Consider the following 113,947-nt stretch of genomic DNA (forward strand, 5'->3'; position numbering starts at 1 on the left):
CGCGGGCATCAGCGCGCGGGCATCAGCGCGCGGGCATCAGCGCGCGGGCATCAGCGCGCGGGCATCAGCGCGCGGGCATCAGCGCGCGGGCATCAACGCGCCCGCGCGCGCGGCTCGTTCACACCTCCTGCAACCGCCCCGCGGCCGCGGTCCCGGCTTCCGTCGCGGGCTCGGGAGCCTCGGCGACCCCGAACCGCGCGTGCACCCCGCGCAGCGCCCTCGGCGCCCACCAGGCGCCCTCCCCGAGCAGCGCCAGCACGGCCGGCACCAGCATCATCCGCACCAGCGTCGCGTCGATGAGCACCGCGAGCGTCAGCCCGAACCCGAACTCCAGGATCGGCGCCGCCCCACCGGTCATGAAGCACGCGAAGACGATCATCAACAGCGCCGCCGCGCAGGTCACCACCCGCCCCGTGTGCCGCACCCCGGTCACCACCGCGCTGCGCGCGTCCTCACCGGCGAGCCGGGCCTCCCGGATCCGGCCGAGGATGAAGATCTCGTAGTCCATCGACAGCCCGAACGCGACCGCGATCAGCAGCGGCGGCACCGTCACGTCCAGCGCTCCCAGCCCGCCCTTCACCCCGGAGCCGAAGAGCCCGGCGAAGTGCCCCTGCTGGAAGACCCACACCATCGCCCCCAACGCGGCCCCGATGCTCAGCAGGTTGGTCAGCACCGCCTTCAGCGGGATCAGCACCGAGCCGGTGAACAGGAACAGCAACACGAACACCGACAGCAGGACCACGGCGGTGGCGTAGGGCAGCCGATCCACCAGCATCCGCCGGAAGTCCACCAGGTGCGCGCTGTCGCCGGTGACCGAGGCCCCCTGACGCTCGTCCCGGATGGTCTGCACCAGCCCGGTCGCCACCTTCCCGTTGACCGTCCCGGCGGGCGTCAGCTCCAGCACCGCGCTGCCGTCCGGAAGCGCCTTCTGCGCCGAGTCGACGACCCCTGGCAGAGCCCGCAGATGCGCCAGATAGTCGGGCCGCGCGGCGCCGTTCTGCACCAGCACGTAGAGCGGCGTCGCCGCGCTCCGCCCCGGGAAGTGCGCCACGCTCAGGTCGTACACCTGCCGCGACTCCGAGCTGGCCGGCAGCTCCCGTGCGTCGCCGGGGGTCAGCGTCAGCGCCGTCACCGGCGTCGCGACCGTCAGCAGGCCCACGGCGATCACGACCAGCACCGGCACCGGCCGCCGCACCACCCCCGCCGCGAACCGCCCGAACCAGCGCCCCTCCGACCGCCGCGCACTCGCCGGCTTGATCCGGTGCCCGAACTTGGCCAGCAGAGCCGGCAGCAGGGTCACGGCCGCCAGCATGTCCACCGCGACCACGGCCGTCGCGGCGAGCCCCATGCTCCGCAGGAACGGCGCCGGGTACACCACGAGCCCGACCAGGCTGACCGCGACCGTGAGCCCGGAGAAGAAGACCGTGCGGCCGGCGGCCGAGACCGTGCGCCGGACGCAGTCGGCGATGTCCGGTGTCGCCGCCCGCTCCTGCTTGAAGCGGGTCACCATCAGCAGCGCGTAGTCCACGCCGAGGCCGAGGCCCAGCATCGTCGTGATCTGTACGGAGTACACCGACAAGTCGGTCGCGAAGCTGAATCCGTACAGCACCAGCAGCGTGGACGCGACGCCGCACAGGGCCAGCACCAGCGGCAGCGACGCGGCCAGCAGCCCGCCGAACACCACCACCAGCAACAGCAGCACGATCGGCAGCGAGATCATCTCGGCCTGGCCGGCGTCGGACTGCGCGGTCTGGTTCAGCGCGTCGCCGACCAGCGGCCCGCCGCCGACCCGCACTTGGAAGTCCGGTGTCGCGATGGCGTGCAGCCGGTCCTGGGCCGCCCGCGACGCGACGTCCTCGGCGTCCGAGCTGATCCCGCCGGCGAACGTCACCGGGATCGCGACCACCTGGCCGTCCCCGGTCGCGCCAGGGGTCTGATAGGGGTCCGGCACCTGCGCGACGCCCGGGATGGCGCGCAGATCGGCGACCGCAGCGGCGACGCGGCTCCGCAGCCCCGTGTCCGCGGTGATCACCCGCCCCGCGGTCGTCGAGGTGACCAGGCCGTCGATGGTGTCCGGATTCGGGTCCAGCTTGTTCAGGCGGTCGGCCGTCACCTGGGACTCGCTGCCCGGCACGTTCGCCCCGAGCCCCCCGAGTCTGCCGAACACCGCCCCGCCCAGGCCCAGGCCGACCACCAGCACCAGGGCCCAGACCGTGATCACGGTCCGGGGTCGGCGGATGGCGAGTTCTGCCGCGTGTCTCAACATGCCTCCCACTGTCCGGGGGCAGGCAGGGTCCTGTGATCCCGCGCGGGAGGGGAGGGCCGGACTCGGTAGATCGGGGGAGTCATCCCTCCGAAGAGGGAGTCACCAGCCCGCTGTCGTAGGCGAAGATCACCGCGTGCACCCGGTCGCGCATGCCGAGCTTCATCAGGATGTTGCTGACGTGGGTCTTCACCGTGTGCTCGGTGACGAACAGCCGCGCGGCGATCTCGGCGTTCGAGGCGCCCTGCGCGATCAGCAGCAGCGTCTCGCGCTCGCGCGGGGTGAGGACGTCGAGCCGGGCCGAGGGCGCGGCGGCCGGGTCGGCGGCGCCGGATCGGGCCGGGCGCCGGGAGGTGACGTCGGCGATGAGGCGGCGGGTCACCGAGGGCGCCAGCAGCGAGTCGCCGGCCGCGACCACGCGGACCGCGTGCACCAGGTCGTCGCGGCGGACGTCCTTGAGCAGGAAGCCGGAGGCGCCGGCGTAGAGGGCGTCGTAGACGTACTCGTCGACGTCGAAGGTGGTGAGCATGAGGATGCGGCTGCCGCCCTCGGCGCTGACCCGGCGGGCCGCCTCGATGCCGTCCATCACCGGCATGCGCACGTCCAGCAGGACCACGTCGGGGTGCAGCGCGCGGGTCAGGGCCACCGCCTCGGCGCCGTCGCCGGCCTCGCCGACCACCTCGATGTCCGGTTGCGCGTCCAGGATCATCGCGAACCCGCTGCGCACCAGTTCCTGGTCGTCAGCCACCACTACCCGAATCGCCACGTTGGCTTTCTACCAGGCGTAGGTGTCGGCTGTCCTTTAGCCGCGGTCCTCTATAGGGCTGATGCGTATAGGGCCGACACGGCGTTCACGCTGTCTGCGCGGACGGGATGACCGCGGTCAGCGCGAACCCGCCGGTGTCCGGCGGCGAGGTCCAGCTCAGCGCGCCGCCCACCGGCGCCAGCCGCTCGCGCAGGCCGGACAGGCCGTGGCCGGGGCCGGCGTCCGCCGCACCGTCGGCCACGCCGCGGCCGTTGTCGGTCACCGTGATCTCCAGCGTGCTCGGCGACCAGGACAGACGGACCTCGGCGCGCGAGGCGCGGGCGTGTTTCAGGGTGTTGGTCAGGGCCTCCTGGACCACCCGGTAGGCGGCGGTCTCGGCGCCGGGGGACAGCGGCGCGGCGCTGCCGGTCTGTTCCATGCGGACCTGGAGCCCCGCCTTGCGGACCCGGTGCACCAGGTCGTCGAGGTCGGACAGGGTGGGCAGCGGCTGCCGGCCGCCGCCTTCGTCCTTGTGGAGCGTGCCGAGCAGGCCGCGCAACTGTGCCATCGCGTCCCGGCCCGCGGCCGAGATGGCCTCGAACGCCGCCTCGGCGCGCTCCGGCCTGGACCGCACCAGCAGCGGTCCGGCCTCGGCCTGCACCACCATCAGGGCCACGGCGTGGCCGACCACGTCGTGCATGTCGCGGGCGATCCGGGCACGCTCGGCGCGCAGCTCGCGGTCGGCGCGCACGGACAGCGAGTCGCGCTCGGACTGCATCAGCACGCCGAGGAACAGCGAGGTCATGCTGAGGGTGAAGGTGACCAGGAAGTCCTCGGGGTTGTTCATCTGCCGGTGCAGGTACTCGGCCACGATGTTCCCGACCATGTAGATGGCGATCATGACGATGCGGGTCCGGCCGCGCAGCACCGAGCCGATCGTGTACTCGACGACCAGGACCGCGTACGGGAAGGGCTGGGCCGGGTGCACCGTCGCGGTGATGACCAGCGTCAGCGCGCCGGTCACCAGGCCGGTCATGACGGGATAGGTCTCCCGCCAGAGCATCGACGCGATGGTCACCGATTCCAGCAGGTACCGCCAGGGTCCCCAGGGCAGGATGCCGGGTACCAGGTAGGTGCCGCTGTTCAGCACCAGCACGATGACGACGGCGAGGACGTCGTTGCGTCGTGGCCGTCGCAGCCGGAATCCTCGGCGGGACAGCGCGCCCGGGGTCAGCACGTGATAGATCATGCTCCACCGGGAGTAGTCGCACCTCCCTCCCACGGGGGATCCCGGTGCGGGTAACCTGGGGTACATTCGAGATATGTCGCGAGTCAGTCAGGGAGTCACGGAGATGACGACGCAGGGTGGGGCCTCGTTCGATCCCGATATGCGCGCCGGCGACGCCGACCGCGAACAGCTCGTCGAGCAACTGCGCGAGCACCACGCCGCCGGCCGGCTCACGCTCGACGAGTTCGACGAACGCATGACGAAGGCCTACGCGGCCAAAACCTACGGCGAGCTGCGCACCCTCACCCGGGACCTCCCGGTGGACCTGTCGCAGCTGAACATCGACCAGGCCCAGCAGCGCACCTTCCAGCAGCGTTCCCAGCAGCGCCCGGTGGAGGTCCGCCGCGACGAGTCCGGCCGCATGCAGATCAACATCGACAACCAGGCCATCCAGGACCGCATCAACGAGCACCTGGAGCGCCACACCCAGCGCTGGCAGCGCCACCAGGAGCGGCACGAGCAGCGCTGGACCCAGCAGCAGGAGCGCTGGAAGGCTCAGGCCGCGCGGCGCGGCGGCGGTCGCGGCTGGGCGTCGTTCAGCTCGTGGCTGTCGCTGACGGTGCTGCTCACCGGGATCTGGCTGGTCAGCAACCTGGCCGGCGGGGACGACTGGGGGAACTTCTGGCCGGCCTGGCCGGTCGGGATCATGGGCGTGCTGATGCTGGCGCGGGGGATCAACAAGCGGAGCTGAGCTGCCGGGCTGAGGGCCGGCCGTTGGTTGCCTGTGGTTGCCTGTGGGAGGCTGTGACCGGACATCCGGCCGCGGCCTCCCGGCTTTTTGCGATGTCACCGCATCGGGTGACATCGCTCCTCTGGTGTCGCTGAGGCGAACGGGGCGGGAATTTGCGCCACCCGCTGCCGGTTTCAAGACATGTGCGGCCGGGGTACAAAGCCTCGGTTTCGCGTTCTGCAAGTGTTCGGCGTACACTGGCGTGTCGGCTCCGTATGGAGTGGTTCACGTGCGCCTCCCGCGGCTGGGTCTACGAGCGCATATCGCTGGACCACCACTTGCTCCTGTTGCCGGAACCGACGCGGCAGTAGACACCCTTCTGAAGGAGATTGAAGGAACTTGGCCAAAAAAGAAGGCGCCATCGAGATCGAGGGCACCATCATCGAGTCCCTGCCCAACGCGATGTTCCGCGTTGAGCTGGCGAACGGCCACAAGGTCCTCGCGCACATCTCCGGCAAGATGCGGATGCACTACATCCGGATCCTCCCGGACGACCGGGTCGTCGTCGAGCTGAGCCCGTACGACCTGACCCGTGGGCGCATCGTCTACCGCTACAAGTGACCTGTAGGACTCCAGCCCTTCGCGGGCGGGGTCCTCGCCGGTCACGTCTTATCGAGGCTCACCACGCTCTAGGTGGTGGGCTGCCTTTCGGTGTTTCCACACCGGACGACCGATACCAGTTAAGGAACCATCATGAAGGTCAAGCCCAGCGTCAAGAAGATCTGTGACAAGTGCAAGGTGATCCGTCGCCACGGCCGCGTCATGGTCATTTGCGAGAACCTGCGCCACAAGCAGCGTCAGGGCTGAGCTAGCTCGAAGCCGGGTCGCAACACCCGGCTGAAGTAACCGCAGCGTCCCGACCCCGCGAGCTCCCGCCATAGAGCTCGCGGATGAAACCTTCGGCCCGGAGGCTGGAGACCTGGTCAGGCACCAGGAACGGCGCTGTACCGACACCTCCGGCAATTAACAGAAACAGGAGCCTGCCTGATGGCACGTCTCTCTGGTGTGGACATCCCGCGCGAAAAGCGTCTGGAGATCGCCCTCACCTACATCTACGGCATCGGCCGCACCCGCTCGCAGAAGACGTGCGCGGAGACCGGCATCAACCCCAACACGCGCGTGAAGGACCTGACGGAGGACGACCTCGTCAAGCTCCGCCAGTGGATCGACACGAACTACCGCGTCGAGGGCGACCTGCGCCGTGAGGTCCAGGCGGACATCCGCCGCAAGATCGAGATCGGCTGCTACCAGGGTGTCCGGCACCGCAAGGGTCTGCCGGTCCATGGTCAGCGCACCCACACCAACGCGCGCACGCGCAAGGGCCCGCGCAAGGCCATCGCCGGCAAGAAGAAGGCCGGCCGGAAGTAGTCCAGCCACGGACCGGACTCCATCTGGTTGTCAGTGGCCCCGGACCGATCACCTCATTCAGGAGAACCCAGCACAATGCCTCCCCAGAGCCGTAAGGCCGGCGCCAAGGCTCCCAAGCTGCGCCGCAAGGAAAAGAAGAACGTCGCCCACGGGCACGCTCACATCAAGAGCACGTTCAACAACACCATCGTCTCGATCACCGACCCGCAGGGGAACGTGATCGCGTGGGCGAGTTCGGGTCAGGTGGGCTTCAAGGGCTCGCGCAAGTCGACCCCGTTCGCCGCTCAGATGACCGCCGAGGCCGCCGCGCGCCGCGCCATGGAGCACGGCATGAAGAAGGTCGACGTGTTCGTCAAGGGTCCCGGCTCCGGCCGTGAGACCGCCATCCGGTCGCTGCAGCAGACCGGCCTGGAGGTCGGATCCATCAACGACGTCACCCCTTCGCCGCACAACGGCTGCCGCCCGCCGAAGCGCCGGCGCGTCTGAGCTAGGAGAGAAGAACAAACATGGCCCGTTACACCGGCCCCGACTGCAAGCGCTGCCGCCGCGAGAAGACCAAGCTCTTCCTCAAGGGCAGCAAGTGCGATGGCCCGAAGTGCCCGATCGAGATCCGTCCCTACCCCCCGGGTGAGCACGGCCGCGGTCGCACCAAGGAGAACGAGTACCTGCTCCAGCTTCGCGAGAAGCAGAAGACCGCCCGCATCTACGGCGTTCTGGAGAAGCAGTTCCGCGGTTACTACGAGGAGGCCAACCGCAAGGGCGGCAAGACGGGTGAGAACCTGCTCCGCATCCTCGAGTCCCGCCTGGACAACGTGGTCTACCGCGCCGGCTTCGCGAAGTCCCGCGACCACGCGCGCCAGCTGGTGCGCCACGGCCACATCCTGATCAACGGCCACAAGGCGAACATCCCCTCGATGCGCGTCACCCCGAGTGACATCGTCGAGGTGCGCAAGGAGAGCCTGGAGCTCACCCCGTTCGTGGTGGCCCGTGCCGAGGCCGGCGAGCGTGCCGTCCCGGCGTGGATCGAGGTCATCCCGTCGAAGATGCGGATCCTCGTGCACTCGCTTCCGGAGCGTGCTGTCATTGACACGCAGGTCCAGGAGCAGCTGATCGTCGAGCTCTACTCCAAGTAGTCCGGAGTACGTGTTCGAAACCTATAGGGAGTCCCTGCGCGGGACTCCCTATAGGAGCACTATCCCCGTGGTCGGTATATAGCGGCCGGCCCAGGCAATGGAGGTTCCACCGTGCTTATCGCACAGCGCCCCACCCTCACCGAGGAAATCATCGATGAGTACCGTTCGCGGTTCCTCATCGAGCCGCTGGAGCCCGGCTTCGGCTACACCCTCGGCAACTCGCTGCGCCGGACGCTCCTGTCGTCCATCCCCGGCGCCGCGGTGACGTCCATCCGGATCGACGGCGTGCTCCACGAGTTCACCACGATCCCGGGTGTGAAGGAGGACGTCACCGACCTCATCCTGAACATCAAGCAGCTGGTCGTCTCCTCGGAGATCGACGAGCCGGTGACCATGTACCTGCGCAAGCAGGGCCCGGGCACCGTCACCGCCGCCGACATCGCCCCGCCGGCCGGCGTCGAGGTCCACAACCCCGAGCTGATCATCGCCACGCTCAACGGCAAGGGCAAGCTCGAGATGGAGCTCACCGTCGAGCGCGGCCGCGGCTACGTCAGCGCGGTGCAGAACAAGCAGGCGGGCCAGGAGATCGGGCGCATCCCGATCGACTCGATCTACTCGCCGGTCCTCAAGGTCAAGTACGACGTCGAGGCCACCCGCGTCGAGCAGCGGACCGACTTCGACCGCCTGGTGCTGGACGTGGAGACCAAGCAGTCGATGCGCCCGCGCGACGCCGTGGCGTCCGCCGGTAAGACCCTGGTGGAGCTGTTCGGCCTCGCCCGCGAGCTGAACATCGAGGCCGAGGGCATCGACATGGGCCCGTCCCCGACGGACGCCGCCCTGGCCGCCGACCTGGCGCTGCCGATCGAGGACCTGGAGCTGACCGTCCGCTCCTACAACTGCCTCAAGCGCGAGGGCATCCACACCGTGGGCGAGCTCGTCGCCCGCAGCGAGGCCGACCTGCTGGACATCCGCAACTTCGGCGCGAAGTCCATCGACGAGGTCAAGGTCAAGCTGATGAGCATGGGCCTGGCGCTGAAGGACTCCCCGCCCGGATTCGACCCCTCGCTCGTGGTGGACAACCAGTACGACGAGGAAGAGGACCTGGACTCCGGCTACGCGGAGACCGAGGAGCTGTAAGGCTCGACAGCCGGGCCGTCCCCACCGGGGCGGTCCGGCTTCCGGCGCCGGGCGTCCCGTCCGCCGCCATCAAGATCCCGGGTACCTGACACGGCCCGAGACACCAAGGAGAAGAAGCAATGCCCCAGCCGAAGAAGGGCGCCCGCCTCGGCGGCTCCCCGGCCCACCAGAAGCTGATCCTGGCGAACCTCGCCAAGTCGCTGTTCGAGCACGACAAGATCACCACCACCGAGGCCAAGGCGCGCCTGCTGCGCCCCTACGCCGAGCGGCTGATCACCAAGGCCAAGAAGGGCGACCTGCACAACCGTCGCCAGGTCCTGGCCGTGCTGGGCGACAAGGACATCGTCTTCCGCCTGTTCGACGAGATCGCGCCGAACTACGAGAACCGCCCCGGCGGCTACACCCGCATCATCAAGGCCGGCAACCGCAAGGGCGACAACGCCCCCATGGCCGTGATCGAGCTGGTCGAGGCCCTGACCGTGCAGCAGACCGCGGTCCGCGAGGCCGAGGCCGCCACCAAGCGCGCGAGCAAGAAGACCGCCGCCCCGGCGCCGGCTCCGGCCGCCGAGGTCGTCGAGGAGGCTCCGGCTGCTGAGGCCGAGGCCGAGGCTGTCGAGGCCACCGAGGCTGAGGCTGCTGAGAAGGAGTAAGTCCTTCTGGTGTTCGTGGAGCCCGCCGTCTCTTCGGAGGCGGCGGGCTTTCGCGTGGGCGGGGTCAGTCCCCGACGCGCGATCTCGTCGGACCGGCAGTGGTCGCCAACCCGACTGACAACCCCCTGCGCCACAATGGACCGATGAGCACCGAGCCCGCCCCCGGACACGTCCGCGTCCGCCTCGACCTGGCCTACGACGGCACCGCCTTCTCCGGGTGGGCCATCCAGCCCAAGCGGCGGACGGTGTGCGGGGAGCTGACCGGGGCCGTGTCGACCGTGCTGCGGCAGGATGTGACGCTGGTCGTGGCCGGTCGCACCGACGCGGGGGTGCACGCCAGCGGGCAGGTCGCGCATCTGGACGTCCCCGCCGAGCTCTGGGCCGAGCACGAGGAGCGCCTCCTGCGCCGGCTGGCGGCCGTCCTGCCGGGCGACGTGCGGGTCTGGTCGGCCGCGGCCGCGCCGGTCGGCTTCGACGCCCGCTTCGCCGCCATGGGCCGCCGCTACGCCTACCGCGTGACCGACGCCCCCTACGGTCCGCACCCGCTGCGGCGCAACGACGTCACATGGCATCCGCGCGCGCTGGATCCCGCGCTCATGAACGAGGCGGCCGCCGCGCTGCTCGGCGAGCACGACTTCGCCGCCTTCTGCAAGAAGCGCGAGGGCGCCACGACCATCCGCTGCCTCACGCGCCTGGAGTGGACGCGCGAAGCGCCGACCTCGCTGACCCCCGCCGGCCTCCTGGTCGCCGACGTCCGCGCCGACGCCTTCTGCCACTCCATGGTCCGCAGCCTGGTCGGCGCCCTGCTGGCGGTGGGGGAGGGGCGCCGGCCGGTCGGCGACCCGGAACGCATCCTCGCCGAGGTGGTGCGCTCGCCCGAGGTGAAGGTGGCGCCGCCGCAGGGGCTGACGCTGGAGGAGGTTGTCTATCCCGCCGACTCCGAGCTGGCCGGTCAGCAGCTGAAGACGCGGCGGATGAGGGTGCTGGGCGCCGACTGATCCCGAGGGCTGACTACGCCGAAGCAGCCGAAGCAGCCGAAGCCGCTGGTGCAGGCGCTGGTACTGGTGCTGGCCGCGCGTTCCGCAGCCGGATCCCGCTGAACCCCAGCGTCGTGGTGATCACCTGGTCCCAGAACGGCAACAGCGTCGGCAGCACCCTGAGCTGGATGTCCGCCTCCTCGTAGAGCTCGAACAGATCTCCCACGCGTTCTGCGGGCCCTAGCGGACGTACCTCATGCTCGGCCACGTGCGCGTTGGGCGGCTCGCCGAAGGAACGGAAGTCCCGCGCGTCAAGGCGGTACGCGTAAAGCTCCACCGTCCGCATCCGCTCCAGCCAGCCGTACTCCACAGCGTGCACGCGCAGTCCACCCCCGGGGCCGATGATGCGCTCCCGGTCCTCCTCCGTCGTCTCCGGCGTCACCCACGCCATCGCGCGCGGGCACTGCCGAGGGAACCAGTAGTCAGGCGCGCGGTCGTAGTCGACGGCCCATACGTACGCCTCCGACTGCTGAGCCGTGGCGGCGACATGCGGTACGAAGCGGGTGATCGTCGGGTCTTCCGAGAAGTGCAGGACTTGCCCAGGTTCCGGTCGCATCCGTCTTTTCTATCGCAGCGCTGTCAGGACGGCGCGAATACGTTCTCGAATATCCGCGTCCCCTATAGCGATCCGCACGCAGGCGTCCTCCACGATCGCCGCACCGGTGTACTCCAACACCAACCGCAGCGTCACCACCGCACCCTCACCGCGCCCCGGATTCGCGGCGTTGATCCATCCCGTCGGCTTGTCGCAGATCTCGGTCCCGCCGACGGTCCAGTCCAGGAGGTTCTTGAAGGACCCCGGCAGAGTCCCCGCGTACTCCGGCGTGCAGACGAGCACCGCATCCGCGTCCGCTATAGCGCTGCGCAGCTCCGTGACGGCCTCAGGAAGCGGATCCGCGTCCAGATCCGGGTTGAAGTGGGGAAGCTCTCCCAGGCCCTCGTAGAAGACCGCACTGTTCGCGCTCCCGGCTTCCCCCGCGACCTGCCCCGCGACCTCCTGCACGAGCCGTAACATGGCCTCGTTCGAGGATCCCTTGCGCACCGACCCGCAAAGCAGCAACACCTGAACCATGCGCCCGACGCTATAACCACTCGCGCGACTAAGAAGCCCTGAGCGAGACTGCCACCTATGGGCCATATCGACGTCAACAGCCTCCAGTACCACCTCCCGGACGGCCGCGTCCTCCTCGACGACGTCTCCTTCCGGATCGGCGACGGCGACAAGGCGGCCCTGGTCGGTGCGAACGGCGCCGGCAAGACCACGCTGCTGCGCCTCATCGCCGGCGACATCGAGCCGACCGGCGGCGCCGTGGTGCGCTCCGGAGGACTCGGCGTGATGCGGCAGTTCGTCGACCGCAAGCCGCAGGACGGGGAGGAGCCCCCGACGGTCCGCACCCTCCTGCTGTCCGTCGCACAGCCCGCGCTCCAGAAAGCCGCTGTAGAGCTGGAGTCCGCAGAGCTCGCGATGATGGAAGACGACTCCGAGCCCACACAGATGCGCTACGCGCAGGCGCTCGTCGACTGGGGCGACGCAGGCGGCTATGAGGCGGAGACCCTGTGGGACACCTGTTGCACCATCGCTATAGGCATCCCCTATATCCAGGCCCAGTTCCGCCCCGCCTCCACGCTCTCCGGAGGCGAACAGAAACGCCTCGTCCTGGAAGCCCTTCTGCGCGGCCCCGATCAGGTCCTCCTGCTCGACGAGCCGGACAACTTCCTGGACGTCCCCGGCAAGCGCTGGCTGGAAGAAGCGATCAACGAGACCGTCAAGACGGTCCTGTTCGTCACTCACGATCGGGAACTGCTGGCCCGCACCGCCAAGAAGATCGTGACCGTAGAGGTCGGCTCCGGCGGCGGCATCGGCGGCTCCGTCTGGATCCACGGCGGCGGCTTCGCGAACTACCACGAGGCCCGCAAGGCCCGCTTCGACCGCTTCGAAGAGGTCCTGCGCCGCTGGGAAGAGGAGCACCGCCGCCTCAAGGACCTCGTGAACACCCTGCGCCAACAGGCGAAGATCAGCCCCGACATGGCCTCCAAGTACCGCGCCATGTGTACCCGCCTGGAGAAGTTCGAGCAGGCCGGTCCGCCTCCGGCGCCGCCGCGCGAGCAACAGGTGAAGATGCGCCTTAAGGGCGGCCGTACGGGAGTCCGCGCCTTTGAGTGCGTAGACCTTGAGCTCACCGGCCTCATGAAGCCGTTCTCTGCAGAAGTCTTCTATGGGGAACGCGTAGCGGTTCTCGGAGGGAACGGCTCAGGGAAGTCCCACTTCCTCCGCCTTCTAGCCGGCGAGGACATCACCCACACCGGCACCTTCAAGCTTGGCGCGCGGGTCGTCCCCGGCCACTTCCGTCAGACGCATCGCCAGCCGGCTCTGGAACAGAAGACACTTCTGGAGATCCTCTGGGAGGAGTTCTCCTTCCAGAGAGACAACGCGTCCCCGACGCTCGCGCGCTATGCGTTGAACGAGCAGGCGGAACAACGCTTCGGGAACCTCTCCGGCGGCCAACAGGCCCGGTTCCAGATCCTGCGTCTGGAGCTGACCGGTTCGACGATGCTTCTGCTGGACGAGCCGACCGACAACCTGGACCTGATGTCGGCCGACGCTCTCGAGGCCGGTCTGGAGGCGTACCAGGGAACCGTGATCGCCGTCACGCACGACCGCTGGTTCGCCCGCGGCTTCGACCGCTACCTGGTCTTCGGCTCCGACGGCCGGGTCTACGAGGCGTCCGAACCGGTCTGGGACGAGCGCCGGCCGGACCGCAGGCCGGTCAAGTCCGGTGCGAAGTCATAAGCACCTCCGGCCATCGGGTAAAGTGGTGCCTTGGTGCGTCCCATCCGCGCCCATACGAGACCGAGTCCTTGGCGTTGCATCCGGGGAAACGGGGAGTAGGGCGAGGCCACACGCGCCTTTAGGCATGCCTTGTACTCACGACGACGGCGTGCTTCTTCATCGCGTAAACGTCTACGACACACGCCAGGAGCATTTCCGTGCGTACGTTCAGCCCCAAGCCCAGTGACGTGCAGCGTCAGTGGCACGTCATCGACGCCCGTGACATCGTTCTCGGCCGTCTCGCCTCGCAGACCGCGCAGCTGCTGCGCGGGAAGCACAAGGCGATCTTCGCCCCGCACGTCGACACGGGCGACTTCGTCATCATCATCAACGCCGAGAAGGTGCACCTGTCCGGCAACAAGCGCGAGGACAAGCTCGCGTACCGGCACTCCGGTTACCCGGGTGGTCTGCGTTCCATCAAGTACGGCGACCTGATCGACAAGGACCCGCGCAAGGCCATCGAGAAGGCCGTCCGCGGCATGCTGCCGAAGAACTCGCTCGGCCGCCAGCAGCTGTCCAAGCTGAAGGTGTACCGCGGCGAGGAGCACCCGCACGCCGCGCAGAAGCCGGAGCCGTTCGTCATCAACCAGGTCGCGCAGTAGTCCCGGCCACTTCCACTCTTCTCAGTTTTTCCAGAAAGGAACTGTGGCTGTGACCGAGGTCGACACCACCACCGAGATCGTTGACGAGTTCGCCGGCGACGGCGCTGCCGAGGAGGAGCTCACCGAGTACACCTCGGAGTCCCCCGCGGCCGCCGCCGCTCCGGTCGTGCGTCGCACGGCCAGCACCTCCGGCCAGGGCCTGGGCCGCCGCAAGGAGGCCATCGCCCGCGTCCGCATCGTCCCGGGCACCGGCCTGTGGAAGATCAACGGCCGCACCCTGGACGGCTACTTCCCGAACAAGGTCCACCAGCAGCTGGTGAACGACCCGTTCAAGGTCCTGGAGCTGGACGGCGCCTACGACGTCGTCGCCCGCATCGACGGCGGCGGCATCTCCGGCCAGGCCGGCGCGCTGCGCCTGGGCGTGGCCCGCGCGCTGAACGCGGCGGACCAGGAGAACAACCGGGCGACGCTCAAGAAGGCCGGCTTCCTGACCCGGGACGCCCGCGCCACCGAGCGCAAGAAGGCCGGTCTGAAGAAGGCCCGTAAGGCCCCGCAGTACAGCAAGCGCTAAACCGCCGTCTGTCCGCGGGGGACTGCGGGCGCCACGGTGTCTACGAACGCCCCGGGAGCATCCGCTTTCCGGGGCGTTCGTACGATGTTTTCCCGGGAATACCGTCCCCTAGGGTTCCACCCTCCTGCCCTCTCTAGGAGCGCGCGCATATGACCAGGCTTTTCGGCACCGACGGCGTTCGCGGCATGGCCAACCGGGATCTGACAGCGGAACTGGCGTTGGACCTTTCGGTGGCCGCCGCGCACGTCCTCGGCGAAGTGGGGGCCTTCGAGGGCCACCGCCCCAAAGCGGTGGTCGGCCGCGACCCCCGCGCCTCGGGGGAGTTCCTGGAGGGCGCGGTCGTCGCCGGGCTGGCCTCGGCCGGCGTGGACGTCCTGCGCCTGGGCGTCCTGCCCACCCCCGCGGTCGCCTACCTGACCGAGATCCTGGGCGCCGACCTCGGCGTGGTCCTGTCGGCCTCGCACAACCCGGCCCCGGACAACGGCATCAAGTTCCTCGCCCGCGGCGGCGTGAAGCTCGACGACGTCCTCGAGGACGCCATCGAGGCCCGCATGAACGAGCAGTGGTCCCGGCCGGTGGGCGCCGCCGTGGGCCGCGTCGCGGACTACCCCCAGGGCGGCGAGCGCTACATCGAGCACCTCCTGGACACCCTCCCCAACCGCCTCGACGGCCTGAAGGTCGTCGTCGACGAGGCCAACGGCGCCGCCTTCCGCGTCTCCCCGGAGGCCCTGCGCCGCGCCGGCGCCGAGGTGATCGCCACGCACGTCGAGCCCGACGGCCTGAACATCAACGAGGACTGCGGCTCCACGCACCTGGAGAAGCTGAAGGCCGCCGTCATCGAGCACGGCGCGCACGCCGGCATCGCCCACGACGGCGACGCCGACCGCTGCCTGGCCGTGGACGCCGCCGGCGAGGAGGTCGACGGCGACCAGATCCTCGCGGTCCTCGCGCTCTCCCTGCGCGACCAGGGCAAGCTCGCCGGCGACACCGTGGTCGGCACCGTGATGGCCAACTTCGGCTTCAAGCAGGCCATGCAGCGCGAAGGCCTGAACTTCATCGAGACCGCCGTCGGCGACCGCTACGTCCTGGAGGCGATGCGCAACGGCGGCTACGTCCTCGGCGGCGAGCAGTCCGGCCACCTCATCCTCACCGAGCACGCCACCACCGGCGACGGCACCCTCACCGCCCTGCACCTGCTGGCCCGCGTGGCGGCCACCGGCCGCACCCTGGCCGACCTCGCCGGCGTGATGCACAAGCTGCCGCAGGTGATGATCAACGTGAAGGACGTCGACAAGTCCCGCGCCGCGACCAGCGCCGAACTGGCCCAGGCGGTCAAGGAGGCCGAAGCGGAACTGGCCGAGACCGGCCGGGTGCTGCTGCGCCCGAGCGGGACCGAGCCGCTGGTGCGCGTCATGGTCGAGGCCGAGGACGCGGAGCAGGCGCGGCGGCTGGCGTCACACCTGGCGGATGTGGTGAAGACGGCGCTGGGCTGAGGCCGAGCTGCCGCCGGCAGCGCCCGGCTGCGGCCGGGCGCGGTCGGGCGCGGTCGGGGCGGGGAGTGCGGCGCCACCCTCGCACGAACGTGTCAGCGGCGCGCGCTATACGTATGTTCGGGGGCGAATCCCCCTAACAAAATAGGCGCCGCTGACCTATGTGTGGGTGCTGGTGGCGGGTGCGGTTTGTTTGTGGGTTGACAGTCAAGGGCTTTTTTGACGGCTTCGCAGGGTTTTAAGAAGGATCCGCTGGGTGGCGCAGTTCGGTGGTGTGCCTGGGGACGCATTGGCGGCCGGCGGTTGTGCGTGTGCACGACCGCGCACAGGTCCGAGTCACTGCGCACACGTCAAGTGGGCGGGCGGCGGCCGCGTGTGGTGGGCACCAACAGTCAAAAGCAGGCGCCTCCGGCGGGGGCACTCGAGACTCTGAGGGATCCCCAACCCCCCGCCTCGGCGGCGGTGCGAGTGTTGGTCGCCGAGTCCCGGATCCCTCGTCGCTGACGTCGCCCGGAGGGAACCATCCCGGCCTGGCGGTGTCCAGCCGCATCACACGCTGCTGTGGTCCGGTCTCGTCCGGCCGGACACCGCCAGTCCAGGCTGGTTGTGCAAGCACCGCCGACAGCGACGAGGGATCCGGGACAACCCCACCTGTGGGAAGGATTCCCGCGTCTTGGACGCGGCCACGTCACGGCCGGGCATGTGCGCACCCGAGTGGACCGTGTCCACAGCACAGGCCGGGGTTGTCCGGGGAACCCGGGACACAGGCGACCACAAGCAACGACCGGCGCCCAACAGCGCGGCCTTCCTCCCCTGGAGCGAGGCCGCTCGCCGCGCAGGCGTCGCCGGAGGCCTGGTGCCCACCAAACGCGGCCGCCGGCCGCCCACGTGACGTGTGCACAGTGACTCGGACCGGTGCGCGGTCGTGGACACGAACACCGCCGGCCGCCAACGCGTCCCCAGGCACACCACCGAACTGCGTCACCCAGCGAGGTCACCAAACCTTAGGCGAAGCCGTAAAAAGCTCTTAAAACCCACCAACAAACCGCAACCACCACACCACAGCCACCCACACCCACACATCAAGCAGGGGCGCCACGAAATGCCGCCTCACACCATCCGCTTCGGCTGCCCCGTGGTCTCCAGCACGTTCATCCACAACTGCCCGTGCGGATCCACCACGTTCCGGCTCGCGGTCGCCAGCTCGATCGGCAGATGCACCATCCGCCCGCTCCACTGCCCGACCACCATCGCCGTGAACCCGGCCATCCCCGCGTGCGTCGCCGCCTGTGCCAGCCGCGTGCAGTAGACCGCGTCGAAGGCGTTCGCCGGCACCGACCGGATCTCGTACCCCGGGTCCACGTACCGCACCGACAGCGGCTCGTCGCCGAACGACTCGATGATCCGCTTCTTCAGCAGCGCCCCGATGTCGTTCAGCTTCGCGTTGCCCGAGGCGTCGGTCTGGTCCGAGGCCGGGAAGTGCTCCTGGCCCGCGCCCTCGGCGACCACGACCACCGCGTGCCCCTGCTGCTCGACCTTCTTCTTCAGCCGGGACAGGAAGACGTTCACGTCGAACGGGACCTCGGGGATCAGCGTGAAGTCCACGGCGTGGCTGGCCAGCGTCGAGTAGCAGGCGATGAACCCGCTGTGCCGCCCCATCAGCTTCACCAGGCCGACGCCGTTCTCCGTCGAGGAGGCCTCTATGTGCGCCGCGCGGATGGACTTCGAGGCCTGCTCGAACGCCGTGTGGAAGCCGAAGGAGCGGTCGATCCAGGGGATGTCGTTGTCGATGGTCTTCGGGATCCCGACCACCGCGATGCGCTCGCCCCGGGCCCGCGCCTCGTCGGCCAGCTTCTCCGCGCCGCGCAGCGTGCCGTCGCCGCCGATGACGAACAGGATGTTGACGCCGAGCCGCACCATCGTGTCCACCGCGACCACCGGGTCCTGGTTGCCGCGGGAGGTGCCCAGGATCGTGCCGCCGCGGTTCTGGATGTCGGCGACGGCCTGCTCGGTGAGCACCATCGGCTCCGAGCCGTCGGCGAGGCCCTTGAAGCCGTTGCGGAAGCCCAGGACGCGCTTGACGCCGTAGGCCCGCCCCAGGTGCAGCACCAGGCCGCGGATCACGTTGTTCAGCCCCGGGCACAGCCCGCCGCAGGTGACGATGGCGGCGGTGACCTCGGACGGCTCGAAGAACAGCTTCCGGCGCGGTCCGCCGGGGTTGAAGGCCGGCAGCCCGGCCACGTCCACGTCGCGCTTGTTCGCTATGCCCTGGACCACGTCGAGCAGGACCCGGTCGGTCTCGGTGACGTAGTGCCACGTCTCCTCGCGCTCGCCGAGCAGGTCGGCCAGCGGCGTGTCGACGGTGCGCTCACCCAGGCGCGTGATGGCCAGATCATCGGAGGTGATGGTGAGAAGATCGGCCGTGTTCATGGTTTCACGCTAACAAGATTCACTGGATTCGCCGCGGCCGGTCCACCATCCGGCCCGGGCGTTACGCGCCGCCCCGCCGCCGCTCCCAGGAGTAGACGTCAGAGCCCGGGACTACTCCCGGCGGGCTACGCCGTCATCCTTGCGGGCTACGGGCAACGGCGACTTCAAGCTGAAGCGCTCGGCCCCCGTTCCTCTCTACCTTGGAACCATGACCACAGCCACGAGATCGACGGCCAGCCCGGCCGTCCCGGCAGCCTCCGCCGCCGTGATCGAGGCGTCCGGCCTCACCAAGCGCTACAACGGCGCGGCCCGGGGGGCGGTGACCGCGCTGGACGGGCTGACGCTGTCCGTCCCGGCCGGCGTCATCGGCCTGGTCGGGGCGAACGGGGCGGGCAAGTCGACACTGATCAAGATCCTCCTGGGCCTGCTGCACCCGTCCTCCGGCACCGCCGCGGTGCTCGGCTACGACGTGGTCGACCAGGCCGAGCGCATCAGGACCCTGGTCGGCTACATGCCCGAGCACGACTGCCTGCCCCCGGACGTGACCGCCACCGAGTTCGTCACGCACATGGGCCGCATGGGCGGCCTGCCGCCGACCGCGGCCAAGGAGCGCGCCGCCGAGTCGCTGCGCCACGTGGGCCTGCACGAGGAGCGCTACCGCCTGATCGGCACCTATTCCACGGGCATGAAGCAGCGCGTGAAGCTGGCCCAGGCCCTGGTCGGCGACCCGCGCCTGCTCCTGCTGGACGAGCCCACCAACGGCCTGGACCCGGCCGGCCGCGAGGCGATGCTGGACCTCATCGAGCGCATCGGCGCCGAGTTCGGCATCTCCATCCTGGTCGCCTCGCACCTGCTCGGCGAGATCGAGCAGATCTGCGACTCGCTGGTCGCGATCGAGTCCGGCAAGCTCCTCCGAGCCGCCTCCATGTCGGCCTTCACCAAGGCCAGCGCGGTCCTGGCGGTCGAGGTCGACGAGGGTGCGGCCCGCCTTGCTGCCGCCCTGAAGAGCGCCGGCCTGGCCCCCCGCCGCGACGGCCGCGCCCTGCTGGTCCGCCTCGGCGGCACCGAGGAGGAGTCCGACCAGGTCTACGACGCCATCCGCGACGCGGTGGCCGACCTCGGCCTGCCGCTGAACCGGCTGGAGCGGCGCCGGCACCGGGTCGAGGAGCTGTTCGCGGACGAGGACTTCGACGATCTCGAGGATCTGGACGACCTGGCCGACGACGACAGTGCCGGCGCCGATTCCGCCGCTGGCACCGTGACCGCCACCAGCACCGCGACCTCGCCGGCAGCAGCCGAGCCCGATGCCGCAGTCCGCGAGCCGGCTGATTCTCCGGCGCCCGCCGCGCCCGCTGCCGGCATCTCGGCCCCGGCCGCCGAGCCGGCCGCCCCCGCCGCCCAAGCCCCCGCCCGAGCCGAAGCCGAAGCTCACGCCGAAGCCCCAGCCGAAGCCGCCGAGAGCGAGACCGACCATGAGTAGCGACACCGCCACCGCAGGCGCCGTCTCACCCTCCGGCGTCATCCACGACATCGGCTACCGCACCTACACCGGCGACCGTGTCGGCCGCCTGGGTATCGTCCGGGCCCTCTACTGGCACAGCCTCCGCAGCGCCTGGGGCCTGGGCCGCGGCCCGCGGGCCAAGGTCGTCCCCTTCCTGGCCCTGGCCATCATGTGCCTGCCGGCCATCGCGAACGCCTTCGCGGTCTCCCGCACCGGCGTCCACGCCATCGCCTACGACGAGTACATGTACAGCTTCCAGCTCGTCCTGGTCCTGTACCTGGCGGCGGTGACCCCGGAGCTGATCTCCCGCGACATCCGCAACCGCACCCTGCCGCTGTACTTCTCCCGGCCGCTGCGCCGCACCGACTATCCGATCGCCAAGGTCAGCGCCCTGATCACCGCGATGCTGGTGCTCACCGCGGTCCCGGAGATCCTGCTCTACGTCGGCACCATCGGCTCGCTGCACGGCGGCTCGGCCGTCTGGCACGAGACCCGCGCCTTCATCCCCGGCCTGGAGCTGGCCCTGCTGTACTCCGTCGTGTTCAGCGTCCTGGCCGCGGTCCTGTCCTGCTACACCGGCCGCCGCGCCTTCGCCACCGGCGCCGTCGCGGTGTTCTTCTTCGGCACCTACGTCATCTCCTCGGCGATGGTGCGGCTGACCGGCTACCGCCCGCACTATGTGCACGACGCCAGCACGGACGGCGGCGGCTACTTCGTGAAGCCGACCTCGCCGGGCAGCGGCCCGAAGATCTCCGGGCTGCTCAACCCCGCGAACCTGTTGGAAGGCCTCAAGGAATGGGTGGTGGGCCGTTCTCCGAAGAACGCCGACGTGCCCTACCCGGGCAGTTTCGGAATCGTGTACCTGGCCGTGGTCGTGGTGCTGTGCGCGCTGGCCGCCCTCCTCCTGATTCGCCGCTACCAGAAGGCGAGCCTGCTGTGACCATCGACGAGATCCCCGGGCAGCGCGAAGCCGCCGCCCCGGTCCCGACCCGCCCCGGCGGCCCGGCCGAGATCGTGCTGGACAACGTGACCCACTGGTACGGCAACGTGGTCGCGGTCAACGACATCACGATGACCATCGGCCCCGGCGTCACCGGCCTGCTCGGCCCGAACGGCGCCGGCAAGTCCACGCTGCTGCACCTGGTCTCCGGCTTCCTGTCGCCCTCGCGCGGCACGGTCACCGTGGCCGGGCGGACCGCCTGGCACAACCCCGGCATCTACAAGGTGATCGGCCTGGTGCCCGAGCGCGACTCGGTCTACGCCTTCCTGACCGGCCGGCAGTTCGTCTCGGCGACCGCCAAGCTGCACAAGCTGAGCGACGTCGAGGGCGCCACGGCCCGCGCCCTGCGCATGGTCGAGATGGACACCGAGGCCGCCGACCGCCGCATCGACACCTACTCCAAGGGCATGCGGCAGCGCATCAAGGTCGCCGCCGCGCTGGTGCACGAGCCGGGAGTGCTGCTGCTGGACGAGCCGTTCAACGGCATGGACCCGCGCCAGCGCATGCACATGATGGACCTGCTGCACCGTCTCGGCGACGCCGGCCACACCATCGTGTTCTCCTCGCACATCCTGGAGGAGGTCGAGCGGCTGTCCGGCACGGTCCAGGTGATCGTGGCCGGCCGGCTGGCCGCCTCCGGCGACTACCGCACCATCCGCAGGCTGATGACCAGCCGCCCGCACGTGTTCCAGGTCGCCTCCAGCGACGACCGGGCCCTGGCCGCGGCGCTGATCGGCCGGCAGTCCGTGAACGGCGTGGAGCTGAACCCCTCCGGGGGCCTGGAGGTGCGGGCCGGGGACTACGGCGCGTTCAGCCGGGAGCTGGCGGCGGTGGCGCGCGAGCACGGCGTGCGGCTGCGCACCGTACAGCCCACCGACGAGTCGCTGGAGTCCGTGTTCACCTATCTGGTGGCGTCGTAAGGAGCTGGCACGGATGTCAACCGTCTTCAACCCCACGATCGCCGCCATCACGCTGCGCGGCCTGCTGGGCCGGCGCCGCTCGCTGCTGATCGCGCTGCCCCCGGCGCTGCTGCTGGCCCTGACCATCGGGCTGCGCGCCGCCACCAACATCAACAGCTCGCACGACTTCGCCTGGCCCGGAGTGGTCCTCGGACAGATCGGCCTGGTCACGCTGCTGCCGCTGACCGCGATGATCATCGGCACCTCGGTGCTGGGCACCGAGGTCGACGACGCCTCGATCCTGCACCTGCTGGCCACCCCGGTCAGCCGGGCCACGGTGATGTTCACCAAGTGGATCGTGGCCTCCGGCGCGACCCTGGTGTTCGCCGTGGTGCCGATCGCCGCGGCCGCCTTCATCGGCACTTCCAGCTACGTCGACAACCCCGGCCCGCTGGACATGACGTTCACGCCGATCAAGGGCGACATCACCGAGGCGATCGGCGTGATCGTCGCCGCCGCCGTCGGGGCCGTCGTCTACAGCGCGTTCTTCCTGTTCCTGTCGGTGGTGACCAAGCGCTCGGTGGCCGTCACCCTGATCTACATCCTGGTCTGGGAGAACCTGCTCACCCGCTTCGTCAGCGGTCTGCGCCTGCTGTCCATCGGGCAGTACGAACTGGGCCTGGCCGACAAGATCGGGCACCTGCCGAACCTCAGCGCCAACCTGTCGTTCGGCACCTCGGTGATCATGTCGGTGGTGTTCGTCGTCGTGGCCCTGGGCTACGGCACGCGCCGGCTGCAGTCGTTCCGGGTGTCCGGGGACGCGGCGTGATGACCGGGACTGTAAAGGGTTCTGCAAGGTTCTGACCGGCCGCATCGCAGAACATTCATCCGGGAATAGGCTCCGCGCATGGAAAGCGTGCGTCGCGAGCCTGTTCCCGCTTTACGCGGCCTCGTGCACCACTACCACGGCTTCAATTTCCCCGACGTCGCCGACCGCGCGCGCCTGGAGATCCCCTCCGGAGCGGCGACGCTCGTCATCGCCTTCGCCGAACCGATTCGCATCGGCCTGGCCTCCGACGGCGAGTCCGAGGTCTTCCGCCGGGCCTCGTTCCTGTCCGCCGGCCGCGCGGTGGCGGCGATCGGCCGGCACCGCGGACACATCGCCGGCATCGAGGTGACCCTCAGCCATACCGCGGCGCACCACATCCTCGGCCTGCGCATGGCCGAGCTGGCGAGGGGCTTCCCGAGGCTCGGCGAAGTACTGGGCCGCGAGGGCGACCTGCTCGTGGAGCAGCTGGCCGGGCTGCCGACCTGGGCGGCGCGCTTCGCCCGGCTCGACGCGTACCTGACCCGGCGTGCGGCCGACTCCCGGATCCTGCCGGCCTGGCAGGTGACGCGCGCGACCCGGCTGGTGGCGGCCGGCTGGCCGCTGCGCGAGATCCAGCGCGACGTCGGCTGGGGCGACCGCCACCTGCGCTCGCGGTTCCTGGAACAGGTCGGGATGTCGCCGAAGGCGATGGCGCGGGTGCTGCGCTTACAGACCGCGCTGCGCGCGCACCTGGACGGCCGAAGCTGGTCGCAGGCCGCCGCGCTGGCCCGCTACCACGACCAGGCGCACCTCGGGCACGACGTCAAAGCCATCACCGGGCTGACGCCGGGGCGGTTGGCGGAGCTGCGGCGCGGCGCCCCACCCGGCTCCGCGCTCGACCGGCTCCCCGGACGGGTGACCAGCGTGCTGCTGGGCTGAGCCGGCCGCAGCGCTTTCGCACCGGCCGTGTCCACCCCCGGCCGGCACCCTGCGGCCGTCGAGCACGCTGAACCGAACCGAACCCGTCGGGCGAGCCCCTCCGGCTCTTCCCACCGCCCCGGCGGCCCACGTCCCGGCGATACCGGGGCCGCCCAGCCCGGCCGGCCCCGCTACCGTCCCCCCGCTCCGGGAGGGCCGGGCGTGATCGTCAGAATGGCCTCCGCTCTCGCCCCGTGTCTTGTAGAAAACGGAGAACTCCAGCTCACCGGTTCCAACCGATCGGCCCGACGCGGCATTGAGTACTGGTGAGTCGTCAACGGGAGGGTGGATGAGTGACGAGGAGGACTTCCGGCAGTTCGCCGCGAGCCGCCAGAAGCAGCTGCTGCGCACCGCGTATCTGCTGTGCGGGGACTGGCACGGGGCCGAGGACCTGGTGCAGACCGCCTTCGGGCACCTGTACCGGTCCTGGCGCCGGATGGGACGCGTCGAGCATCCGGACGCCTACGCCAAACAGGTCCTGTACCGCTGCCACCTGTCGGCCAACCGCAAGAAGCGGTTCGCGACGGTGCCGATCGAATCGGTACCGGAGCCGGCCGCCTCCGGCGACGGCTTCGGCGACGGCAGCACCAGCGTCCTGATGGAGGCGCTCGCCGGGCTGCCGCCCAAGTCCCGGGCGGTGGTGGTGCTGCGGTTCTGGGAGGACTACTCGGTCGCGCAGACCGCCGACGCCCTCGGCATCTCGGAGGGGACGGTGAAGAGCCAGACCGCGCGCGCCCTGGCGACCCTGCGGACCCGGATCGGCGACTCGCTCAGCGACATCCGTCGAGACTGACGAAGGAGGAACACATGACGGATCACGAAGCGGAGAACATCAGGACCCTGTTCCGCGAGGCCGACCTGGAGCACGTGCCAGCCTCGCGCGACCTGATCGGCCCCGCGGTCGCCTGGGGGGACGGCCGGCGCCGCCGCGACCGCTGGACGGCGGCCGGCGTGACCGGTGCGGTGGCCGCGGTGGCGGTCGCCGGGGTCGTGGCGCTGCGTCCCGGCCACGGCGCCGGGTCCGACGCCGTCACGCCGGGCGTCTCGGCGTCGACACAGAGCACGGCGAAGCCGCACACGGCGCAGCCGACGGCGCCGCCGACCCCGACGCTGCCCAAGCTGACGGGGACCATCGTCCAGCAGGAACAGGAGGTGCTGGACGCGTTGAAGCCCTACCTCCCGACGGGAGACCACATCGCCTGCCAGACCGCCGACCAGCCGGCGGGGTTCTGCACCACGTTGACGTTCACGAGCTCGACCGGCGGCACCAGCATCGTTCAGGTGCTGCCCGGCGATCACTTCATCCAAGCGGCCCCGGTCGACACGAAGTACATCCACCAGCACCCGGCGACCGCGGCGATCCCCCTGGTCTCCGGGACGAAGGAGGTGTCGGGCGGAACCGTCCGGATCCAGTCGACCGACATCGAGGCGCGGGACAGCATCCAGGACACGGCGGCGCTGACCGATCCCTCGGCGCTGTCCTTCCACTCGGCACAGTATGTGTTCGCCCCGCCGGGCTCGGGCACTTCGTGGACCATCGAGCTGGACGAGCTGGTCAGAGAGCTGCCCTGGAAGGGCAGCTCCGGGGTCACCGATGAGCACGGCGTCTTCGGCTTCAATCCGAGCGGTCCGGTGTTGAGCCCGGAGCAGTTCGCGGCTCTCGTGTCGGCGCCGATCTTCCCCGCTGTCATGCAGCAGTTGGGGAACCTGCGGACCCAGATGGAGCAGAACCAGACGCAGAGCCAGAGCAAGTAGCGGCACCGAGAGCCGGGAGCGCGGGCCGGAATGCGACTTCGACCCGCGCTTCCCTTCTTCGCTCGGGCTCTCTTCTGAGTTCTCTTCGCCTCAGGGCTTGCGCAGCCGCACCCGCTCCACCCGGTGATCAGCACCCTTGCGCAGCACCAGCCGCGCCCGGCCCCGCGTCGGCAGGATGTTGTCCATCAGGTTCCGCTCGTTGATCGACGTCCAGATCTCCAGCGCCAGCCCGCGCGCCGCCTCGTCGGACAGCGAGGCGAACTTGTGGAAATAGGACTGCGGGTCGCTGAACGCCGTCGAGCGCAGCGCCAGGAACCGGTCGGTGTACCAGCGCTTCAGGTCCGAGCGGCGCGCGTCGAGGTAGATCGAGAAGTCCAGGAAGTCCGAGACCGCCAGCGACGTCCGGCCGTCGGCGCGGGTGCGGGCCGGCTGCAACAGGTTCAGGCCCTCGACCAGCAGGATGTCCGGCCGCTTCACGTCGACGCACTCGTCCGCGACGATGTCGTAGACCAGGTGCGAGTACACCGGTGCCTGCACGGTCTCCTGCCCGGACTTCACCGCCGTCAAGAAGCGCAGGAACGCGCGCTGGTCGTAGGACTCCGGGAAGCCCTTGCGGCCCATCAGCCCGCGCCGCTCCAGCTCCGCGTTCGGATACAGGAAGCCGTCGGTGGTGATGAGGCCCACTTCCGGGTGCTCCGGGCTGCGGGCGAGCAGATCGCGCAGGGTGCGGGAGAACGTGGACTTGCCGACCGACACCGAGCCGGCGATGCCGATCACGAACGGCGGCGCGGTCTCCGGCGTCCACTGCCCCTGCCGGTCCCCGCCGCCGGTGCCGGAGGCGAACGCGGCGATGGTGCCGCGCAGCTCGGAGGTGGCCCGGACGTACATGCTCAGCAGCTGCGACAGCGGCAGGTAGACGTCGCGCACCTCGTCGATGTCGGTGACGTCCAGCAGACCGCGCAGCCGCTCGATCTCCGGCTCGGTCAGCGGCAGCGGAGTCCGGTCCCGCAGAGCGGCCCACTCTTCGCGGCTGAACTCCAGGAAGGGATTGGGAGCTGGTGGCGCGGCACTGGTCACCCTGTCACCCTACCGACACCCTACCGACTGGTAGCGATGCCCCGATTGGTCTGTACCAATCCAGGTCACCGGGCATACCACTATGCTCTGGACCCATGTGCGGAATCGTGGGTTACGTGGGCTCCCAGCAAGCCCTGGGCATCGTCATAGAGGGTCTGCGCCGGATGGAGTACCGGGGCTACGACTCTGCGGGCATCGCCGTGGTCGACCGGTCCGCGGGCGAAGCCCGCCTGGCCGGGGCCAAGAAGGCCGGCAAGCTGGCGAACCTGGAAAAGGAACTCGACGTCCGCCCCCTCCCGGCGTCGACGACCGGCCTGGGCCACACCCGCTGGGCCACCCACGGCGGCCCCACCGACGGCAACGCCCACCCGCACTTCAGCGCACCCGGCGGCGCCTACACCGACACCACCGGCAAGGTGGCGGTCATCCACAACGGCATCATCGAGAACTTCGCCCGGCTCAAGGCCGAACTGGCCGGCCAGGATGTGACATTCCTCTCGGAGACCGACACCGAGGTCGTCGCGCACCTGCTGGCCCGCGACTTCGCCGAGGCCGGCGACGGCGACCTGGGCGCCGCGATGCGCCGCGTCGTGAACCGGCTGCAGGGCGCCTTCACGCTGGTCGCGGTGCACGCCGACGCCCCGGACGTGGTGGTCGGCGCGCGCCGCAACTCCCCGCTGGTGATCGGCGTCGGCGAGGGCGAGGCGTTCCTGGCCTCCGACGTCTCGGCGTTCATCGCGCACACCCGCGAGGCCATCGAGATGGGCCAGGACCAGGTCGCCGAGGTCTTCCGCGACGGTTCGGTGAAGATCACCACCTTCGACGGCGAGGTCGTGGAGGGCAAGCGGTTCCACGTGTCCTGGGACGCCTCGGCGGCGGAGAAGGGCGGCTACGACTGGTTCATGCAGAAGGAGATCGCCGAGCAGCCGCAGGCGGTCGCCGACACCCTGCTGGGCCGGGTCAACGGCGACGGCAAGCTGAAGCTGGACGAGATGCGGCTGTCCGAGGACGAGCTGCGCGCCATCACCAAGATCGTCGTCGTCGCCTGCGGCACCGCCTACCACGCCGGCCTGATCGCCAAGTACGCCATCGAGCACTGGACCCGGGTCCCGGTCGAGGTCGAGCTGGCCAGCGAGTTCCGCTACCGCGACCCGATCCTGACCAGGGACACGCTGGTGATAGCGATCTCGCAGTCCGGCGAGACCATGGACACCCTGATGGCCATCCGGCACGCCCGCGAGCAGCACTCGCGCGTCCTGGCGATCTGCAACACCAACGGCTCGACCATCCCGCGCGAGTCCGACGCCGTGGTCTACACGCACGGCGGCCCGGAGATCGGCGTGGCCTCCACCAAGGCGTTCCTGACCCAGCTCACCGCCTGCTACCTGGTCGGCCTGTACCTGGCGCAGGTCCGCGGCGTGAAGTTCAACGACGAGGTGGAGGAGGTCCTGACGCAGCTGTCGGACTCCCCGGCCGCGATCGCCGAGACCCTGAACCGGATGGAGCCGATCCGCAAGCTCGCCCGCTCCATGGTCGGCGCCCGCACGGTGCTGTTCCTGGGCCGGCACGTCGGCTACCCGATGGCCCTGGAAGGCGCGCTGAAGCTGAAGGAGCTCGCCTACATCCACGCCGAGGGCTTCGCCGCCGGCGAGCTCAAGCACGGGCCGATCGCGCTGATCGAGCAGGACCTGCCGGTCGTGGTCGTGGTGCCCTCGCCGAAGCGGCCGCTGCTGCACGACAAGATCGTCTCCAACATCCAGGAGATCCGTGCCCGCGGCGCCAAGACCATCGTCATCGCCGAGGACGGCGACGACGTGGTGGCCCCCTACGCGGACTTCCTGTTCCACGTCCCGGAGCTGCCGATCCTGCTGCAGCCCCTGGTGGCCACCGTCCCGCTCCAGGTCTTCGCCGCCGAACTGGCGGACGCCCTGGGCTACGACGTCGACCAGCCGCGTAACCTGGCGAAGTCGGTCACTGTGGAGTAAGGACGCGCATGATCCTGGGTGTGGGCATCGACGTGGTGGACGTCGAACGGTTCGCGACGTCGCTGTCCCGCACCCCGGCTCTGCGGGAGAAGCTGTTCACGCCCGGGGAGCGCGAGCGCGGGACGGCGTCCCTGGCGGCCCGGTTCGCGGCCAAGGAGGCGCTGGCCAAGGCGCTCGGCGCCCCGCGCGGCCTGCGCTGGCACGACGCCGAGGTGGTGACGCTGCCGGACGGCCGCCCGGAGCTGCGGGTGACCGGGACCATCGCGGCGCTGGCCGAGGAGCGGGGGATCCGGGCTTTCCATGTGTCGCTGTCGCACGACGCCGGGATCGCTTCGGCGGTGGTGATCGCGGAGGGGTGATTCGGCGCGGCGGCCCGGGGTTCGCCTCGCTCTACCACCTCGCCCGACCGCCTCGCTCTACCGCCCGGCCCTACCGCCCGGCCCTACCGTCCCGCCCTACCGCCCCAACTCCCGCCGCTCGCGCCGCCGCCCCAGCTCGCGCTCTCCCCGCCGCTCCCGCCGGCGCTCCGCGAACCGCGAAAGCCGCCGCACCCGCAGGTTCGTGTGCTCCGCCTGCCCGCTGATCGTCAGCCGGATCGCCTCCGGCCCGGCCGGCCCCAGATCCGGCTGCCCGACGTTCGCGTGCCGCGTCGCCAGCCCCGAGGTGTCCAGCGCCGTCCCCGGCGGCACGATGATCCGCAGGTTCGCGTGCCGCAGATCCAGCGCCAGCTCGACCTCCCGCGCACCGCTGAACACCGCCTGGGTGAAGTCCAGCAGGACGTTCCCGTGCCGCACCGCGACGTTCAGCCGCCGCGGCACCAGCCACGCGCCCAGCTTGTGCGTGTTCCCGTGCGAGATGGTGATGTTCTGCGAAGCCTCCGCCTCGGTCCGCCGCGCCGGGCTCACCGGCTGCGCCGACGAAGGCAGATCCTTGATCAGCTTGTCCAGCTCGCCATAGGTCCGCGCGGTCATCGCCGCCTCGATCCGCTGGTCGAGCTCGTCCCCGTCGATCCGGCCGTCCCCGGCCGCCACCCGCAGCCGGTCCACGACGATGTCACGGTCCTCATGGGACGCGCGCATCTCGGCGCGCGACAGCGCTTCCTCCCCAGACATGCCGAGGATCTTAGCGAGACACGCCGGGCCGTGACAGGGTGGAAGCATGCTGACGGCGCATTCGGTGGACCAGGTCCGGCACGCGGAGGCGGCGTTGATGGCGCGCCTGCCCGACGGCGAGCTGATGCAGCGCGCGGTCGCCGGGCTGACGGCGGAGTGCGTGCGGCTCCTGGGAGGCGTCCGTAGAGGCGCCCACGGACGCGTGGGACGCGTCGGACGCGTCTACGGCGCGCGTGTCCTCGTCGTCGCAGGCAGCGGCGACAACGGCGGCGACGCCCTCTACGCCGCCGCCCGCCTGGTCCGCCGCGGCGCGAAGGTCGAGGCGGTCCTGCTCGACGAGGCGCGCGCCCACGCCGCCGGCCTGGCAGCCCTGCGCGCCGCCGGAGGCCTGGTCAGCACAGCGGGGGAGTGGCGCTACACCGCCTCCGACCTGGTGCTCGACGGCGTCGTCGGGATCGGCGGCCACGGCGGCCTGCGCCCTGCTGCGGCATCGGTGTTCGAACAGATCGAAGCGGCCGACCCGCGTCCCCTCGTCGTCGCCGTGGACCTCCCCAGCGGCGTCGACGCCGACACCGGCGAGGTCTCCGGCCCCGCGGTCAACGCCGACGTCACCGTCACCTTCGGCACCTACAAGCCGGGCCTGTTCATCTCCCCGGCCGCCGAGCACGTCGGCGACCTCCGCTTCGTCGACATCGGCCTGGCACCTTACCTCGACGGCGCTCCGGTCCTGGAAGCCCTCGAACCCGCCGACGTCGAAGCCCTCCTGCCGACCCCCACCGCCGAGAGCAACAAGTATCGCCGCGGCGTCCTGGGCCTGGCCGCCGGATCCCCCCGCTACCCCGGCGCCGCCGTCCTCGCGACCGGCGCGGCCCTGCGCAGCGGCGTCGGCGCCGTCCGCTTCCTCGGTGAGCCCGAGGTCAACGCCGGCGTGTTGGCCCGCTACCCGGAGGTCCTGATCGGCGACGGCCGCGTCCAGGCCTGGGTCGTCGGCCCCGGCATCGGCGCGGACAGCGCCGACCGTGTCGCGAAAGCCCTGGCCACCGAGCTGCCGGTGCTCGTCGACGCCGATGGCCTGACCGCCCTCAAGCAGCTCGGCCAGTCCGACAAGCCTCTGGACCGCTCCCACCCGACGCTGCTCACGCCCCACTCCGGCGAAGCCGCGCGCCTCCTCGACGATGCCGCCTGGACCTCCGACCACATCGAGGCCCACCGCCTGGCCGCCGTCCGCGAACTGGCCGACCGCTTCGGCTGCACGGTCCTGCTGAAGGGCTCGACGACGCTCATCGCCGACCCGGGAACCGCCACCGTGCGCGTCAACCGCACCGGCACCCCGGCCCTGGCCACCGCAGGGTCTGGCGACGTCCTGTCGGGCCTCGCAGGCGGCCTGCTGGCCGCCGGGCTGCATCCTCTGGACGCCGCCAGCGTCGCGGCCCACCTGCACGGCCAGGCGGCGCTCGACGTCCAGCGCCGCCACCCCGGCCGGCAGCTCATCGCCGGGGACCTGGTCGAAGCCCTCACCGCGGCGCGGGCCCCTCACTGAGGCGCGCGGACACTCCGGAATCCTCGCGACAGCAGGCACAGCAGCCCCAGCACCTCCACCGCCCCGCTGATCCCGAATGCCGCCGACAGCCCGAACGCCCCGACCATCAACCCCATCAGGCCCATGGTCAGCGGCACGATCCCCAACGTGATCAGCGTCGTGACACTCCCGACCCGTCCTCGGAACGCGTCATCGCACTCGGCCTGCATCACGACCGTCGCCGGCACCCCCATGGCGCTCGACAGCATCCCGACCGCCGCTGCCGCCGCGATCGCCCCGCCCAACGTCGGCACCAGGGCCATCGCCGCCCCAGCGACCCCCTGCAGCGCCCCGGCACCGGCCAGCCACACGCCGAGCCCGCCGCGGACCCGCACCTTCCCCATCCCCACGGCCCCCACCGCCGCGCCGATCCCGAACCCGGTCAGCAGCAGGCCGATGCCCGGCGCGCCCCAGCCCCGCCGCGTGGCCAGCAGGGCCGCGCCCACGTTCAGCGGGCCGACCATCCCGATGTTCGTCAGCGCCAGCCACACCACGAACGGCCCCAGCACCGCGTGCTGGCGCAGATAGCCGAGCCCTGCGACGAAGCTGCGCCCGAACGGCTCCTTGCGTGTCGCGGTTCGCGCTGCGGCCGTGGCGGCCGGCGTCCCCGAACGAGCCTCCGCACCCGCCCTCGCACCTGCCCCTGCGCCCGCCTTCGCGCTTACCTCCTTGCGAACCCGCAGCCCCACCAAGCTCACCAGCGACGCGACGAAGCTCACCGCGTCCACCACCAGCGCCGCCCCCAGCCCCGCCGAGGCCGCGACCACCCCGCCCAACGGTGCCCCGACCGTCAGCGCCAGCCGCCCCGACAGCGTCCACAGCACCGCCCCGCCCGAGTACTGATGCGGCTCCAGCAGCCGTGGCCGCAGCGCCACAGACGCGGGCATGAACAGCGCGTCCACGACCCCGAACACCACCGCGACGCCCGCCAACAACCCCAACCCCGGCGAAGTCGCCGTAGCGACCAGCGCCGCCCCCAGGCACACCACCGCCCGCAGCGAGTCACTGCCGATCATCAGCTTCCGGGCATCGAACCGGTCGACGATCACCCCGCCGAACAGCACCAACAGCAGCCGGGGTATCGCAGAGACCGACAACACCACCCCGGCCGCGGCCGGCGACCCCGCGCGCACCGCCGCGTACGACAGCGCGACGTACCAGACCTGGTCGCCCAGCGCGCTCAGCGTCGCACCCCCGAGCAGCCGCCGGTAGCTCGCATTCCGCAGCGCCGGAACGGGCCGCGAGGCGCCGACCGGGCCGGCCACGACAGCAGTCATGAGCAATCCCCCCTCAAGGTTTCTCTGGGAACGCGTGCAGGAACAGGAACACCTGCTCCCGTCCGTCGACCGGCTGCTCATCAGGCCGCAGCGAAGGATCCCGCCGCCCCAGCGCGGCCCACTTCCGCAGCACCGCGTTCAGCTCCTCACTGAGCCCGCGCAACTCCTCCGGCGCCAACCGCAGGTGCGTGTTCGTGGTCGTCGCGGCCCCCTGCCACTCCGAAGACCACTCCGCCTTCCGAGCAACAAACGCCTCCAACCGCTCAACCTGGTCCTGCACGGTCTGCGCGAAAGCAGCGTCCGCCACCGCCCTCCCCTCCGGCGTCCGAAAGTCAGCCCCCGACCAGCTGAAAGACCCCTCCGGCACCCGCCACCACCGCTCCCGCCGATCCCGCGCCAACTCCGGCGCCTCCTCAATGAACCCCCGCTTCCCCAACTCCCGCAGGTGGTAGCTGACCCGCCCCGGATCCGCCCCGTCCAGGTGCCCGGCGAGGATCGTGGTCGTCGACGGCCCCAGCTGGGTGAGGAGGCGGTAGAGGCGCTGGCGCAGGGGGTGCGAGAGGCCTTTGAGGACTTCGGGGTCGGTGATGCGGCGTGGTTCGGGCATGGCGCTACTGTAGTTACAGAAGGAATCTTCTGCAAGGTTCCTTCTGTAATTAGTCGGAGAGGGTGGGCGGGACCTCTGCTGGGGTGCGGTTGGGCCGTGGGTTGAAAGGCGATTTTTACGGCTTCGCCTAAGGTTTGGTGACCTCGCGGGGGGACGCAGTTCGGTTGAGCCCGGCTGGTTGCGCTGGCGGCCGCCGGTTTTCGTGGGCACGACCGCGCACTGGTTCAGGTCTGTGCGGCGGTGCGTTGGCGGCGGGCGGTTTTCGCGTCCACGACCCCGCACGGGTCCGAGTCACTGCGCACGCGTTTGGTCTGGCGGCCGCCGGTTTTCGCGTGCAAGACCGCGCACTGGCTCAGGTCTCTGCTGTGGTGCGTTGGCGGCTGGCGGTTTTCGCGTCCACGACCCCGCACGGGTCCGAGTCACTGCGCACACGTCATGTGGGCGGCTGCCTGCCGCGTTTGGTGGGCACCTCGAGGCCTCCGGCGGGCGCTCTACAGCGAGGGGGCGACCCGTGCGACCTGCTGTTTGGCGGCGGCCCGCGACTGTTTGGCTTGCCATCACGCTGTTGCCTGCGCCGCGCTGCCTGCCGGCGGTGCTGCTTGTGGTCGCCGAGGTTCTGGGTCCCTCACCGCGTCGTCGCCGTAAACGGAACCAGTCCGGTCCGGTGGTATCAAGCCGCACCCCTGCTGCTGTGGTGCTGTCGCGTCCGGCTTGACACCACCGGCCCGGCCAGGTTGGCTTCGCCCGCCGACGCGGCGAGGGACCCAGAACCAACACCCCCGCATGGTCCTTCGGACCCCCTAGCGACATGGCCGGTCACGCAGCCCCGTCGCCCCGCGCTTGCCCTGCAAGAACCTCAGGGCTTCCAGATGAACAGCATCTCCCCAAGACTCCGGTACCCGATCGACGCGTACAGCCGCTCCTGATCAGGCCCAGACGGCGAAAGCCACACGCACTCCAGCCCCGCCACCTCCAGCAGATGTCGCGAAAGCGCCGCCGTCACCGCCGCCCCCGCCCCGCGCCGCCGGAAAGCCGGCCGGGTCGCGATGCCGCCGATCTCCGTCGTCCCCGAGTTCGCCGACCCGCTGCCGCCGCCGGCCATCGGCACGCCGGCTGCGTCGCTGCCCGCGGCCCCCCGCGCCAGCACCAGGGACCTCCCCGCGTCCACCGCGCCGCGCAGTCCGATCACATCATCGGAGAAGTCCGCGTCATCCTGCGGCTCGTCCGACTCTCCGAACGCCTCCCGCTGCGCCAAAGCCACCCCGCGCAGCTCCGCGTCCGTCGCCGACTTGTCCAGCACCACCACCTCGACGCCGTCCACGGCACTCGGCCCGACCAGCTCCGCGGCCGTCGCCACCATGAACGGCAGCCGCTGCTGCACCTCGAACCCGGCCGCCAGCAGTGCCTCCTCCACCCCCGGCGCGCCGCCCGGCGCGAACTCCAGCCGCGGCGTGCGCTCCCGTCGGGCGAAAGCCGCGAGCAACGCCTCGATGTCCTCGGACGTCACAACAGCGCCGGCTTCGGGTACCGCGTAGTTCAGGAAGGGATTGGCGTTGCCGGCGTCGAAGCCGATGTGGAACGGCCCACATGCCTCGTTCAGTGCCCGGGCGCGCGCGTTGCCGTGCAGGTAGCCGTTGACCTTCGCTTCGAGCGCTTCCAAAATCGAGAACCCCCACTGATGAGCAGGGCCGCGAAGGCCCGGCCCCGGCCGAAGGCGACCTGGTGTCACCATCAAGACCGCGACGGCCTGGCAGACTACCGTCGATGACAGACCTGACCGCCACCGATTTTCCGCCCGGCCCGCTGCGTGCCGAGGCGCGGATCGACCTGGACGCGATCCGCGCGAACACCCGCCGCGTGGGTCAGATCGTCGCCGAGTCCGGGGCCGGGGTCATGGCCGTCGTGAAGGCCGACGCCTACGGCCACGGCGCCGTGCCGTGTGCCCGCGCCGCCAAGCAGGCCGGCGCCGCCTGGCTCGGCACCGCCCTGCCGGAGGAGGCGCTGCAGCTGCGCGCCGCCGGGCTGACCGGCCCGATCCTGGCCTGGCTGCATCCGGCCGGCGGGCCCTGGGACGAGCTGATCGCCCAGGAGATCGACGTCACCGCCTACGCCCCCTGGGTCCTGGAGGAGATCACCGCGGCCGCACAGCGCCTGGGGACCCCGGCGCGCGTGCAGCTCAAGGCCGACACCGGCCTCGGGCGCGGTGGCACCCAGCCGCACGACTGGCTGGAGCTGGTCGAGCTGGCCGCCAAGGCCGAGGCCGCCGGGCACATCCGGGTCACCGGCGTCTGGTCGCACTTCGCCTGCGCCGACGAGCCCGGGCACCCCTCGATCCGCTCCCAGCTGGACCTTTTCCGCGCGGCCCTGGCCGTCGCCGACCACGCGGGCCTGCGCCCGGAGGTCCGCCACATCGCCAACAGCCCGGCCGCCCTGAGCCTGCCCGAGGCGCACTTCGACCTGGTCCGACCGGGCCTGGCGCTCTACGGCCTCTCGCCCCTGCCGGACACCACCCCCGCCGACTTCGGCCTGCGCCCGGCGATGACGCTGCGGGCGCGCGTCGCGCTGGTCAAGAACGCCCCGGCTGAGCACGGCGTCTCCTACGGGCACATCTACCACACCGCGGCGCCCACGACCCTGGCCCTGGTCCCGCTCGGCTACGCCGACGGTCTGCCGCGCAACTCCTCCAACGTCGGCGAGGTCCAGATCGGCGGCCGGCGCCACCGGATCGCCGGCCGGATGGCGATGGACCAGTTCGTCGTCGACCTCGGCGACCCCGACGCCGTCCGCGACGTGCGGGTCGGCGACGAGGTCGTGATCTTCGGCCCGGGCGAGCACGGCGAGCCGACCGCCGACGACTGGGCCCGGGCGACCGGGACGTTGAATTACGAGATCGTCACGCGCATCGGTCCGCGTGTCCCGCGGGTCTACGTCGGGAACTCGTGACGTAAGGGGCCGACGGTGAACACCGCGAGGGCCGTCGAGCGGAAGGGGCGTCATGGCAGTCAGCACCGCTAAGAAGGCGGGGATCGCCGGAGCCGCGGTCGGCGTGATCGCCGCCGGGGCGGCGGCCGGGTTCGCCATCGAGCGCGCCACCATCGGCCGCGCCGTCCGCCGGCTGGCCGAACCCCGCCGGCTGGCCGAGCCCTACGGCACCCTGCGCGGCAAGCCTCTGACGGTCCGTGCCGACGACGGCGTCGGCCTGTACGTGGAGGTCGACGGCCCGCAGCTGTTCAGCGGCGGCGCCGGCTGGGCCCGCCGCCGCGGCCCGCGCGCCGCGGCCGGCCCGACCCTGGTGTTCTGCCACGGCTACGCCCTGCACCAGGACACCTGGCACTACCAGCGCGCGGAGTTCGCCGCGACCAACCGCTGCGTGTTCTGGGACCAGCGCGGCCACGGCCGCTCGCAGCGCGGCACCTCGGCCTCGCACACCATCGACCAGATAGGGCGCGACCTGTACACCGTCCTGGAGGCGGTGTGCCCGGACGGCGACGTGGTCCTGATCGGCCACTCCATGGGCGGTATGACGATCATGGCGCTGGCCGCCGAGCACCCCGAGCTGTTCGGCGGCCCGGAGGGCGGCGAGCACGCACGGGTGCGCGGCGTGGTGCTGTGCTCGACCACCGACGGCCACTGGAACGAGATGACGCTGGGCCTGCCGGCCCGCGCCGCGCAGCTGTTCCAACGCACCGCCCCCGGCGTGTTCGCGCTGCTGGGCCGCGGCCACACCCTGGTGGACCGCACCCGCCGGGCCGGGACCGACCTGGCGCAGCTGCTGACCCGCCGCTACGCCTTCGCCTCCGACGTGCCCCCGGCGCTGGTCCGGTTCACCGACGAGATGCTGTCCAGCACCCCGATGGACGTCATCGCCGACTTCTTCCCGACCTTCTCCGCGCACAACAAGGCCACCGCGCTGCCCACGCTCGGCCGGGTGCCGGTGGAGATCATCGTCGGCGACCACGACCTGCTGACTCCGGCGTTCCACAGCGAGCGGATGGCCGCCGAGATCGACGCCGCCGCGCCCGACGACGCCCACCACACCGGCGTGGAGATCGTCCCGGCCGGCGGGCACGTGCTGCCGCTGGAGCACCCGGACGCCGTGGACGGGGCGATCCGGCGCGTGCTGGCCCGCCTCGACACGGCGAGCCCGGATGCGGCAGGCACGGACGTGGCTGGCCCGGACGCCCCGGGCCCGGACGTGGCTGGCCCGGGCACATCAAGCCATTAGGCCTAATCACGGTGCGCATCGTGCGATGACCGCACAATCTGGGAGCTGTGCAGACAGCGGAGGCTCCCGGTTCGGCTGGGACTTCGGAGTTCGACGACGTCTGGGTCGTCATCCCCGTATACAACGAGGGCTCGGTGATCGCCGAGGTCGTCGCAGGCGTCCTGCCCACGTTCCCGAACGTGGTGTGCGTGGACGACGGCTCGCGCGACGACTCCGCCGACCACATCTTCCGCACGGCCGCGCACCTGGTCAGCCACCCGGTGAACCTGGGCCAGGGCGCCGCGCTCCAGACCGGCCTGGAGTACGCCCTGCTGCAGGAGGGCTCGGAGTACTTCGTCACCTTCGACGCCGACGGCCAGCACCGCGTGGAGGACGCCGCCGAACTGGTGCGCGCGGTCCGCGACGGCGGCGCCGACGTGGCCCTCGGCTCGCGCTTCCTGAGCGGGACCGTGCACGTGCCGTGGGTCAAGCGCGCGCTGCTGAAGACGGTCGCCGCGCTCAGCCCCGCGGCCCGCCGCCTGGAGCTCACCGACGCGCACAACGGCCTGCGGGTCCTGAACCGGGCCGCCGCCTCCCAGCTCAAGATCACCATGAACGGCATGGCGCACGCCTCGGAGATCGTGGACTACCTGGCGCGCTCGGAGCTGGAGGTCACCGAGGTCCCGGTGACCGTGCTCTACACGGACTACTCCAAGGCCAAGGGCCAGTCGCTGATCAACGGCGTCAACATCCTGTTCGACCTCTCCCTGCGGTCGCGGAGGACGCCATGATCATCCAGGCCATCCTGCTGGTCATCGCGGCCGGCTTCCTGCTGCTGTTCATCCGGCACTGGTACTCGGTGCAGACCAGAGCCCTGAAGCGGCTGGCGTTCCTGGTCTTCATCGCCCTGATGGTGGTCGCGATCCTGCGGCCCAACTGGGTGAACTCGCTGGCCCACAAGGTCGGCGTGGGCCGCGGCACCGACCTCGTGCTCTACGCGCTGACCGTGGCGTTCGTCTTCGTGTCGGTGAACACCTACTTCCGGCTCAAGACCCAGGAAGCGCGGTTCACCGAGCTGGCCCGGGTCATCGCGGTGCGCGACGCGACCACGCTGAACGCGCAGCGGCTGGGGCGTCCGGTGCGGGAGCCGGCGGCGCTGACCGACGCTTCCGGGCCGACCGGTCTCGCGACACCGCTGCCCCCGCTCACCGGCGAATCGGCCGGGGGAGCGGCCCGGTGAGCGGATCCGGCGCGCTCGAACCGCCGCCGCAGCCCCTTCCGGAACCCGAATCGGAACCGGAACCCGGCCGGGAACCAGAGCCCAAAGCGGTATCCGCGCCATTCCTCCCCACCAAACCCCGCCGCCCATCCTGGCCGCGCCGCAGCACCACCAAAGTCCTCAGGGTCCTCAACCGCCCCTGGCTGCTGGCCCTGGTCGGCTTCTTCCTGGTCTCCACCGGCTGGGCCTTCGCTTCCCCGATGTCCACATCCCCGGACGAGCCCTCGCACATGGTGAAAGCCGCCGCGACAGCCCGCGGCGAGTTCGTGAACTCGACCTCCCGCCACGAGATCAGCGGCGGCTTCGAGAAGACCTGGCTCGGCTATCCACTGCCCGCCAAGTACGGGACTCTCGACGCGATGTCCGCGTGCTTCCGCAATACGTTCCTCTCCGCGGCATGCGGTAAGAAGTTCGGCACCGACAACTCCACAGCGATCGTCGAGACCTCCGCAGGGAACTACAACCCCGCCTACTACTTCCCTGTAGGGCTCCCCAGCCTGGTGCTCCCTGGAGTCGGCGCGCTATACGGAATGCGCTTAGCGTCCGCACTACTCAACTCAGGGCTCCTCGCAGCAGCGGTCGGCATAGCCGCCGGCTGGCGCCGTCCCGGCTGGCCGCTCCTCGGCGTGATCGCCGCCGGAACTCCCATGGCGCTCTTCCTCAGCGGCACCGTGAACTCCAACGGGATGGAAGCCACAGCTGCGGTACTCGCCTGGACTGCGGCCATGTCCCTGGCGCTCGACGACGACCCGAAACCCGGCCAGGTAACGCGGCGCGCTATAGGGCTCGCCATTGGGGGAGCGCTCCTGGCGAACACCAGAAGCCTCGGCATCGCTTTCGTCGCGTCGATCCTGGTCGCGCTGGTGATCATCGCCGGCCCGCGTAAGCTCGCGTGGCTGGCTCGGTTCCGCGCCGTGCAGATCATGGCGGGCGTGCTGATCCTCGGCGGTGTCGCGGCGTTCCTATGGAGCCGCTACGCAGACGGCCTCACCACGTCGAACCTGTCGTTCCCCACCCTTACGCCGGCCGTCGTGTTCAACGAGGTGTTCTGGAGCTCCGGCACCTACGTCATGCAGATCGTCGGCGAACTCGGGTGGCTCGACGTAGCCCTGCCGCCGGGCAGCATCATCGCCTGGTACGCGGTCGCCGGCCTGCTCATCCTCTGCGCGTTCGGCGTAGCGCGATGGCGAGAGGTGGTCGTCGTGGCGGGCCTGACCGTCGGCACGGCCGCCATCCCGATCATCGCGCAACTGCTGGAGGCCAAGCGCTTCGGCATCGGCTGGCAGGGGCGCTACATCCTGGCCTGGGCGCTCGGCCTGCCGGTACTCGCCGGGCTGCTGATGGCCCGCCGCGTCGGCGCGGACCTGCCCGGCGCGCTGGAGCGACGCGTGCCGACGGCGTCAGCCGTCGTGCTCGCTCTGGCCGGGCTCGGGGCCTTCTACTGGTCGATGACGCGCTATGCGCACGGCGGCTGGAGGAAGTACGGCATCACCCCGATCCAGTGGAGCCCGCCGGGCGGCTGGATCATGTGGTGGATCGTCTACGCGATCGGGCTGGTGATTCTGGTCGTAGCCGTCGCGGTACGGCGCCGGGACGCTCTGTGGCATCCGCCGCCAGCGTCCTGAGCAAGCCTCCTTAGGAGCCGGCCGCACAGCCCAGCCGGGCGCTCAGTGGTTCCGCGGCCCCGCGAAGTTGTTCATCCAAGACTGGTCGCCGGTCGCCGAGCACTCGTGGTTCGGCGCGTACTTGGGGCAGGTCCCATCCGGCTTGCGCATGGTCTGCGACACATAGGCGAGGATCTTGTAGCTGTTTGTCTTAGCGGGCATCCAGTAGTCGGAAACCGAAGACGCCGCACTACCCAGCACCATGAGCACCGCGGCCAGCACCCCGACGTGTGCCCCGAGCCGCGAGGGCAGCGGCGGCCAGGACCCCAGCCGCGAAGCGCCATAGGCCGTCGCCGCAGCACCTAACACGAGGATGCAGTACAGGAGTTGGTTGTCGGTGCGCGGCCACAGCTGCACCGTGCCGGTAGCCCACATCCGAGAGGCGATCTCCATCCGCCACAGCCAGGTCCCGGCGAACACACACGCCACGGTCACCGCCAACGGCCGCCGCCACCCCAGCCACAGCGCCACGCCGAGCCCGGCGAACGTCAGAACGCTGAACAGCCCCAACCCCGCCAACTCGCCCGGCGGCGGCCACTGCCCCACATCGCCGGGCATGTCCGTGCGCCACATGGAGAAGAACGCAGGGTCGGTATAGGCGTCGAACCCATAGGCGCGATCCACGTTCCCGGGCCCGATGAGGTCGTTGACGTACCAGCCGCACAACACCCCGAACACCCCGACCGTCACCCCGATGAACGCGAGCAGCCGCCCGACCCGCGCCTTCGACCACGGGAACAGCAACAGCACCGCCGCCACCAATCCCGGCGCGCTCCACAGCGACGACCCGGGATACGTCAGGAACAGGACCGAATACAGAAGCCCGAACAACAGCGCACTGACCAACACCCGCCGCCACGCCATGCCCCCGACCCGCGTCGTGTGCCGCACCGAGACCACGAACACCGGCAGCAGAACGATCATCACAACAGCGCCGTACGGCTTGTACGGGTCGATGATCGAGTACGCCGGCACCACCCCCACCACCAGTGCCCACAGCGGGCTCAGCACGAACCGCCACGCCAGATACGCAGCCGGTCCGGTGATCGCGGCCCCGCCGATCTCCATGTCCCGGAACGCCGACGCGGTGTCTCCGTGGTGGAACAGCTGCGCCCACCACGCCAAGGCGTGCAGCGTCAGCGGCGGATACGTCGGATTCGGATTGCCGTGCCCGTGCACGATCGACTCCGACCACTGCACCAGCCGCCCGGTGTCCCCGGACAGGCCGAACAGCGGCCACGGCGTCCCCCGCAGCGCCACCACGATCCCGCCGGCGAGGAACCCCGACGCCAGCCCCGCGAGAGCGGCGCAGACCAGGTGCTTCGCCACGACGTAGTGCCGACCGCCGCGCCACCTGTGCGCGCCGATGAGCAGCGCGAGCAGCACGATCCCCAGCGCCGTGAACCGCACCTGCAACGCCGCCAGCGCACTGACCTGCCCCGTCCGGTCCAGCGGATCCACGTCGACGTACCGCGCCGCGACCGGCATCGCGAACGCCCCGACCAGCGCCGCGGCCACCTCACCGGCCGGCCTCGCGACCCGCCGCAGGCTGAACCCGCCTCCCGGCCACCGCCCCGGAGTCCCGCTGGTCATCGCGCCCTGCCTCTCCGGACCCGATCGGCCCTGCCGCCGAGGGAACGACCGAGATCGCCCCCGGTCACGCGGCGCGCGTCCGCTGACAGCGCCGACCGCGGCACCAACGGCTTCGCCCGCTACCGCCTCTGCCCGTGTCTCTGCTCGCGCCCGTGTCTGTAGCCCTGCCTCCGCCCCTGCCTCCGCCCCACCCCGCACTCCTCGCAGCGCCCCCACGAGCCCGATCACCATCACCACGACCACCGTCGCCGGCCCGCCCAGGCCCCCGGCCGCCGCCGCATGCAGCGGATCCACCGGCAACTCCACCAACACCGCCAGAACCACCGCCCCGGCACCCCAGGCGATCGGCACCAGCCGATGCCGATCCAGCGCCACCAGCGTCGGCTGCAGAATCGCCGCCGCCATCAGAAAGACCGTCCCGACCCCCAACACCGCCAACAACTCGTGCGACAACTCCGCCTTCGTCCCGAAGAAGACCCGCAGCACCCAGGGGCCGGCCACGGCCAACACTCCGGTGCCCACCACCCCCAGCGCCGCGACCGCCGCCAGCGCCACGCGCACCCGCCCCCGCAGCGCCGCATGGTCCCCTCGCGCGGCCGAACGGGTGAGATCAGGAAGCAGCATCGCCTGGATCGGCGAGATCAGCAGCAGCGGAATCCGCACCAGGACGAACGCCTGCCCGAACGCCGCCGCCACCGCATCAGAGTGCGTGAGCCGCGTACTGGCGACCAGCGGCGGCAGGTTCGCCACCAACTGCGTCAGCAAACTGCCGGCGACCAACAACGCCAGCCCTCCGGCCGCCGACCGCTCCCCGGTCTCGAACGCCGAGACCTCGACATCCAGACAGTCCCGCCCCGCGTCCTCGAACCCCTCCCGCAGCCACCACAGCCCCGCCAGCGTCGCCAACCCCTGCGCCGCAGCGAACGCCAGCGCATAGCCCCAGGCCGCCCCGCCCCGGCCAGTAGCCACGAACACCGCTACGCACGGGATCAGTCGGCCCAACCCCTCCGTGGCCAGCGTCGCGGCGTACCCGTGGAACTCCTGCCGCCCGCCGAGAATCCCGCGCACCCAATAACAGACCGCCCCCACCCCAGCGGCCAGAACCAGCGCCCCGAACAGGTCCCACTGCCCCCGCAGCGGGCCCGACACCAACACCGGCGAGAGCGCCGCCAGGACGACGACAGTGATCCCGAGCAAGAACGCGGCATGCCGCCGAGCCCTATGCGCCACCGGCGCCAGAGCCCGCCCCTCGGCCACCGCCCGGCTCGTGGCCCGACTGGTCTCCTGCTCCAAACCGACGAACACGCCGAGCGTCACCAGCCCCGCCAGGAAGTACAGCGAAGACAGCGCGGCGGCGTCCGAGGGCGTGGAGGAGTGCCCGGTGACCGCCAGGAACACATACCCTGACAAGCCCACCAGGAGCAGCCCCGCCGCCATCCCGACGGAGGCCCTCATGCTCACCTCCGGTGCGGGAGTCCTCGGCGCCGATCATGCCCTGGGCGGAACGCGGGTAATCAGTCTCAAAAGCGGTATATGCCCCTCATGCGACGAGCCGCCGGCCTCTGGCGTCACGATGTGCTGGGGGTCCGCCTCGGCGCGCTCGTCATCGTCCTGGCCCCGCTCGCACTGACGATCGCCTACACCCTGGCCACCCGCGGGCTGTGGCTGCACCCTCCCGACAGCCGCTACTACCTGACCATGACCGCCCGCGACATGGGCCACCCGATCAGCGACGCCATCGCTCGCGCCCGGGCCGTCGCCAGCTGGCGCCTCGCGCCCTGGTACTTCGCCGGGAACGAACCCACCTGGCAGATGGTCAAGACGCGCGCGCTGTATCCGTTCCTGTCCATCCCATTCGTCTGGCTGACCGGCCTGAAGAACGGCACCATGTACGTCCCCTGCGCATCAGTCCTCGCGTTCTGCTGGATTACTGCGCGGGTTCTGCAACGCCTCTACGGCCCCGCGGTAGCAGCGCTCATCGCCGGGGCGTTCGGCCTGAGCACGACCGTGACCGGCCTCGTCTGGGCCACCACCGACGCACTCGCCTTAGCGCTGTCCGCAGTGCTCGTCGCCAACCTGCCCATCGAACGCCGCGTGAGCCGCGCGAACCTGGTCTGGCTCGGCGCGGCCTGCGTCGCCCTGGCCCTGACCCGGCAGGTCGGCGTACTGGCGCCCGCGATGGGCGTCGCGGGCTGGGCCTGGGCACTGGTGCGGGAACGGACCTGGCGCAACCCCTGGCTTGGGGCGATGGCCGTCACGGTCGTCGTCACCGGGGGAATGCAGCTGACCCTGGGAATGGTCGCCCACGTCGACACCCAGGGCATCGTGACGCGCGATCAGTCCACCTTCGGCGGCGTCGTCAGCCAACTCCTGAGGAACGTACGTACGGTCACCACAGGCGACCTGAGCTATATGTGGAACGAAGACCGGCTCCTCTATGTGCTGCTCGGCACAGCCCTTCTCATGGCCCTGGTCCGCTTCACCAAAGACCTCGCAGCCACCTTCTGGGGAGCGCTGGCCGCCACATACGTCCTCACCGCAGGAGTCGGATACAGCGCGGGCATGCGCTACGAGATCATCATGTTCCCCGCCGCCGCAGTCGCCGCCGGCGGATTCGCCGCCTGGGCACTCGGCCAAATGGGCTCGCCATTCCCCTCCGTACGGGAACCCGAAGTAGAACCCGACCTGCGGCGCTCGCTATGGATTCCCCAACTGGTCGGGTGCGCAGTGCTGCTCGGCCTCTGCATCGGCGTCACCGCGGTCGGCGGATCCCGCTCCACGATCCCAACCCCTGCGTCGCCCTCCTTCCCCGCTGCGCAGGGCAGCCAGAAGTACGCAGTACGGCCCCTGGCCGAGCCCGGTGCGGAGGTAACGCTTAAAGCCGCGCTCACGCAGGCGCTCGCCATCCTGAGCAAGAAGGACACCACGCTCGAAGGTGCCTTCGACTGGGTCCACGACCTGAAGTACCGCGTATCCGGTCCCGGAGATCCGAACTACGCGCGCCGCGCGAAGGACGGAACCACCATCACCCGCGTCAACGCCATGAGCGGACCGGAACAGACCGCCTTCTCGCAGACGATCACCTTCCAGGGGACCGCGCAGCCGAGCACCCTGGAGATCGACTCGCGCCAGACCACGACCTTCGGAGAAGACGTGGACTTCTCCGTCGAGGACAGCGCAGGGGTCCGGCACCAGGGCACGGCGACCACGCTCTACCCGATCTGGTCCGCCACCGACCCGGGCTTGGTGACGGCGATCGTCTACGCTCCGTGACCTCCCCGGGGCCCGGTACGGTGGACCCATGTCGGTGATCCCTGACCAAACCGGCCCCGGGCTGCCCGGGCCCGTCCTGGAGACCCCTGTCGCGACCGCAGGGGCCATGCAAGACCTCGGCCGGCGCCTCGGCGCGCGGCTGCGCCGCGGCGACCTCGTGGTGCTGACCGGCGACCTCGGCGCGGGCAAGACGACCTTCACCCAGGGCCTCGGGGACGGGCTCGGCGTGCGCGGCCCGATCACCTCGCCGACGTTCGTCATCGCGCACGTGCACCCCTCGCTCGCCGAGGGCGGGATCCCGCTGGTCCACGTCGACGCCTACCGGCTGGGGTCCCTGGACGAGCTCGACGACCTGGACCTGGACGCCGACGTCGAGCAGTCCGTGACGGTCGTCGAATGGGGCGAGGGGAAGGCCGAGGTCCTGGCCGACGACCGGCTGGACATCGTCATCTCGCGGGAGTTCGCCGAGGAGCTCGACGAGCCCGGCGACTCCGACGTGCGCTGGGTGGTGCTGCGCGGGATCGGCGAGCGGTGGACCGACGCCGACCTGGCCGGGCTTGAGGACCGGGAGCAGTAGCAGGCAGGCTGACCGCGCGGTCGGCGTGGCGCAGTGCCGTGCGGTGTGGTCGCTGTGGTCGGTGCCGTGAGGTGCGATGCAGCGCCTCAGGCTCTTCGCCCGGCGCCTACGGCACCACGACGACCGCAGTCCCCTTCACCGTCGCGAACTGCCACACCGCCTGCGCGTCGTTCTGCGTCAGCCGCACGCCGCCGGTCTTCGTCCCCGAGGCCGGCTTGGACGGCAACTGGTCGCCCGGCAGCGAGGCGATCGCGTCGAAGGCGAACTCGTTCTCCCCGCTCTTCTTCGAACCCCACAGCACCTCGTACTGCACGGCGGCGCCGTCAGCGCCCTGGTGCGTGGCGTACCACTTCGAGACCTCGTAGTTGCCCGCGTCCGGCGTCACCGTGCCCGGGACGGCCTGCGCGCTCAGCTGCACCTTCTCGTCGGCGCCGACCAGCCAGATGCGCGACTTGGACAGGCTGTAGACCACACGCTTGCCCTTGCCGCTGGACGCCGGCAGCGCCAGCGCCGGGTCCGGAGCCGGCGCGACCGTCTGGCCGGACTGGTTCGTGGAGACCACCGGCTGCTTGGCGGCGACCACCGCGGCCGGCGCCTTGTCCGGGGCCGAACCGTTCGCCTGCACGGCCAGCACGCCCACGCCGACCAGGGCCGCGGCTGTGATCACGGCGACCGATGCCATCGGGTTGACGCGGCTGCGCCGCGCCCGCGCGCTGGCGCGCGGGGCGTTCTGCTGCTGGCTGGTCATGGGTCGTATGGTGCCAGAAAGATAGGCTGTGCGGGTGCTCCTGCTCGCGTTCGACACCGCCACCCCGGCCATCACCGTCGCCCTGCACGACGGCGCGCACGTCCTCGCCGAGTCCACCACCGTGGACGCCCGGCGCACCGGGGAACTCCTCGCACCCGGCATCACCGCGGTCCTGACCGCCGCCGGACGTAAACCGGAGGAGCTCACAGGAGTCGCCGTCGGAGTCGGGCCCGGCCCCTTCACCGGACTGCGCGTGGGATTGGTCACGGCGCGCGCCCTGGGCGACGCCCTCGGCATCCCGGTGCACGGCGTGTGCACCCTCGACGTGGTCGCTTATCAGACCGAGAGTGCAGAGCCCTTCGCAGTCGCCACGGACGCGCGCCGCAAAGAGGTCTACTGGGCGCAGTACACGGACTACCTCACCCGCTCGTCCGAACCGGACGTGGCGCACCCCGCTCTCATCGCCGAGCGCCTCGCCGGACTTCAGATCGCGGGGGAGGGCGCGCTCCTCTACCCGGAGGCGTTCCCTAAGGCGATCGCGCCCCGCCACCCCTCCGCTGCGGCTCTGGCGGAACTCACTATCAAGCGTCTGCAGAGCGACCCCGACGCCCTCCTGTTCCCGGAGCCGCTGTACCTGCGCCGCCCGGACGCCGTGGAGCCGGGCACCCGCAAGCGTGTCTCCACAAGCTGACGGCGTGGAGACCGTCATGGCCCCGACGTTGCGCCCGTTCCGCTGGTGGGACATCGAGCCGGCGCGCCGGATAGAGCTGGACCTGTTCCCCGAGGACCCCTGGTCCGTGGAGATGTTCTGGTCCGAGCTCGCCGACGTCCCGCACTCGCGCTACTACGTCATCGCCGAGCAGGAAGGTGAGATCGCCGGATACGCGGGCCTGATGGCCCAGCCCGGCGCCGCCCCCGGCACGCTCGAGGGCTGGGTCCAGAACATCGCGGTGGCCCGCGCGCACCAGGGCCGGGGACTCGGGGCGGTCCTCCTCCAAGCGCTTCTGGACGAGGCTCTCCGCAGGAAGTGCGTAGAGGTCTGGCTGGAGGTGCGGACAGACAACGACTCCGCGCAGCGCCTCTACGTCCGCCACGGCTTCGAGCCGGCGGGCATCCGCCGCGGCTACTACCAGCCCGGCAACCACGACGCGCTGATCATGAGGAAGGCAATGGCGTGACGGCACTGAACGACGGACCTCTGGTCCTCGGCTTCGAGACCTCCTGCGACGAGACCGGCGTCGGCATCGTGCGGGGCAACACCCTGCTGGCCGACGCCGTGGCCTCCAGCGTGGACGAGCACGCGCGCTTCGGCGGCGTCGTCCCCGAGGTCGCCAGCCGCGCGCACCTGGAAGCGATGGTCCCGACGGTGCAGCGGGCCCTGAGCGACGCCGGCGTGGCGCTGTCCGACATCGACGCGATCGCCGTCACCGCCGGCCCCGGCCTGGCCGGAGCGCTCCTGGTCGGCACCGCCGCGGCGAAGGCCTACGCCCTGGCCCTGAACAAGCCGATCTACGGCGTCAACCACCTGGCCGCACACATCTGCGTGGACCAGCTCGAACACGGCCCACTCCCCGAAGGCTGCGTCGCCATGCTGGTCTCCGGCGGCCACTCCTCCCTGCTGTTCGTCCCCGACGTCACCGGCGACGTCCGGCCCCTGGGCCAGACCATCGACGACGCCGCCGGCGAGGCCTTCGACAAGGTGGCCCGCGTCCTAGGCCTGGGCTTCCCCGGCGGCCCCCTGATCGACAAGGCGGCCCGCGAAGGCGACCCCGAAGCAATCGCCTTCCCCCGCGGCCTCACCGGCCCCCGCGACGCACCCCTGGACTTCTCCTTCTCCGGCCTCAAAACAGCCGTGGCGCGCTGGGTCGAACGCCGCGAACGCGCCGGCGAGAAGGTCCCCCTGGCCGACGTCGCCGCCTCCTTCCAGGAAGCCGTCGTGGACGTCCTCACCCGCAAAGCCATCCTCGCCTGCAAAGAGAACGGCGCAGAGTACCTCCTCATCGGCGGCGGCGTAGCAGCCAACTCCCGCCTCCGCATCCTGGCCGAGGAACGCGCAGCCAAGGCCGGCATCCAAGTCCGCGTCCCCCGCCCCGGCCTCTGCACAGACAACGGCGCCATGGTCGCCGCCCTCGGCTCGGAACTAGTACGCCGCGGCCGCACCCCCTCCACCCTCGACTTCCCAGCCGATTCCTCCCAGCCGGTCGTAGAGGTGGTCGTCCGATGAGCACCAACAAGAACCAGTCCCTCATGTGGGAAGTCCGCTGCGAACCCGGCAAAGCAGCGGCCGTGGAGGAATGGGTCCGAGCGATCATCGTCCCGCCCCTATGGGAGGACGAAGAGGTCGCCTCCTACAACGCCTACAGCTCCGTAGGCCAAGACGGCGAACGCGTAGTAGTGGTCATCGACTACCTAAGCGCCGCCCCCGCAACCCTCTCCGCAGAGCCCCCGCAGCACCTGATCGCCAGACCACCCCATGCCTGGGTCTTCCAACGCCTTGACGTGTGAATGTCCTCGAATTACCCGTCTTAAGCAACTCTTAAGGTTCCCCAGACGTCCTCCCTCAGTAGTGAAACCAGGTGGGCTCCCCAGAGCCCACCGGACCGAACTGGGGCAGAGGCGTGACGTACGAGGACCAAGAGCAACTCATAGGCTGCGGCTGCGAAGACCACGGCGCGATACCCACCGCACCGTCCATCAAGACACCCGCCGCCATCCCCAGCGTGCCTGCCGCCGCGACACCTAGCGCTTCCCCCGCTGCGACGCCCGGCGCCATCCCCGACGCGACTGCCGCTGCGACGTCCGGCGCTATCCGCGGCGCGATCCTCAGCGCGGTGCCCAGCGCAGTGCCCGGCGCGATGCCCGGTGCAGCCTCCGGGAACGGCTCCCGCCGCCGCTTCCTACGCACCGCCGCCGGCCTCGCCATAGCAGCGCCCACCCTCCTGGCCGCAGCCTGCAGCTCCTCATCCTCATCCCCGAAGCAGAACACCGCCGCCGGCACCACCCCCACCACAGGCGCCCCGTCCACAGGCGGCACCCCCTCCCAGCCCCCCACCTCGCCCTCCAGCGCCACCACCGGCACCGGCGCCCTCCCCGGCCCCGAGACCGCCGACGCGGCCCTCCTGGCGTCCCGCTACGACGGCCTGAAGCCCTTCGCCCCCGCCCCGCCGCCCCCCGCGACCAAGCCGGTGAACACGAACGTCGACCTCCCCCCAGTCATAAGCCACGTCCCCACCGACCAGAAGATCTGCTTCCTGACCATCGACGACGGAGCCGAGAAGGACCCCGCCTTCCTCCAGATGGTGAAGGACTTCCGCATACCCATAACGATGTTCCTGGCCGACTGCTTCATCCAGGACGACTACGCATACTTCACGCAGCTCCGCGACACCGGCTACTGCACCATCCAGAACCACACCCTCCACCACCCCGACATGGTGACCCTCAACGCCCAACGCCAACTAGCGGAGGTCACAGGCCAACAGCAGAAGCTGGTGAAGAACTACAACACCCACCCATACCTGTTCCGAGCACCCTTCGGAAACTCCAACAAAGCAACCCAAGAAGCCTGCAAGCAAAACGGCCTAAAAGCCATCTGCTACTGGCGAGCCTCGTTCCAAAAGCAAGGCTTCCAATGGCAAGCCGCCGACAAAAAGCTCCGCCCCGGCGACATCCTCCTAGCCCACTTCCGAGGCCCCAAAGCCAACGGCAAGGGCTGGCCCGAGATGCACGAACTGATGACCAACCTCTTCCGCATCGTCCAAGACCAGGGCTACACCTTCGCCCGCCTGGAGGACTACGTCTAGGCCCCGCGCCCCTACCGAGGCTGCCGCCCCGTCTCCGCCGCCCGAGGCTGCCGCCCCGTCTCCGCCGCCCGAGGCTGCCGCTCCGCCCCCACCGCTCCACCGAAGCCGCGCCCCCACCGAAGGCCGCCGCCCCGCTCTCGCCGCCCGAGGCCGCCGCCCCGCCTCCGCCGCTCCGCCGAAGCCGCTGCCCACGGCTGACGCACCGCCGAAGCTGCCCCGGGTCGGTCGCCTCCACTTCCGTCGCCCCGCCGCCGCACTGGCCTGAAGCCGCCTCCCGCCGCCCGAAGGCCCGCCCACCGAGGCTGCCTCCGCCGCTCCGCCGCCTACTCCCGCCGCCCGAAGGCCCGCCCACCGAGGCTGCCTCCGCCGCTCCGCCGCCTACTCTCGCCGCCCGAAGGCGCTCCCGCCCGCCGACGCCTTCGCCCACCGCTCGCCCGAAACTGCTTCTAACGCCCGAAGCCGCCGCCCACCTGCCGCCGCCCATTCGCCGAGCCCGCGCACGCACCGACCCACTTGCCGATGCCGCCCTCCTCCCGCGCAAGCGTCGCTCCGCCTACCGAAGCCGCCCGGCAAGCAGCGCGGCCCGCCACCGCCCCGTTCGCTGAGCCCCAGCCTTCCGTCACTGGAGCAACGCCACCCCTCTTGCGGCCGACCGACCCACTCCGACCCGCCGCACCACACCCACGAGCCGGCCATGTTCGTTCATGCTCTGCGCCGCGCCGCAACTCGGCATCGCGGCACCCACCCAGCACCGCGCTCCTCATCTGGCCCGTGCCTGGTTCCCCCCCCGGTACCGCAGCTCCCGCTCTTCCCAACGATCCGGTCCCGCACTGCGCCTGATCGCCGCCCTGCTCTGCCCCGCCAGGCCGCGTCCTCGCCGCGAGGCGTCGCCCCTCGCGCAACGCCATTCCTGCCGACCTCGCCCGCCAGCCGCGTACCCAAACTCACCCAACGTGCCGAAGCCCCCGAGCCATCCGGCATCATCCATTCGGCCTCGTCGATTCCGCGTAGCCCTTATACGCACAACATCAGATGTCCAACTTGCCCGAATCGCGAAGTATGGACATGTCCCCGGCGGCAGTGTCACGGCGCATAGCCGCTGGGAACCGACGGCCGACAACGCTCGTCAGCGCGGACAGAGCTCACCGCGCGGGCGGGCGCCATCGGACGTCGTGCCCTCGGGCGGTCCCAGACCGCCCGTCTGCTCGGTGGAAGGGGAGAAAATGCCCTGGACACTGGTCAGTGTCCAGGGCGGGGGAGCTCCCCCACCATCGAGCAGTCCCGGGGCCGGCGCGCCGGCCCCGGGAGGGCAACCCACCGTCCGGCCCCGCGGACGGCCAACGGGGGTGCTTGCGCCGCCCGGTATGTCGGCGTGCCATAGTGGAGTCGCTTTTGCGACCCGCCCCTGGCACTCCACTTGACCGAGTGCTAAAGGCCCGCCTAGTCTCGCTTTGGCACCCTCGCACCGAGAGTGCCAGCGCGATACGGCCGGACCCTGGCACCCGCGACGACAGGTTCCGCAACCAGTTCCCATCGCCGATCCGTCACGCGAACGAAAGGTCACACATCGTGGCTACCGTTGCCATCAAGCCGCTCGAGGACCGCGTCGTCGTCAAGCCGCTCGACGCCGAGCAGACCACCGCCTCCGGCCTCGTCATCCCGGACACCGCCAAGGAGAAGCCGCAGGAGGGCGTCGTCCTGGCCGTGGGCCCGGGCCGCTGGGAGGACGGCAAGCGCGTCGAGCTCGACGTCAAGGAGGGCGACATCGTCCTCTACAGCAAGTACGGCGGCACCGAGGTCAAGTACAACAACGAGGAGTACCTCGTTCTGTCGGCGCGCGACCTGCTCGCGATCGTCAACAAGTAGCACCCGCCCGTCGCCCGGCCACCGCCCCAGGTGGAGCGCGACGCGCCGCAGTACTTGATGAGCTGCATTTCCGCCCCGGGCGGCCGGGGACCCGGCCTTGAGCGCCGGGGCGGATTTTTCTTCTTCTTAAAGACAAGGAACGTACTCGCTCATGGCGAAGATGCTCGAATTCGACGAGGACGCCCGCCGCAAGCTCGAGCGCGGCGTCAACGCGCTCGCCGACGCGGTCAAGGTGACCATCGGCCCCAAGGGCCGCAATGTCGTCATCGACAAGAAGTTCGGCGCCCCGACCATCACCAACGACGGCGTGACCATCGCCCGTGAGGTCGAGCTCGAGGACCCGTACGAGAACCTCGGCGCGCAGCTGGCGAAGGAAGTCGCCACCAAGACCAACGACATCGCCGGTGACGGCACCACCACCGCGACGGTGCTGGCCCAGGCGATGGTGCGCGAGGGTCTGCGCAACGTCGCGGCCGGCGCTCAGCCGATCGCGCTCAAGCGCGGCATCGACGCGGCCGTCAAGGCCGTCGCCGAGCAGCTGCTGTCCACCGCCAAGCAGGTGGAGACCAAGGAGTCCATCGCCCAGGTCGGCGCGATCTCCGCGCAGGACAAGGCGATCGGCGACCTGATCGCCGAGGCCATGGACAAGGTCGGCAAGGACGGTGTGATCACCGTCGAAGAGTCGAACACCATGGGCCTGGAGCTCGAGTTCACCGAGGGCATGCAGTTCGACAAGGGCTACCTGTCGCCCTACATGGTGACCGACCAGGAGCGCATGGAAGCGATCCTGGAGGACCCCTACATCCTGATCAACCAGGGCAAGATCAGCTCCCTGAACGAGCTGCTGCCGCTGCTGGAGAAGGTCGCGCAGTCCCGCAAGCCGCTGCTGATCATCGCCGAGGACGTCGACGGCGAGGCGCTGTCCACGCTGGTCGTGAACAAGATCCGCGGCACCTTCACCTCGGTCGCGGTCAAGGCCCCGGCGTTCGGCGACCGTCGCAAGGCGATCCTGGAGGACCTGGCGATCCTGACCGGCGCGCAGGTCGTGGCGCCCGAGGTCGGTCTGAAGCTGGACCAGGTCGGCGTAGAGGTGCTGGGCACCGCCCGCCGCGTGACCGTCACCAAGGACGACACCACCGTCGTCGACGGTGCCGGCGATACCTCGGCCGTGGCCGACCGCGTGAAGCAGATCAAGGCCGCGATCGAGACCACCGACTCCGACTGGGACCGCGAGAAGCTGCAGGAGCGCCTGGCCAAGCTGGCCGGCGGCGTCTGCGTCATCCGCGTCGGCGCGGCCACCGAGGTCGAGCTGAAGGAGAAGAAGCACCGTCTGGAGGACGCCATCTCCGCGACCCGTGCCGCGGTCGAGGAGGGCATCGTCTCCGGCGGTGGCTCCGCGCTGGTGCACGCCGTCTCGGTGCTGGACGGCGACCTGGGCCTGACCGGCGACGAGGCGACCGGCGTGCGCGTCGTGCGTCGGGCCGCGGTCGAGCCGCTGCGCTGGATTGCCGAGAACGCGGGCCTCGAGGGCTACGTCGTGACCGACAAGGTCGCGAACCTGCCCGTCGGCTCCGGCCTGAACGCGGCCACCGGCGAGTACGTGGACCTGGTCGCGGCCGGCGTCATCGACCCGGTCAAGGTCACCCGCTCCGCGCTGGCCAACGCTGCGTCCATCGCGTCGATGCTGCTCACGACAGAGACCCTGGTCGTCGAGAAGCCGGCGCCCAAGGAGGACGAGGGCCACTCGCACGGCGGCCACGGCCACAGCCACTAAGAGCTGGCGACGCTAAAGGCACGCGGCGCTAAAGGGCTCGCAGCGCTAAAGGCTTCGCGACGCCTAGGGCCCGCGAAGCTAAGCGCCCGCGACGCCAAGAGCTTGCTGGCTTCATAGCGAGCGCTGAGGGCGGCTCTATACGGAGAACTCCGTATAGAGCCGCCTTTCCACTGCTCGCCGTGCAGCCGAACCGACTACCCGAGCTGTGCGCGTTCCGCAGTCCCTGCGGACGTCGGGAGCCTGCAGAAACCACAGGATCCACAACCCGCGCGGCGCGAGCTATAGCCAGCTACTGCTTAGTCTTCGCCTTAGCCCGCACCGCAGCCGAAACCGTATTGGCCGGCCGAGTCATGGTCATCCCATTGCTCGGTGCAGTAGCCGGCGCACCAGAAGGCTTCGCCTGCAGCTTCACCGGCACCTTCGTCGAAGGCTTCCGCGTCGGCTTCGAGTTCTTCGCCGAGGCCAGCGCCGCGAGCTTCGCAGCCCGCGCCACCGCCTTCTCGCGTGCGTAGTGCTCGTCGCGCTCTTCCTCGGTCATGCCGCCCCACACTCCATAGGGCTCATGTACTTGTAGCGCGTGCTCCCGGCATGGTTTGCATACCGGGCAGTGCAGACACACTTCCTTCGCGGCCTCCTCCCGCGAGGTCCGCGCCTGGCCGCGCTCGCCTTCCGGGTGGAAGAACAGGTCGCTGTCGGTACCGCGGCACGAGCCGCGCAACTGCCAGTCCCAGAAGTCCGCGTTCGGGCCCGGGAGACGGGACACGTCGGCCATGGCAAGCCCTTCCTTCCGTTGGCCACCCCGCCGGCGAATCCGCAGGTCAGTCGTCCTGTTGTCGGACGACCGACGGCGAGTCGCTGGATGGAGTGGTCTTCGGCTGCATCGTGTTGGCCGCAGCCGCGGCGGGTGCATGATCCCGGTGAGAGTGAGTCGGGAAATGCATCGGCGCCGCGGCGGCGGCCCTACCTCGTGGTGAACCAGGTGTCGGTTGTCCAATACCTGATCCGGCGAGCGGTCATTCCGATCATGCCCCGACCGTGCTCGATTGTCACTGAGTTGTCGCAATCGACTACGGACTGTGAGCAACGGCACGGCGGTGGACCGTCGGTCGGAAGGAGAGGCACGGCGAAGTGATCGGGCTCCGCGAGGACGACGGCTGGGCGGAAGAAACGTGGGGGCGGGCCTTGGACGCCGGCCGGCCCCCCGAGAGCGGTGGCGGAGGCGGGCGTGGCGGCCGGGGCTCCCGGGGCTCACGGGACGAAGGCAACAGCAGAGGCGGCCGGGGCGGCAGAGACGGCAGAGGCGACCGCGACGAGCCGGAAGCCGACCCGTCGGCACGCCCGGAGGACCGGCCCTGGACCCCGATCCCACGTCAGGCGAAGGCAGCCGACCCGAGTCTGATCCCGCCCCAGCGCCGTCTGAAAAAAACATCGCGGAGCGCGTAACGCTTTCGGGTGAAGCTCGTTTTCCATCTCGGAGTAACGATGGCCCGCGCCCCCGCCCGCCGCCCGTCCGCCTCTCAGGAGGCGCTTCGCGCAGCGGTCTGCAAAAGGGTGGGTGGCGAAGCGGCGCGAACCATCGACTACGGGGACCTGTCCGCCATAAGCTCAATAGGTGTCACAACCTCACGAATGTGGAGGCTTGACCAATGACGTCCATCCTAGTCTGCGACGACTCCCCGCTGGCCCGGGAGACGCTGCGACGCGCCGTGGCGACCGTGCCCGGTGTCGACAAGGTCACCACCGCCAACAGCGGCGAGGAAGTGCTGCGCCGGTGGACTGCCGACCGCTCCGACCTGGTCCTGATGGACGTGCGGATGCCGGGCCTGGGCGGTGTGGAGACCGTGCGCCGGCTGCTGTCCAACGACCCCAACGCCCGGGTGATCATGCTGACCATGGCCGAGGACCTGGACGGCGTGGCGCTCGCGGTGGCCACCGGTGCCCGCGGCTACCTGCACAAGGACGCCTCCCGCGCCGAGCTGCGCGCCACCGTCAGCCAGGCGCTGGCCGACCCGACCTGGCGGCTGGCCCCGCGCCGGCTGCGCCCGGCCGAGATCGGCGCCGTCCCGACCCTGACCGCGCGCGAGATCCAGGTGCTGGAGGGCATGAGCCACGGCCGCTCCAACGCCGAGATCGGCCGCGACCTGTTCCTCTCGGAAGACACGGTGAAGACCCATGCGCGCAGGCTGTTCAAGAAGCTCGGCGCCTCGGACCGCGCGCACGCCGTGGCGCTCGGGTTCCGCTGGGGCCTGGTCCGCTGAGGCCGGACCGGCCGGTACCGCGGCCGCCGTCCCCGGCGGGGGGTACGGCGCCTGGTGCCGGTGTGATTCCGAGCACGCCGGAGGCGATCATCCGTTGATCGGTTTGGTCGGGCCGGATTCCTGGGGGAAGATTGCTTATCGGTCCCCCTTGACATTCGGATGGTGACATGTCTGACGCCGGCCTGCCCGCCAAGTTCGCGACTCTCGGCCTGACCTACGACGACGTCCTGCTGGTGCCGGCCTACTCCGAAGTGGTGCCCACCGAGCTGAACACCGGGACCCGGCTGTCGCGCAACATCACCTTGAACGTGCCGCTGATCTCGGCGGCCATGGACACCGTCACCGAGGCGCGCATGGCCATCGCCATGGCCCGACAGGGCGGCGTCGGCGTCCTGCACCGCAACCTGTCGATCGAGGCCCAGGCCGCGCAGGTGGACCTGGTCAAGCGCTCCGAGTCGGGCATGGTCACCCAGCCGGTGACCGTCGCGCCGGAGGCCACCTTGGCCGAGGTCGACGAGCTCTGCGCCAAGTACCGCATCTCCGGCCTGCCGGTGACCGCGACCGACGGCACCCTGCTGGGCATCATCACCAACCGCGACCTGCGCTTCGAGACGGACTCCTCGCGCCGCGTGGCCGACGTCATGACGCGCATGCCGCTGGTGACCGGCCCGGCCGGGATAAGCGGCGAGGACGCGATGAAGCTCCTGGCCAAGCACAAGATCGAGAAGCTCCCGCTGGTCACCCCGGACGGCAAGCTGTCCGGCCTGATCACCGTCAAGGACTTCGACAAGAGCGAGAAGTACCCGCTGGCCACCAAGGACGAGAACGGCCGGCTGCGCGTCGGCGCGGCGATCGGCTTCCTCGGCGACTCCTTCGAGCGCGCCCAGGCCCTGATGCAGGCCGGCGTCGACTTCCTGGTCATCGACAGCGCGCACGGCCACTCCAAGGTCGAACTGGACATGATCGCCAAGGTCAAGGCCGAGGCCCCGCACATCGACGTGATCGCCGGCAACGTGGTCACCGCCGCGGGCGGCCGGGCGCTGATCGACGCCGGCGCCGACGCGATCAAGGTCGGCGTGGGCCCGGGCTCCATCTGCACTACGCGCGTAGTGGCCGGAGTCGGCATGCCTCAGGTGACCGCGGTCTATGAAGTCGCCGAGGCGGCTAGGGAACACGGCGTCCCGGTGATCGCCGACGGCGGCCTGCAGTACTCCGGCGACATCGGCAAGGCCATCGCGGCCGGCGCCGACTCGGTGATGCTCGGTTCGCTGCTGGCCGGCTGTGAGGAGTCGCCCGGCGAGCTGCTGTTCATCAACGGTAAGCAGTTCAAGTCCTACCGCGGCATGGGCTCGCTCGGCGCTATGCAGTCCCGCGGAGAGAACAAGTCCTACTCCAAGGACCGCTACTTCCAGGGCGATGTGGAGTCCGACGAGAAGCTGATCGCCGAGGGCATCGAGGGCCAGGTGCCCTACCGCGGCCCGCTGGCGTCTGTGGTGCTGCAGCTGATCGGCGGCCTGCGCCAGTCGATGCTCTACTGCGGCGCGCACACCATCCCGCAGTTGCAGGACGCGCAGTTGGTCCGGATCACCGCCGCGGGCCTGCGCGAGAGCCACCCGCACGACATCCAGATGACGGTCGAGGCGCCGAACTACTCCAAGCGCTGACCACATAGAGCACTCCACGGCCCGACGCTGTAGCGTCGGGCCGTAAGTACGTCCGGAGAAAGAGTTGAGGTATTCCAGGTGACCGAGGTCGAGATCGGCCGGGCCAAGCGTGGCCGCCGCGCCTACGGGTTCGACGATGTGGCGGTTGTGCCTTCGCGCCGCACCCGGGACCCCGAAGAGGTCTCCATCGCCTGGCAGATCGACGCCTACCGGTTCGACACTCCGTTCATGGCCGCGCCGATGGACAGCGTCGTCTCCCCGGCGACCGCGATCCAGATCGGCAAGCTCGGCGGCGTGGGCGTCCTCAACCTCGAAGGCCTGTGGACCCGCTACGAGAGCCCTGAGCCGCTTCTCCAGGAGATCGCGGACCTCCCTGCAGAGAGCTCCACGAAGCGTCTGCAGGAGATCTACAGCGCGCCGGTCCAGCCCGAGCTGATCTCCGCACGCATCAAGGAGATCCGCGCCGCAGGGGTCACCGTGGCGGGTGCGTTGTCGCCGCAACTCACAGCTGAGTTCCACTCCGTAGCGGTCTCCGCAGGGCTGGACATGTTGGTCATCCGCGGCACCACGGTGTCCGCCGAGCACGTGTCGGCCAACGCCGAGCCGCTGAACCTCAAGCAGTTCATCTACGAGCTCGACATCCCGGTCGTCGTCGGCGGCTGCGCGACCTACCAGGCTGCGTTGCACTTGATGCGCGCCGGCGCAGCGGGCATCCTGGTCGGCTTCGGTGGCGGCTCCACCCAGACCACCCGCGACGTCCTGGGCATCGCGGTGCCGATGGCCTCCGCGGTCTCCGACGTGGCCGCAGCGCGCCGCGACTACCTGGACGAGTCCGGTGGCCGCTATGTGCACGTCGTCGCGGACGGCGCCATGGGCGTCTCCGGCGACATCACCAAGGCGATCGCCTGCGGCGCCGACGCCGTGATGATCGGCTCGCCGCTGGCCCGGGCTGCCGAGGCTCCGGGGCGCGGCTTCCACTGGGGCGCGGAGGCGCACCACGCGTCCGTCCCGCGCGGGCACCGTACGGCGGTCGGCACTGTGGGGACTCTGGAGGAGATCCTGGTCGGCCCCTCCTCGTCTCCGGACGGCACCATGAACCTCGCCGGGGCGCTGCGCCGTGCGATGGGGACCTGCGGCTACACCGAGCTCAAGGGATTCCAGCGCGTCGAGGTCACTATCGCGACCTGAGTAGCCCCTGCTCCCGCCCCTGGAGAGCGAACGTTTAAGCGAGCCCCTCGCGGAGCTTGTGATCGGCTTCACGGGTGACGTGCCACATGTGGTCGCGTGCAGTGCCCACTATTAGGGCAGGCTTATAGCGTGCGTAGTCTGCGGTTGGGTCCAGTAGAGCGGGAGGCGGCACTGTCCGCCATGGCCGAGCGCGAGCTCGATGTCGTGGTCGTGGGCGGTGGCGTCGTGGGAACCGGGACGGCGTTGGACGCCGCGACCCGGGGTCTGAGCGTGGGGTTGCTGGAGGCGCGGGACTGGGCGTCAGGGACGTCCTCCCGCTCCTCCAAACTCATCCACGGCGGTCTCCGCTATCTGGAGATGCTCGATTTCGGGTTGGTCCGCGAGGCGCTGAAGGAGCGCGGCCTGCTGCTGGAGCGGCTGGCCCCGCACCTGGTGCGTCCCGTGCCGTTCCTGTACCCGCTGACGGGCCGAGCGTGGGAACGCGTATACGCGGGTTCCGGCGTGGCGCTCTACGACGGGATGGCCACGTCGTCGAGCCACGGCAGAGGTCTGCCTCTGCACCGCCAGCTGTCGCGCCGTGCTGCGCTGCGCATCGCGCCGGCGCTTAAGCGTTCCTCGCTTGTCGGTGCGATCCAGTACTACGACGCACAGGTGGACGACGCGCGCTACGTCACCTTCCTCGCGCGCACTGCGGCGAGCTACGGAGCGCACGTGGCCTCCCGGGCCCGAGTCACCGGCTTCCTGCGCGAAGGGGAGCGTGTCACCGGCGTCATCGTCAAGGACCTGGAGACCGGCAACACGCAGGAGATCCGCGCCAAGCAGGTGGTGAACGCGACCGGCGTGTGGACCGATGAGACACAGGCCCTGGTGGGGGAGCGCGGGCGCTTCCACGTGCGTGCCTCCAAGGGCATCCACCTGGTCGTTCCCAAGGACCGCATCCAGTCCGCGACCGGACTCATCCTGCGCACCGAGAAGTCCGTGCTCTTCGTCATCCCGTGGGGACGGCACTGGATCATCGGCACGACCGACACCGACTGGACGCTCGACAAGGCGCACCCCGCTGCCTCGCAGACGGACATCCAGTACTTGCTGGACCATGTGAACTCGGTCCTTAACGTTCCCCTGTCGCGAGCCGACGTAGAGGGCGTCTACGCAGGACTCCGTCCGCTGCTGGCCGGAGAGTCCGACGAGACCTCGAAGCTGTCCCGGGAGCACGTCGTCGCGCACGTCGTCCCCGGCCTCGTCGTGGTCGCCGGCGGCAAGTACACGACCTATCGGGTGATGGCCGAGGACGCCGTGAACGCGGCCGTGCACGGCCTCGGAGGGGGAGTCCCCGCCTCGGTCACCGAGGACGTGCCGCTGCTCGGTGCAGACGGCTACAAGGCCCTCTGGAACAACCGCGGACGCATCGCCGAGCGCAGCGGACTGCACGTCGCGCGTGTGGAGCACCTGCTGCGCCGCTACGGCTCGCTCATCGACGAGGTCCTGGACCTCACCGCAGAGACGCCGGAGTTGGCCGAGCCCCTGCCCGGCGCGGAGGACTACCTCAAGGCGGAGGTCGTATACGCGGCCGCCGCAGAGGGTGCGCTGCACTTGGACGACGTCCTGGCCCGCCGCCTGCGCGTCTCCATCGAGACCTTCGACCGCGGTGTCAGCGCGGCCGAACCCACCGCGCGCCTCATCGCTCCCGTCCTGGGCTGGACCGAGGAGCAGATCAAGCGTGAGGTCGAGCACTACGTGGCGCGCGTCGCCGCGGAGCGGGAGTCCCAGGAACAGCCGGACGACGCCACCGCGGACGCCGCGCGGCTCGGCGCGCCGGACATCGTCCCGGTGATGTAGCTCGGGTTGTAGAGATTCTCAAGAGATTCCCGGGCAGATGGAGCCGCCCGGGAATCCGTCGAAGCCCGCGTGCTTTGATACCGACATGAGCCTCTACGACATCCCGATCAACACCCTCGACGGCAAGCCGGCCTCCCTGAAGGACTACCAGGGCAAGGCCGTCCTCCTCGTCAACGTCGCCTCCCGCTGTGGCCTCACGCCTCAGTACGAGGGCCTGGAGCGCCTCCACGAGCGCTACGCGGACCGCGGTTTCACCGTCCTCGGCGTCCCCTGCAACCAGTTCGGGGGCCAGGAGCCCGGCACCTCTGAGGAGATTCAGGAGTTCTGCTCCGCGACGTACGGAGTGACCTTCCCGCTCACGGAGAAGATCGAAGTCAACGGCGACGACCGTCACGCCCTTTACACGGAACTCACGAAGACCACCGACGCAGAGGGCAGCAACGGCGACATCCAGTGGAACTTTGAAAAGTTCCTGATCAGCTCTGACGGCTCCGTCCTCAAGCGGTTCCGTCCGCGCACCGAGCCGGAGGCCCCGGAAGTGGTCGAAGCGATCGAAGCGGCGCTCCCGGCCTAGTGACGGGTAGTGACATGCGCCGCTGATCACGCCAGGATGGCGCTATGCCGCATTGGACTCCGGAGGAAATGCCGGATCTGACGGGGCGAGTCGCCATGGTCACGGGGGCCAGTAGCGGTATCGGGTTCCAAACTGCGTTGGAACTCGCGCGTCACGGAGCCCGGACCCTGCTCGCCGTCCGTGATCCGGAAAAAGGAGAGTCCGCGCGGGAGCGGATCGCCACGGTGATCCCCTCCGCGCGTGGACTCGTCGAAGTCGTCCACGTCGACCTGGCGAGTCTGGACTCGATCGAGGACGCCGCCGCCGACCTGGCCGACCGCACGGCGGCGGTGGACATCCTGGTGAACAACGCGGGCGTGATGGTGCCGGACGGCAGCACCACCGCCGACGGGTTCGAGCTCCAGTTCGGGACCAACCACCTGGGCCACTTCGCGCTCACCGGCCGCCTGCTGCCGTTGCTGCTGGCCGCCGAGTCCGCGCGGGTCGTCACGGTCTCCAGCCTCACGCACCGCAGAGCGCGCCCGATATGGGACTTCGAGCCGGCGACGGATAACGCCAAGGAGTTCTATACGGAGGCCGAGTGGCACCGTCACCGCGTCTCTGCGTACGGCCGCTCCAAGCTCGCCAACCTGCTCTTCACGCGGGAGTTGGACCGTAAGGCGAAGCACGCGCGGGTCTCCTTAGCCAGCGTCGCCGCGCACCCCGGCTATGCGGCAACCGGCCTGTTCGTGAAGACGTCTTTCAGTCGCCACCATCGAGTCGTCTCCGGACTTTCGAACCTGGTGACCAGAGCGACTGGCCAGAGTGCCGCAACTGGTGCCTGGCCCTCTCTATACGCCGCTACGCACGTAGACCTCTTTGGCGGCGAGTACATCGGACCGCGCGGACCCGGAGAGATGCGTGGCGCACCGGCGCTCGCCGCCATGAGCCTGATCGCCCAGGACGAGTCCGTCGCCGCCGTCCTGTGGGACCAGTCTGTAGCCGCCACTGGAGTGGGGTACGAGGAGCTGTCCCGCTGACCGGTCTGATGATCCGGTCATGGTCCGGCGGTGGCTCAAAAGATCCGCGAAAAAGATGGGAACCGTCGTGCGAGTCGCTGCGTCCAAATGCCAGTGACAGTGTCGGCTAGGAGATGGAGCACAATGAAGCCCCTGGTGAAGACCGTGGCGACCACCGCCGTCGTGCTGGCGGGGCTCGCCGGGTGTGCCTCCCGTAGCTCGGGAGGCTCCAGCACGTCGGCAGCCGGCGCGGGGAGCGGAGGCTCTTCGTCGTCGTCCTCCTCGTCGTCCGCGGGCCAGACGCCGAGCACGCCCCCTTCGAGCACCGGCCAGACCGGCACGCCGAACCCCTCGAACCCTTCGGACCCCGGCACGGTGAAGTACGTCGCGCTGCAGGGCCTGTCGCTGCAGAAGGACGGCGTCACCCTGGTCACCGAGGTGAACTGGGGCGGATGCTACGACCAGCCCACGCTCGTGATCAAGAGCCAGGATGCCTCCAAGGTCGTAATCGAGGAGAAGACCGTCTCGCACTACCGCGTCGGGATGATGTGCCCCGACTTCTCCCGCAACGGCGAGGCCACCGTGAAGCTCGACGCCCCGCTGGGCTCGCGCCAGGTGATCGACGGCGTCAAGAACGTGGCCATCAGCGTCAGCTGAGGTCCGGCCCCCGAGCGTCGGGCCCCTTCCGTAGTGCCTGGGACAACGGAAGGGGCCCGACGTGCTTCCCGGAGCACGAACACCTATAGCGGACAACGCTATGTGTCCCTGCGTAGGCCTCCCGTATGTCTCCCGTGTAGGACCCGCGCCAAGCAGTCTCCACATGTTGCTATGCATGGCTGACACCGGCGGGTTTTTCTGGGAGGCTCATCGCCATGACCGCCGACACCATCGACCCCGGCAACGGCATATCCGAGGACGCTCAGGACGTTCCGGCCGGCGCCGGTCCCCAGCAGGCCACCCGCCTCGACAGCATCCACTCCCGACTGTCCGCCGACCTGGTCGAGCGGCTCATCGGAAAGGTGGCCATCCACGGGGCGGTGGGCGGTCGGACGCAGTCCTACAGTCCGCTCACCGGTGAGCTCATCGCCGACTACCCCGCCAGCGCCCCGCAGGACGTGCGCGCCGCCTTCGCCAAGGCCCGCGCCGCGCAGCAGGAGTGGGGACGCACACACCTCTCGCACCGGACCGCAGTAGCTCGCCGCCTCCACGACTTGCTCCTGGAGCGCTCCGACCAGCTGCTCGACCTGGTGCAGATCGAGACGGGTAAGGCGCGCAAGCACGCCCTGGACGAGGTTCTGTCGGCGGCCGCGGCGACCCGGCACTATGCGTACGCCTCCCGCGGATACATACGCAGCAAGCGTCGGCGTGGAGTCCTGCCGGTCCTGACGAAGGTCACCGAGAACCGCATCCCCAAGGGCGTCGTCGGCGTCATCACGCCGTGGAACTATCCGCTGGCGCTCGCTGTCTCCGACGTCATACCGGCGCTTATCGCGGGCAACGCAGTGGTGCACAAGCCGGACACGCAGACTGCGCTGACTGGACTGCGCCTGCGCGAGTTGGCCGTGCAGGCAGGGCTGCCGGAGGACTTGTGGCAGGTGGTCGTCGGCGACGGTCCGGTGGTCGGTCCTGCGGTCATCGCGGATGCCGACTACGTGGCGTTCACCGGTTCCACCGCCACCGGCCGCACAGTGGCGCAAGCGGCGGCCTCTCGGTTGATCGGTTGCTCGCTGGAGCTCGGCGGCAAGAACGCCATGCTCGTGCTCGATGACGCCGACATCGACAAGGCGGTGTCCGGCGCGGTGCGCGGCTGCTTCTCCTCTGCAGGACAGCTCTGCATATCTATAGAGCGCATATACGTGCACTACACCAAGTACGACGAGTTCCTGTCGCGGTTCCTTACAGAGGTTCGCGCTATGCGTCTGGGATCCGGGCTCGACTACACGGCGGACATGGGCTCGCTGACCAACACCAAGCAGCTTGAGAACGTGACGCTGCATGTGGAGGACGCTAAGGCGAAGGGCGCCAAGGTGCTCTCCGGCGGACGCCGCCGTGCGGAGATCGGCCCGCTGTTCTACGAGCCGACAGTGCTCGGAGACGTCAAGAACACCATGCGCGTCTATGGCGAGGAGACCTTCGGGCCGGTGGTGTCCGTGTACTCCTTCAAGAACGAAGGCGAAGCCGTAGCGGACGCCAACAACACGCCCTATGGACTGAACGCCTCTATGTGGACGCGCGACCATAAGCGCGCACGCGAGATAGCACGCCAGCTGCACGCCGGCACCGTGAACGTCAACGAGGCATACGCCGCGGCCTGGGGGTCGGTCGACTCGCCGATGGGCGGTATGGGCCAGTCGGGCCTGGGACGTCGACACGGCGCCGAGGGCATCCTGCGCTTCACCGAGGCCCAGACCGCGGCCCGCCAGCGGCTGCTGCCGATCGCGCCCTGGTTCGGGATGTCCGAGCAGCGGTGGGGCACGCTGATGCTGCGTTCGTTGAAGCTTCTCAAGGTACTGCGGATGAAGTAGCTGTTTGTGGATCGGCTGTTTCGCGAAGTGGTGCTTCGTGGCGCGGCCGTTCCGCAGAACGGGTGACGCCGCGACCGTTTGGTTCCGATTGTCGGTGCCGAGGGTTACGGTGGTGATCTGACGTCACCCAAGGTCACCGACCTCCTCCTCTGTGACGTCACCGCATCGCACCAGAGGGGATGGTGATCCGCATGACGGAACCCGCCTCGTCCGCCTTCGCACCCGCACCCGCACCCGGCGGCGCGGCGTCCGGGGGGCCGGCTCAGTTCGGCGCGACCCTGGACGTCATGGCCCAGGCCGCCGCGCACGTCGGCACGGTCAACGAGGAGATCGCCGCCCTGCTGGCCACGCTGCTGGCCCAGCTGGAGCCGATCGCCTCGACCTGGAAGGGCGCCGCCTCCGGCGCGTTCCAGAACCTGCACCAGCGCTGGAACGCCGACGCGCGCAAGCTCAACGCGGCGCTCGGCGGGATCGCGGAGTCCCTGTCCGGCACCCACCGCCGCTACTCGGCGGCTGAGGAGTCGAACACCACCGCCGTCAACCGCGTCGCCGGCCTGATCGGCTGAAGGGGGACTCGCGATGAGCTACGGAGGCGAGCTGCTCGTCCACGCCGAGACGCTGTCCTCGGCGTCGCAGAACGTGGCGGCGGCGCACAACGAGCTGAACAGCAAGCTGCATGATCTGCGGACACTGCTGAATCCGCTGACGCAGACCTGGAGTGGGCAGGCGGCTGCGGACTACCAGGAGCGGCAGCGACAGTGGGACCAGGCGCAGGCGGATCTGAACGAGGTGCTGCAGCAGATCGGGAAGGTGTTGGAGGTCGCGCAGCAGCAGTACGGGGACGCCGAGCGGGCGAACATCGACGTGTGGGCTTAGGCGGCGTGAGGCGGAGCGGGGCTGGGTGGGGCAGGGCCGGGACAGGGCCTGGACAGTGCGGGGCGTCTTCGCGAGGCGTCGCGATCGGCCGTCCGGGTCCGCATCACAAGACCGGCTGGACCGGAACGCGGACGCCGTGGCACGATGACGGCATGCTCGCAACCCGCCGATTTTTCTATGGCTACGGACCTGGGTCCCTAGTCATCGTCGGCTGCTGAGCAGAACCAAGCCAACGAGCGCCTCGGACCCCTCCCGGTTCGGGGCGCTCGCCGTTGGTGCGGGGGCTTCCGAGCCGGTGGGAGACCGGGCCGAGCCCGAGGAGCCCTGTCACATGACCGCCAGCGCCACTGCCGACTCCGCGTCCGCCGGATCCACTGACTCTTCCGCTTCCGACCTTGCTGCGTCGGGGGAGGCCTTGGTGTCCGTATCTGTCCCTGCCCCTGTCCCCGTTCCTGGAACGGCATCCCTCTTGGTCTCCGGGGCGGGCGGCCCCAGCGGCCCCAGCGGTTCCAGCGATGCTGAGCACGTCGGCCAACCCACGCCGGCCGGCGTCCGGTCCGGCCGTGCCCAGATCGATGACCTCGACGCGCGCATCCTCGCCATGATCACCGAGCGCATCAGTACCGCCGCCGACATCCAGACCGCACGTATCGCGGAGGGCGGCCGCCGGCTGGACCTCAAGCGCGAGACCGAGATCATCGCCCGCTACCGGCAGGCGCTCGGCCGGCCCGGTGTGACGGTCGCGATGGCGGTGCTGGAACTGTGCCGAGGCCGCGTCTGAGGTGCGCTTGAGGTATGCGTGGGATGCCTGCGGGGCGGGTCCGGGGCGGGTCCGGGGCGCTGCGCGGCACGCCGCGGGCGCTTTCCCCGAACCTGCCACGAACCTTGCGCGCGAGCCGTAACCGCCGGGTCGCCGGATCGTTGAACCGCTCGAATCACCGGTGCGGATCGCGGAGCCCGGTCGGCGCTCCACGCTCATGCGCCCGACCGGTGAAGGCGATGTGGGACACCTCGCCGGTGCCAGTGGTCCACCGCAGGGGACAGCGGGCCGGCCACCAGGGAAAACGGCGGCTGCCCCGGGGACGCCCGGGACAGCCGCCGCAGCACCGCGTGAATCAGACGGTGTACTTCTCGACGATCTTGCCCAGCTTCGGCAGCGCCTTCTCGATGTTGTCGACGCCCTTCGGACGGACCTGCTCGTACGCCTTCCGCAGCGTCGCGCGGTCCGACTGCGCGGCCCGGTCATCCGTCACACCCAGCAGCGCGTTCGACACCTCCGGCCCCCTCCCGGCCAGGTAGTCGCCGAACGAACCGCCACCGGCGGACACGAAGTCCTCGTGGAACGGCTCCAGCCGAGCCACGAAGTCGTCGACCAGGGTGTCCACGGCATCCAGGATGATGCCGGACTTGAACGCGGTGACGACCTTGTAGGCGCCCTTCACCACCAGCCCCGAGTCCTTGACCTGCTCATCGATGAGCTGCACGCAGTCCTTCACGACCTGCGGGCGGTTGGTCGGATTGAGGAGGCTCTCCTGCAGAGTCTGTCCCATTGTTTATGTCCTCGAACGCGGTAGAGGGACGACCGCAACGGACCGGACGCACGGCCCGGGGCCCGACGTGCGGCCGAGTAGTGAGCGCTTAGGTTACCGTAACGCGACCGGCCGCCAAGACGCGTTCCGCCACCTCGCCCTCAGATGTCTGAGACCCGGCCCCCACCCCCGCAACCCCACAAAAACCCCACCGGGCCAACCCCACCACGCCCACGCACCCCCCTATCGTGTGACCGTGAGCACCCCCCAACCCCCGGCACCCCTGACCCCCGCCGAAGCAGCCGAAATCCTCGCCGAAAACTTCGCCCCCTGGATCCAAGCCCTCAACCTCAAAGTCGAGAAAACAACCCCCACCACCACAACCCTCCGCCTCCCCTGGAACCAGGACCTAGCCTGCGAAGGCGGCACCCTCTGCGGCCAAGCCCTGATGGCGGCAGCGGACACCGCGACGGTCCTGGCCATCAGCGCGGCCCGCGGCGCCTTCTGCCCGATGACGACGGTCCAGCAGAACACCACGTTCCAACGGCCGATCAAGGAGGCGGACGTCCTCATCACGGCCCGGGTGACGAAGCTGGGGCGGACGCTGGCTTTCACCGATGTCACGATGACGCCGGCGCCGACGGTTGGTGAGGGAGCGGGCGCGGGAGCAGAGTCGGCGGCTGCGGCGGAAGCGACAGAGGCACAGCTGGCCTCGCCGGCAGCACACGCCACAACCGTGTACGCGCTCCTCGCCTGACCACCCAGCCTCGCCGCACCCACCAAAACAGTGGCGCAACGCCCACCGCGGACCTGATATCGTTTCTACGTCCCGAGCCCCCGTAGCTCAGGGGATAGAGCACCGCCCTCCGGAGGCGGGTGCGTAGGTTCGAATCCTACCGGGGGCACGCATGTTCAACAGGCATTTTAGGTCCTTCACCTGCGTGAAGGGCCATTTTCATGCCGGGATCGTATGACACGGTGTGATGTCGTGAGCCAGGTTATGACCGAGACCGTGCTCGAATCGTGCCTGAGTGCGGTCACGACACGAAGAGCCCAGGGCTGGGACGCAGCCCAGGCAGGTGCCCACGTCGGCCGGCTTCGATCAAGCGGCCACTTGGTACTGCTCTTAAGCTCGGAGCATGCGCGAGATGTCGCAGGCTGCCCGGCAACTACTGGAAGGCCTGGTCGCTCGACGAACTGATGCGCCTTGACTTCTGCACGCTGCATGGGTCGCCAAGGCCGACCCGGAGCATCGCATCACAGACTCGGACCTGCGTGTGCTGATACCTGACGTGTGGATGTTCCACGACGCACCCGAGCGTGCGATCGGCACCGCAGCGTGGCTCGGCATGTTCCGCGCAGCAGGATTCGTGGCACAGCCCGACAGCATTCCCGCGCCCACCCGGGCTCTTATTATCTACCGCGGCGCACCCCAAGAACGGTGCCGTGGCATGGTCTGGAGCCTGAATATCGAAAAGGCGCGCGAGTTCCGCGATGGCTGCGATCGACGCGGGAGAGTTGTGGTCCGTGTCGGCGGCAGCGAAGTAGAGGCGTCCCTCGTCGTCCTTCAGCTCGTGACAGGAGATATGCAGAAGGAGGACATCGTCCCGGCTGCGGTTGTGGAAGAAGCGCTCCACAGCCCGGCTGATTTGGTGCGAAGGCTCGTCGATCAGTTGCTCGACGTGGAAGTCGCCGATCGCGGAGCTGGCCAAGACTTCAGCCAGCCCGACCGCGTTTCGAGCTGGCTCTGCTGTCGCTGGAGGCGTTCGTCGACTCGATGGTCCGGCCGTCCACGGTGATTTTCACGGATCGAAGTGGGCGGTGTTGCATCCATGTCTCGACGCTGTGGAACACGGAACGTAACAACGACGGAGCGAGGCTGACAGCGAGCGCTGCAGCGGCGAACGCCTCGCCGGCCTTCGCCCCTCCCGGATCGAGCCGGTCCGGCCCGGGGATACGTCGATCACGTCGGATTCAGGAGCTCGCTACGTGGACGTGCCGTCGGATCTGACAATTCGTCTTCGTTGACATCGGCGTTCGCCATCAACTGCAGGTAGAGGCTGTGCTCCGAGCTCATCCGGCTGCCCAAAACTGACGGAAGACCAGTGTAAGCACTCTGGCTGACATTCGACGGCCGTGACGTCGGATGGCGGCCCTGCGGCGCGAGGTCAGCGTGCCGGCGCCTCAGGCCTGCCCGGTCACCACGTCCACTCGGTCGGGGTAGAACGCGACGTGTCCGGCGATCGGCGCCACTGCGTCATACGGTGCGCGGTAGGTCCAGATCGCGTCGGTCAGCGGGCCGTCGGGCAGGGCGACGGTGTAGTAGGACGCCTCGCCCTTGTAGGGGCAGTAGGTCTTGGTGGTGCTGTCCGTCAGCAGGCTCTGGTCGACGTCGGCCAGCGGGATGTAGTGCACCGGCGGGTAGTTGGCCTCGCGTAGCGTCAGGGCCTTGGTGGTGTCGGCCAGGACGTGCGTGTCGACGCGGGCCACGACGCGGGCGCCGGTGGGCTCGATGGTGATCGGGTGGTCGGGTCCGGGGATCTTGGGCTCCGGTGTGGTCATGTTGTGCTCCTGTTCGCGGTGGATCGGCGCTCTAGCCGGCGATGAGGTCGAACTCGTTGCCCTCGACGTCGGCGAAGGTGGTCCATCGGGCGGTGCCGCGCTGGACTTCGTTGAGTTCGGTCGCGCCGAGGCTGAGCAGGCGCTCGCGTTCGGCGTGGTAGTCGTCGGCGATCAGGTCCGGGTGGAAGCGGTTCTTCGTGGTCTTGGCCTCGGGGACCCGATGGAAGGACAGTCGTGGTCCGCCGGCGGGGTCGTCGGCCTCGACGACGGCGTCGTTCTCGTCGGCGCCGGCAGCCACTTGGCGGCCGAGGGCGGTGGCCCAGAAATGCGCGGTGCGGGCGGCGTTGGCGGCGTCGAACGACGCGCCGAAGAAGGTCGTGCTCATGCGTGGCTCCCTGCTCTCGGCGGTTGATCAGACCAGTCTGTCTATTCCGTGTATTTGATCGTAGGTGGCGGCTTTCTGCCATGTCAAACCACGGTTAAACGGCCTAGTCTGTCGCCCACTGTCGCCACGATTTGACGAGACAGGACGGGGCTGCTTAGCTGAAGTAGGGGATTAGACAGACCGGTCTAATCAATCGACGGAGGCGTCATCATGTCCGAGACACGCACAGCCCTGGTCACAGGCGCGACGTCCGGTATCGGCCGGGCCGCAGCGCTGAAGCTCGGCCGGGACGGATTCAAGGTCCTGGTCAACGGCCGGGACGCCGAGCGCGGGGCCGCGGTCGTCAAGGAGATCGAGAACGCCGGCGGCAGTGCCGAGTTCGTTGCCGCCGACCTCTCCGACGTCCGCGCCATCGGGGAGCTGGTGGCTGCGGCCGGGGATGTCGACGTCCTGGTCAACAACGCCGGGTTCTCCTGGTTCGGCCCCACGCCCGACCTGGACCCCGACCGGTTCGACGAGCTGTTCGCCGCCAACGTCCGCAGCGCGTACTACCTCACCGCCGCCATCGCGCCGAAGATGGCCGAACGCGGGCGGGGAAGCATCATCAACCTCGGCAGCATGGTCGGTCAGATCGGCCTGTCCGGGAGCGCCGCCTACAGCGCCACCAAGGCCGCGCTGGCCGCGTTGACCCGGTCCTGGGCCGCCGAGTACAGCCCGCGCGGCGTGCGCGTCAACACCATCGCCCCCGGACCGGCCTACACCGGCGGGGCGGCGGCAGACCGTATCGCGGCCCTGGGTAAGACCACCCTTTTGTCCCGGGCGGCAGACGCCGAGGAGATCGGGGACGCCATCGCGTTCCTGGCCTCACCGGCCGCCGGATACATCACCGGCGCCGTCATCCCCGTCGACGGTGGACGCACCGCCGTCTGACCCGCGCTACATCGCACGAAACTCACCCACTCGCAGGAGCAAGAACATGGACCAGCCTGTCGTTTTGATCACCGGTGCGCTCACTGGCATCGGCCGGGCCGCCGCCGTCGCCTTCGCGAAGAAGGGGGCGAACGTGGTCGTCACCGGTCGGCGCGACGAGGTCGGCAGGGAACTCGTCGAGGAGCTGCGCGGCCTCGGCGCGGAGGCCGAGTTCATCAACGCCGACGTCCGTCAGGACGAGGACGTCCGCGCCATGGTCGACCAGACCGTCGCACGGTTCGGCCGGCTGGATGTCGCTGTCAACAACGCCGGCACCGAAGGCCGGCCCGGCCCGATCACCGATCAGAGCCCCCAGAGCGTCAACGACACGTTCGACACGAACGTCCTGGGCGTCGTCCTGAGCATGAAGCACCAGGTGCGGGTCATGCAGGAGCAGGGCAGCGGCAGCATCGTCAACATCTCCTCGACCTACGGGCATGAGGGTGCGGCCGGGGCCTCGGTCTACGTCGGCAGCAAGCACGCCGTGGAGGGCATCACCAAGTCGGTGGCGCTGGAGGTCGCGAAGGCGGGGATCCGGGTCAACGCCGTCGCCCCCGGCCCCACGGACACCGGCATGCTGACCCGGTTCACCGGGACCCCGCAGAACAAGGCGGCCCTGGTGACGCAGGTCCCGCTGGACCGCCTCGGCCTGTCCGAAGAACTCGCCGACGCGATCGTGTTCATCGCATCGAACCAGGCCTCGTACATCACCGGCCACATCCTCAACGTCGACGGCGGCATGACCACCAACTGATCACCAACTGATCACCAGCCAACCGCCGACTGACCACCACCCGGTCGGCCAACGCACGTCAACAACTGCTCTGCCAACCACAGCTCCGAGGAGAAGCGCCACCATGGGCGACCACACCCACGACACCGCCCCCACCCAGTTCGTCGAGGCCGGCGGCATCCGCTTCGCCTACCGCCGCTTCGGCGACCCGGCCGCGGGCCGGACCCCGGTCGTGTTCTTCCAGCACTTCATCGGCAACCTCGACGACCACGACCCGGCGATCGGCGACGGATTCGCCGCCGACCGCGAGGTCATCCTGTTCAACAACACCGGCGTCGCCTCCACCAGCGGCGTGGTCCCGGACACCATCGAGCAGATGGCCACCGACGCCGCAGCCTTCATCGACGCCCTCGGTCTGACGACCGTGGACCTGGTCGGCCACTCCATGGGCGGCCTGGTCGCGCAGCAAGTCGCCATCCAGCGGCCCGACCTGGCCCGCAGGCTCGTCCTGGTCGGTACCGGGCCCCGCGGGGGCGTCGGCATCGGCGAGACACCGCCGGAGATCGGCGCGCTGTTCGGCGTCAAGCTTCCCCGGCAGGAGGACATGTGGCTGCCGATCCTGTTCGCCCCGACCGAGACCAGCCAGAAGCTGGGCCGGGAGTACGTCGAGCGGATCGTGGCCCGCAAGGACCGCGACGCCTCCCCCTTCGGCGAGCAGGTCTACGCCGGCCAGGGCAAGGCCATCCACACCTACGGCACCACCAAGGACCCGGCGTACGCGATCCTGAAGAACATCAAGGTCCCGGTCCTGGTGGTCAACGGCACCGACGACATCATCATCGCGACGATCAACTCCTACATCCTCCAGCAGTTCCTGCCGGACGCCGAGCTGATCCTCTACCCGGACGCCAACCACGGGGCCCACTTCCAGTACCCGGAGCGGTTCGTGACCCACACGAAGCTGTTCCTCGACAGGTAGCAGACAGGCGGCCCGGACAGCGGCCGCGCAAACCAGAGGCGGTCACCAGAGCCCGGAGACCGCCTCTGGCGCGTTGCTCGGGAAGACAGGTCTGTCTACTGTTGTTGGACCGGGTAGGAGGCGAAAAGCCCCCGAATGGAGTACTAGACTGTACCGTCAGTCTGAAAGAAGGAATCCATGCCCACCAAGGTCAAGGCGGCGAACGCTTCACCGAAGCCGTCCGTGCGCGAACGCCTGCTCGACGCCGCCGACGAACTGTTCTACAGCGAAGGCATCCAGACTGTCGGCATCGACCGCGTCGTGCAGAAGGCCGGTGTCGCCAAGGCCTCGCTCTACAACGTGTTCGGCAGCAAAGACGAACTGGTCCAGGCCTACCTGGACGCCCGCACGGACCGTACCCGCGAGGGCGTCGAGCGCACCCTGACCCGGTTCCGCACCCCGCGCGAGCGCCTGCTGGGGGTCTTCGACGCCCAAGGCCAGATCTTCACCGAGCCCGGCTTCAACGGCTGCGCGCACATCACCGCCAGCGCCGAGGCCCAGCCTGGCAGCCCGGTCGAGTGTGCCACGGACCGGTACCGGAAGTGGGTGCGGACGATGTTCACCGACCTGGCCCGGGAGGCCGGCGTCGCCGACTACGAAGGCCTCGCGCGGCAGCTGCACCTGTTGTACGACGGCGCGGGGGTCTCAGCCCGCATGGACCGCGACCCCTCGGCGGCCACGACCGCCCGTGCGGCGGCCGCCGCGCTGTTCGACGCGGCGGTCAAAGAGTAGGACGCGGTCGACGCGAGGCAGTGATCTGAGCAGACGCCGTCCCACCGAGGACGATTTCCGCCGGGCGCATCCCGAGCGCACGTCGCCGACCGCGACCACCAGCGCGGCCAGGTCGAAACACATCGCCACCACGCCGGCCTGAAGGCGTTCACGAAGCCCGAGCCGAGGCCCGTGCCGAGGCCCGCGCCGAGGCCCGAGCCGAGGCCCGCGCGAGAAGAACGCCACAACGGGACGGGCTGGCTGAGGGTGGTGCTGGCATCACCAGTTTTAGCGCCTCTGAGCTGCGGAATCGCGGATAACGTTGATCTGGCGGTGCTCGAACGAATGAGGGAGATGCCATGTTCAACTACTTCCCGAACAACTACATGTGGTCGGGCGCGGTGATGCTGTCGGTCATGGCCGGCGGAGAGCTGGGGCAGATCGATCACGTCCTGGCTCCCTTGCGCGAAGCCGAGCCGGATCCCGAGGCGTGGACGAAGGCCTGGGACAGCGCCGGCGCGCTCCAGGCGGGGTTCGCCGAGGAGGATCTGCGCCGCGGATACCGGCGCAGCGCGAGTGCGCGCTATCTGCGGGCTTCCAACTACTACCTGACCGGCGAGCGGCAGACTCCGCCGGGCCCGGCGAAGACGAACAGCTACCAACACGCGCTCACCGCGTTCGCCAAGGCCGTCGAGCTCATGCCCCAGCCACTGGAGCGCGTGGAGATCGACTCGCCGGACGGCATCCTGCCCGGCTACCTCATTCCCGCCCGCGCCTCTGGCCCCGACCAGAGACCGGCGCCGGTGGTGATCTTCTACAACGGGTTCGACGTCACCAAGGAACTGCTCTACGGGTTCATCCGCGAAGAATTCGCCGACCGGGGCATCGCCTGCCTGGTGATCGACACCCCCGGCACCGGGGAGCCGCTGCGCCTGCGCGGCGTCCCCTCTCGTCCGGACTACGAGGTGCCCACCACCGCGATCGTGGACTACCTCGTGACGCGCCCGGACATCGACCCGGAGAGGATCGGCTTGCTGGCCATCAGCCTCGGCGGCTACTACGGGCCGCGCGGCGCCGCCTTCGAGCACCGGATCAAGGCCTGCGCCGCCTGGGGCGGAGTGTTCGACTACGGCGCCGTCTGGCAGCGGCGCTGGGAGACCCGGTCCAAGACCGTCTCGGTGCCGTTCTGGCAGCTGCCGTGGGTGATGGGCGCCGACACGATGGAGCAGGCCCTGGACAAGGTCAAGGCGTTCCATCTCGCTGAGGCGCTGCCGCACCTGACCCAGCCGTTCCTGATCGTGCACGGTGCGAACGACAAGGCCATCCCGCTTTCAGACGCGCAGCAGGCGATCGAGGCAGCCGGCTCCGCCGACAAGGAACTGGTGGTGCTCGACGGCGTCAACGGCGGCGCGGAGCACTGCAACGTCGATGACCCCGACCCCGTGCGGCAGCTGATCGCCGACTGGTTCGCCGAGCGTCTGTGATGGGCGGCACCGGGGTGCTTCGCCGTACGATCGGAGCCGTGGCGGTTCCGGCCAACGAACTCGGCGCGACGCTGCGCGCCTGGCGCGAGCGGGTGACCCCCGAGGAGTTCGGGCTCCCTGTCGCCCCGCACCGGCGTGCGCGCGGGCTGCGGCGCGAAGAGCTGGCCCGTCTGGCCGGTGTGTCCGCCGACTATCTGACTCAGCTCGAGCAGGGCCGGGCCAGCGCGCCTTCGTCGCAGGTGCTGGCCGCGCTCGCCGGTGCCCTGCGCCTGACCGAAGCCGAACGGGCGCACCTGTTCCGGCTCGCCGGGCGGGTGGAAACCGACGAACAGCGTATTCGCGACACCCTTCCACCCGGCGTCCGCCGTCTGGTGGAGCAGCTGTCGGCGAGCCCGGTGGTCGTCTGTGACGCGGGATGGAACCCGATAGCGTGGAACGCGATGTGGGTCGCCGCGATCGGCGACCCCCTGGAGCGGCCCGAACGCGAACGCAACATAGCGTGGCGCCACTTCACCGGCCTGCCCACGCGCGTCGTGCGCACCCACGCCGAAGAGCGCGGCTTCGAGGAAGCCGTCGTCGCCGACCTGCGATCGAGCTCCGGCAGATATCCGGAAGACCGCGGACTGGCCCAGCTGATCGCCGACATGTGCGAGGCCAGCCCGAGATTCCGCAGCCTGTGGGAGAAGCGTCACGTCGGCGTTTACGACCAGGAACGCAAAACCATCGATCATCCCGAGCTGGGCATGCTGTTCGTGGACTGCGACGTGCTCACCACCCATCGCAGCGACCTGCGGGTGGTCGTCTACACCGCGGCCCCCGGCAGCCCATCGGAGAAGGCGCTGGACGAACTCAGCGCGGCATGGGGCGGCAGGCGGTCGCTGATAGACCTCCCGCGCCGACGGTGACATGCGACGGATGTGAGGGGACGGCCTGCCTCCGTCACCGTGAACACCCGGTTCAGGCCAGCCTCTTGAGCAGATCGTGGAGCGTGCGCACCTCGTCCTCGCTGTAGCCGGACAACGCGGTGCGCATCGTCTGCGCCACCGCGCCGTCGCACGCTTTCAGCATCTCTGCTCCCTCAGGGGTGGCCCGGTGCAGGATGGCCTTGCCGTGTCCGCTGCGACGCGCCAGAAGGCCACGCTGCTCCAATCGGGTGACCACCGCGCCTGCGGACTGGTCGGACTGCCCGGTCAGCAGTGCGAGCGCGTGGGTCGAGGAGTCCGGATTCGCGGCGACCGCGTTGAGCATGCCCCACTGCGGCAGCGTCATCTCCCACCGGGCGAGTACCGCCTCGCAACTGGTCTGCTTGCGCAGCTGGGCGCGGCGTAGCAGCACCGCGATCTCGATCATCTCCTCATCCACCCGGCAATCCTATCCAGCGTCTACTGACCCATGTACACTAACCAGTATATACGAACTAGTGGATAGGTGATCCGGATGAACGAGTTCGTCATAGCCGGCGCGCAGGTTTTCGACGGCGAGCGGCGGCTGGGCGCGGTGGACGTGCAGGTCGCGAACGGGGTGATCACGTCAGTCGGCGGCACTCGGGTGCCAGGTGCCGCGGTGGTGGACGCGACGGGAGCGACGTTGCTGCCTGGCCTGATCGACGCTCACACACACAGCGACGAGTCCGCCCTGCGTCAGGCGTTGACGTTCGGCGTCACGACCGAACTGGACCTGACCTCCATGCCGGAGCAGATGATGCCGCTGCGCCGTGTGGCGACCGGCTCCTTCGACATGGCCGACGTCCGCAGCGCATCTGTCGGCCTCACGCCGCCAGGCGGACACCCACACCAGTTGCGCAAGGGGATGGACGGGCCGTGGCCGACCGCCGCGTCCGTCGCCGAGGTGCCGGGATTCGTCGCGGGCCGGATCGCCGAGAGCGCCGACTATCTCAAGGTCATGATCGAGGACGGCCGCGTTCTGGGCGCCAGCGTGCCGGTCCTGGCACAGGACATCCTGATCGCCGCCGTCCGGGAGGCGCACGCCAACGGGCTCAAGGTCCTGGCCCACGCGCTCACGCTGGAGGCCACCGGGCTGGCGGTCGACGCCGGCGTGGACGGGCTCACCCACCTGTTCGTCGACGCCCCGCACGCCCCAAAGCTCGTCGAGCGCATCGCCGCGGCCGGCGTCTTCGTCATCCCGACGCTCAGCACCCTCGCCTCGATCACCGGGCAGGACGCGTCGGCCGCATTGGCCGCAGACCCACGCGTGCGGCCGAAGGTTCCTCCGGTGTGGCTCGACAGCCTCGCCGACACCTGGCGCACCCTCCCGCAGCGCCACTTCGAGTACGTGCTCGCATCGGTGTCGGCGCTCCGCGCAGCCGGTGTCGACGTCCTGGCCGGCACCGACGCCGCGCACCTCGGCGCCCCCGGCACCGCGCACGGCGCCAGCCTGCACGGCGAACTACGCCTCCTGGTTCGCGCGGGCTTCACGCCGCTCGAAGCTCTGCGTGCCGCGACGGCACTGACGGCACAGCGCTTCGGCTTGGCCGACCGCGGCCGGATCGACCAGGGCATGCGCGCCGACCTGCTGCTTGTCGACGGCGATCCGACCGCGGACGTCGGCGACAGCCTCTCGGTGCGCGCCGTGTGGCGGCAGGGAGTCCGCCTCGACCTCGAGCCGGTCACGTCGATCGCGTGACCCGGACAAGTACCCGGACAAGTACCCGGACAGGCACCCGGACAGGCCCCGAGACGCAGCGGAAGCGGAGCAGGCAGATGAACCCGAACGGACTGATCGACGTCCACGCCCACTTCACCACCGACGACTACGTCAGTACCGCAAAGAACAACGGGCTGCGGGACCCGGACGGCATGCCGGAGGCCTACTGGCCGCGGTGGGACGCTGAGACCCACCTGCGGTTGATGGACGAGGTCGGCATCGCGCGGGCGATCCTGTCGATCTCCTCGCCAGGCGTCCATTTCGGCCACGACGAGGCAGCCCGGGCACTTGCCCGCGACGTCAACGAGGCCGGTGCCGAGATCGCGCATGCACATCCAGACCGTTTCGGGCACTTCGCGTCCCTGCCACTGCCGGATCTCGACGGGGCCCTGGCAGAGATCGCGCACGCCTTCGACGACCTGCACGCCGACGGCGTCATCCTGATGACCAACAGCGCCGGGCTCTACCTCGGCGACGAGCGGATGCGCCCAGTGCTCGCCGAGCTCGACCGCCGTGGTGCCGTCGCGTTCCTGCATCCCACCAGTTGCGTCGGCCACGAGGCCCTGGCACTCGGGTACCCGCGCCCGATGATCGAGTTCCTGTTTGATACCGCCCGCACCGTGGTCGACCTCATCCTCAGCGGTACGCCGCAGCGGTTTCCCGACATCCAGTTCGTCGTGCCGCATGCCGGGGGAGTGCTGCCGCTGCTCGCCGACCGTCTGGAGCTGTTCCGCACGATCAGCGGCGACACTGACGGCCCCACCGTGGCCGACGCGCTCGCCGACTTCTACTACGACTTGGCCGGCACGCCCGCCGACCGGCAAATGAAAGCCCTGATCAGCATCGCCGAACCTGATCGGCTGCTCTACGGAAGCGACTATGCGTGGACCCGCTACGAGCAGGCATTGCGCGCGATAGAAGCATTGGATGCGCTTCCGCCGCTCAACGGACAAGACTGGCGACGGCTCACCACCCGCAACGCGCTGCGGCTCTTCGCGCCGGATCGGATCGGATCACGTCGGATCAGGTCGGATCGGTAGCCCGAACGAACGGGCATCGAACGGACGGGCATCGAACGGACGGGCATCGAACGGACGGGCATCGAACGGACGGGTGCGACCGGTTGGGAAGGCTCGAAAACCGGCCCGGCGGCGGAGCAGGCTCCGATGTGCTCGGTCATCGAGGACGCGGACCCGGCCGGGATCCGGGCTCTCGTCGATCAGCAGTTTTGACGTCGCCGGACGGATCGCTGCCGCCGGTCTCGTCCCGATCGTCGAGCCCGAGGTGAGTATCACCAGCCGGCACAAGGCCGAGGCCGAGGAGCTGCTGCGCGAGGAGTTGCCGCGGCAGGCCGCCGCGTTGCCGCGTTGCCGCCGGACACGGCGATCATGGTCAAGCTGACCATCCCCATCCGACCGGGGCTCTACGCGGAACTGGCCGCCGATCCTCGCGTGCTGCGAGTGGCGTATCGCTCGGCTTCGTCGACGGCGGCGGCCATGCGGTGGAGCTCGTTGCCGTAAGAGTCCTGTCTCGCGCCGGGCGTCGGCCAGTTGTCTATGGCCTGGGTCGGGTTTGGAAGATCGGCCATCCCACCTCGGTCTGCCACAACGACTCGTCTGGGGTGTCGGAGGGGCCGACGAGGTAGTACTCGCGAATCGGTCCGTCGACCGCCAGGGCGTAGCGGGTCACGTAGTCGGCGAGGGCGCCATAGGTTCGGTCGACTTCGGTGCTGGGACCGCGGTGGACGATCGTGGCGAGCTCCGCCGGCGGGATCACGGTGGTGCTGACGCGTCCGACCGGCTGCGGCAACGGGTCGGACGGAAGGTAGATCGTGACCCGCCCCCGGCCCTCGGTGAACAGCTCTGTGCCGAAGATGCCTCCCAGCGGCCCGATCGGCTCGATGTCCTGGGCTGACAGGGTGGCGGACACTTCGCCCATGGCCCCCCGATACCAGGGCACAACGTGGGCCTGGTCAACGGTGTCGGTGATGGCGGCGGCGGACGTGGCGGCGACATGGCGGTGATTGATCTGAACGGTGCTGTCCTGGGGCCGGTCCAGCAGACCCCGAAGGGACGCGACTGTTTCCTGGGTCCGGGCCAGGCTGGACTCCAGACGCGCCACGTGGTTGGCGATCACCCGGTTGCGGGTCTCGACGTCGGGAGCCTGGAGCACGACCTGGATGTCGTCGAGCGGCATCTCCAGGTCGCGGAAGCGGCGGATGATTTGTGCAGTGACGATCTGCTCTGCGGCATAGCGCCGGTACCCGCTGTCCACGTCCACCTCGACCGGCTCCAACAGACCGAGCTCGTGGTAGTGGCGCAGCATCTTCACGCTCAGATGCGTGGCCCGGGAGAAGTCGCCGATGGGCATCGTCGAGATCACGGACGCAGTGTGACTCTCCCTCTATAGGAGAGTCAAACGCCGACGCCGCTCTTGACCCTCCTACGGAGGGAGCGCAAAGCCTGAGGTCAGACCGTTCTGCACAGAAGTGAGGATGTCATGAGCACGACCGCAGGAACTGTTGGAACAGCACTGGTGACCGGGGCCACCCACGGCATCGGCCGGGCGGCTGCGCTGCGCCTGGCCCGAGACGGATGGGAGGTCGTCGTCCACGGCCGCGACGCCGAGCGAGGCGCCCAGGTCGTCGCCGCCATCGAAGCCGAGGGCGGCCGAGCCCGCTTCGTGGCCGCCGACGTGACCGACATCGGCGAGGTGCGCCGCCTGGCGCAGGCGGCCGGCGAGGTCGACGCGCTGGTCAACAACGTCGGCACCTCGTGGTTCGGGCCGACCGCCGACCTCGACGGTCCCGGGTACGACGCCCTGTTCGACGGCAACGTCCGCTCCGCCTACTTCCTCGTCGCCGCTGTGGCGCCGGCCATGGCCGGTCGGGGCCGGGGGAGCATCATCAACCTGGGGAGCATGGCCGGCACAGTCGGCCTGGAGGGCGCCGCCGCCTACGGTGCCACCAAGGCGGCCCTGGCCTCGATGACCCGCTCGTGGGCGGCCGAGTTCAGTCCCCTGGGGGTTCGGGTCAACGCCGTCACGCCCGGTGCGGTGCACAGCATCCCGGAGCTGTACGACGTCACCGAGGGCTTCGGTAAGACCTCACTGCTCGGACGTGGCGCCCAGGTCGACGAGATCGCCGAGGTCATCGCCTTCCTCGCCTCAGACAAAGCCAGCTACGTGACCGGTGCGGTCATCGCCGCCGACGGCGGCCGCACCGCGATCTAGCGCGGGCATCTCGATCGACAGCAAGAGACAGACAGCAAGAGGTAAAGGAGGACTGAGATCCATGCAGCTACTCGGGTTGGATCACATCGGAATCGTCGTGCGCGACATCAACGAAGCCATCGCCCGGGCGGGCGACACCGTCGATGGCACAGCTCCTGGCGAGCGTGTTCTCGCCGGCGACATCGACCTGCAGTTTCTGCTCTTCGGTGAAACACGCCTGGAGTTGATCGAGGCGCGCGCTGCCGGTTTCGGCATGCCGATGCTCAAGGACGGCGAGACCGCGGTCATCGGCCATCTCGGATATGAAGTCGACGACCTCGACGACACCAAGGCCGAACTGGCCCGCCGAGGGGTCGCCCTGCAGGGCGAGTTCAAGACCGACGAGGTCCGCTCGATCTTCACGGTGCCGGAGACGACGTTCGGGCTGACCCTGCAGTTCATGGAGTACAAGGGCCGCAGGACGGGTGAGTGACCGCCGCGGGGGCCATCAGGGTGTTGCCGCGGTGATCCCGCCGATCTTGGCGGTGCCTCACCGCGGCACCGCGCTGCCGAGAGCATGGACGGCCGCGTAGGAGTCCATGTAGTCGCGCCGGTGGGTCACCTTACGGTTCTGGATCGTGATCACGGAGACGAAGCGGTTCTGGTACGGGCTCCCGGTCTGCGTCAGATGGCCGTGAACGGCGAATTCGAGGACGACGGTCGAAGTCTCGCGGTCGCGGTGGACGGCCAGTTCGTCGGCGTCGGAAACGGTGATCGCGGGGTCGGGCTGCATCTCCAGGCCCTGGTTGTTGGTGAGCGAGAGTACCTGCATGTCGACGTCGTGCTCGTCCATGTCCCGTAGCCGCAGTTCGGTGAAGTCGGGCAGCCGGCGGGCCATGTCCGCCAGGGCGGACTCCCGGAACTTCTGCTGCTGCTTCATGACGATCCCGCGGGTGGTCATGGCGGGCACGGTGAACCTGCCGGCGCGGGCTGCGGGACTGCTGAACTCTATCCGCGCCGGGTGGGCCGGCCACCGGCCCGTCCCCGGTGGACCGGGGTAGGGCCGGCAGCAAGCACCACCTGATTGTCGAGGCGTACGGCCTCCCGCTGGCCGCGATCACCACCGGCGGCGACCGCAACGACGTCACCCAGTTGCTCCCGCTGATCCAGGCATCCCGCCGGTACGAGGCGTCCGCCGCCGGCCACGACGGCGCCCCCGGCACCTGTACGCCGACCGCGGCTATGACCACGAGAGCTACCGCGACCGCGTCCGTACCCTGCAGATATCACCCCGCACATCGCCCGGCGCGGTACCGAACACGGCTCCGGCGTGGAGATCCGCGAGGACATCCACCACGTGTTCCTCACCCTGGGCTGCGCCATCATCTGTCGGCGACGACTCCACGCCCACTCTTGATGGAAGTCCTTAGTCGGCTCTCACTAAGGCGCCGGGATTTCCCTGACCAGGCGCGAGGACCAGTCGCACCAGACGTTCCCGGGAAGGAAGGCGCCGCCGGCCTCGTCGAGGTGTTCCTCGACGTAGGGGATGGTGGCGTCGCAGACCTCGATGGCGGCATCGAAGAATGAGATGGTCTCCGGCGTGAGGTGGTAGCTCCAACGAGGGTTGTACGGCGCCGTCCTGTGCTTGATGCGCCCGATGATGTGCGGCCGGTCAGTGGTCTGGCCGGACAGCAGTTCCCGTGCGTGCTCGATGTCCGCGGGCTCGTCCAGCTTCACCACGAACTGCGCGTGGGTGATGTCGGTCATGACGAAGTAGGCCGCGGCGTTGTCCTTGGTGCGTGCCATCGAGGTGGCGTAGGCCGGTGCGGAAGTAAGTGCGATCATCGCCACGGCGGCGAGTGCGCCGATGGCGGCTTTGAACGTGCGGTGCATGTGTTTCCCCTTGTCAGATGGGCTTTGCACACGTACCGTAGTCGATCGGTGACTGATAATGATCTTCATTTCGTGGTGTCGGGCCAGATCAGTCCGTTCCAGTGGAAGCGCATTCCATGCAGGTGGCTGCCCTTCACTGTGTGACCGTGACTTCGACCACCGTGCCTTCCTGGGCGGTGATCGCGCGCAAGGTGCGCATGACCGGACCTCTGGGCGGGAGCTCGAGTGTTTTGAGCTCTCGGTCGTGGGCTGGCGGACTTGGATCTCATCGACGAACTCGTGCTGGTGAAAGCCCAGTTGAGCCAGGGCCGTCGGGGCGCCGTCGCGGATGCGGTCCGACTTCCTGGTGTTCTGTCGCGCCATCGGAGTCGACGACGAGCGGCCGGACGGGCGCGCCGCCAAGCTCCTCGCGGGACCCTCCGGGCGGCGGACCTGTCCAATCTCGTGCTCCGAGCGCTGGTCGTCTTCGGCTGATTGCACTACTGGTGCGCGGCTTTTTCGTTCGCCGCGACGACGGCGGCCCCCTTGCCCGCTGCCTACAGTTCACCCACTCGTAGGCGTGGCGGCAGAAGGAGCAGGGCTGATGAGCAGTGCAGCGGGCTTCGGGGCGAGAAGGGCGGCGTGTGTTCGCCGGGTGGTGGGGGTGGCGGCTGCTGCTTCTGTGGGGGTGTCGCTGGCGGCGTGCGGTGGGTCGTCTGCTCGGGCCGGTGGTGGCAAGGGCGGCGGTGGCGCGACGATCACCATCGGTATCGCCTCTGACCCCGGGACGCTGAGCCCGACGACGGCGCTGGCCGGGACTGCGGTCTTGATGATCGGGTACGCGTACGACCGGCTCGTCCACATCTCCGATGATGGCAAGCTCACTCCGGGGGTCGCCGAGAAGTGGACCGCGACCGCGAACTCTGCGACGTTCACCATCCGGGCCGGCGTTACCTGCCAGGACGGCACGCCGCTGACCGCTGCCGATGTCGCGGCCGAGTACAACTACATCGCTGATCCGAAGAACGCCTCGCCGCTGCTCGGTGTCGTGGTTCCGGCGACCGCGAAGGCCACGGCCGACGCCGCCGCGCGCACCGTGTCCATCACTACGCAGGCCCCGGCGCCGTTCATCGTTGAGATGACACAGCTGCTGCCGCTCGTGTGCCAGAAGAATCTGGCCGATCCGGGGGCGCTGGCCAAGACCACCAATGCCAGCGGGCCCTACCAGCTGACCGAGGCCGTCCCCGGCGACCACTACACGTACACCAAGCGTGCGGGCTATGCCTGGGGCCCGGCTGGCGCCACCGACGCCGATATGCCGGTCACTGTGATCTTCAAGGTGGTGGCGAATCCGTCGACGGCGGCGAACATGCTGCTGTCCGGCCAGTTGAACATCGCACAGATCAACGGCCCCGATACCCAGCGCCTGGATGGGGCCCGCGTCGGCAAGAAGAGCACGCTGACGCCGTTCGGCTTCATGACCTTCAACGAGGCCGCCGGGCACGACACCGCCGATCCCGCGGTGCGCAAGGCGCTGGTCGAGGCGCTGGACCTGAAGCAGATCGGGTCGGTGGCCACCGGCGGCACCGGGCAGCCGGCCACCACGATCGGCGAAGTGGCCCCGAACCCGTGCACCGGCGACAGTGTCACCGGCAACCTTCCGGCGCATGACCCGGTCCAGGCCGCCGCCGATCTGACCGCGGCCGGCTGGACGAAGGGCGGCCAGGGCTGGACCAAGGACGGCAAGCAGCTGACCGTTACCCAGCTCCACTCCTCGCAGCTGGGCCCGGATGCGGCCGCCTCCTATGAGCTGGCCGCCAAGCAGTGGACCGACTTCGGTGTGAAGGTCGAGGACAAGGCCGTGGATGCGACCACGACGGTGACCACCCTGGCCTCCGGCGGCTACGACGTGTCCTGGATCCCGGTCAGCGTTCCGTTGCCGGACCAGTTGGCCCGGTTCTACGACGGACCGACCCCGCCGAACGGTACCGACTTCGGCGCGGTCGCGAACCCGGACTACACCAGACTGAGCAAGCAGGCGATGGCGGTGGCCGGCAAGGACGGTTGCCCGCTGTGGCAACAGGCTGATGCCGCGCTGGTCAAGCGGGTGGACGTGGTGCCGATCGTGGACAGTCTGCTCGGCTGGTACGGCAAGGGTGTCAGCTACGACGTCGACGGCGCCGGTCCCATCCCGAGCAGCCTGCGAGCGGGCAGCTGATGGCCCGGGTCGAGATCGCGAATGTCGGGGTGGACCCCGCCGGGTCGGCCGCCCCGGGCGGTGCCGGCCGGACGGCCCCGGTCGGCGCGGTCGCGGCGCTTCGCCGTGCCGTCGCCACGCTGACCGGCGATACCTGGCCCGGGTTCCTGGCCCGGCGCACCGGTCGGCTGGTGGTCTCGCTGGGCGTGGTGGTGACTGCGTCTTTCGCGATGATCCACCTGATCCCCGGCGACCCGGTGCGCGGCGCCCTCGGGCTCGCCGCCGACCCGGCCCAGGTCGCGGCCCGGCGCCACGACCTGGGTCTGGACCAGCCGCTGCCCGAGCAGTACGGCGCCTTCCTGGCGAACCTGTTCCACGGCCGGCTCGGCGACTCGATCGTCTCCCAGATGCCGGTCTCGCAGATCATCTCCGACCGGCTCCCCGCGACGTTGCAGCTGGTGATCCCCGCTGTGCTGCTCATCCTGCTGGTCGGCATCCCGATCGGCATGCTGGCGGCCGTCCTCACAAGGGACGGCCGCCGCCGGCGCGGAGAGCTGGCGTTCGCCGCGACCACGGGGGTCCTGGCCGCGCTGCCGGAGTTCCTGCTGGCGGTCGGGCTGGTCGCGGTGTTTGCGGTGTGGTGGCAGCTGTTCCCGGTGGCCGGGCAGTCAGATCTGTCCTCGTACGTGCTGCCGGTCCTGTCCCTGACCGTGGTCCCGGCGGCATCGCTGTCCCGGGTGGTCCGGGTCGAGGCTCTCCGCGTCCTGCGCGAGGACTACATGCGCACGGCGCGCGCCAAGCGCCTCCCGGCCCGGCTCGTCTACCTGCGGCACGCGCTGCCGAACCTGCTGACCTCGTCGCTGACCATCGGCGGCCTGCTGTTCACCTCGCTGCTGGCCGGCACGGTGCTGGTGGAGAACGTGTTCGCCTGGCCGGGCCTGGGCTCGACGATCGTGCAGGCCATCACGACCAAGGACTATCCGCTGGTGCAGGGCGTGGTGCTGGTCTACGGAGCCGCCGCGCTGCTGATCACGTTCGCGGTGGACGTGGCGGTCGCCCTCATCGACCCGCGTTCGACGGTGCGGGGGAACTGATGGCTGCGACCAAAACGGCTGCGACCACAACAGCTGCGACCACAGCGCAGGACGTCGTCTCCGCCGACCCGCCGGCGTCGTTCGCTCGCTGGCTGCGCCAGAGCGTCCGCACCCCGATCGGCGCCGCGGCGCTGGCCGCCGTGCTGCTGCTGGCCGCGCTGGCGGTGGCCGGACCGGTGGTGTTCGGCGACCAGGCCTCGAAGATCGACACCGCGGCGATGAACCAGGGCGTCAGCGGGGCGCACCTGCTCGGCACCGACAGCCTGGGCCGGGACATCGCGGCCCGGGTGATCGTCGCTACTCGGCTCACCCTGCGGCTCGGGCTGTCCGCCACGGCGATCGGCCTGCTCGGCGGGCTGCTGCTGGGCCTCGCGCCGAGCGTGCTGGGCCGACGCGGGGGCCGGGCGGTGACGGGCGTGGTCGGCGTGCTGGTCGCCTTCCCGGGACTGCTGTTCGTGCTCTTCCTCGCCACCATCTTCGGCATCGGGAGCACCGGCGCGGTGCTGGCCATCGGGCTGGCGCTGGTGCCGCCGCTGGCCCGGTTGATCCAGAACCTGGCGACGTCCGTCGCCGGCTCGGACTACGTGGCGACGGCACGGATCCTGGGCGTCGGCCGGTTCCGGATCGTCATCCGGCACGTGCTGCCGAACATCGTGGAGCCGGTCGTGCTGTTCGCGGCGCAGGCCGCCACCGGATCGCTCATCGCCTTCGCCGGGCTGTCGTTCCTGGGCCTGGGCGTGCAGAGCCCGGACTACGACTGGGGCCGGCTGCTCAACGAGGGGCTGAGCCGGATCTATGTGAATCCGGCTTCGGCGTTGGCCCCGGGCGTCGCGGTGGTGCTGGCCGGGCTGGTGTTCGGGCTGCTCGGCGAGGCGGTGGCGCAGACCGGCGGGCGGCGCACGGCGGCGCGCGTAGTCCCGGCCGCGCGGACCCCCGTCGCGATGAACGCCGACGGAGGGCTCCCGCAGACTCCGGCGGATATCGACGGCCACATCGACGGCGACATCGCCGTCGACGCCCTGGCCCAGGCCACCCATCTGCGGGTCTCCTTCCCCGGCGGGCGGACCGCCGTCCGCGACGTCTCCCTGTCCGTCGCGGCCGGGGAAGCCGTCGGTCTGGTCGGCGAGTCTGGGTCCGGCAAAAGCCTGACCGCGCTGGCGCTGGCCCAGCTGGTGCCGTACCCCGGCCAGGTCCAGGGCGTTGTGCGCTTCGACGGACATGACCTGCTCGCGGACCCGCGCTCCGGCCGGCGGCTCGGGGCCGAGCTGGCCATGGTGTTCCAGGACCCGATGACGTCGCTCAACCCGGCGCTGCGGGTGGGCCGTCAGCTGGCCGAGGTCTCCGAGGTCCACCTCGGCCAGTCCCGGAAGGCCGCGCTGGCCCGGGCCGTGGACCGGCTGGCCGCGGTCGGCATCCCGGATCCGGAGCGCCGCGCCCGGCAACGGCCGCACGAGTACTCCGGCGGCATGCGGCAGCGCGCGTTCATCGGCATGGGGCTGATGGCTGAGCCGAGACTGATCATCGCGGACGAGCCGACCACGGCGCTGGACGTGACCGTGCAGAAGCAGGTTTTGGAGTTGCTCGGCCAGATCCGGGCCGACTCCGGCGCGGCGCTGCTGCTGATCTCGCACGATCTGGGCGTCGTGGCAGAGGTCTGCGACCGGGTCCTGGTGATGTACGCGGGCCGGGTCGTCGAGGAGCTGCCGGTCAGCCGGTTGTTCCAGGCCGCCGCGCATCCCTACACCCGGGCCCTGGTCGGCGCGATCCCGACGATGACCACTGATCTGGACCGCGAGCTGGCCACCATCCCTGGCCGGCCGCCGGAGCCGGGGGAGGAGGTCTCGGGCTGCGCGTTCGCGACGCGGTGTGCCTTCGCCCAGGACCGGTGCCGTGGCGAGTTGCCCGTGCTGGCGCCGGCCGCGGACGGCGCCGGGCACCGCGTGGCGTGCTGGTATCCGCGAGCAGCCGGCGGCGACACAACCCGCGACGACACAACCCGCGATGACACAACCCGCGCCAAGACGGAGGTGGTGCAATGAGCTCCCTGGAACTGCGCGGCGTAAGCGTGCGCTACGGCCGGTTCACCGCCGTCGAGGGCGTGGACCTCGTCGTCCCCGACGGCTCCGTCACCGGCCTGGTCGGCGGCTCCGGCTCCGGCAAGTCCACGGTGGGCAAGGCCGTTGTCGGCCTCGCGCCGCTGACTGCCGGCCGGATCCTGGTCGACGGCGTGGACCAGCCCCGGCGCCCCGGGCGTACCGCCGTGCAGCTCGTGTTCCAGAACCCGTACGCCTCGCTCGACCCCCGGCTGAGCATCGGCGCCGCGGTGGCGGAAGCCTTGCCCAAGGCTCGGCGCGCCGAGCGGGCCGCCGAGGTGGCGCGCCTGCTCGGCCTGGTCGGCATCGACCCGGCGCGCGCCGTCCAGCTTCCCGAAGCCCTGTCCGGCGGACAGCGCCAGCGCGTCGCGCTGGCGCGGGCGCTCGCTGCCCGGCCCGGGGTCCTGATCGCCGACGAGGTCACCTCGGCGCTCGACGTCTCGGTCCAGGGTGCGGTGCTGAATCTGCTGCGCCGACTCCAGCGGGACCTCGGCTTCGCGCTGCTGTTCATCTCGCACGACCTCGCGGTGGTCCGGTACCTCTGCGACCAGATCGCGGTCCTGGAATCCGGCCGCCTGGTCGAGTGCGGCCCGACCGCCGAGGTGATGGCCCGCCCGGCCCACGAGACCACGAGGACGCTGCTGTCCTGTATCCCCGCCCTGCCCGCGAGAACCGCACTGGAGGCGACATGACCCAGCCGCTGAGGATCGACGACATCTTCCGCTTCGAGATCCCCGGAGACCCCGACCTCTCTCCGGACGGCTCGTGCGTCGCCTATGTGCTGACCGAACAGGACGAAGAGCTGGACGGCGCGGCATCGGCGATCTACCTGGTAGACGTTGCGGGCGGCACGCCGCGCAAACTGACCAACGGCCCGGCCGACGCCGCGCCGCGCTGGTCGCCGGACGGCGCCGCGCTGGCGTTTCTGCGGGCCGGCCAGCTGCACCTCATCCGGGTGGACGGTGGCGAGGCCCGGCAACTGACCACCCAACAGTCCCGCCCGTCAGGCGCGGGACCGGCGGCCTGGTCGCCGGACGGCACGCGCATCGCGTTCAGCGCACTCGACGCCCCGCGCGCCCCGGACGCGCCGGTGGTCGTCGACGAGCTGCACTGGAAGGTGGACGGCGCCGGCGTGGTAGGTGCGGCGCGGACCCAGATCTTCGTGGTCGACGTCGCCTCGGGCCGGATCGAGCAGCTGACCGAGGGCACCGACAACTGCGCGGCGCCCGTGTGGTCGCCAGACGGGACCCGGCTGGCTTTCATCGGTGAGAGCGGTCCGGGGCTGGAGCACCTGCGCACGTCGGCGCCATACGTGATCGACGTCCGCGCGGACGTCGAGTCCGGCCGATCCCCCGCACCGCCGCGGCGGATCGGCACCGGCATCGCGCTGACCGGCCCGCTGAGCTGGTACCCGGACGGCTCGGCGCTGCTGGTCACCGGCCGCACCACGGTCTCCGTCGGGCACCTCAACCTGCTGCGCCAGCCGCTGGACGGCGCGGCCCCGGCCCTGCTGGCCGCCGACCAGGATCGCAACGTCATGCCGGGCGCGCCCGGCTACCCCGGGGCGCTCGCGCAGTTCCACGGCGAGGACATTCTGTTCGCGGTCCGAGACCACGGCTCCTCCCGGCTCTGTGTCCTGTCGGCCGATTCCGATCAGGCGCACTACCTCGACCTGCCCCCGCGGCTCAACGTCAACGGCGCGAAGGTGTCGCAGGCCGCGGGGACCGTCGCGTTCGTGTACTCCGACGAGTCCACCTTCGGCGAGGTCGGCGTGGTCGACCTGGATTCCGGCAAGTTCCGCCGGCTCACCAGGCATATGGAGACGGCGCTGCCCGACGTCCGGCTGCCGATCTACCAGGACCGCGCGTTCGCCGTCTCCGACGGCGCAGTGGTGCCCGGCTGGGTGATCCGCGACCCGGCCGCGCCGGCCGGCGGTCCGTTGCTGGTGGATGTGCATGGCGGTCCGCACAATGCCTGGAGCCCGCAGGCCGACGCCGTCCATCTGTACCACCACGAGCTGGTGTCGCAAGGGTGGACGATCCTGGTGCTCAACATCCGCGGCAGCGACGGCTACGGCGAGTCCTACTACCAGGCGGTGGTCGGCGGCTGGGGCGAGGCCGACCAGCGGGATGTGCTGGAGCCGGTGGCGGCGCTGGTCGAGGAGGGCCTGGTGGACCCGGCCCGGATCGCCCTGACCGGCTACAGCTACGGCGGCTTCATGTCTTGCTGGCTGTCGGCGCGCAGCGAGGTCTTCGCGGCTGTGGTGCCCGGCGGCGTGGTCACCGACCTGCGCAGCATGGCGGGCACTTCCGACGAGGGCCAAATGATCTCCGCCCTGGAGATCGGCGGGGCGGAGATGCTGGAACGCCTGTCGCCGCTGACATATGTGGACGCGGTCCGCGCGCCCACGCTCATCCTGCACGGCGCCGCCGACGACCGCTGCCCGCCCGGCCAGGCCGAGGAGTGGTTCCAGGCGTTGAAGATCCGCGGCGTCCAGGCACAGCTGGTCCTGTACCCCGGCGGCTCGCACCTGTTCATCCTCAACGGCCGTCCCTCACACCGCGTCGACTATTGCCGGCGGGTCGTCGACTGGGTCATCACCCACACCGCGTCCTGATGCCGCCTCCGGTATCGGCGATACATCCTGATTGGAGTCAACGAATGACACAGACCACTGAGACGCCTACGGAGACCCCTGCCGCGCAGAGCACCCTGGACCCCGCGCTGACGGCCCGCTGGCAGGCCCGGCTGGCCGAGCTGGTCGCGGCCCACGGCGTCGGCGCCAGCCTGGCGATCATGCACCGCGGCGAGGTGCTGGCCGAGGCCGCAGCCGGCTGGGCCCACCAGGGCGCGGGCATCGAGGCCACCACCGACACGGTGTTCCAGATCGGTTCGATCTCCAAGGTGTGGACCGCCACCGTGGCCATGGCCCTGGTCGACGAGGGTCTGCTGGAGTTGGACGCACCCGTGGTGGAGGTGCTGCCGGAGCTGCGTCTGCTCGACGACGCCGTGGCCGCCGAGGTCACGCTGCGGCACCTGCTCACCCACAGCAGCGGCATCGACGGCGACTTCTTCTCCGACACCGGTCGTGGCGACGACAACCTGGAGAAGTACGTCGCACAACTCGCCGAGGTGGCGGTCACCCACCCGCTCGGCGCGACGATGTCCTACTGCAACGCCGGGTTCACTCTGCTGGGTCGGATCCTCGAGCGGGTCACCGGCGTCCAGTGGGACGAGCTGATGCGGCAGCGGCTGTTCCAGCCGCTGGGTCTGAAGCAGACCGGCACCTTGCCGGAGGAGGCGTTGCTGCACCGCGCCGCCCTCGGTCACGTCGGCACGCCGCCGGCCCCGGCGCCGATCTGGGGCCTGATGCGCAGCGCGGGACCCGCCGGACTGATCCACTCCACGCCGCGCGAGGTGCTGGCCTTCGCCAAGCTGCACCTGGACGGGGGCCTCGCGGCGGACGGCACACGAGTGCTGTCGCAGAGGTCGGTCGAGGCGATGCAGGAGCCGCAGATCGAGGTGCCGGACAGCTGGTTCCTGGCCACGCACTGGGGCCTGGGCTGGTTTCTGGACCAGTGGGACGATGCCAAGGTCTACGGTCATGACGGCGGAACGATCGGCCAGTCGGCGTTCCTGCGGATCCTTCCGGAGCACGATCTCGCGATCTGCCTGCTGACCAACGGCGGCGACACGTTCGCGCTCTACCGCGCGCTGTTCGACGAGATCGCCGCGGAGTTCGCCGGGGTGCGGATGCGGCCGGCGCTGGAGCCGTCCGCCGAGCCGCTGGCGTTCGACCCGGCGGACTACGTGGGCACGTACGAGCGGGCCTCGACGCGGCTGGACATCACCGAGCGCGACGGCGGTCTCGTGATGACCGTCACGCTCAGCGGAATCATCGCCACGGTGGCCGGCGGCGACCCGATCGAGATGCCGCTGCGAACCTTCCGACCCGGCGTGTTCCTCACCAAGCGCCCGGAGATCGACGCCTGGCTCTCCGTGGTCTTCTACGAACTCGCCGACGGCACGAGGTACATCCACCACGGCGCTCGCGCCACCCCGAAGGTGGCCTGAGCGTGCCGCTCCAGCACACAGACCGGCAGGGCCGGATACCGGGCCTGCCAGCCGGACAGCGCCGGCGGCCGGGCCGGTCGCAGAGCGTGGGGAAGTGGGATGAGTGAGCGTGGGCACTGAGAGTTCCGTCGCGGTCGGGCCGGGACTGCGGGAGCAGGCTGAGGCCGCCGCCGCGGCGGCGGCCCGCGCGGCCGGCGTCACGTTCGCCGAGCTGCACACGATGTCCGAGATGAACCAGGCCGCCGCGCTCATCGATCGCGTGTGGCGCCCGGACAGCGGCGCGGCGATGATCGCGCCGAACTTCCTCAAGGTTCTTTCGCGGTGCGGCGGCTACGTCGTCGGCGGGTTCCGCGACGGCCGGATGGCCGGGGTCTGCGTCGGGCTGCTTTCCGAGCTCGGGCTGCACTCGCACATCGCCGCCGTCGAGGAACCGCTGCGCGGCGCGGGCCTGGGGCGGGCGATCAAGCTGGACCAGCGGGCCTGGGCGCTGCGCCGGGGCATCGACACCGTCACCTGGACCTACGACCCGCTGATCAGCCGCAACGCCTACTTCAATCTCGCGAAACTCGGTGCGGTGGCGGCCGAATACCTCACCGACTACTACGGTGCGATGAACGACGAGGTCAACGCCGGAACCCCGACCGACCGCATTCTCGTGCGCTGGGACCTGGCCGGCACCCATGTTCGCCGCACCCTGGAAAGCGGTACGGCCGTCCCCGCGGTCGACGGCGCCGTCGTCGCGCTCGACGCGGGCCCCGGCGGCGGCCCGGTCCTGGGCCTTCGTGACGCGCGGCGGCTGCTGGTCGGAATCCCCGCGGATGCCGAGGCGCTGCGCGTCTCCGACCCCGGCCCGGCCGCACAGTGGCGAACGGCGTTGCGCGATGTTCTCAGCACCCTGATGGCGAACGGCGGCCGCGTCATCGGCTTCACGCGCGACGGTTTCTACCTCGTCGAACACCCCGAACAGAAGGACCACGGATGAAGCTGACCGGAATCGAACTGCGGCGGGTCGCGATCCCGCTGGTCTCACCGTTCCGCACGTCGTTCGGGACTCAGCACACCCGCGAACTCGGCCTGGTCCGTGTTCGCACCGAGCAGACCGACGGCTACGGCGAACTCGTCACCATGACCGCCCCGGTGTACTCGGCCGAGTACACCGACGGCGCGCTCGCGGTCCTGCGCGACCACCTCATTCCCCGGCTCGCGCAGGCCGCCGCGAAGGGCGGGCTCGACCCGTGGGCCGTGGCACCCGCTCTCGCGCCGATCAAGGGCCATCGCATGGCCAAGGCCGCACTGGAGACGGCAGTCCTCGACGCCTGGCTCCGCGAGCGCTCCCTGTCCATGGCCGAATGGCTCGGCGCCACCCGGGAGAAGGTCCCCGCCGGCGTCTCGGTCGGCATCATGGACTCGGTCCCGCAACTCCTCGACGCCGTCGGCGGCTACCTCGATGAGGGCTACCTCCGCATCAAGCTGAAGATCGAGCCCGGCTGGGACCTGGCGCCCGTCCGCGCCGTCCGGGAACGCTTCGGTGACGACGTACTCCTGCAAGTCGATGCCAACACTGCCTATACCTTGGCCGACGCGCCGCTGCTGGCCCGCCTTGATCCCTTCGACCTGCTGCTGATCGAACAGCCGCTGGACGAGGAGGACGTCCGGGGCCATGCCGAGCTGGCCAAGCGCATCAAGACTCCGGTCTGCCTGGACGAGTCGATCGTCTCGGCCCGGGCCGCCGCCGACGCCATCGCACTGGGTGCGTGCGCGGTGGTGAACATCAAGCCCGGCCGGGTCGGCGGCTACCTGGAATCCCGGCGCATCCACGACGTCTGCGTCGCCAACGGTGTGCCGGTCTGGTGCGGCGGAATGTTGGAGACCGGCCTGGGGCGAGCCGCCAACGTGGCACTGGCCGCGCTGCCGGGGTTCACCCTGCCCGGCGACACCTCGGCCTCGGACCGTTACTACCGCACCGACATCACCGAGCCGTTCGTGCTGAAGGACGGACACCTGCAGGTGCCGCGCGAACCGGGGCTGGGGCGCACCCCCATCCCGGAGCTGCTGGACGCCGTGACCGAGACGAAGGAATGGATCGCGCTGTGAACGACGTCGAAAGCGAGCTGTCGGCCAGGTTCGCCGAGGCCGGCGTCCGCGGATTCCTGTACGCGCGGGATCTCGACGGCCCCGCGGCCGTCGGTGTGTCCCCGGACGACCCGGTCTGCCTGGCCTCGGTCTTCAAGATCGCGGTGTGCCTGGGCTACGCGGTCGATGCGCAGGCCGGGAGGCTGTCCCGGACCGAGCGGCTGGAGGTGGAGCAACGGTTTCGCGACGGCGGCATCGGGACCTCGGGATTCGCCGATCCGGTGGAACTGAGCCTGCGCGACCTGGCGCTGATGATGATGTCGATGAGCGACAACGCCGCCACCGACGTGGTGCTGGCCCGGGTCGGGCTGGACCGGGTCAACGGGCTCCTGGCCGCGCTGGGCCGGACCGAGACGCATCTGATCGGCGGCTGCCTCGAGCTCCTCGGCTCGCTGCGCGAGCAACTCGTCGGTGCCGACACCGACACCAGTACCGACGAGGATTTGGAGGCGGCGATGGCGGCGCGCGCAGCCGCCGGGACGCTGATGGAGCTGGACGTCTGCACACCGCTGCGGACCACCCGCAGCACCGCCCGGGACACCGCCGAGCTGCTGGCCCAGATCTGGCGGGACGAGGCCGGCCCGGCCGAGGCCTGCCAGGAGGTCCGCACGATCATGGGCCGGCAGATCTGGCCGCACCGGCTCAGCTCGGGCTTCGACGACAGCTGGCGCGTCGGTGCGAAGACCGGCACGCTGCCGGGCTGGCGGAACGAGGCCGGTGTGGTCGAGCACGCGAACGGCGGCCGCTACGCGGTGGCGGTGTTCACCCGCTGCGAGCGCCCGGACTTTCGGAACCCTTCGGCGGACCGCGTGATCGGGCAGGCCGCAGCCCTTGCGGTGGAGCACCTGCGGTCGCTTAGTGTGTGATCATGACACTGACGGCGGGACGGATGGGCGGCGGGCGGCCTGCCGCCGCCCGGGGTGAGCCCGCCGGACACCGCGCCGTCGGCGGCCTCGTCGGGGTCCGGGCCTGCGCACCGCAGCGGGGCCGGGCTGCCGTCGTGGAGGCTTCGCACCTGGGGGCGCAGACCGGGACGGCCGGTTCCCGATGAGTCTCCCCGAGCCGCCCTCCGTCGCCCTCGGCCGCATCATCTCCGACCTCGGCTCCACGCTCGTCGAGGTGGTCGCCGGCCGTCCCGACCCCGACGTCGCGGTGGCGGGCGTCCTGATCCACGACCGCCTCGACGAGCCCTCCCGGCTGCCCGGCGCGATCGTGCTCGGCGTCGGTGTCTACGGCACCGACCAGGTCGCCGCGCTCGTCGACCACGCCCACGGGCTCGGGGCCGCCGCGGTGATGGTGCGCTCCCCGGCGGTCGCCGACGCCGCGGTGGCCGACGCGGCCGCGCGCACCGGTCTGGTCGTGCTCGGACTGACCCCCGGGGCGTCCTGGGCCCAGGTCGCCGCGCTTCTCAGGTCCCTGATCTCAGCCGACGCCGCGATGGCCGGCCCCGTGCCGGGCCCCGACGCCTCTTTCGGCGGCGACCTGTTCGCGTTGGCCAACGCCATCGCCGGGCTCCTGGACGGCCCGGTGACCATCGAGGACCGCGGCGGCGGCGTGCTGGCCTTCTCCGCGCGGCAGGACGAGGCCGACGACTCGCGGATCGCGACGATCCTGGACCGCCAGGTCCCGGCGGACAAGCTGCGCGCACTTGAGCAGCACGGCCTGTTCCGTGCTTTGTACCGCAGCGAGGATCCCGTCTTCATCGCCGGGATCGGCGAGAAGCCGCGGGTGGCGATCGCGATCCGGGCCGGCGGGGAGATCCTCGGCTCGATCTGGGCGGTGGTACCCGGCCCGCTGAACGACGACCGCACGCAGGCCTTCCGCGAGGCCGCCGGCGTCGCCGCGCTGCACTTGCTGCGGCAGCGCAGCGGGGCGGACGCCGACCGCCGGTTGCGCGCCGACCTGCTGGCCACCGTCCTGGAGGGCGGCCCGGCGGCGCCGCGCGCCGCGGCCCGCCTGGGTCTGGCCGCGCAGTGCGCGTGCGTCCTGGCGGTGGCCGTGGCCGGGGCCGCCGCGGACGATCCCGCCGCCCCCGACCGGGCCGCCGCCGGCGACCGCATCGCCGGCAGCCTGGCGCTGCACCTGTCGGCGATCCATCCGCACACCGCGGTGGCCTCGCTGGGCAGCGTCACCTATGCCGTGCTGCCCTGCGCCACCGACGAGGACGCCCGCCGCGTCGCCGAGACCTTTCTGGCCCGGGTCGGCACCAAGGTCCCCACGGTCGTCGGCATCGGACGTCTCGCCGCCCGGCCGACCGACCTGCGCCGCAGCCGCTCCGACGCCGACCGCGCGCTCCGGGTCCTGCAGTCCCGGGCCGAGGGCGCACGTACGGCACGAAACCCCGAGCACCCACACCGCATCGCGCGCTTCGCCGAGGTCTACGCCGCCAGCCTGCTGGACGAACTCGCCGACCGGATGGCCGTCGACGACGACCGGCCGGCCGGCCCGGTGGTCCGCCTCCGTGAGTATGACCAGCTCCACGGCACGCAGTTCACTGACACCCTGGCCGCCTGGCTGGACACCCTCGGCGACGTGGTCGCCGCCGCGGCGAAGGTCCACGTGCACCCGAACACGTTCCGGTACCGGTTGCGCCGACTGGCCGACCTGGCCGGCCTGGATCTGGCCGATCCGGACGCGCGGTTCGAGGCGATGGTGCAGCTGCGGTTGGCGCCACCGCCGTAGCCGGCGTAACCGGCGTGGACCCCGAAGACGTCCCCACCGCTTGTGTTCGGGCAACGCGGCCAGGGGCCGAGTTGTCATCAACTCGACCCCTGCGCGCTTTCGTACGGTGTTTACCGGGCTCTGCCGTGTGACTGGTCGAGGTGGGCGGGCTGCCACGAGATCTCCGGCTCCGGCTCAGTTGTCTGAGATGACCAGACCGGCGGCTCGGATTCCGGCGAACCCTCCACGGACAACCGTGGGAGCAGCCGGTCGAGGATCCGCGGGAGCCACCAGTTCCCCCGGCCGAATCCGTGCATCAGCGCCGGGACCAGAATCATCCGCAGCAACAGGACATCGAGCAGGATCGACACCGCCAGAGCCACGCCGAACTCGGCGATCATCCGTTGCCCGCCGGCGATGAAGGACCCGAACACGCACGCCATGATCACCGCGGCGGCGCAGATCACCTGACCGGTCTCACCGTGGCCGATCCGCACTGAACGGTGGTTGTCGCCGGTCTTCGTCCACTCCTCGTGCATGCGGCTGATCAGGAACACCTGATAGTCCATCGACAGCCCGAACAGGATGCCGATGACCATCACCGGCACGGCGGAGTCCACCGGCCCGGCCCCGCCGACGCCCAACGCCTCCGAGCCCCAGCCCCACTGGAACACCGCGACCAGCGAGCCGAACGCGACTCCCATCGTGAGCAGGTTCATCGCCACGCCGATCAGCGGCACCAGCAGGCTGCGGAAGGCGAGCATCATCAGCAGGCAGCCCAGTCCGACGATGATCCCGACGAACGCCGGCAGCTTGTGGTTCAGCGCGGAGTCGAAATCGTCGGACATCGCGGTCTGGCCGCCGACCAGCACGTGCAGCGTCGTACCGCGCTCGGCCGCCGGGACCACATCGTTCCGCAGCCGGTGGATCAGCTCGGACGTACCCCGGTCCTGGGGCGACGTGGTGGGCACCACCTGAACCACTGCCACCTTCTGCCCGGCCGGCAGCGCCGGGGCTTCCACGGCGGCCACGCCCGGGTCGGTGTGCAGCCGCTCCACGAGCCGGTCCAGGGCCGGCCGGTCCGCGGCGGCCGGAACTTCGGCGACGAGCAGCAGCGGCCCGTTGAACCCGGGCCCGAAGCCCTTGGCGAGCAGGTCGTAGGCCTGGCGCGTGGTGGACGCCTTCGGGTCGTTCCCCGCGTCCGAGGAACCCATCCGTAGCGACAGGACCGGCAGGGCGACCACGGCCATCACGGCGAGCGCCAGCACCGCCTTGCCGAACGGCCGCAGCTGAACCCGCCCGGCCCACCGGGTGAACGCGTTCTGCGGCTCGGCCGGCGCCGACCGCCGCGGCAGTCGCACCGAGACCCGGTCGGTGCCGGAGGCCCGCCAGGCCTTCAGCTCCTTGCGCTGCCGGCGGCTCAGAACCATGGTCTTCAGCAGGCCGAGCAGTGCGGGCAGCAGCGTGACCGCGGCGAACACGGTCATCGCGACGGTCATTGCGGCGCCGAGTGCCATCCCGTTCAGGAAGTCCAGACCGAGGGCGAACATCCCGAGCAGCGCGATGACGACGGACCCGCCGGCGAACAGCACCGCACGGCCGGAGGTGTTCAGCGCCTCGGCCATCGCCGCCTCGACCGAAAGCCCGGCCATCAGCCCCTTGCGATGCCGGTTGACGATGAACAGGGCGTAGTCGATGCCGACGCCCAGGCCGACCAGCGTCGCCAGGATCGGCGTGGACGACGGCAGCGCCATGCCGTGCGACAGCAGTCCGACGACCAGCACCCCGGTGGACACCCCGGCGATGCCGGTGAGGATCGGCAGCACGGCCGCACCGACCGAACGGAACACCAGTCCCAGGACCACCAGTGCGGCGAGCACACCGACCAGCTCCTGCGAACCGCCGCCGCTGTCGGTGGCTATGGAGACCGCGGCCCCGCCGAGCTCGACTTGCAGCCCATCGGTCCGGGCCCCGTCCGCCAGCGCCACGACGGCCTTCGCCTGGTCGACGGGAATCTTGCCCGCTTCCTGGGTGAACGTCAGCGTCGCGTAGGCGGTCGTCCCGTCCGGGCTGATCTGCGATTTCCCCTGCGGACTGTAGGGACTGGCGACGGACGCGATCCCCGGCGCCTTGGCGATGCGGTCCAACGCCTGCGTCATCCGCTCCTGAACCGCGGCATCGGTGACCCGGCCGTGCGCCGTGTGCCAGACCACGCTGTCGCTGTCCCCGTCAGCGGCGGGCTGCACCGTCTTCAGCAGTTCCACGGCGCGGCTCGACTCCGAGGCCGGGATCGACAGTTTGTTGTCATACTGCGGCTTCGCTGCTCCGGACAGCACTCCGAGGCCGACGATGAGCGCGAGCCAGGCGAACAAGGTCAACAGCCGGTGCCGGTGGCACCAGCGGGCGAGGGTGGTCATCAAAACTCTCCGATATCAGTTCACGCACAGGCTCGACGCATGCTCCGCGGCGCCGAGCCGGCGCCGCGGACTGTGTGCTGGTGGGTGCAGGGTTTTCATAGGCTGTGGAACGAGGGCATGATCGCCGCGTACGTCAGCGGGGAGACGCCGGGTTGTGGCGCTGGAGCACGGACCCGATCCGGTCGCGCCGCAGCCGGGTCAGCCCGGTCTCGGACCTGCCGCCCGACCCGGTGCTGCCGAGCGTGCCAGAGCCGGAGGCGCCGATGACCACGGTGAACATGGCGCGCCGGAAGGCTTGTCCGACGTCGCGCAGAGTGGTCGTGCGGCCGTCGGCCTCGGTGGCGCGTTCCAAGGTCACGGCGTTGGTGTCGGTCGCGGTTCGGGTATCGGTGCTCACGTCCTAGACGCTAGTTTTCGATCTTCGCCACGGACACGGTGTGCGGTCCCGTCTTGCAGGTGTAGCGCGCTACACCCCGGAGGTGGGGCAGGCTGGGTACGGCGGAGTTCTTCGCGGAGAACTCGGATGCTGAAACATCGCCGAGTACGGCACTGACGCCGGGGGTCAGCCCTTCACGCCGATGGCGCACAGGCTCCAGGAGAGGCCGTCGGTCCAGAGCGTCCAGGTCTCGCCGGCGGGATTGACGTCGGTTCCCTGGCATCCTGCGGATCCGCCTTGTTTGAAGGCGGCCAGCCAGACTGCGCCGACGCGGTTGGCGATCACCGATCCGTTGACCAACTCGTCGCATTGATCGCTGGGCTGGGTTGGCGGTCCTGGAGGCCAGTCTGAGAGGCACGTTCCGATTGGGTACGTCTGGAGCACCTGCCGTGCTGCTGCCGGTAGGCAGGGGCTGATGTCGGTGACGGTGACGGCCTGGAGGCCCGGTTTCACGGTGATGCCGCTGCCGGCCTCAAGGCATTGGATTCTCGGGCTCGGTTCGGGCGATGTCGGTGGCGATGTCGGTGTCGGCTCCGTGGGTTGATCCAGTGGTGCGGATTGGGGATCGAGGTAGGCGGTGTTCGGTGACCAGGTGGTCGTCGGGTCTGTAGACGGTGTCAATGGGGTGGTAGGCGCCGTTGGTGTGGCTACCGGCGGTGGCGTGTCGTGCATCGGTGCGGCTGCGGTGCTTGTCGTGCCAGATCTGAGCAGGTACAGGCTGATGGCCAGGACGGCGGTGATGGTCACTGCCGCGGCGGCGGAGGTGCGCCACAGCCTGGTTGGACGTGGCCGGGGTGCGTCGGTGGAGGGGGTGTGGCCGGGTGCCGGCTCAGCGGGTTGTGGCTCGGGGACGTGGGGACGATGAGCGGGGAGTAGCGCCCCGGCTGGACCGAGGATGGGTGGGGTGTCGCTGTCGAAGGGGATCGCGCCGTTGTAGTCGATGATGCGCGTCAGCTGGTCGTAGGCTTCCGCGGTCTCTGTTCTGTCGGCCGGGTCCTTTTCCATGAGGCCGGCCAGCAGCTGCTTGAAAACGGGGCCGTGCTGGAGTTTGCCGGCAGGCTCGAAAAGCACCGCTGCCGAGCTGGCCACGAAGCTGTCGCGTCGGAAGGGTGAGTGGCCCTCGACGGCGAAGTACAAGGTCGCGCCGAGGGAGAACAGGTCGGAGGCGGCGGTCGCGGGGTGTCCCCGCATGCGCTCGGGTGCCATGTATTCCGGGGTGCCGACTGCGATTCCGTTGGGTGTCAGGGTTCCCATGGTGATGTCGTGGTGGCTGCCGCCGGCGGCGATGCCGAAGTCGGTGAGCAGTACCCGGCCGTCGTCGGCGAGCAGGATGTTGGAGGGTTTGACGTCCCGGTGGACGATGTCCTTCACGTGGCAGGCGGTCAGGGCCATGAGCACTCTTTTGCCGATGTGCGCGACCTGGACTGGTGGGAGTGGTCCGTGCTGGGCCACCGCTTGTGCCAGGGTTTTGCCGATGACGAGTTCCATGACGATCCATGGGCGGCCGTCTTCTTCGAAGACGTCGAGGATCTCGACGATGTTGGAGCTTTTGGCCACCGACAGCGCGTGCAGGGCTTCCAGCCAGGCTCTGCTCAGGTGCGATTTCCTGTCGGTCTGTCCGGTCACCGTGTCGAGGCGCACCTCTTTGAGGGCGACGTCGATGCCCGACCGCTCATCGTGGGCGAGCCACACCCGTCCCATGCCGCCGGTGCCGAGAAGGCGGCGTAAGAGGTACCGCCCGCCGACCACGGGGCGGCTTTGATGGGATTGGGTCGGTTCAGACATCTTTTCCCCTAGTGCTGTCGACGCTCGCGGGGTGCAGACCACCGCGACGCTGACCCCGCAGCCGATCGACGGCGGCGTGGTCCAGGGCGCGGTGAGGCGCCTCACCTGGACCACGTATCGGGGCAGCGAGCATCCGCTCGAAAGGTACTGGTCAGTAGGAAACGATCTACGCGGCGACTGATCCGGCCTGATTGCTGCTCGGCTGGGATAAGCGTTGATCAGGGCTTTGGGATAGCCCGTATGCCGTCACGGCCCGCGCGCGACTGTTCGCAGTCGCTTCGTCGGGCGTGCGTCGCTGCCAATGATTCCGAATATCGGCGCGCATTCCTGGTTCACCTCGTAGAGCCGGAAAGCGGACGCAGTACGGGTGGCAGCCTGTCGTACTGCGGGACGGGGGTACATCTTCGTGATGGCGGCGAATAGCCGATACGGCGCTATCCAGCCACTTCTTGAGGCTCTTCCCCTCGCATCCCCCTATCGGCCACAGGCATCACGGCGACGCCGGCCAGTGAATCATAATCCTGATTCACCCTGGCTTGCAGGCGAACCGGTAGCCTGCGGGATCTCCCTGCCGACCGGGGAAAAACCTTCAGCGTGGCCGATATCTGAGCGATCTCGAGATAGGGGCAGTGATGGCCCGCCGCTGCGCCTCGGGGATCTTTCTTAGGGCATTGACGATCGCCACGTAGTCCGGGTTCAGCTCGGGCTGGGCCGGCGGCCGGCCGTGCTGGCACTGCGCCCTGAATCTGTTCTTCGCCTTGCGCCACGCACTGACCTGGATCCGGAACGCGATGGTCCGTACCCACGCCTCCGCGTCCGCATAGCCGGAGACCTTGCCCCAATGCTGCCAGGCCTTGGCGAACGCTTCTCGCCAGGGGGTTGAGCCGGTTGGCGCGCCTGTCAGGTCCCTGTTTGCGCCACACGGGCCCTCGGCTCCGGCGCCGGCTCCGGCACGCTCGCCTGCCGCAGCAGCGCGAGTGCGGCCTCCGACGAGGAGTCGGCGGGTGCCGTGCACACCACGAGCAGTTGCTCGGGGGAGCGGAGGAGGGCCAGGGACTGCTGCGTCACCGTCAGGGGGCCCACCGTTGGGTGGTGCAGGTCGTAGGCGGTGGCGTCGCAGGGGGCGACGCGGTGGTCCCGCCAGAGGGCGACGAAGTCGGGGCTCTTCATCGTCAGCTCGCCGATCAGCTCGGCCAGCAGTTGGTCCTCCGGGTGGCGGCCGGCGACGGTGCGCAGGTTGCCGACGACCGCGTGGGCTTTGCGGTGCCAGTCCTGGTACAGGTCGCGGGTGTGGGGGTCGAGGAACAGCATGCGGCTCATGTTGGGGCGGTGGGCCGGGTTGTGGGGCGCGTGGGGGTCCAGGTGGCCGGCGAGGAGGGCGTGGCCCAGGGTGTTCCAGGCGAGGACGTCGGTGCGGCGGCCGAGGATCAGGGCCGGGACGCCGTCCATCGCGCGCATCAGGTCCCAGGTCTCGGCGGCGACCTTCTCCGGGCGGGGGCGGCGGGCGCGGGTCGTGCGGCGGGAGGCGTCGGCGAGCCGGGTGAGGTGGTCGCGCTCGTGGTCGCTGAGGTGCAGGGCGCGGGCGATGGCGTCCAGCACCTCCTGTGAGGCGCCACGGGACAGTCCCTGTTCGAGCCGCGTGTAGTACGACGCGCTGACGCCCGCCAGCTGTGCCAGCTCCTCGCGGCGCAGGCCGGCCACCCTGCGGGGGCCGAAGGCGGGCAGCCCGATGTCCTCCGGCCGGAGTTGGGCCCGGCGCGCCTGCAAGAAGTCGCCCAGGGGGCCCGGTCCGTCCATACATGCAGTCTGCACCGCGGATCAAGACGCAGCCACACCCTGCCAGGGGTAGGACAGGCCGGGGCTGGTTGGCCCGGGCCGCACCGCCCAAGCTCGGGAGCACCCGGCCATGCGCCCGATCGACAAGGAACACCATGGAACAGAACACTCTGGAACAGAACACCCGGGAACAGATCGCCCTGGGCGACGTCACCGTCGCTCGCGTCAAGGAGTACTACGGCCCAGTCGGGATGGCTCCGGGGGAGTTCTTCCCCGGCAGCCCCGACGAGACCTGGGGGCAGCATCGCCCCGTCCTCGAGCCGGACTTCTGGGACCCCGCGACCAACGAGTGCAACACGGCGCTCCAGTCCTGGCTGCTGCGCAGCGAAGGACGCACGATCCTGGTCGACACCGGCGTCGGCAACCACAAGGACCGGCCCTACGCGGCCGGCTGGAGCCGCCTGGACACCGACTACCTCGCCAATCTGGCGGCGGCCGGCGTCCGGCCCGAGGACGTCGACATCGTGATCAACACCCACCTGCACATCGACCACGTCGGCTGGAACACCTACCTCGACGGCCGCACGTGGGTGCCGACCTTCCCGAACGCCACCTACCTCATGCCGCAGCGGGATTACGACTTCTGGAACCCGGCCAACGGCCACGAGACGGTCTTCGGCCGCGGCAACCAGAACGTGTTCGAGGACAGTGTCGTCCCGGTGCACCAGGCTGGCCTGGTCGAACTGTGGGACGGCTCGTACCAGATCGACGAGAACCTGCGGCTGGAGTCGGCGCCCGGCCACACCCCGGGGTCGTCCGTCCTGACGCTGGAGTCCGGCGGCGATCGCGCGCTCTTCGTCGGGGACCTGATCCACACCCCACTGCAGATCATGGAGCCGGACACCAACTCCTGCTTCTGCGAGGACCCGGCCGAGGCGCGGGCGACCAGGCGCAAGCTGCTTGGTCGCGCCGCCGAGAGCAACGCCCTCGTCCTCCCCGCGCACCTCGGCGGGCACGGCGCGGCGGAGGTCGACCGCGACGGCTCGACGTTCGCGATCAAGCAGTGGGCGGGCTTCTCCCGCATCGCCTGATGAACGAAGTGATGAATGAAGTGTTGAGATCCAAGGGAGATATCCCCATGCCCCAGGGCCTGAGCCCGATCGTTGAGACGTCAGCCGGCGCCGTGCGCGGGCTGCGCGACCGATTCGGCGACCTCTACCGAGCCGTCCCGTACGCGATGGCACCGCAAGGTGCTCGACGCTTCGCCGCGCCGGAACCACACCCCGGCTGGACCGGAGTCAGGGACGCCACGGAGCCCTCGCCGACGGCACCACAGCCCGCGCGTCCCTTCGGCCGGCTCGACATGACGCCCTACTTCGGACCGGGCTGGGTGCCGGGCGAGGAGTACCTGACCGTCGACGTCCGCACCCCGGCGGCAGACGGCGAGAAGCGGCCGGTCATGGTCTTCGTGCACGGCGGCGGATTCGTCAGCGGCTCCACCCGCGCCGCGCTGTACGACGGCAGGGCCTTCGCCCGCGACGGAGTCGTCCTGGTGACGGTGAACTACCGCGTCGGCATTCCGGGCTTCCTCGACCTGCCCGGAGCCCCGGCCAACCGCGGCCTGCTCGATGTGCTGGCCGCGCTGCGTTGGGTGCGCGACAGCATCTCGTCGTTCGGCGGCGACCCGGACAACGTCACCGTCTTCGGGCAGTCGGCGGGCGCGACGATCACCGGAGCGCTGCTCGCGACACCGGAGGCGAAGGGCCTGTTCCGCCGCGCGATCGTGCAGAGCGGCAGCGGCACCGGTGCCTTCACCCCCGAGCAGGCCGAGCGCGTGACCGCGGCGGCGGCGAAGGCGCTCGGCGTCGGGGCGACGGCTGAGCAGTTCGCCGAGATCCCGGACGAGCGCTTTCTCAGCATCCTGCCGCAGCTGGCCGGGCTCGATCTGCGCACGGCCACAGCCGACGACCCGCTGCTCGGGTTGAGTCCGTTCAGCCTGGTCCTGCCGGCCCAGCCGGCTGACGCGTTGGCTGACGGACCGGCTGCCGAGGTCTCCGTGCTCATCGGCAGCAACACCGAGGAGGGCAACCTGTATCTCGTGCCCCAGGGCAAGCTGGAGCCCTCCACTGAAGGTGAGCAACGCTCGGCACGTCTCGGTGAGGCGCTGTTCGGCAACGGCACCAAGCGTTTGGCAGCCGCGCACTCCCGAATCTCGGGAGGTCGGACATACGTGTACTCATTTGCCCAGCGCTCGACAGCCTTCGACGGCCGACTCGGCGCGACGCACACGACCGAGCTCCCGTACGTCTTCGACCTCGCCGACGAGCCATGGCTGCACGGCGACAGCGGCCTGCTCGGCCCGGACGCCGCACCGGCAGGCCTTGCCGAGGCGATGCACGGAGCCTGGATCGCCTTCGCTCGCTCCGGCGACCCCGGCTGGGTCGCGTACCAGGAGGAAGAGCCGGTGGTGAGGCTGTTCGGGGGCTGATGTACCGGGCCTCCACGGTCCCCGGGGTGTCCGGCGGTCGGCGGCTCCTTGCCACCCAGTGTGAGCGTCGTTAACTTCCAGTGAGTACACCCCCTGATTCACTCACGAGCCCTGATTCGCTCACCAGCCCCGAGGAGGGACCGCCGTGGAACTGCCCGCCGTCGCGTCGCGCGAGGAATGGCGTGAAGCCCGGATCGCACTGCTCCAGGAGGAGAAGGCGGCCACCGCCCTGCTCGACCGGATCGCCGAGCGCCGCCGCGCCCTGCCGATGGTCGAGATCACCAAGCCCTACACGTTCGTCGGCCGGGACGGCGAGGCCACGTTGGCCGAGCTGTTCGACGGCCGGCGGCAGCTGATCGTCTACCACTTCATGTGGATGGGCGACGCCGGGTGTACGAGCTGCTCGATGGTCGCCGACAACATGGGCCACCCGGCTCATCTGGGCGCCACCGACACGAACCTGGTCATGGTGTCGCGCGCGCCGTGGCCGGACATCGACCGGTTCCAGAAGCGCATGGGGTGGACCACGCCGTGGTACTCCTCCGACGGCACCGACTTCAACTTCGACTTCCACGTGACGAACGACCCGGAGGTCGCTCCGATCCAGTACAACTTCCGGAACGAGGCCGAGCTCAGGGAGCACGGCCTGGACTACAACCTCAGCGGCGACAACCCCGGTGTCAGCGTCTTCCTGCGGGACGGCGACCGGATCTTCCACACCTACTCCGCGTACGCCCGGGGCTGCGAGACGCTGGTCGGCACCTACACCTACCTCGACCTGACGCCGCTGGGGCGGCAGCGCTACATCAACGAGTTCCCGCACCACGACACCTACGAGAGCGGTGGGGGTCACTGCCACTGAGTGCTTTCAGGCAGCCGAGAACTGTTGGGTGCCGCCGCCGCGACCACTGAGGTCGTGGCGGCGGCACCGTTGTCGGAACCTGAGGCCGTCGTTCAGCGTCCGGCCAGCAGCGGCTGCGCCGGGTCCCACGGCGGCCCGCCGGCCGCGTCGGCCCGCCGCCGCGCGATCGCCGACAACGCCTCCAACACCACGCGGTTGCCCAGCGCCGCGGTGATGTCGGCGTGGTCGTACGGCGGCGACACCTCGACCACCTCCAGGCCCACGACCGGCAGTTCGTAGCAGATCCGGCGGACCGAATCGAGCAGGTCGCGGCCGGACAGGCCGCCCGGCTCGGGGGTCCCGGTGCCCGGGGCGTGCCCGGGGTCGGCGACGTCGATGTCGATCGACAGGTAGACGCCGTCGCAGTCGTCGGTGGCGATGGCGAACGCCTCGGTGAGGCATTCCGGCAGGCCGCGGGTGACGATCTCCGTCATCTCGTACGAGCGCATGCGCTGCTCGGCCATCCACGACAGCGTCTCCGGCTCCGGCCAGTATCCGCGCAGGCCCACCTGCAGGAACCGGTCGCCGCGGATCGCGCCGGACTCGATCAGCCGGCGCATCGGCTGGCCGTGGCCGTGCAGGTGGCCGAACTCGATGTCGCCGGTGTCCGCGTGCGCGTCGAAGTGGATCATCGAGACCCGCCCGAAGCCGTGGTGCCGGGCCACGCCGGTGGCGTCGGAGAGGGCGACGGTGTGGTCGCCGCCGAGGACCACCGGGATCGCGCCGGAGGCGGCGATGGTGTGGACCGCCGCCTCGATGGCCGCCAGCGAGGTCTCGATGTCGCCGGAGTACATCTCGACGTCGCCGGCGTCCAGGACCCGCAGGTCGCGCAGGCCGTCCACGCGCAGCGCCAGGCTCGGGCGGGAGCCGTCGTGCGGGAGGTAGCAGGCCTGGCGGATGGCCTGGGGGCCGAAGCGCGTGCCGGGGCGGTGCGTCGTGCCGCCGTCGAAGGGCGCGCCGACGATGACCACGTCCGCGCCGGCCAGGGACGGGGCGTCGTCCAGGTCGCAGCGGTCGACTCCCAGGAAGGTGATGTCCGGACCGAACATCGCGCCGTATCTGGCCATGGTGTTCCTTGCTGTGCGAAGGGCTGAGGTCGCGGAAAGTTACCGTATGCAGAACCTGTACGGCCATACAGTATGTGGCTACAGTTCCGGGCACCAGCCCGGATGTGCCGGGAGTCACACGCCGTCGAGTCGTCCAGGAGAACGTCAGATGACCACAGCGCCCCACCCCGAGACCGTCGAGCCGACCGCACCCCACACCGGCGCGCTCGACAAGGGCCTGCGGGCCGACGCCCTCGGCCTGCTGTCCAGCATCGTGATCGCGGTGTCCTCCACCGCCCCGGCCTACAGCATCGCCGCCACCCTCGGCCTGATCGTGGCGATCAGCGGCACCCACACGCCGGGCATGTTCGTCGTCGCCTTCGTCCCGATGCTGTTCATCGCGGTCGCCTTCCGCGAGCTGAACAAGATCGACCCGGACTGCGGCACCACCTTCGCCTGGGTGCGGCGCGCGTTCGGGCCCAGCGCGGGCTGGATGGGCGGCTGGGGCATCATCGCCGCCGACATCATCGTGATGGCCAGCCTGGCGCAGGTCGTCGGACGCTACGCGCTGCTGCTGTTCGGCGCCGACGGTCTGGCCGCGCAGACCCTGCCGGTGGTCTCCGTCGGCGTCGTCTTCATCGCGGCGCTGACCTATGTCTGCTATCGCGGGATCGAGATCTCCGCGCGGCTGCAGTTCGTGCTCCTGGTCATCGAGGTCCTGGGCCTGGCCGCGCTGTGCGTGGTGGCGTTCGTCAAGGTCGGCACCGGCCACGCGATGACCGGGCACGCGCACCCCTCCGCGGCCTGGCTCAACCCCTTCCACGGCTCCTTCACCTCGGTCTCGAACGCCTTCCTGCTGGCCGTGTTCGTCTACTGGGGCTGGGACGCGGCGGTCAGCGTCAACGAGGAGACCAAGGACGCCGAACGCACTCCCGGCCGCTCGGCCGTCATCTCGACGCTCATGCTCGTCGCGGTCTTCTTCGTGGTCGCCGTCGCCACCCTCGCCTACGCCGGCCCGGACTTCCTGGCCAAGAACAGCGGCGACGTCCTGGGCGCCCTGGCCGACTCGGTGTTCGGCAGCACGCTCGGCAAGCTGATGATCCTGTGCGTGCTGTCGTCGACGGCGGCCTCGACGCAGACCACGATCATGCCGACGGCGCGCGCCGTCCTGTCGATGGCCGCGCACGGTGCCCTGCCGGCCCGGCTGGCGCGCGTCCACCCCCGGTACCTGACCCCCGGTGTGGCGACCGTCACGATGGGGGTCGTCTCAGCGGCGTTCTTCGTGCTGCTGGCCCTGTCGTCGAGCAACGTGCTGGCGGACTCGGCCTCGGCGACCGGGCTGCTGATCGCCTTCTACTACGGCCTGACCGGCCTGGCCTGCGTCTGGGTCTTCCGCAAGGACCTGCGGCGGAGCCGTCGCGACCTGCTCGCCAAGGGTGTGCTTCCGCTGCTCGGCGGCCTGGCTCTGCTCGGGGCCTTCGTGCTGTCGATCAGGTCCTACCTGCCGGCCTCCAGCAGCGCGACGCACTTCGCCGGGATCGGCGGGATCTTCCTGATCGGGGCCGGGGCGCTGGTGATCGGGGTGCTGCTGATGCTGGTCGCGCGCGGGCGTTACCCGGGGTATTTCCGTCGAGGTCTATAGACTTCAGGCCATGAGCACGCCGCCTACGTCCACTCCCGCGCCTGCGCATCGGGGTGGTCGGCGAGCCGGACGGCGCAAGACCGACGTGCTCCAGGCGGCCGTGCGGGTGCTGGCCGAGCGCGGTGCCGAGGGGACCCGGTTCCAGGACGTCTCGGCGGCCAGCGGCGTGCCGGTCAGTACGTTGCAGTACTACTTCGGCTCCCGCGAGGACCTGCTGATCGCGGCCTTCAAACACGCCTCGGAGACCGAGACCGCGCGCCTGCACGAGGAACTGGCGCAGGTCCCGGACCCGTGGGACCGGCTGGTGCGCATCATCGAGACGGTGCTGGAGGGCTGCCGGCCGGAGGCGCCGGAGAGCGGACGCGTGTGGATCGAGTCGTGGCGCTACGGGATGCGCGACGAGGAGATGCGGCAGGACGTGTTGCGCGACTACAACGCGTGGCGCACGCTCATCGCGGACGCGATCCGGGCCGGGATGGACAGCGGGGCGTTCGCGGCCGGGGATCCGGAGCCGGACGCGATCGTGATCCTCTCGCTGCTGGACGGGATCGGGCTGCCGACGGCACTCGGGGATCCTGCGGTGTCGATGGCGAGGGCTCGCGAGTTGATGCTCACCACGATGGCGCGGCTGCTGCAAGCCTCTCGGTAGTCGTCCCTGTAGTCGTCCCTGTAGCCGTGACGATTCGCGAGGCTTCGCGATCTACAGTGTCGTCATGAGCATCGACGGTTTCCGCAGGTTCGCGACGGACGCGGCCGGGACCTCGCCGCTCTACGCGGCGTTGGCCGACCAGGTCGCCGGTGACGCGCGGCTGCGGGAAGTGTTCGAGGCGGCCGGCGACCGGCATGTCGCGTTGTTCTTCGCTGTGGTGCAGCGGGTGCTCGCCGACCATCCGGACGATCCGCTGGCCGAGTACTACGCGTCCTTCGGCGGCGACCGCGCGCCGGACGGGGAGCTGGCGGGTGTGTTCGAGAGCTTCGTCCTGGGCAATCGCGATCGGATTGAGGCGCTGCTGGTCGCCAGTGACACCCAGAGCAACGAGCCGCTGCGGGCCGCGCAGTTGCGGCCGGCGTTCGGCTGGGCCCAGGCCGGGCTGGGTCGGCCGCTGGGGCTGATCGAGGTCGGGACCAGTGCGGGGCTGCTGCTGTACCCGGATCGGTACGGGTACGAATACGAATTCGCCGACGGCTCGGTGCTGGAGTGTCCACCTCCGGTGAGCTCCGATCGTCGTGAGGACGTTCTGGGACCGGTGCTGCGCTGTCCGATCCGTGGCGCCGCGACTGCGAAGACGCTGGGACCGTTCGTCACCAAGGAGCTGCGGATCTCCTCGCGGGTCGGCCTCGATGTGAATCCGCTGAACCCGGCCGACGCCGAGACGCGGGCTTGGCTGCGTGCGCAGGTCTGGCCGGAGGAGGCAGATCGGCTGGCCCGGCTGGACGCGGCCCTGGCCATGGCGGTCAGGTATCCGGCGCGGCTGCGCAAGGGCGACGCTGTCGACATCCTGGCGGCGGCGGTCGGCAAGGTGGCGGCTCCGGTGGTGCCCTGTGTCTTCGTCTCGAACACGTTGGGGCATTTCGACGCCGAGGGGCGTGCGGCGTTCGTCGAGCTTGTCAGGGCTTTGGGTTCGCGCCAGGACCTGGTGCTGGTTTTGAAGGAAGCTGATTCGGTCGGGCTGGGGCTGTTCGTCGAGCGGCCGGCGGAGGATCCGTCCGCGCCGCGGGTGGAGTCGGTGGCGGCGGTGCTTTACCAGGCTGGTCGTGAGCGGTGCTTCTCGCTGGGGACGGCCGGGCCGCACGGTGCGTGGTTGGAGTGGGCGCCGGCCATGCTCTGAGCGTGGTGATTTCGGTGACCAAGCCGTGGGGCAGCGCGCCAGTCGGGTAGCCCCCGACGCCAACGCGTCCGGGGCTACCCGACTGAAGAGCGGGTGGTCGTCAGGTGAGTCAGGGCTTTGACGGCGCTCCGGGGATCTGCGGGTTCTGCAGGTTCTGCGGGTTCTGCTGCGTCGGGCCCGGGCAGACCGTGTTCGCGGGCAGCAGCTCGCGGGCGGACTGTTCCTGTGCGCTGCTGGTACCGCCGAGCAGGGGTGCCGAGCCTGTGGTCCCGTCGGGGCGGATGACCGTCACGGAGGTGATCGTCGGGTTGGCCAGCAGGCCTGCGGCGTCGAGGCTTGTCAGCTTCACCTCGGCGAGGCCGGACGCGCCGACGGTGACCGTTGACGTCTGGAAGGGAGTCGAGCCCTTGCCGGGGCCGTGGTTCTCCGTTCCGGTGATCGTCACCCGCGATCCGGGGGCGGCGACGACTGCCGCGTAGAGGGTCTGGGCCGGCTGGTCGAGCTCGGGGAGGGGGACGGCCTCGACGTGCGATGTCTCGCCGGCGTCGATCGCGGTCGGCAGCTGGAGCCAGACTCCCTTGTAGGAGTGGACGCCGGCCATGCGGTACGTGGCGCCGCCGTGGGTGATGTCGACGACGGCCGCGCCTTGGCCGCCGGAGTGTGCGAGGTCGCCGGCCCAGCGGAGGGTGAAGGTGTAGGAGCTGAGCTGGTAGCCGCACAGTTTGAAGGAGCCGACGAGTTCGGTCAGGACGGTGCGGGTGCCGGCGTCGACCGGCTGGGCGTAGGCGTGGATCATGGCGTCGACTGCTGGCGCCACCTCCGACTTCGAGGTGGTGTAGCCGGGGAAGAGGGAGTAGTCGGTGGGCCAGCCGAGCAGGTTCGACTGGCCGGTCGTCGACAGGACCGGGGGCGGGCCGGGGTGCGGTGCGGCGCCGTTCGTCGGCGTCGACGGTGCTGTCGATGGCGGGAGGTGCGAATCCGTGTTTCCGGCTCCGGGCGCTCCTGCCGCGCCGGCTGCCCCTGCTGCTCCGGCCGCTGCCGCCCCGGAGCCGGAGCCCGGGGTCTGGGCGGAGGCCGTGCCGCCGTGCCTCATCGCGCTGCTGATCCCGATCGCCGCGCCCAGGACGGCCACCACCGCCAGCGACGCGCCGAGGGTGGTCCGCCGCTTGCGGTCGCGGGCGATCGCGGTGCCGAGCGGGCCGTAGGGGTCGGCCGTGCGCGGGGTCGTGGCGGCGGTCGCGTGCAGGCTGGTGGCCAGCTCTTCCGTCAGGGCTCTGTCGTGCTCGTCGATCATGATGTCCTCCGTCATCGGGGCTACCCGGCTCTCCATGTCGTGGCCGCGGCGTGTTCGGCCGCGGCCTCCGTCCCGAGCTGGATCCGGAGCTTGGCCAGGGCTCTGGACGTCTGGGACTTGACGGTTCCGACGGAGCATCCGAGAACCTCGGCGGTCTCGGTCTCCTTGAGGCCTTCCAGGAAGCGCAGAACGATGATCGCCCGCATGCGCGGCGGCAGCGTGAGCACCGCGCGCCACACCTGGTCGCGCCGGTCGACAGCCTCGGTGCCGTCGCCCACCGCCACCTCCGGCACGAACGCCGTCGGCCGCTCGGAGCGGTGCGAGAGCCGCCGCCACCACGACGCGTTCAGGTGCACCACGATCTGCCGGGCATAGCGCTCCGGCACGTCCCGCCGCTCGATCCGGGTCCACGCGCGATACGTCCGCACCAGCGCCGTCTGCACCAGGTCCTCGGCCCGGGCGTAGTCGCCGGTCAGGACATAGGCCGTGCGCACCAGCCGATGCCGGCTGTCGATCACGAACCTTCGGAAGTCTTCTTCCTGTTCCGCCCGCACGCGTGCGCCCCTTCGCCGTTCATATCCGGCCTCTGCCGGACACCGTCAGGAGTCAGAGCCCTTGAGCGGGTGGGAAGGTTGGCTGGCGGCTGGGGAATGTTGGGTGGTTCTTACTGGCCGGCTGCGATGATCTCCGCGACCCGTGCGCGATAGGCGTGGCCGAGGGCGACCGATTCCGGGGCGGCAGCCAGTTCGTCGTACTGCTCCACGGTGATCGGTTCGCCGAGGGCGGTCACGGCGTCGAGGTCGGCGGACTGGCAGGCTGTCTCCGCCTCGTCCAGCGGCTCGGCCGGGGGCGTCGGGAGCTGCCGGTCGAGTTTGTTGGCGAACGAGTAGAAGGCGTAATTGAGCGCCGATCGCGCATAGGAGAGATTCTTGAGCGTCCAGACGTCGCGGAGGAAGGCAATGGAGACGGCGGCGCTCTGGAAGGCGCCCTCGGAGCCGCCCGGGTTTTCGACGGGGAAGTCGTCGGTCCCGATGATCTCTTCCAGCCGTGCGCTGACTTCGGCGGTGACGGTGCTCGCGGGTGCGGAGACCAGGTACGCCAGGTTCATGCGCTCCGCGGCTTGGATCAGCTTCCCGAATTCCTCGAAGTCCTCCTCGGCCTTCGGCAGGTCGCTGACCGCCGTGGTACGGCGGGCCGCGAGTGCGACGACGACCGCCGCCTGGTACGGCGTGCAGCCGAGGATGCGCTCGTCGATGCCGGCCTCGCGGCGGGCGTTCACGACGGCGGCGGCCCGCGCCTGCCTGGCGGCCTGCTCGGCGCGGATCCGGTCGAGCTCGGGCTCGTTGTCGGAGGCGGTCATCGCTGGTCCTTTCACTACCAGGTGAACAT

106 protein-coding genes, 1 tRNA gene and 3 pseudogenes (1 of these 110 cut by a window edge) are annotated in these 113,947 nt (G+C 70.1%); 79 read left to right on the forward strand and 31 right to left on the reverse strand.

What is annotated here, in order from left to right; all coding sequences use genetic code 11:
* Positions 1-118: 118 nt before the first annotated feature.
* The 3 genes from ABH920_RS41720 to ABH920_RS41730 form a co-directional block, all read right to left on the reverse strand.
* Positions 119-2,266, reverse strand: coding sequence for an MMPL family transporter (locus ABH920_RS41720; RefSeq protein ID WP_370354857.1), 2,148 nt, complete (start codon positions 2,264-2,266; stop codon positions 119-121).
* Between the two features lie 79 nt (positions 2,267-2,345).
* Positions 2,346-3,029 (reverse strand): response regulator, encoded by a 684-nt coding sequence (locus tag ABH920_RS41725; RefSeq protein ID WP_370354858.1) that lies wholly within the window; start codon positions 3,027-3,029, stop codon positions 2,346-2,348.
* A gap of 85 nt (positions 3,030-3,114) precedes the next feature.
* A complete protein-coding gene (locus ABH920_RS41730) occupies positions 3,115-4,257 on the reverse strand; it encodes a sensor histidine kinase (protein WP_370354859.1) in 1,143 nt (380 codons plus the stop codon).
* Positions 4,258-4,360: 103 nt separating this feature from the next.
* On the opposite strand from ABH920_RS41730, the gene ABH920_RS41735 reads away from it, so the two are divergent.
* The 9 genes from ABH920_RS41735 (at position 4,361) to truA (ending at position 10,312) form a co-directional block, all read left to right on the forward strand.
* A complete protein-coding gene (locus ABH920_RS41735) occupies positions 4,361-4,987 on the forward strand; it encodes a DUF1707 domain-containing protein (RefSeq protein WP_370354860.1) in 627 nt (208 codons plus the stop codon).
* A gap of 378 nt (positions 4,988-5,365) precedes the next feature.
* On the forward strand, positions 5,366-5,587 hold the full coding sequence (gene infA / locus ABH920_RS41740; protein ID WP_012785186.1) for a translation initiation factor IF-1: 222 nt from the start codon (positions 5,366-5,368) through the stop codon (positions 5,585-5,587).
* A 132-nt stretch (positions 5,588-5,719) separates the two neighbouring features.
* Positions 5,720-5,833, forward strand: a complete 114-nt coding sequence (rpmJ, locus tag ABH920_RS41745) for a 50S ribosomal protein L36 (protein WP_009740505.1) — start codon at positions 5,720-5,722, stop codon at positions 5,831-5,833.
* A 180-nt stretch (positions 5,834-6,013) separates the two neighbouring features.
* Entirely contained in the window at positions 6,014-6,394 is a 381-nt protein-coding gene (rpsM, locus tag ABH920_RS41750) for a 30S ribosomal protein S13 (protein WP_012785187.1), read from the forward strand.
* 75 nt (positions 6,395-6,469) lie between these two features.
* Positions 6,470-6,880, forward strand: a complete 411-nt coding sequence (gene rpsK / locus ABH920_RS41755; protein WP_012785188.1) for a 30S ribosomal protein S11 — start codon at positions 6,470-6,472, stop codon at positions 6,878-6,880.
* A 20-nt stretch (positions 6,881-6,900) separates the two neighbouring features.
* Positions 6,901-7,527 (forward strand): 30S ribosomal protein S4, encoded by a 627-nt coding sequence (gene rpsD / locus ABH920_RS41760; protein ID WP_012785189.1) that lies wholly within the window; start codon positions 6,901-6,903, stop codon positions 7,525-7,527.
* 111 nt (positions 7,528-7,638) lie between these two features.
* Positions 7,639-8,664 (forward strand): DNA-directed RNA polymerase subunit alpha, encoded by a 1,026-nt coding sequence (locus tag ABH920_RS41765; protein ID WP_012785190.1) that lies wholly within the window; start codon positions 7,639-7,641, stop codon positions 8,662-8,664.
* A 119-nt stretch (positions 8,665-8,783) separates the two neighbouring features.
* Positions 8,784-9,314, forward strand: a complete 531-nt coding sequence (rplQ, locus tag ABH920_RS41770) for a 50S ribosomal protein L17 (RefSeq protein WP_370354861.1) — start codon at positions 8,784-8,786, stop codon at positions 9,312-9,314.
* Positions 9,315-9,457: 143 nt separating this feature from the next.
* Positions 9,458-10,312, forward strand: a complete 855-nt coding sequence (truA, locus tag ABH920_RS41775) for a tRNA pseudouridine(38-40) synthase TruA (protein WP_370354862.1) — start codon at positions 9,458-9,460, stop codon at positions 10,310-10,312.
* Positions 10,313-10,325: 13 nt separating this feature from the next.
* Here truA and ABH920_RS41780 read toward each other — a convergent pair whose 3' ends face one another.
* Positions 10,326-10,907 (reverse strand): DUF6886 family protein, encoded by a 582-nt coding sequence (locus tag ABH920_RS41780; protein ID WP_370354863.1) that lies wholly within the window; start codon positions 10,905-10,907, stop codon positions 10,326-10,328.
* A gap of 9 nt (positions 10,908-10,916) precedes the next feature.
* A complete protein-coding gene (locus ABH920_RS41785; RefSeq protein WP_370354864.1) occupies positions 10,917-11,423 on the reverse strand; it encodes an NADPH-dependent FMN reductase in 507 nt (168 codons plus the stop codon).
* Positions 11,424-11,480: 57 nt separating this feature from the next.
* On the opposite strand from ABH920_RS41785, the gene ABH920_RS41790 reads away from it, so the two are divergent.
* The 4 genes from ABH920_RS41790 to glmM all read left to right on the forward strand — a co-directional run bounded on the left by ABH920_RS41790 (position 11,481) and on the right by glmM (position 15,847).
* On the forward strand, positions 11,481-13,142 hold the full coding sequence (locus ABH920_RS41790) for an ABC-F family ATP-binding cassette domain-containing protein (protein ID WP_370354865.1): 1,662 nt from the start codon (positions 11,481-11,483) through the stop codon (positions 13,140-13,142).
* A gap of 197 nt (positions 13,143-13,339) precedes the next feature.
* Positions 13,340-13,783 (forward strand): 50S ribosomal protein L13, encoded by a 444-nt coding sequence (gene rplM, locus ABH920_RS41795; RefSeq protein ID WP_194915549.1) that lies wholly within the window; start codon positions 13,340-13,342, stop codon positions 13,781-13,783.
* A 76-nt stretch (positions 13,784-13,859) separates the two neighbouring features.
* The gene (gene rpsI, locus ABH920_RS41800; protein ID WP_370354966.1) at positions 13,860-14,354 is read left to right on the forward strand and encodes a 30S ribosomal protein S9; all 495 of its coding nucleotides are present in this window, start codon (positions 13,860-13,862) and stop codon (positions 14,352-14,354) included.
* A 149-nt stretch (positions 14,355-14,503) separates the two neighbouring features.
* A complete protein-coding gene (gene glmM, locus ABH920_RS41805) occupies positions 14,504-15,847 on the forward strand; it encodes a phosphoglucosamine mutase (protein WP_370354866.1) in 1,344 nt (447 codons plus the stop codon).
* Positions 15,848-16,954: 1,107 nt separating this feature from the next.
* On the opposite strand, the gene ABH920_RS41810 is transcribed toward glmM, so the two are convergent.
* Positions 16,955-18,274 (reverse strand): ATP-dependent 6-phosphofructokinase, encoded by a 1,320-nt coding sequence (locus tag ABH920_RS41810; protein ID WP_370354867.1) that lies wholly within the window; start codon positions 18,272-18,274, stop codon positions 16,955-16,957.
* Between the two features lie 208 nt (positions 18,275-18,482).
* On the opposite strand from ABH920_RS41810, the pseudogene ABH920_RS41815 reads away from it, so the two are divergent.
* The 7 genes and pseudogenes from ABH920_RS41815 to ABH920_RS41845 all read left to right on the forward strand — a co-directional run.
* A pseudogene (locus ABH920_RS41815) lies at positions 18,483-19,460 on the forward strand (ABC transporter ATP-binding protein); the annotation flags it as partial.
* 286 nt (positions 19,461-19,746) lie between these two features.
* Positions 19,747-20,715 (forward strand): ABC transporter permease, encoded by a 969-nt coding sequence (locus tag ABH920_RS41820; protein WP_370354868.1) that lies wholly within the window; start codon positions 19,747-19,749, stop codon positions 20,713-20,715.
* Between the two features lie 2 nt (positions 20,716-20,717).
* A complete protein-coding gene (locus tag ABH920_RS41825; protein ID WP_370354967.1) occupies positions 20,718-21,695 on the forward strand; it encodes an ABC transporter ATP-binding protein in 978 nt (325 codons plus the stop codon).
* 13 nt (positions 21,696-21,708) lie between these two features.
* Entirely contained in the window at positions 21,709-22,503 is a 795-nt protein-coding gene (locus ABH920_RS41830) for an ABC transporter permease subunit (protein ID WP_370354869.1), read from the forward strand.
* Between the two features lie 78 nt (positions 22,504-22,581).
* Positions 22,582-23,421 carry a helix-turn-helix domain-containing protein gene (locus tag ABH920_RS41835; RefSeq protein ID WP_370354870.1) on the forward strand — a complete coding sequence of 280 codons (840 nt, stop codon included), beginning with the start codon at positions 22,582-22,584 and terminating at the stop codon, positions 23,419-23,421.
* Between the two features lie 328 nt (positions 23,422-23,749).
* Complete coding sequence (locus tag ABH920_RS41840; RefSeq protein WP_370354871.1) at positions 23,750-24,253, forward strand: SigE family RNA polymerase sigma factor; 504 nt, start codon at positions 23,750-23,752, stop codon at positions 24,251-24,253.
* 14 nt (positions 24,254-24,267) lie between these two features.
* A complete protein-coding gene (locus ABH920_RS41845; RefSeq protein ID WP_370354872.1) occupies positions 24,268-25,215 on the forward strand; it encodes a hypothetical protein in 948 nt (315 codons plus the stop codon).
* Positions 25,216-25,305: 90 nt separating this feature from the next.
* Here ABH920_RS41845 and coaA read toward each other — a convergent pair whose 3' ends face one another.
* A complete protein-coding gene (gene coaA, locus ABH920_RS41850; protein WP_370354873.1) occupies positions 25,306-26,292 on the reverse strand; it encodes a type I pantothenate kinase in 987 nt (328 codons plus the stop codon).
* 95 nt (positions 26,293-26,387) lie between these two features.
* Between coaA and glmS the strand changes: the two genes are divergently transcribed.
* Positions 26,388-28,277 (forward strand): glutamine--fructose-6-phosphate transaminase (isomerizing), encoded by a 1,890-nt coding sequence (gene glmS / locus ABH920_RS41855; RefSeq protein WP_370354874.1) that lies wholly within the window; start codon positions 26,388-26,390, stop codon positions 28,275-28,277.
* Between the two features lie 8 nt (positions 28,278-28,285).
* Entirely contained in the window at positions 28,286-28,636 is a 351-nt protein-coding gene (locus tag ABH920_RS41860) for a holo-ACP synthase (RefSeq protein ID WP_370354875.1), read from the forward strand.
* A gap of 96 nt (positions 28,637-28,732) precedes the next feature.
* Here the strand turns inward: ABH920_RS41860 and ABH920_RS41865 are convergent, their stop codons facing one another.
* Entirely contained in the window at positions 28,733-29,389 is a 657-nt protein-coding gene (locus ABH920_RS41865; RefSeq protein WP_370354876.1) for a DUF1707 domain-containing protein, read from the reverse strand.
* A gap of 46 nt (positions 29,390-29,435) precedes the next feature.
* On the opposite strand from ABH920_RS41865, the gene ABH920_RS41870 reads away from it, so the two are divergent.
* Entirely contained in the window at positions 29,436-30,929 is a 1,494-nt protein-coding gene (locus ABH920_RS41870) for an NAD(P)H-hydrate dehydratase (protein ID WP_370354877.1), read from the forward strand.
* Here ABH920_RS41870 and ABH920_RS41875 read toward each other — a convergent pair.
* The 3 genes from ABH920_RS41875 to ABH920_RS41885 all read right to left on the reverse strand — a co-directional run bounded on the left by ABH920_RS41875 (position 30,923) and on the right by ABH920_RS41885 (position 34,512).
* The gene (locus ABH920_RS41875) at positions 30,923-32,245 is read right to left on the reverse strand and encodes an MFS transporter (protein ID WP_370354878.1); all 1,323 of its coding nucleotides are present in this window, start codon (positions 32,243-32,245) and stop codon (positions 30,923-30,925) included. The genes ABH920_RS41870 and ABH920_RS41875 overlap by 7 nt on opposite strands.
* Before the next feature lie 13 nt (positions 32,246-32,258).
* A complete protein-coding gene (locus ABH920_RS41880) occupies positions 32,259-32,852 on the reverse strand; it encodes an ArsR family transcriptional regulator (RefSeq protein ID WP_370354879.1) in 594 nt (197 codons plus the stop codon).
* Between the two features lie 856 nt (positions 32,853-33,708).
* Positions 33,709-34,512 (reverse strand): GNAT family N-acetyltransferase, encoded by an 804-nt coding sequence (locus tag ABH920_RS41885; RefSeq protein ID WP_370354880.1) that lies wholly within the window; start codon positions 34,510-34,512, stop codon positions 33,709-33,711.
* A 104-nt stretch (positions 34,513-34,616) separates the two neighbouring features.
* On the opposite strand from ABH920_RS41885, the gene alr reads away from it, so the two are divergent.
* Genes alr through ABH920_RS41910 form a run of 5 tightly spaced genes read left to right on the forward strand, consistent with a single transcriptional unit; the run spans position 34,617 to position 39,960 of the window.
* Complete coding sequence (alr, locus tag ABH920_RS41890) at positions 34,617-35,795, forward strand: alanine racemase (protein ID WP_370354881.1); 1,179 nt, start codon at positions 34,617-34,619, stop codon at positions 35,793-35,795.
* Between the two features lie 52 nt (positions 35,796-35,847).
* Positions 35,848-37,077, forward strand: coding sequence for an alpha/beta fold hydrolase (locus tag ABH920_RS41895; protein WP_370354882.1), 1,230 nt, complete (start codon positions 35,848-35,850; stop codon positions 37,075-37,077).
* A gap of 47 nt (positions 37,078-37,124) precedes the next feature.
* The gene (locus ABH920_RS41900; protein ID WP_370354883.1) at positions 37,125-37,847 is read left to right on the forward strand and encodes a glycosyltransferase family 2 protein; all 723 of its coding nucleotides are present in this window, start codon (positions 37,125-37,127) and stop codon (positions 37,845-37,847) included.
* On the forward strand, positions 37,844-38,296 hold the full coding sequence (locus ABH920_RS41905) for a DUF2304 domain-containing protein (protein WP_370354884.1): 453 nt from the start codon (positions 37,844-37,846) through the stop codon (positions 38,294-38,296). The genes ABH920_RS41900 and ABH920_RS41905 overlap by 4 nt, the downstream gene beginning before the upstream one ends.
* Positions 38,293-39,960 carry a DUF2142 domain-containing protein gene (locus ABH920_RS41910; RefSeq protein WP_370354885.1) on the forward strand — a complete coding sequence of 556 codons (1,668 nt, stop codon included), beginning with the start codon at positions 38,293-38,295 and terminating at the stop codon, positions 39,958-39,960. The genes ABH920_RS41905 and ABH920_RS41910 overlap by 4 nt, the downstream gene beginning before the upstream one ends.
* A 42-nt stretch (positions 39,961-40,002) precedes the next feature.
* On the opposite strand, the gene ABH920_RS41915 is transcribed toward ABH920_RS41910, so the two are convergent.
* Positions 40,003-43,047, reverse strand: coding sequence for a lipopolysaccharide biosynthesis protein (locus ABH920_RS41915; protein ID WP_370354886.1), 3,045 nt, complete (start codon positions 43,045-43,047; stop codon positions 40,003-40,005).
* Positions 43,048-43,134: 87 nt separating this feature from the next.
* On the opposite strand from ABH920_RS41915, the gene ABH920_RS41920 reads away from it, so the two are divergent.
* Both ABH920_RS41920 and tsaE read left to right on the forward strand, forming a co-directional pair.
* Positions 43,135-44,865 carry a hypothetical protein gene (locus ABH920_RS41920; protein WP_370354887.1) on the forward strand — a complete coding sequence of 577 codons (1,731 nt, stop codon included), beginning with the start codon at positions 43,135-43,137 and terminating at the stop codon, positions 44,863-44,865.
* Positions 44,866-44,893: 28 nt separating this feature from the next.
* Entirely contained in the window at positions 44,894-45,442 is a 549-nt protein-coding gene (gene tsaE, locus ABH920_RS41925) for a tRNA (adenosine(37)-N6)-threonylcarbamoyltransferase complex ATPase subunit type 1 TsaE (RefSeq protein ID WP_370354888.1), read from the forward strand.
* 106 nt (positions 45,443-45,548) lie between these two features.
* On the opposite strand, the gene ABH920_RS41930 is transcribed toward tsaE, so the two are convergent.
* Positions 45,549-46,190, reverse strand: a complete 642-nt coding sequence (locus ABH920_RS41930) for a hypothetical protein (RefSeq protein ID WP_370354889.1) — start codon at positions 46,188-46,190, stop codon at positions 45,549-45,551.
* A 34-nt stretch (positions 46,191-46,224) separates the two neighbouring features.
* Between ABH920_RS41930 and tsaB the strand changes: the two genes are divergently transcribed.
* The 7 genes from tsaB to groL all read left to right on the forward strand — a co-directional run bounded on the left by tsaB (position 46,225) and on the right by groL (position 53,633).
* Positions 46,225-46,881 carry a tRNA (adenosine(37)-N6)-threonylcarbamoyltransferase complex dimerization subunit type 1 TsaB gene (gene tsaB / locus ABH920_RS41935; protein WP_370354890.1) on the forward strand — a complete coding sequence of 219 codons (657 nt, stop codon included), beginning with the start codon at positions 46,225-46,227 and terminating at the stop codon, positions 46,879-46,881.
* Between the two features lie 16 nt (positions 46,882-46,897).
* A complete protein-coding gene (gene rimI, locus ABH920_RS41940; protein ID WP_370354968.1) occupies positions 46,898-47,368 on the forward strand; it encodes a ribosomal protein S18-alanine N-acetyltransferase in 471 nt (156 codons plus the stop codon).
* A 5-nt stretch (positions 47,369-47,373) separates the two neighbouring features.
* Positions 47,374-48,414 carry a tRNA (adenosine(37)-N6)-threonylcarbamoyltransferase complex transferase subunit TsaD gene (gene tsaD, locus ABH920_RS41945; protein ID WP_370354969.1) on the forward strand — a complete coding sequence of 347 codons (1,041 nt, stop codon included), beginning with the start codon at positions 47,374-47,376 and terminating at the stop codon, positions 48,412-48,414.
* Positions 48,411-48,695, forward strand: coding sequence for a hypothetical protein (locus tag ABH920_RS41950; RefSeq protein WP_370354891.1), 285 nt, complete (start codon positions 48,411-48,413; stop codon positions 48,693-48,695). The genes tsaD and ABH920_RS41950 overlap by 4 nt, the downstream gene beginning before the upstream one ends.
* Before the next feature lie 326 nt (positions 48,696-49,021).
* Entirely contained in the window at positions 49,022-49,993 is a 972-nt protein-coding gene (locus ABH920_RS41955) for a polysaccharide deacetylase family protein (RefSeq protein ID WP_370354892.1), read from the forward strand.
* Positions 49,994-51,559: 1,566 nt separating this feature from the next.
* A complete protein-coding gene (gene groES, locus ABH920_RS41960) occupies positions 51,560-51,859 on the forward strand; it encodes a co-chaperone GroES (RefSeq protein ID WP_041541161.1) in 300 nt (99 codons plus the stop codon).
* 151 nt (positions 51,860-52,010) lie between these two features.
* Positions 52,011-53,633, forward strand: coding sequence for a chaperonin GroEL (groL, locus tag ABH920_RS41965; RefSeq protein ID WP_370354893.1), 1,623 nt, complete (start codon positions 52,011-52,013; stop codon positions 53,631-53,633).
* A 510-nt stretch (positions 53,634-54,143) separates the two neighbouring features.
* On the opposite strand, the pseudogene ABH920_RS41970 reads toward groL, so the two are convergent.
* A pseudogene (locus tag ABH920_RS41970) lies at positions 54,144-54,405 on the reverse strand (WhiB family transcriptional regulator); the annotation flags it as partial.
* An 874-nt stretch (positions 54,406-55,279) separates the two neighbouring features.
* On the opposite strand from ABH920_RS41970, the gene ABH920_RS41975 reads away from it, so the two are divergent.
* The 11 genes from ABH920_RS41975 to ABH920_RS42025 all read left to right on the forward strand — a co-directional run bounded on the left by ABH920_RS41975 (position 55,280) and on the right by ABH920_RS42025 (position 66,336).
* The gene (locus ABH920_RS41975; RefSeq protein ID WP_012785233.1) at positions 55,280-55,891 is read left to right on the forward strand and encodes a response regulator transcription factor; all 612 of its coding nucleotides are present in this window, start codon (positions 55,280-55,282) and stop codon (positions 55,889-55,891) included.
* 167 nt (positions 55,892-56,058) lie between these two features.
* The gene (gene guaB / locus ABH920_RS41980; RefSeq protein WP_370354894.1) at positions 56,059-57,555 is read left to right on the forward strand and encodes an IMP dehydrogenase; all 1,497 of its coding nucleotides are present in this window, start codon (positions 56,059-56,061) and stop codon (positions 57,553-57,555) included.
* Between the two features lie 78 nt (positions 57,556-57,633).
* Positions 57,634-58,743, forward strand: a complete 1,110-nt coding sequence (locus tag ABH920_RS41985; RefSeq protein WP_370354895.1) for a GuaB3 family IMP dehydrogenase-related protein — start codon at positions 57,634-57,636, stop codon at positions 58,741-58,743.
* A 129-nt stretch (positions 58,744-58,872) separates the two neighbouring features.
* Positions 58,873-60,582 (forward strand): glycerol-3-phosphate dehydrogenase/oxidase, encoded by a 1,710-nt coding sequence (locus ABH920_RS41990; protein WP_370354896.1) that lies wholly within the window; start codon positions 58,873-58,875, stop codon positions 60,580-60,582.
* An 85-nt stretch (positions 60,583-60,667) separates the two neighbouring features.
* Positions 60,668-61,156: a glutathione peroxidase gene (locus tag ABH920_RS41995; protein ID WP_370354897.1), complete on the forward strand. Its 489-nt coding sequence runs from the start codon at positions 60,668-60,670 to the stop codon at positions 61,154-61,156.
* 44 nt (positions 61,157-61,200) lie between these two features.
* Positions 61,201-62,175 (forward strand): oxidoreductase, encoded by a 975-nt coding sequence (locus tag ABH920_RS42000; protein WP_370354898.1) that lies wholly within the window; start codon positions 61,201-61,203, stop codon positions 62,173-62,175.
* A gap of 123 nt (positions 62,176-62,298) precedes the next feature.
* On the forward strand, positions 62,299-62,811 hold the full coding sequence (locus ABH920_RS42005; RefSeq protein ID WP_370354899.1) for a hypothetical protein: 513 nt from the start codon (positions 62,299-62,301) through the stop codon (positions 62,809-62,811).
* A gap of 215 nt (positions 62,812-63,026) precedes the next feature.
* Positions 63,027-64,679 (forward strand): succinic semialdehyde dehydrogenase, encoded by a 1,653-nt coding sequence (locus ABH920_RS42010; protein ID WP_370354900.1) that lies wholly within the window; start codon positions 63,027-63,029, stop codon positions 64,677-64,679.
* A gap of 191 nt (positions 64,680-64,870) precedes the next feature.
* The gene (locus ABH920_RS42015; protein WP_370354901.1) at positions 64,871-65,245 is read left to right on the forward strand and encodes a WXG100 family type VII secretion target; all 375 of its coding nucleotides are present in this window, start codon (positions 64,871-64,873) and stop codon (positions 65,243-65,245) included.
* Positions 65,246-65,258: 13 nt separating this feature from the next.
* Positions 65,259-65,555, forward strand: a complete 297-nt coding sequence (locus tag ABH920_RS42020; RefSeq protein ID WP_370354902.1) for a WXG100 family type VII secretion target — start codon at positions 65,259-65,261, stop codon at positions 65,553-65,555.
* A gap of 469 nt (positions 65,556-66,024) precedes the next feature.
* Positions 66,025-66,336, forward strand: coding sequence for a chorismate mutase (locus ABH920_RS42025; protein ID WP_370354903.1), 312 nt, complete (start codon positions 66,025-66,027; stop codon positions 66,334-66,336).
* Between the two features lie 334 nt (positions 66,337-66,670).
* On the opposite strand, the gene ABH920_RS42030 is transcribed toward ABH920_RS42025, so the two are convergent.
* Positions 66,671-67,105, reverse strand: a complete 435-nt coding sequence (locus ABH920_RS42030) for a hypothetical protein (protein ID WP_194917767.1) — start codon at positions 67,103-67,105, stop codon at positions 66,671-66,673.
* Positions 67,106-67,334: 229 nt separating this feature from the next.
* Between ABH920_RS42030 and ABH920_RS42035 the strand changes: the two genes are divergently transcribed.
* Both ABH920_RS42035 and ABH920_RS42040 read left to right on the forward strand, forming a co-directional pair.
* On the forward strand, positions 67,335-67,841 hold the full coding sequence (locus tag ABH920_RS42035) for a PaaI family thioesterase (RefSeq protein WP_370354904.1): 507 nt from the start codon (positions 67,335-67,337) through the stop codon (positions 67,839-67,841).
* Positions 67,842-67,917: 76 nt separating this feature from the next.
* A tRNA-Arg gene (locus ABH920_RS42040) sits at positions 67,918-67,989 on the forward strand.
* Positions 67,990-68,253: 264 nt separating this feature from the next.
* Here the strand turns inward: ABH920_RS42040 and ABH920_RS42045 are convergent.
* The 3 genes from ABH920_RS42045 to ABH920_RS42055 form a co-directional block, all read right to left on the reverse strand.
* On the reverse strand, positions 68,254-68,796 hold the full coding sequence (locus ABH920_RS42045) for a hypothetical protein (protein WP_370354905.1): 543 nt from the start codon (positions 68,794-68,796) through the stop codon (positions 68,254-68,256).
* A 472-nt stretch (positions 68,797-69,268) separates the two neighbouring features.
* The gene (locus ABH920_RS42050) at positions 69,269-69,646 is read right to left on the reverse strand and encodes a DUF427 domain-containing protein (protein WP_370354906.1); all 378 of its coding nucleotides are present in this window, start codon (positions 69,644-69,646) and stop codon (positions 69,269-69,271) included.
* Positions 69,647-69,677: 31 nt separating this feature from the next.
* Positions 69,678-70,031, reverse strand: coding sequence for a VOC family protein (locus ABH920_RS42055; protein WP_370354907.1), 354 nt, complete (start codon positions 70,029-70,031; stop codon positions 69,678-69,680).
* A 210-nt stretch (positions 70,032-70,241) separates the two neighbouring features.
* On the opposite strand from ABH920_RS42055, the gene ABH920_RS42060 reads away from it, so the two are divergent.
* The 6 genes from ABH920_RS42060 to ABH920_RS42085 all read left to right on the forward strand — a co-directional run bounded on the left by ABH920_RS42060 (position 70,242) and on the right by ABH920_RS42085 (position 75,851).
* Positions 70,242-70,961, forward strand: coding sequence for an SDR family NAD(P)-dependent oxidoreductase (locus ABH920_RS42060; protein WP_370354908.1), 720 nt, complete (start codon positions 70,242-70,244; stop codon positions 70,959-70,961).
* Positions 70,962-71,007: 46 nt separating this feature from the next.
* Positions 71,008-71,754 carry an SDR family NAD(P)-dependent oxidoreductase gene (locus tag ABH920_RS42065; protein ID WP_370354909.1) on the forward strand — a complete coding sequence of 249 codons (747 nt, stop codon included), beginning with the start codon at positions 71,008-71,010 and terminating at the stop codon, positions 71,752-71,754.
* Positions 71,755-71,857: 103 nt separating this feature from the next.
* Positions 71,858-72,712 (forward strand): alpha/beta fold hydrolase, encoded by an 855-nt coding sequence (locus ABH920_RS42070; protein WP_370354910.1) that lies wholly within the window; start codon positions 71,858-71,860, stop codon positions 72,710-72,712.
* 177 nt (positions 72,713-72,889) lie between these two features.
* Complete coding sequence (locus tag ABH920_RS42075; protein WP_370354911.1) at positions 72,890-73,483, forward strand: TetR/AcrR family transcriptional regulator; 594 nt, start codon at positions 72,890-72,892, stop codon at positions 73,481-73,483.
* Positions 73,484-73,821: 338 nt separating this feature from the next.
* Positions 73,822-74,946, forward strand: coding sequence for an alpha/beta hydrolase (locus tag ABH920_RS42080; RefSeq protein ID WP_370354912.1), 1,125 nt, complete (start codon positions 73,822-73,824; stop codon positions 74,944-74,946).
* A gap of 38 nt (positions 74,947-74,984) precedes the next feature.
* Positions 74,985-75,851 carry a helix-turn-helix domain-containing protein gene (locus ABH920_RS42085; protein ID WP_370354913.1) on the forward strand — a complete coding sequence of 289 codons (867 nt, stop codon included), beginning with the start codon at positions 74,985-74,987 and terminating at the stop codon, positions 75,849-75,851.
* A 52-nt stretch (positions 75,852-75,903) separates the two neighbouring features.
* Here ABH920_RS42085 and ABH920_RS42090 read toward each other — a convergent pair whose 3' ends face one another.
* Positions 75,904-76,308, reverse strand: coding sequence for a MarR family winged helix-turn-helix transcriptional regulator (locus ABH920_RS42090; protein WP_370354914.1), 405 nt, complete (start codon positions 76,306-76,308; stop codon positions 75,904-75,906).
* 75 nt (positions 76,309-76,383) lie between these two features.
* Here ABH920_RS42090 and ABH920_RS42095 point away from each other — a divergent pair, with 75 nt between their 5' ends.
* Both ABH920_RS42095 and ABH920_RS42100 read left to right on the forward strand, forming a co-directional pair.
* Positions 76,384-77,589, forward strand: a complete 1,206-nt coding sequence (locus tag ABH920_RS42095) for an amidohydrolase family protein (RefSeq protein ID WP_370354915.1) — start codon at positions 76,384-76,386, stop codon at positions 77,587-77,589.
* 77 nt (positions 77,590-77,666) lie between these two features.
* On the forward strand, positions 77,667-78,650 hold the full coding sequence (locus tag ABH920_RS42100; RefSeq protein WP_370354916.1) for an amidohydrolase family protein: 984 nt from the start codon (positions 77,667-77,669) through the stop codon (positions 78,648-78,650).
* A 514-nt stretch (positions 78,651-79,164) separates the two neighbouring features.
* On the opposite strand, the gene ABH920_RS42105 is transcribed toward ABH920_RS42100, so the two are convergent.
* Entirely contained in the window at positions 79,165-79,980 is an 816-nt protein-coding gene (locus ABH920_RS42105; protein ID WP_370354917.1) for a MerR family transcriptional regulator, read from the reverse strand.
* A gap of 129 nt (positions 79,981-80,109) precedes the next feature.
* Here ABH920_RS42105 and ABH920_RS42110 point away from each other — a divergent pair, with 129 nt between their 5' ends.
* Together ABH920_RS42110 and ABH920_RS42115 are read left to right on the forward strand one after the other, a co-directional pair.
* Positions 80,110-80,841, forward strand: coding sequence for an SDR family NAD(P)-dependent oxidoreductase (locus tag ABH920_RS42110; RefSeq protein ID WP_370354918.1), 732 nt, complete (start codon positions 80,110-80,112; stop codon positions 80,839-80,841).
* Positions 80,842-80,902: 61 nt separating this feature from the next.
* Positions 80,903-81,313, forward strand: a complete 411-nt coding sequence (locus tag ABH920_RS42115; protein ID WP_370354919.1) for a VOC family protein — start codon at positions 80,903-80,905, stop codon at positions 81,311-81,313.
* Positions 81,314-81,370: 57 nt separating this feature from the next.
* Here ABH920_RS42115 and ABH920_RS42120 read toward each other — a convergent pair whose 3' ends face one another.
* Entirely contained in the window at positions 81,371-81,781 is a 411-nt protein-coding gene (locus ABH920_RS42120) for a nuclear transport factor 2 family protein (RefSeq protein WP_370354920.1), read from the reverse strand.
* Between the two features lie 62 nt (positions 81,782-81,843).
* Between ABH920_RS42120 and ABH920_RS42125 the strand changes: the two are divergent.
* Positions 81,844-82,237: pseudogene (locus ABH920_RS42125) on the forward strand (transposase); the annotation flags it as partial.
* A 23-nt stretch (positions 82,238-82,260) separates the two neighbouring features.
* On the opposite strand, the gene ABH920_RS42130 reads toward ABH920_RS42125, so the two are convergent.
* Positions 82,261-82,713 (reverse strand): calmodulin-binding protein, encoded by a 453-nt coding sequence (locus ABH920_RS42130; protein WP_370354921.1) that lies wholly within the window; start codon positions 82,711-82,713, stop codon positions 82,261-82,263.
* 583 nt (positions 82,714-83,296) lie between these two features.
* Here ABH920_RS42130 and ABH920_RS42135 point away from each other — a divergent pair.
* From ABH920_RS42135 to ABH920_RS42185, 11 genes are all read left to right on the forward strand, one after another.
* On the forward strand, positions 83,297-84,910 hold the full coding sequence (locus ABH920_RS42135; protein WP_370354922.1) for an ABC transporter substrate-binding protein: 1,614 nt from the start codon (positions 83,297-83,299) through the stop codon (positions 84,908-84,910).
* Positions 84,910-85,983 (forward strand): ABC transporter permease, encoded by a 1,074-nt coding sequence (locus ABH920_RS42140; protein ID WP_370354923.1) that lies wholly within the window; start codon positions 84,910-84,912, stop codon positions 85,981-85,983. Before ABH920_RS42135 ends, ABH920_RS42140 begins: the two co-directional genes overlap by 1 nt.
* On the forward strand, positions 85,983-88,022 hold the full coding sequence (locus ABH920_RS42145; RefSeq protein ID WP_370354924.1) for a dipeptide/oligopeptide/nickel ABC transporter permease/ATP-binding protein: 2,040 nt from the start codon (positions 85,983-85,985) through the stop codon (positions 88,020-88,022). Before ABH920_RS42140 ends, ABH920_RS42145 begins: the two co-directional genes overlap by 1 nt.
* Complete coding sequence (locus tag ABH920_RS42150; protein WP_370354925.1) at positions 88,019-88,768, forward strand: ABC transporter ATP-binding protein; 750 nt, start codon at positions 88,019-88,021, stop codon at positions 88,766-88,768. The genes ABH920_RS42145 and ABH920_RS42150 overlap by 4 nt, the downstream gene beginning before the upstream one ends.
* Positions 88,765-90,693 carry a prolyl oligopeptidase family serine peptidase gene (locus ABH920_RS42155; RefSeq protein WP_370354926.1) on the forward strand — a complete coding sequence of 643 codons (1,929 nt, stop codon included), beginning with the start codon at positions 88,765-88,767 and terminating at the stop codon, positions 90,691-90,693. The genes ABH920_RS42150 and ABH920_RS42155 overlap by 4 nt, the downstream gene beginning before the upstream one ends.
* A gap of 44 nt (positions 90,694-90,737) precedes the next feature.
* On the forward strand, positions 90,738-92,150 hold the full coding sequence (locus ABH920_RS42160; protein ID WP_370354927.1) for a serine hydrolase domain-containing protein: 1,413 nt from the start codon (positions 90,738-90,740) through the stop codon (positions 92,148-92,150).
* Positions 92,151-92,259: 109 nt separating this feature from the next.
* Positions 92,260-93,132, forward strand: coding sequence for a GNAT family N-acetyltransferase (locus tag ABH920_RS42165; protein ID WP_370354928.1), 873 nt, complete (start codon positions 92,260-92,262; stop codon positions 93,130-93,132).
* Positions 93,129-94,244 (forward strand): o-succinylbenzoate synthase, encoded by a 1,116-nt coding sequence (menC, locus tag ABH920_RS42170; RefSeq protein ID WP_370354929.1) that lies wholly within the window; start codon positions 93,129-93,131, stop codon positions 94,242-94,244. The genes ABH920_RS42165 and menC overlap by 4 nt, the downstream gene beginning before the upstream one ends.
* A complete protein-coding gene (locus tag ABH920_RS42175) occupies positions 94,241-95,149 on the forward strand; it encodes a serine hydrolase (RefSeq protein ID WP_370354930.1) in 909 nt (302 codons plus the stop codon). The genes menC and ABH920_RS42175 overlap by 4 nt, the downstream gene beginning before the upstream one ends.
* Before the next feature lie 2 nt (positions 95,150-95,151).
* A complete protein-coding gene (locus ABH920_RS42180; RefSeq protein WP_370354931.1) occupies positions 95,152-95,334 on the forward strand; it encodes a hypothetical protein in 183 nt (60 codons plus the stop codon).
* Complete coding sequence (locus tag ABH920_RS42185) at positions 95,331-96,965, forward strand: PucR family transcriptional regulator (RefSeq protein ID WP_370354932.1); 1,635 nt, start codon at positions 95,331-95,333, stop codon at positions 96,963-96,965. Before ABH920_RS42180 ends, ABH920_RS42185 begins: the two co-directional genes overlap by 4 nt.
* Positions 96,966-97,075: 110 nt before the next feature.
* Here the strand turns inward: ABH920_RS42185 and ABH920_RS42190 are convergent, their stop codons facing one another.
* The 3 genes from ABH920_RS42190 to ABH920_RS42200 all read right to left on the reverse strand — a co-directional run bounded on the left by ABH920_RS42190 (position 97,076) and on the right by ABH920_RS42200 (position 101,582).
* Positions 97,076-99,361: an MMPL family transporter gene (locus tag ABH920_RS42190; RefSeq protein ID WP_370354933.1), complete on the reverse strand. Its 2,286-nt coding sequence runs from the start codon at positions 99,359-99,361 to the stop codon at positions 97,076-97,078.
* Positions 99,362-99,494: 133 nt separating this feature from the next.
* Positions 99,495-99,758 (reverse strand): hypothetical protein, encoded by a 264-nt coding sequence (locus ABH920_RS42195; protein WP_370354934.1) that lies wholly within the window; start codon positions 99,756-99,758, stop codon positions 99,495-99,497.
* Between the two features lie 165 nt (positions 99,759-99,923).
* Positions 99,924-101,582, reverse strand: a complete 1,659-nt coding sequence (locus ABH920_RS42200) for a serine/threonine-protein kinase (protein ID WP_370354935.1) — start codon at positions 101,580-101,582, stop codon at positions 99,924-99,926.
* Between the two features lie 31 nt (positions 101,583-101,613).
* Between ABH920_RS42200 and ABH920_RS42205 the strand changes: the two genes are divergently transcribed.
* Positions 101,614-101,763: a hypothetical protein gene (locus tag ABH920_RS42205; RefSeq protein ID WP_370354936.1), complete on the forward strand. Its 150-nt coding sequence runs from the start codon at positions 101,614-101,616 to the stop codon at positions 101,761-101,763.
* Positions 101,764-102,482: 719 nt separating this feature from the next.
* Here the strand turns inward: ABH920_RS42205 and ABH920_RS42210 are convergent.
* A complete protein-coding gene (locus ABH920_RS42210; protein WP_370354937.1) occupies positions 102,483-103,379 on the reverse strand; it encodes a helix-turn-helix transcriptional regulator in 897 nt (298 codons plus the stop codon).
* A 134-nt stretch (positions 103,380-103,513) separates the two neighbouring features.
* Between ABH920_RS42210 and ABH920_RS42215 the strand changes: the two genes are divergently transcribed.
* From ABH920_RS42215 to ABH920_RS42225, 3 genes are all read left to right on the forward strand, one after another.
* Positions 103,514-104,449 carry an MBL fold metallo-hydrolase gene (locus tag ABH920_RS42215; protein ID WP_370354938.1) on the forward strand — a complete coding sequence of 312 codons (936 nt, stop codon included), beginning with the start codon at positions 103,514-103,516 and terminating at the stop codon, positions 104,447-104,449.
* A 47-nt stretch (positions 104,450-104,496) separates the two neighbouring features.
* A complete protein-coding gene (locus ABH920_RS42220; RefSeq protein WP_370354939.1) occupies positions 104,497-105,846 on the forward strand; it encodes a carboxylesterase/lipase family protein in 1,350 nt (449 codons plus the stop codon).
* A 145-nt stretch (positions 105,847-105,991) separates the two neighbouring features.
* Positions 105,992-106,708 carry a DUF899 domain-containing protein gene (locus ABH920_RS42225; RefSeq protein ID WP_370354940.1) on the forward strand — a complete coding sequence of 239 codons (717 nt, stop codon included), beginning with the start codon at positions 105,992-105,994 and terminating at the stop codon, positions 106,706-106,708.
* A gap of 92 nt (positions 106,709-106,800) precedes the next feature.
* On the opposite strand, the gene speB is transcribed toward ABH920_RS42225, so the two are convergent.
* Entirely contained in the window at positions 106,801-107,814 is a 1,014-nt protein-coding gene (speB, locus tag ABH920_RS42230; protein WP_370354941.1) for an agmatinase, read from the reverse strand.
* Between the two features lie 148 nt (positions 107,815-107,962).
* Between speB and ABH920_RS42235 the strand changes: the two genes are divergently transcribed.
* From ABH920_RS42235 to ABH920_RS42245, 3 genes are all read left to right on the forward strand, one after another.
* On the forward strand, positions 107,963-109,435 hold the full coding sequence (locus ABH920_RS42235) for an APC family permease (protein WP_370354942.1): 1,473 nt from the start codon (positions 107,963-107,965) through the stop codon (positions 109,433-109,435).
* Between the two features lie 10 nt (positions 109,436-109,445).
* Positions 109,446-110,084, forward strand: coding sequence for a TetR/AcrR family transcriptional regulator (locus ABH920_RS42240; RefSeq protein WP_370354943.1), 639 nt, complete (start codon positions 109,446-109,448; stop codon positions 110,082-110,084).
* Between the two features lie 64 nt (positions 110,085-110,148).
* Entirely contained in the window at positions 110,149-111,264 is a 1,116-nt protein-coding gene (locus ABH920_RS42245) for a DUF2332 domain-containing protein (protein WP_370354944.1), read from the forward strand.
* 109 nt (positions 111,265-111,373) lie between these two features.
* Here ABH920_RS42245 and ABH920_RS42250 read toward each other — a convergent pair whose 3' ends face one another.
* The 4 genes from ABH920_RS42250 to ABH920_RS42265 all read right to left on the reverse strand — a co-directional run.
* On the reverse strand, positions 111,374-112,573 hold the full coding sequence (locus ABH920_RS42250) for a hypothetical protein (protein WP_370354945.1): 1,200 nt from the start codon (positions 112,571-112,573) through the stop codon (positions 111,374-111,376).
* A gap of 5 nt (positions 112,574-112,578) precedes the next feature.
* The gene (locus ABH920_RS42255; protein WP_370354946.1) at positions 112,579-113,112 is read right to left on the reverse strand and encodes a SigE family RNA polymerase sigma factor; all 534 of its coding nucleotides are present in this window, start codon (positions 113,110-113,112) and stop codon (positions 112,579-112,581) included.
* Positions 113,113-113,222: 110 nt separating this feature from the next.
* Positions 113,223-113,918: a hypothetical protein gene (locus tag ABH920_RS42260; protein ID WP_370354947.1), complete on the reverse strand. Its 696-nt coding sequence runs from the start codon at positions 113,916-113,918 to the stop codon at positions 113,223-113,225.
* 14 nt (positions 113,919-113,932) lie between these two features.
* Positions 113,933-113,947, reverse strand: partial view of a DUF6531 domain-containing protein gene (locus ABH920_RS42265; protein WP_370354948.1) — the final stretch only. The gene runs 4,638 nt beyond the window's last position; 15 of the gene's 4,653 nt are visible here — the last part of the coding sequence; its start codon lies off the right edge, out of view; the stop codon is at positions 113,933-113,935.

Source organism: Catenulispora sp. EB89 (assembly GCF_041261445.1).
Taxonomy (GTDB): domain Bacteria; phylum Actinomycetota; class Actinomycetes; order Streptomycetales; family Catenulisporaceae; genus Catenulispora.

Coding starts and splice junctions, on each gene's coding strand:
- ABH920_RS41720 (WP_370354857.1), bottom strand. CDS start 2,266: ATGTTGAGACACGCGGCAGAACTCGCCATCCGCCGACCCCGGACCGTG.
- ABH920_RS41730 (WP_370354859.1), bottom strand. CDS start 4,257: ATGATCTATCACGTGCTGACCCCGGGCGCGCTGTCCCGCCGAGGATTC.
- ABH920_RS41735 (WP_370354860.1), top strand. CDS start 4,361: ATGACGACGCAGGGTGGGGCCTCGTTCGATCCCGATATGCGCGCCGGC.
- rpmJ (WP_009740505.1), top strand. CDS start 5,720: ATGAAGGTCAAGCCCAGCGTCAAGAAGATCTGTGACAAGTGCAAGGTG.
- rpsM (WP_012785187.1), top strand. CDS start 6,014: ATGGCACGTCTCTCTGGTGTGGACATCCCGCGCGAAAAGCGTCTGGAG.
- rpsK (WP_012785188.1), top strand. CDS start 6,470: ATGCCTCCCCAGAGCCGTAAGGCCGGCGCCAAGGCTCCCAAGCTGCGC.
- rpsD (WP_012785189.1), top strand. CDS start 6,901: ATGGCCCGTTACACCGGCCCCGACTGCAAGCGCTGCCGCCGCGAGAAG.
- rplQ (WP_370354861.1), top strand. CDS start 8,784: ATGCCCCAGCCGAAGAAGGGCGCCCGCCTCGGCGGCTCCCCGGCCCAC.
- truA (WP_370354862.1), top strand. CDS start 9,458: ATGAGCACCGAGCCCGCCCCCGGACACGTCCGCGTCCGCCTCGACCTG.
- ABH920_RS41780 (WP_370354863.1), bottom strand. CDS start 10,907: ATGCGACCGGAACCTGGGCAAGTCCTGCACTTCTCGGAAGACCCGACG.
- ABH920_RS41785 (WP_370354864.1), bottom strand. CDS start 11,423: ATGGTTCAGGTGTTGCTGCTTTGCGGGTCGGTGCGCAAGGGATCCTCG.
- ABH920_RS41790 (WP_370354865.1), top strand. CDS start 11,481: ATGGGCCATATCGACGTCAACAGCCTCCAGTACCACCTCCCGGACGGC.
- glmM (WP_370354866.1), top strand. CDS start 14,504: ATGACCAGGCTTTTCGGCACCGACGGCGTTCGCGGCATGGCCAACCGG.
- ABH920_RS41810 (WP_370354867.1), bottom strand. CDS start 18,274: ATGAACACGGCCGATCTTCTCACCATCACCTCCGATGATCTGGCCATC.
- ABH920_RS41820 (WP_370354868.1), top strand. CDS start 19,747: ATGAGTAGCGACACCGCCACCGCAGGCGCCGTCTCACCCTCCGGCGTC.
- ABH920_RS41830 (WP_370354869.1), top strand. CDS start 21,709: ATGTCAACCGTCTTCAACCCCACGATCGCCGCCATCACGCTGCGCGGC.
- ABH920_RS41835 (WP_370354870.1), top strand. CDS start 22,582: ATGGAAAGCGTGCGTCGCGAGCCTGTTCCCGCTTTACGCGGCCTCGTG.
- ABH920_RS41840 (WP_370354871.1), top strand. CDS start 23,750: ATGAGTGACGAGGAGGACTTCCGGCAGTTCGCCGCGAGCCGCCAGAAG.
- ABH920_RS41845 (WP_370354872.1), top strand. CDS start 24,268: ATGACGGATCACGAAGCGGAGAACATCAGGACCCTGTTCCGCGAGGCC.
- glmS (WP_370354874.1), top strand. CDS start 26,388: ATGTGCGGAATCGTGGGTTACGTGGGCTCCCAGCAAGCCCTGGGCATC.
- ABH920_RS41860 (WP_370354875.1), top strand. CDS start 28,286: ATGATCCTGGGTGTGGGCATCGACGTGGTGGACGTCGAACGGTTCGCG.
- ABH920_RS41865 (WP_370354876.1), bottom strand. CDS start 29,389: ATGTCTGGGGAGGAAGCGCTGTCGCGCGCCGAGATGCGCGCGTCCCAT.
- ABH920_RS41870 (WP_370354877.1), top strand. CDS start 29,436: ATGCTGACGGCGCATTCGGTGGACCAGGTCCGGCACGCGGAGGCGGCG.
- ABH920_RS41875 (WP_370354878.1), bottom strand. CDS start 32,245: ATGACTGCTGTCGTGGCCGGCCCGGTCGGCGCCTCGCGGCCCGTTCCG.
- ABH920_RS41880 (WP_370354879.1), bottom strand. CDS start 32,852: ATGCCCGAACCACGCCGCATCACCGACCCCGAAGTCCTCAAAGGCCTC.
- alr (WP_370354881.1), top strand. CDS start 34,617: ATGACAGACCTGACCGCCACCGATTTTCCGCCCGGCCCGCTGCGTGCC.
- ABH920_RS41895 (WP_370354882.1), top strand. CDS start 35,848: ATGGCAGTCAGCACCGCTAAGAAGGCGGGGATCGCCGGAGCCGCGGTC.
- ABH920_RS41905 (WP_370354884.1), top strand. CDS start 37,844: ATGATCATCCAGGCCATCCTGCTGGTCATCGCGGCCGGCTTCCTGCTG.
- ABH920_RS41915 (WP_370354886.1), bottom strand. CDS start 43,047: ATGAGGGCCTCCGTCGGGATGGCGGCGGGGCTGCTCCTGGTGGGCTTG.
- ABH920_RS41920 (WP_370354887.1), top strand. CDS start 43,135: ATGCGACGAGCCGCCGGCCTCTGGCGTCACGATGTGCTGGGGGTCCGC.
- tsaE (WP_370354888.1), top strand. CDS start 44,894: ATGTCGGTGATCCCTGACCAAACCGGCCCCGGGCTGCCCGGGCCCGTC.
- ABH920_RS41930 (WP_370354889.1), bottom strand. CDS start 46,190: ATGACCAGCCAGCAGCAGAACGCCCCGCGCGCCAGCGCGCGGGCGCGG.
- rimI (WP_370354968.1), top strand. CDS start 46,898: ATGGCCCCGACGTTGCGCCCGTTCCGCTGGTGGGACATCGAGCCGGCG.
- ABH920_RS41950 (WP_370354891.1), top strand. CDS start 48,411: ATGAGCACCAACAAGAACCAGTCCCTCATGTGGGAAGTCCGCTGCGAA.
- groL (WP_370354893.1), top strand. CDS start 52,011: ATGGCGAAGATGCTCGAATTCGACGAGGACGCCCGCCGCAAGCTCGAG.
- ABH920_RS41975 (WP_012785233.1), top strand. CDS start 55,280: ATGACGTCCATCCTAGTCTGCGACGACTCCCCGCTGGCCCGGGAGACG.
- guaB (WP_370354894.1), top strand. CDS start 56,059: ATGTCTGACGCCGGCCTGCCCGCCAAGTTCGCGACTCTCGGCCTGACC.
- ABH920_RS41995 (WP_370354897.1), top strand. CDS start 60,668: ATGAGCCTCTACGACATCCCGATCAACACCCTCGACGGCAAGCCGGCC.
- ABH920_RS42000 (WP_370354898.1), top strand. CDS start 61,201: ATGCCGCATTGGACTCCGGAGGAAATGCCGGATCTGACGGGGCGAGTC.
- ABH920_RS42005 (WP_370354899.1), top strand. CDS start 62,299: ATGAAGCCCCTGGTGAAGACCGTGGCGACCACCGCCGTCGTGCTGGCG.
- ABH920_RS42010 (WP_370354900.1), top strand. CDS start 63,027: ATGACCGCCGACACCATCGACCCCGGCAACGGCATATCCGAGGACGCT.
- ABH920_RS42015 (WP_370354901.1), top strand. CDS start 64,871: ATGACGGAACCCGCCTCGTCCGCCTTCGCACCCGCACCCGCACCCGGC.
- ABH920_RS42020 (WP_370354902.1), top strand. CDS start 65,259: ATGAGCTACGGAGGCGAGCTGCTCGTCCACGCCGAGACGCTGTCCTCG.
- ABH920_RS42030 (WP_194917767.1), bottom strand. CDS start 67,105: ATGGGACAGACTCTGCAGGAGAGCCTCCTCAATCCGACCAACCGCCCG.
- ABH920_RS42050 (WP_370354906.1), bottom strand. CDS start 69,646: ATGACCACACCGGAGCCCAAGATCCCCGGACCCGACCACCCGATCACC.
- ABH920_RS42055 (WP_370354907.1), bottom strand. CDS start 70,031: ATGAGCACGACCTTCTTCGGCGCGTCGTTCGACGCCGCCAACGCCGCC.
- ABH920_RS42060 (WP_370354908.1), top strand. CDS start 70,242: ATGTCCGAGACACGCACAGCCCTGGTCACAGGCGCGACGTCCGGTATC.
- ABH920_RS42065 (WP_370354909.1), top strand. CDS start 71,008: ATGGACCAGCCTGTCGTTTTGATCACCGGTGCGCTCACTGGCATCGGC.
- ABH920_RS42070 (WP_370354910.1), top strand. CDS start 71,858: ATGGGCGACCACACCCACGACACCGCCCCCACCCAGTTCGTCGAGGCC.
- ABH920_RS42075 (WP_370354911.1), top strand. CDS start 72,890: ATGCCCACCAAGGTCAAGGCGGCGAACGCTTCACCGAAGCCGTCCGTG.
- ABH920_RS42080 (WP_370354912.1), top strand. CDS start 73,822: ATGTTCAACTACTTCCCGAACAACTACATGTGGTCGGGCGCGGTGATG.
- ABH920_RS42095 (WP_370354915.1), top strand. CDS start 76,384: ATGAACGAGTTCGTCATAGCCGGCGCGCAGGTTTTCGACGGCGAGCGG.
- ABH920_RS42100 (WP_370354916.1), top strand. CDS start 77,667: ATGAACCCGAACGGACTGATCGACGTCCACGCCCACTTCACCACCGAC.
- ABH920_RS42105 (WP_370354917.1), bottom strand. CDS start 79,980: ATGCCCATCGGCGACTTCTCCCGGGCCACGCATCTGAGCGTGAAGATG.
- ABH920_RS42110 (WP_370354918.1), top strand. CDS start 80,110: ATGAGCACGACCGCAGGAACTGTTGGAACAGCACTGGTGACCGGGGCC.
- ABH920_RS42115 (WP_370354919.1), top strand. CDS start 80,903: ATGCAGCTACTCGGGTTGGATCACATCGGAATCGTCGTGCGCGACATC.
- ABH920_RS42120 (WP_370354920.1), bottom strand. CDS start 81,781: ATGACCACCCGCGGGATCGTCATGAAGCAGCAGCAGAAGTTCCGGGAG.
- ABH920_RS42130 (WP_370354921.1), bottom strand. CDS start 82,713: ATGCACCGCACGTTCAAAGCCGCCATCGGCGCACTCGCCGCCGTGGCG.
- ABH920_RS42135 (WP_370354922.1), top strand. CDS start 83,297: ATGAGCAGTGCAGCGGGCTTCGGGGCGAGAAGGGCGGCGTGTGTTCGC.
- ABH920_RS42140 (WP_370354923.1), top strand. CDS start 84,910: ATGGCCCGGGTCGAGATCGCGAATGTCGGGGTGGACCCCGCCGGGTCG.
- ABH920_RS42145 (WP_370354924.1), top strand. CDS start 85,983: ATGGCTGCGACCAAAACGGCTGCGACCACAACAGCTGCGACCACAGCG.
- ABH920_RS42150 (WP_370354925.1), top strand. CDS start 88,019: ATGAGCTCCCTGGAACTGCGCGGCGTAAGCGTGCGCTACGGCCGGTTC.
- ABH920_RS42155 (WP_370354926.1), top strand. CDS start 88,765: ATGACCCAGCCGCTGAGGATCGACGACATCTTCCGCTTCGAGATCCCC.
- ABH920_RS42160 (WP_370354927.1), top strand. CDS start 90,738: ATGACACAGACCACTGAGACGCCTACGGAGACCCCTGCCGCGCAGAGC.
- menC (WP_370354929.1), top strand. CDS start 93,129: ATGAAGCTGACCGGAATCGAACTGCGGCGGGTCGCGATCCCGCTGGTC.
- ABH920_RS42180 (WP_370354931.1), top strand. CDS start 95,152: ATGACACTGACGGCGGGACGGATGGGCGGCGGGCGGCCTGCCGCCGCC.
- ABH920_RS42185 (WP_370354932.1), top strand. CDS start 95,331: ATGAGTCTCCCCGAGCCGCCCTCCGTCGCCCTCGGCCGCATCATCTCC.
- ABH920_RS42190 (WP_370354933.1), bottom strand. CDS start 99,361: ATGACCACCCTCGCCCGCTGGTGCCACCGGCACCGGCTGTTGACCTTG.
- ABH920_RS42200 (WP_370354935.1), bottom strand. CDS start 101,582: ATGTCTGAACCGACCCAATCCCATCAAAGCCGCCCCGTGGTCGGCGGG.
- ABH920_RS42210 (WP_370354937.1), bottom strand. CDS start 103,379: ATGGACGGACCGGGCCCCCTGGGCGACTTCTTGCAGGCGCGCCGGGCC.
- ABH920_RS42215 (WP_370354938.1), top strand. CDS start 103,514: ATGGAACAGAACACTCTGGAACAGAACACCCGGGAACAGATCGCCCTG.
- ABH920_RS42220 (WP_370354939.1), top strand. CDS start 104,497: ATGCCCCAGGGCCTGAGCCCGATCGTTGAGACGTCAGCCGGCGCCGTG.
- speB (WP_370354941.1), bottom strand. CDS start 107,814: ATGGCCAGATACGGCGCGATGTTCGGTCCGGACATCACCTTCCTGGGA.
- ABH920_RS42235 (WP_370354942.1), top strand. CDS start 107,963: ATGACCACAGCGCCCCACCCCGAGACCGTCGAGCCGACCGCACCCCAC.
- ABH920_RS42240 (WP_370354943.1), top strand. CDS start 109,446: ATGAGCACGCCGCCTACGTCCACTCCCGCGCCTGCGCATCGGGGTGGT.
- ABH920_RS42245 (WP_370354944.1), top strand. CDS start 110,149: ATGAGCATCGACGGTTTCCGCAGGTTCGCGACGGACGCGGCCGGGACC.
- ABH920_RS42250 (WP_370354945.1), bottom strand. CDS start 112,573: ATGACGGAGGACATCATGATCGACGAGCACGACAGAGCCCTGACGGAA.
- ABH920_RS42260 (WP_370354947.1), bottom strand. CDS start 113,918: ATGACCGCCTCCGACAACGAGCCCGAGCTCGACCGGATCCGCGCCGAG.